Annotated in this window: 110 protein-coding genes, 2 tRNA genes and 1 riboswitch (1 of these 113 running past the window's edge); of the genes, 49 read left to right on the top strand and 63 right to left on the bottom strand. The window is 70.0% G+C overall.

Annotation, left to right across the window (positions count from 1 at the left end; all coding sequences use genetic code 11):
• The 5 genes from thiC to hemC all read right to left on the bottom strand — a co-directional run.
• Positions 1–117, bottom strand: partial view of a phosphomethylpyrimidine synthase ThiC gene (thiC, locus tag AC1DSZ_RS12595; RefSeq protein ID WP_476838710.1) — the 5' end (the start) only. It extends 1,725 nt beyond the left edge of the window; only the first 117 of its 1,842 coding nucleotides appear in the window; it begins with the start codon at positions 115–117; the stop codon falls past the left edge of the window.
• 50 nt (positions 118–167) lie between these two features.
• Positions 168–273, bottom strand: a riboswitch (TPP riboswitch).
• A 179-nt stretch (positions 274–452) separates the two neighbouring features.
• Positions 453–528, bottom strand: a tRNA-Thr gene (locus AC1DSZ_RS12590).
• Positions 529–618: 90 nt separating this feature from the next.
• Positions 619–2,478, bottom strand: a complete 1,860-nt coding sequence (locus AC1DSZ_RS12585; protein WP_476838709.1) for a heme biosynthesis HemY N-terminal domain-containing protein — start codon at positions 2,476–2,478, stop codon at positions 619–621.
• The gene (locus AC1DSZ_RS12580) at positions 2,475–4,577 is read right to left on the bottom strand and encodes a uroporphyrinogen-III synthase (RefSeq protein ID WP_476838708.1); all 2,103 of its coding nucleotides are present in this window, start codon (positions 4,575–4,577) and stop codon (positions 2,475–2,477) included. Before AC1DSZ_RS12580 ends, AC1DSZ_RS12585 begins: the two co-directional genes overlap by 4 nt.
• A gap of 51 nt (positions 4,578–4,628) precedes the next feature.
• Entirely contained in the window at positions 4,629–5,594 is a 966-nt protein-coding gene (hemC, locus tag AC1DSZ_RS12575) for a hydroxymethylbilane synthase (protein ID WP_476838707.1), read from the bottom strand.
• 117 nt (positions 5,595–5,711) lie between these two features.
• On the opposite strand from hemC, the gene tsaD reads away from it, so the two are divergent.
• Both tsaD and AC1DSZ_RS12565 read left to right on the top strand, forming a co-directional pair.
• The gene (tsaD, locus tag AC1DSZ_RS12570) at positions 5,712–6,749 is read left to right on the top strand and encodes a tRNA (adenosine(37)-N6)-threonylcarbamoyltransferase complex transferase subunit TsaD (RefSeq protein ID WP_476838706.1); all 1,038 of its coding nucleotides are present in this window, start codon (positions 5,712–5,714) and stop codon (positions 6,747–6,749) included.
• Entirely contained in the window at positions 6,746–7,738 is a 993-nt protein-coding gene (locus AC1DSZ_RS12565; protein WP_476838705.1) for an NAD(P)H-dependent glycerol-3-phosphate dehydrogenase, read from the top strand. Before tsaD ends, AC1DSZ_RS12565 begins: the two co-directional genes overlap by 4 nt.
• Positions 7,739–7,909: 171 nt before the next feature.
• On the opposite strand, the gene AC1DSZ_RS12560 is transcribed toward AC1DSZ_RS12565, so the two are convergent.
• A complete protein-coding gene (locus AC1DSZ_RS12560; RefSeq protein WP_476838704.1) occupies positions 7,910–8,614 on the bottom strand; it encodes a fumarylacetoacetate hydrolase family protein in 705 nt (234 codons plus the stop codon).
• A gap of 169 nt (positions 8,615–8,783) precedes the next feature.
• Here AC1DSZ_RS12560 and AC1DSZ_RS12555 point away from each other — a divergent pair, with 169 nt between their 5' ends.
• Positions 8,784–9,413, top strand: a complete 630-nt coding sequence (locus AC1DSZ_RS12555; protein ID WP_476838703.1) for a septation protein A — start codon at positions 8,784–8,786, stop codon at positions 9,411–9,413.
• A 3-nt stretch (positions 9,414–9,416) separates the two neighbouring features.
• Here the strand turns inward: AC1DSZ_RS12555 and AC1DSZ_RS12550 are convergent, their stop codons facing one another.
• The 5 genes from AC1DSZ_RS12550 to dapF all read right to left on the bottom strand — a co-directional run bounded on the left by AC1DSZ_RS12550 (position 9,417) and on the right by dapF (position 13,135).
• Positions 9,417–10,013, bottom strand: a complete 597-nt coding sequence (locus tag AC1DSZ_RS12550; RefSeq protein WP_476838702.1) for a DsbE family thiol:disulfide interchange protein — start codon at positions 10,011–10,013, stop codon at positions 9,417–9,419.
• Positions 10,010–10,171, bottom strand: a complete 162-nt coding sequence (gene ccmD, locus AC1DSZ_RS12545) for a heme exporter protein CcmD (RefSeq protein WP_476838701.1) — start codon at positions 10,169–10,171, stop codon at positions 10,010–10,012. Before ccmD ends, AC1DSZ_RS12550 begins: the two co-directional genes overlap by 4 nt.
• Complete coding sequence (locus tag AC1DSZ_RS12540) at positions 10,171–10,929, bottom strand: heme ABC transporter permease (RefSeq protein WP_476838700.1); 759 nt, start codon at positions 10,927–10,929, stop codon at positions 10,171–10,173. Before AC1DSZ_RS12540 ends, ccmD begins: the two co-directional genes overlap by 1 nt.
• A 64-nt stretch (positions 10,930–10,993) precedes the next feature.
• The gene (gene mtaB, locus AC1DSZ_RS12535; protein WP_476838699.1) at positions 10,994–12,265 is read right to left on the bottom strand and encodes a tRNA (N(6)-L-threonylcarbamoyladenosine(37)-C(2))-methylthiotransferase MtaB; all 1,272 of its coding nucleotides are present in this window, start codon (positions 12,263–12,265) and stop codon (positions 10,994–10,996) included.
• Positions 12,266–13,135: a diaminopimelate epimerase gene (dapF, locus tag AC1DSZ_RS12530; RefSeq protein ID WP_476838698.1), complete on the bottom strand. Its 870-nt coding sequence runs from the start codon at positions 13,133–13,135 to the stop codon at positions 12,266–12,268.
• A 207-nt stretch (positions 13,136–13,342) separates the two neighbouring features.
• Between dapF and AC1DSZ_RS12525 the strand changes: the two genes are divergently transcribed.
• The 4 genes from AC1DSZ_RS12525 to AC1DSZ_RS12510 all read left to right on the top strand — a co-directional run bounded on the left by AC1DSZ_RS12525 (position 13,343) and on the right by AC1DSZ_RS12510 (position 17,157).
• Complete coding sequence (locus AC1DSZ_RS12525) at positions 13,343–14,101, top strand: GyrI-like domain-containing protein (RefSeq protein WP_476838697.1); 759 nt, start codon at positions 13,343–13,345, stop codon at positions 14,099–14,101.
• 127 nt (positions 14,102–14,228) lie between these two features.
• Positions 14,229–15,074, top strand: a complete 846-nt coding sequence (locus AC1DSZ_RS12520; protein WP_476838696.1) for a chorismate mutase — start codon at positions 14,229–14,231, stop codon at positions 15,072–15,074.
• Positions 15,075–15,104: 30 nt separating this feature from the next.
• Complete coding sequence (locus AC1DSZ_RS12515) at positions 15,105–16,220, top strand: pyridoxal phosphate-dependent aminotransferase (protein WP_476838695.1); 1,116 nt, start codon at positions 15,105–15,107, stop codon at positions 16,218–16,220.
• Positions 16,213–17,157: a prephenate/arogenate dehydrogenase family protein gene (locus AC1DSZ_RS12510; protein WP_476838694.1), complete on the top strand. Its 945-nt coding sequence runs from the start codon at positions 16,213–16,215 to the stop codon at positions 17,155–17,157. Before AC1DSZ_RS12515 ends, AC1DSZ_RS12510 begins: the two co-directional genes overlap by 8 nt.
• Before the next feature lie 150 nt (positions 17,158–17,307).
• Here the strand turns inward: AC1DSZ_RS12510 and AC1DSZ_RS12505 are convergent, their stop codons facing one another.
• Positions 17,308–18,129, bottom strand: coding sequence for an RluA family pseudouridine synthase (locus tag AC1DSZ_RS12505; protein ID WP_476838693.1), 822 nt, complete (start codon positions 18,127–18,129; stop codon positions 17,308–17,310).
• A 51-nt stretch (positions 18,130–18,180) separates the two neighbouring features.
• On the opposite strand from AC1DSZ_RS12505, the gene ftsY reads away from it, so the two are divergent.
• The 3 genes from ftsY (at position 18,181) to acs (ending at position 21,954) form a co-directional block, all read left to right on the top strand.
• Entirely contained in the window at positions 18,181–19,377 is a 1,197-nt protein-coding gene (ftsY, locus tag AC1DSZ_RS12500; protein WP_476838692.1) for a signal recognition particle-docking protein FtsY, read from the top strand.
• Positions 19,378–19,434: 57 nt separating this feature from the next.
• On the top strand, positions 19,435–19,851 hold the full coding sequence (locus AC1DSZ_RS12495; RefSeq protein ID WP_476838691.1) for an EVE domain-containing protein: 417 nt from the start codon (positions 19,435–19,437) through the stop codon (positions 19,849–19,851).
• A gap of 159 nt (positions 19,852–20,010) precedes the next feature.
• On the top strand, positions 20,011–21,954 hold the full coding sequence (gene acs / locus AC1DSZ_RS12490; RefSeq protein ID WP_476838690.1) for an acetate--CoA ligase: 1,944 nt from the start codon (positions 20,011–20,013) through the stop codon (positions 21,952–21,954).
• A gap of 305 nt (positions 21,955–22,259) precedes the next feature.
• Here acs and AC1DSZ_RS12485 read toward each other — a convergent pair whose 3' ends face one another.
• Positions 22,260–23,654, bottom strand: a complete 1,395-nt coding sequence (locus AC1DSZ_RS12485) for an RsmB/NOP family class I SAM-dependent RNA methyltransferase (RefSeq protein WP_476838689.1) — start codon at positions 23,652–23,654, stop codon at positions 22,260–22,262.
• 110 nt (positions 23,655–23,764) lie between these two features.
• On the opposite strand from AC1DSZ_RS12485, the gene AC1DSZ_RS12480 reads away from it, so the two are divergent.
• The 3 genes from AC1DSZ_RS12480 (at position 23,765) to AC1DSZ_RS12470 (ending at position 26,729) form a co-directional block, all read left to right on the top strand.
• Positions 23,765–23,989: a DUF1674 domain-containing protein gene (locus AC1DSZ_RS12480; RefSeq protein ID WP_476838688.1), complete on the top strand. Its 225-nt coding sequence runs from the start codon at positions 23,765–23,767 to the stop codon at positions 23,987–23,989.
• A gap of 561 nt (positions 23,990–24,550) precedes the next feature.
• On the top strand, positions 24,551–25,264 hold the full coding sequence (locus AC1DSZ_RS12475; protein WP_476838687.1) for an OmpW/AlkL family protein: 714 nt from the start codon (positions 24,551–24,553) through the stop codon (positions 25,262–25,264).
• 124 nt (positions 25,265–25,388) lie between these two features.
• Positions 25,389–26,729 (top strand): class I SAM-dependent methyltransferase, encoded by a 1,341-nt coding sequence (locus tag AC1DSZ_RS12470; RefSeq protein WP_476838686.1) that lies wholly within the window; start codon positions 25,389–25,391, stop codon positions 26,727–26,729.
• Here the strand turns inward: AC1DSZ_RS12470 and AC1DSZ_RS12465 are convergent.
• Positions 26,719–27,225, bottom strand: a complete 507-nt coding sequence (locus AC1DSZ_RS12465; RefSeq protein WP_476838685.1) for a L,D-transpeptidase — start codon at positions 27,223–27,225, stop codon at positions 26,719–26,721. The two genes, AC1DSZ_RS12470 and AC1DSZ_RS12465, sit on opposite strands and share 11 nt — an antisense overlap.
• Positions 27,226–27,491: 266 nt before the next feature.
• Between AC1DSZ_RS12465 and AC1DSZ_RS12460 the strand changes: the two genes are divergently transcribed.
• Both AC1DSZ_RS12460 and purH read left to right on the top strand, forming a co-directional pair.
• Entirely contained in the window at positions 27,492–29,252 is a 1,761-nt protein-coding gene (locus tag AC1DSZ_RS12460) for a heparinase II/III family protein (RefSeq protein WP_476838684.1), read from the top strand.
• Positions 29,253–29,385: 133 nt separating this feature from the next.
• Positions 29,386–30,978: a bifunctional phosphoribosylaminoimidazolecarboxamide formyltransferase/IMP cyclohydrolase gene (gene purH, locus AC1DSZ_RS12455; protein WP_476838683.1), complete on the top strand. Its 1,593-nt coding sequence runs from the start codon at positions 29,386–29,388 to the stop codon at positions 30,976–30,978.
• Here the strand turns inward: purH and AC1DSZ_RS12450 are convergent.
• Positions 30,950–32,338 carry an MFS transporter gene (locus AC1DSZ_RS12450; RefSeq protein ID WP_476838682.1) on the bottom strand — a complete coding sequence of 463 codons (1,389 nt, stop codon included), beginning with the start codon at positions 32,336–32,338 and terminating at the stop codon, positions 30,950–30,952. The genes purH and AC1DSZ_RS12450 overlap by 29 nt on opposite strands.
• A 38-nt stretch (positions 32,339–32,376) precedes the next feature.
• On the bottom strand, positions 32,377–33,480 hold the full coding sequence (locus AC1DSZ_RS12445) for a DUF2125 domain-containing protein (RefSeq protein ID WP_476838681.1): 1,104 nt from the start codon (positions 33,478–33,480) through the stop codon (positions 32,377–32,379).
• A gap of 121 nt (positions 33,481–33,601) precedes the next feature.
• Here AC1DSZ_RS12445 and AC1DSZ_RS12440 point away from each other — a divergent pair, with 121 nt between their 5' ends.
• Positions 33,602–34,147, top strand: a complete 546-nt coding sequence (locus AC1DSZ_RS12440) for a gamma-glutamylcyclotransferase (protein ID WP_476838680.1) — start codon at positions 33,602–33,604, stop codon at positions 34,145–34,147.
• Here AC1DSZ_RS12440 and AC1DSZ_RS12435 read toward each other — a convergent pair.
• Complete coding sequence (locus AC1DSZ_RS12435; RefSeq protein WP_476838679.1) at positions 34,144–34,533, bottom strand: hypothetical protein; 390 nt, start codon at positions 34,531–34,533, stop codon at positions 34,144–34,146. The two genes, AC1DSZ_RS12440 and AC1DSZ_RS12435, sit on opposite strands and share 4 nt — an antisense overlap.
• Before the next feature lie 128 nt (positions 34,534–34,661).
• Between AC1DSZ_RS12435 and AC1DSZ_RS12430 the strand changes: the two genes are divergently transcribed.
• From AC1DSZ_RS12430 to metW, 3 genes are all read left to right on the top strand, one after another.
• Positions 34,662–35,735, top strand: coding sequence for an MBL fold metallo-hydrolase (locus tag AC1DSZ_RS12430; RefSeq protein WP_476838678.1), 1,074 nt, complete (start codon positions 34,662–34,664; stop codon positions 35,733–35,735).
• A 96-nt stretch (positions 35,736–35,831) separates the two neighbouring features.
• Positions 35,832–37,028 (top strand): homoserine O-acetyltransferase MetX, encoded by a 1,197-nt coding sequence (metX, locus tag AC1DSZ_RS12425; protein ID WP_476838677.1) that lies wholly within the window; start codon positions 35,832–35,834, stop codon positions 37,026–37,028.
• 43 nt (positions 37,029–37,071) lie between these two features.
• Positions 37,072–37,659 (top strand): methionine biosynthesis protein MetW, encoded by a 588-nt coding sequence (gene metW / locus AC1DSZ_RS12420; protein WP_476838870.1) that lies wholly within the window; start codon positions 37,072–37,074, stop codon positions 37,657–37,659.
• Positions 37,660–37,682: 23 nt separating this feature from the next.
• Here metW and AC1DSZ_RS12415 read toward each other — a convergent pair whose 3' ends face one another.
• Positions 37,683–38,699, bottom strand: coding sequence for a site-specific tyrosine recombinase XerD (locus tag AC1DSZ_RS12415; protein WP_476838676.1), 1,017 nt, complete (start codon positions 38,697–38,699; stop codon positions 37,683–37,685).
• Positions 38,696–38,839 (bottom strand): histidine kinase, encoded by a 144-nt coding sequence (locus AC1DSZ_RS12410; protein ID WP_188520063.1) that lies wholly within the window; start codon positions 38,837–38,839, stop codon positions 38,696–38,698. Before AC1DSZ_RS12410 ends, AC1DSZ_RS12415 begins: the two co-directional genes overlap by 4 nt.
• A gap of 170 nt (positions 38,840–39,009) precedes the next feature.
• Between AC1DSZ_RS12410 and AC1DSZ_RS12405 the strand changes: the two genes are divergently transcribed.
• The 3 genes from AC1DSZ_RS12405 to AC1DSZ_RS12395 are packed head-to-tail and all read left to right on the top strand — an operon-like array spanning position 39,010 to position 42,055.
• Entirely contained in the window at positions 39,010–39,624 is a 615-nt protein-coding gene (locus AC1DSZ_RS12405) for a shikimate kinase (RefSeq protein ID WP_476838675.1), read from the top strand.
• Positions 39,621–40,745 (top strand): 3-dehydroquinate synthase, encoded by a 1,125-nt coding sequence (aroB, locus tag AC1DSZ_RS12400; protein ID WP_476838674.1) that lies wholly within the window; start codon positions 39,621–39,623, stop codon positions 40,743–40,745. The genes AC1DSZ_RS12405 and aroB overlap by 4 nt, the downstream gene beginning before the upstream one ends.
• A gap of 11 nt (positions 40,746–40,756) precedes the next feature.
• Positions 40,757–42,055: an HlyC/CorC family transporter gene (locus AC1DSZ_RS12395; protein WP_476838673.1), complete on the top strand. Its 1,299-nt coding sequence runs from the start codon at positions 40,757–40,759 to the stop codon at positions 42,053–42,055.
• Between the two features lie 9 nt (positions 42,056–42,064).
• Here AC1DSZ_RS12395 and AC1DSZ_RS12390 read toward each other — a convergent pair whose 3' ends face one another.
• The 3 genes from AC1DSZ_RS12390 to AC1DSZ_RS12380 form a co-directional block, all read right to left on the bottom strand.
• A complete protein-coding gene (locus AC1DSZ_RS12390) occupies positions 42,065–42,706 on the bottom strand; it encodes a transglutaminase-like cysteine peptidase (protein ID WP_476838672.1) in 642 nt (213 codons plus the stop codon).
• A gap of 259 nt (positions 42,707–42,965) precedes the next feature.
• Complete coding sequence (locus AC1DSZ_RS12385; protein WP_476838671.1) at positions 42,966–43,361, bottom strand: PRC-barrel domain-containing protein; 396 nt, start codon at positions 43,359–43,361, stop codon at positions 42,966–42,968.
• Positions 43,362–43,397: 36 nt separating this feature from the next.
• Positions 43,398–43,754: a hypothetical protein gene (locus AC1DSZ_RS12380; protein ID WP_476838670.1), complete on the bottom strand. Its 357-nt coding sequence runs from the start codon at positions 43,752–43,754 to the stop codon at positions 43,398–43,400.
• Positions 43,755–43,972: 218 nt separating this feature from the next.
• Between AC1DSZ_RS12380 and AC1DSZ_RS12375 the strand changes: the two genes are divergently transcribed.
• A complete protein-coding gene (locus AC1DSZ_RS12375; protein ID WP_476838669.1) occupies positions 43,973–44,728 on the top strand; it encodes an SDR family oxidoreductase in 756 nt (251 codons plus the stop codon).
• A gap of 156 nt (positions 44,729–44,884) precedes the next feature.
• On the top strand, positions 44,885–45,853 hold the full coding sequence (locus tag AC1DSZ_RS12370) for an MBL fold metallo-hydrolase (protein ID WP_476838668.1): 969 nt from the start codon (positions 44,885–44,887) through the stop codon (positions 45,851–45,853).
• Here AC1DSZ_RS12370 and AC1DSZ_RS12365 read toward each other — a convergent pair.
• The 3 genes from AC1DSZ_RS12365 to efp all read right to left on the bottom strand — a co-directional run bounded on the left by AC1DSZ_RS12365 (position 45,814) and on the right by efp (position 49,039).
• A complete protein-coding gene (locus AC1DSZ_RS12365) occupies positions 45,814–46,692 on the bottom strand; it encodes a MurR/RpiR family transcriptional regulator (RefSeq protein ID WP_476838667.1) in 879 nt (292 codons plus the stop codon). The genes AC1DSZ_RS12370 and AC1DSZ_RS12365 overlap by 40 nt on opposite strands.
• 92 nt (positions 46,693–46,784) lie before the next feature.
• On the bottom strand, positions 46,785–48,383 hold the full coding sequence (locus tag AC1DSZ_RS12360; protein WP_476838666.1) for an OpgD/OpgG family glucan biosynthesis protein: 1,599 nt from the start codon (positions 48,381–48,383) through the stop codon (positions 46,785–46,787).
• Between the two features lie 89 nt (positions 48,384–48,472).
• Entirely contained in the window at positions 48,473–49,039 is a 567-nt protein-coding gene (gene efp / locus AC1DSZ_RS12355; protein WP_188520053.1) for an elongation factor P, read from the bottom strand.
• 144 nt (positions 49,040–49,183) lie between these two features.
• On the opposite strand from efp, the gene epmA reads away from it, so the two are divergent.
• The 6 genes from epmA to AC1DSZ_RS12325 all read left to right on the top strand — a co-directional run bounded on the left by epmA (position 49,184) and on the right by AC1DSZ_RS12325 (position 53,792).
• The gene (gene epmA, locus AC1DSZ_RS12350) at positions 49,184–50,236 is read left to right on the top strand and encodes an EF-P lysine aminoacylase EpmA (protein WP_476838665.1); all 1,053 of its coding nucleotides are present in this window, start codon (positions 49,184–49,186) and stop codon (positions 50,234–50,236) included.
• 80 nt (positions 50,237–50,316) lie between these two features.
• Positions 50,317–51,363 carry a lysine-2,3-aminomutase-like protein gene (locus AC1DSZ_RS12345; RefSeq protein ID WP_476838869.1) on the top strand — a complete coding sequence of 349 codons (1,047 nt, stop codon included), beginning with the start codon at positions 50,317–50,319 and terminating at the stop codon, positions 51,361–51,363.
• Positions 51,364–51,528: 165 nt separating this feature from the next.
• A complete protein-coding gene (locus AC1DSZ_RS12340) occupies positions 51,529–52,152 on the top strand; it encodes a L,D-transpeptidase (RefSeq protein WP_476838664.1) in 624 nt (207 codons plus the stop codon).
• A gap of 66 nt (positions 52,153–52,218) precedes the next feature.
• Positions 52,219–52,425, top strand: coding sequence for a hypothetical protein (locus AC1DSZ_RS12335; protein WP_476838663.1), 207 nt, complete (start codon positions 52,219–52,221; stop codon positions 52,423–52,425).
• A gap of 137 nt (positions 52,426–52,562) precedes the next feature.
• Positions 52,563–53,378 carry a glutamine amidotransferase gene (locus tag AC1DSZ_RS12330; protein WP_476838662.1) on the top strand — a complete coding sequence of 272 codons (816 nt, stop codon included), beginning with the start codon at positions 52,563–52,565 and terminating at the stop codon, positions 53,376–53,378.
• 90 nt (positions 53,379–53,468) lie between these two features.
• Positions 53,469–53,792 (top strand): hypothetical protein, encoded by a 324-nt coding sequence (locus AC1DSZ_RS12325; protein WP_476838661.1) that lies wholly within the window; start codon positions 53,469–53,471, stop codon positions 53,790–53,792.
• Here AC1DSZ_RS12325 and AC1DSZ_RS12320 read toward each other — a convergent pair whose 3' ends face one another.
• On the bottom strand, positions 53,793–54,212 hold the full coding sequence (locus AC1DSZ_RS12320; protein WP_476838660.1) for a hypothetical protein: 420 nt from the start codon (positions 54,210–54,212) through the stop codon (positions 53,793–53,795).
• A gap of 138 nt (positions 54,213–54,350) precedes the next feature.
• Between AC1DSZ_RS12320 and AC1DSZ_RS12315 the strand changes: the two genes are divergently transcribed.
• Both AC1DSZ_RS12315 and AC1DSZ_RS12310 read left to right on the top strand, forming a co-directional pair.
• Positions 54,351–55,196, top strand: a complete 846-nt coding sequence (locus AC1DSZ_RS12315; RefSeq protein WP_476838659.1) for a universal stress protein — start codon at positions 54,351–54,353, stop codon at positions 55,194–55,196.
• An 84-nt stretch (positions 55,197–55,280) separates the two neighbouring features.
• Positions 55,281–55,670 (top strand): DUF1236 domain-containing protein, encoded by a 390-nt coding sequence (locus tag AC1DSZ_RS12310; protein WP_476838658.1) that lies wholly within the window; start codon positions 55,281–55,283, stop codon positions 55,668–55,670.
• A 31-nt stretch (positions 55,671–55,701) separates the two neighbouring features.
• Here the strand turns inward: AC1DSZ_RS12310 and AC1DSZ_RS12305 are convergent, their stop codons facing one another.
• The 5 genes from AC1DSZ_RS12305 to AC1DSZ_RS12285 form a co-directional block, all read right to left on the bottom strand.
• Positions 55,702–56,604 carry a cation diffusion facilitator family transporter gene (locus AC1DSZ_RS12305; RefSeq protein WP_476838657.1) on the bottom strand — a complete coding sequence of 301 codons (903 nt, stop codon included), beginning with the start codon at positions 56,602–56,604 and terminating at the stop codon, positions 55,702–55,704.
• Between the two features lie 152 nt (positions 56,605–56,756).
• A complete protein-coding gene (locus tag AC1DSZ_RS12300; RefSeq protein ID WP_476838656.1) occupies positions 56,757–57,089 on the bottom strand; it encodes a hypothetical protein in 333 nt (110 codons plus the stop codon).
• A 95-nt stretch (positions 57,090–57,184) separates the two neighbouring features.
• The gene (locus tag AC1DSZ_RS12295; protein WP_476838655.1) at positions 57,185–57,685 is read right to left on the bottom strand and encodes a YidB family protein; all 501 of its coding nucleotides are present in this window, start codon (positions 57,683–57,685) and stop codon (positions 57,185–57,187) included.
• A gap of 128 nt (positions 57,686–57,813) precedes the next feature.
• Complete coding sequence (locus AC1DSZ_RS12290) at positions 57,814–58,131, bottom strand: hypothetical protein (RefSeq protein ID WP_476838654.1); 318 nt, start codon at positions 58,129–58,131, stop codon at positions 57,814–57,816.
• Positions 58,132–58,418: 287 nt separating this feature from the next.
• Positions 58,419–58,494 (bottom strand) — tRNA-Ala (locus AC1DSZ_RS12285).
• Between the two features lie 200 nt (positions 58,495–58,694).
• Between AC1DSZ_RS12285 and AC1DSZ_RS12280 the strand changes: the two genes are divergently transcribed.
• The 4 genes from AC1DSZ_RS12280 to AC1DSZ_RS12265 all read left to right on the top strand — a co-directional run bounded on the left by AC1DSZ_RS12280 (position 58,695) and on the right by AC1DSZ_RS12265 (position 61,426).
• Positions 58,695–58,985, top strand: coding sequence for a YggT family protein (locus AC1DSZ_RS12280; RefSeq protein WP_476838653.1), 291 nt, complete (start codon positions 58,695–58,697; stop codon positions 58,983–58,985).
• On the top strand, positions 58,985–59,365 hold the full coding sequence (locus AC1DSZ_RS12275) for a DUF167 family protein (protein WP_476838652.1): 381 nt from the start codon (positions 58,985–58,987) through the stop codon (positions 59,363–59,365). The genes AC1DSZ_RS12280 and AC1DSZ_RS12275 overlap by 1 nt, the downstream gene beginning before the upstream one ends.
• Positions 59,366–59,378: 13 nt before the next feature.
• The gene (folD, locus tag AC1DSZ_RS12270; RefSeq protein WP_476838651.1) at positions 59,379–60,269 is read left to right on the top strand and encodes a bifunctional methylenetetrahydrofolate dehydrogenase/methenyltetrahydrofolate cyclohydrolase FolD; all 891 of its coding nucleotides are present in this window, start codon (positions 59,379–59,381) and stop codon (positions 60,267–60,269) included.
• Positions 60,270–60,367: 98 nt separating this feature from the next.
• On the top strand, positions 60,368–61,426 hold the full coding sequence (locus tag AC1DSZ_RS12265) for a MaoC family dehydratase (protein WP_476838650.1): 1,059 nt from the start codon (positions 60,368–60,370) through the stop codon (positions 61,424–61,426).
• Between the two features lie 147 nt (positions 61,427–61,573).
• On the opposite strand, the gene AC1DSZ_RS12260 is transcribed toward AC1DSZ_RS12265, so the two are convergent.
• A complete protein-coding gene (locus AC1DSZ_RS12260) occupies positions 61,574–62,155 on the bottom strand; it encodes a hypothetical protein (protein ID WP_476838649.1) in 582 nt (193 codons plus the stop codon).
• A gap of 395 nt (positions 62,156–62,550) precedes the next feature.
• On the bottom strand, positions 62,551–63,372 hold the full coding sequence (locus AC1DSZ_RS12255; protein WP_476838648.1) for a TetR/AcrR family transcriptional regulator: 822 nt from the start codon (positions 63,370–63,372) through the stop codon (positions 62,551–62,553).
• A gap of 111 nt (positions 63,373–63,483) precedes the next feature.
• Here AC1DSZ_RS12255 and sdhC point away from each other — a divergent pair, with 111 nt between their 5' ends.
• The 4 genes from sdhC to AC1DSZ_RS12235 are packed head-to-tail and all read left to right on the top strand — an operon-like array spanning position 63,484 to position 66,923.
• Positions 63,484–63,882 carry a succinate dehydrogenase, cytochrome b556 subunit gene (sdhC, locus tag AC1DSZ_RS12250; RefSeq protein ID WP_476838647.1) on the top strand — a complete coding sequence of 133 codons (399 nt, stop codon included), beginning with the start codon at positions 63,484–63,486 and terminating at the stop codon, positions 63,880–63,882.
• Positions 63,883–63,892: 10 nt separating this feature from the next.
• On the top strand, positions 63,893–64,291 hold the full coding sequence (sdhD, locus tag AC1DSZ_RS12245; protein ID WP_476838646.1) for a succinate dehydrogenase, hydrophobic membrane anchor protein: 399 nt from the start codon (positions 63,893–63,895) through the stop codon (positions 64,289–64,291).
• 3 nt (positions 64,292–64,294) lie between these two features.
• Positions 64,295–66,127, top strand: coding sequence for a succinate dehydrogenase flavoprotein subunit (gene sdhA, locus AC1DSZ_RS12240; protein ID WP_476838645.1), 1,833 nt, complete (start codon positions 64,295–64,297; stop codon positions 66,125–66,127).
• A 16-nt stretch (positions 66,128–66,143) separates the two neighbouring features.
• Positions 66,144–66,923 (top strand): succinate dehydrogenase iron-sulfur subunit, encoded by a 780-nt coding sequence (locus AC1DSZ_RS12235; protein ID WP_476838644.1) that lies wholly within the window; start codon positions 66,144–66,146, stop codon positions 66,921–66,923.
• Positions 66,924–67,084: 161 nt separating this feature from the next.
• Here the strand turns inward: AC1DSZ_RS12235 and AC1DSZ_RS12230 are convergent, their stop codons facing one another.
• Both AC1DSZ_RS12230 and purC read right to left on the bottom strand, forming a co-directional pair.
• Positions 67,085–67,933, bottom strand: a complete 849-nt coding sequence (locus tag AC1DSZ_RS12230; RefSeq protein ID WP_476838643.1) for a hypothetical protein — start codon at positions 67,931–67,933, stop codon at positions 67,085–67,087.
• A gap of 157 nt (positions 67,934–68,090) precedes the next feature.
• Complete coding sequence (gene purC / locus AC1DSZ_RS12225) at positions 68,091–68,885, bottom strand: phosphoribosylaminoimidazolesuccinocarboxamide synthase (RefSeq protein ID WP_188520032.1); 795 nt, start codon at positions 68,883–68,885, stop codon at positions 68,091–68,093.
• Between the two features lie 370 nt (positions 68,886–69,255).
• Between purC and AC1DSZ_RS12220 the strand changes: the two genes are divergently transcribed.
• Together AC1DSZ_RS12220 and AC1DSZ_RS12215 are read left to right on the top strand one after the other, a co-directional pair.
• On the top strand, positions 69,256–69,570 hold the full coding sequence (locus AC1DSZ_RS12220; protein WP_476838642.1) for a DUF1476 domain-containing protein: 315 nt from the start codon (positions 69,256–69,258) through the stop codon (positions 69,568–69,570).
• Between the two features lie 350 nt (positions 69,571–69,920).
• The gene (locus AC1DSZ_RS12215; RefSeq protein WP_476838641.1) at positions 69,921–70,709 is read left to right on the top strand and encodes an HpcH/HpaI aldolase family protein; all 789 of its coding nucleotides are present in this window, start codon (positions 69,921–69,923) and stop codon (positions 70,707–70,709) included.
• A 44-nt stretch (positions 70,710–70,753) separates the two neighbouring features.
• On the opposite strand, the gene AC1DSZ_RS12210 is transcribed toward AC1DSZ_RS12215, so the two are convergent.
• Positions 70,754–71,665, bottom strand: coding sequence for a methyltransferase domain-containing protein (locus AC1DSZ_RS12210; RefSeq protein ID WP_476838640.1), 912 nt, complete (start codon positions 71,663–71,665; stop codon positions 70,754–70,756).
• 81 nt (positions 71,666–71,746) lie between these two features.
• Here AC1DSZ_RS12210 and AC1DSZ_RS12205 point away from each other — a divergent pair, with 81 nt between their 5' ends.
• From AC1DSZ_RS12205 to AC1DSZ_RS12190, 4 genes are all read left to right on the top strand, one after another.
• Positions 71,747–72,556 (top strand): ComF family protein, encoded by an 810-nt coding sequence (locus tag AC1DSZ_RS12205; RefSeq protein ID WP_476838639.1) that lies wholly within the window; start codon positions 71,747–71,749, stop codon positions 72,554–72,556.
• A gap of 77 nt (positions 72,557–72,633) precedes the next feature.
• Positions 72,634–72,888, top strand: coding sequence for a glutaredoxin 3 (gene grxC, locus AC1DSZ_RS12200; protein ID WP_476838638.1), 255 nt, complete (start codon positions 72,634–72,636; stop codon positions 72,886–72,888).
• A gap of 33 nt (positions 72,889–72,921) precedes the next feature.
• Entirely contained in the window at positions 72,922–73,782 is an 861-nt protein-coding gene (locus AC1DSZ_RS12195; RefSeq protein WP_476838637.1) for a carbon-nitrogen hydrolase family protein, read from the top strand.
• Between the two features lie 49 nt (positions 73,783–73,831).
• Positions 73,832–74,329 (top strand): DUF1178 family protein, encoded by a 498-nt coding sequence (locus tag AC1DSZ_RS12190; protein WP_476838636.1) that lies wholly within the window; start codon positions 73,832–73,834, stop codon positions 74,327–74,329.
• A 446-nt stretch (positions 74,330–74,775) separates the two neighbouring features.
• Here the strand turns inward: AC1DSZ_RS12190 and AC1DSZ_RS12185 are convergent, their stop codons facing one another.
• Positions 74,776–75,189 (bottom strand): GFA family protein, encoded by a 414-nt coding sequence (locus AC1DSZ_RS12185; protein WP_476838635.1) that lies wholly within the window; start codon positions 75,187–75,189, stop codon positions 74,776–74,778.
• 392 nt (positions 75,190–75,581) lie between these two features.
• Here AC1DSZ_RS12185 and AC1DSZ_RS12180 point away from each other — a divergent pair, with 392 nt between their 5' ends.
• Positions 75,582–77,303 (top strand): methyl-accepting chemotaxis protein, encoded by a 1,722-nt coding sequence (locus tag AC1DSZ_RS12180; RefSeq protein ID WP_476838634.1) that lies wholly within the window; start codon positions 75,582–75,584, stop codon positions 77,301–77,303.
• A gap of 152 nt (positions 77,304–77,455) precedes the next feature.
• Here the strand turns inward: AC1DSZ_RS12180 and AC1DSZ_RS12175 are convergent, their stop codons facing one another.
• Both AC1DSZ_RS12175 and AC1DSZ_RS12170 read right to left on the bottom strand, forming a co-directional pair.
• The gene (locus AC1DSZ_RS12175; RefSeq protein WP_476838633.1) at positions 77,456–78,508 is read right to left on the bottom strand and encodes a hypothetical protein; all 1,053 of its coding nucleotides are present in this window, start codon (positions 78,506–78,508) and stop codon (positions 77,456–77,458) included.
• A gap of 83 nt (positions 78,509–78,591) precedes the next feature.
• Positions 78,592–79,323, bottom strand: a complete 732-nt coding sequence (locus AC1DSZ_RS12170) for a phosphatase PAP2 family protein (protein ID WP_476838632.1) — start codon at positions 79,321–79,323, stop codon at positions 78,592–78,594.
• A gap of 104 nt (positions 79,324–79,427) precedes the next feature.
• On the opposite strand from AC1DSZ_RS12170, the gene AC1DSZ_RS12165 reads away from it, so the two are divergent.
• Positions 79,428–80,648: a DNA topoisomerase IB gene (locus tag AC1DSZ_RS12165; RefSeq protein WP_476838631.1), complete on the top strand. Its 1,221-nt coding sequence runs from the start codon at positions 79,428–79,430 to the stop codon at positions 80,646–80,648.
• Positions 80,649–80,657: 9 nt separating this feature from the next.
• On the opposite strand, the gene AC1DSZ_RS12160 is transcribed toward AC1DSZ_RS12165, so the two are convergent.
• The 19 genes from AC1DSZ_RS12160 to AC1DSZ_RS12070 all read right to left on the bottom strand — a co-directional run bounded on the left by AC1DSZ_RS12160 (position 80,658) and on the right by AC1DSZ_RS12070 (position 99,765).
• Positions 80,658–81,554: a class I SAM-dependent DNA methyltransferase gene (locus AC1DSZ_RS12160; protein ID WP_476838630.1), complete on the bottom strand. Its 897-nt coding sequence runs from the start codon at positions 81,552–81,554 to the stop codon at positions 80,658–80,660.
• Positions 81,547–82,554, bottom strand: coding sequence for a GNAT family N-acetyltransferase (locus AC1DSZ_RS12155; RefSeq protein WP_476838629.1), 1,008 nt, complete (start codon positions 82,552–82,554; stop codon positions 81,547–81,549). Before AC1DSZ_RS12155 ends, AC1DSZ_RS12160 begins: the two co-directional genes overlap by 8 nt.
• On the bottom strand, positions 82,551–83,609 hold the full coding sequence (locus AC1DSZ_RS12150; RefSeq protein ID WP_476838628.1) for a glycosyltransferase: 1,059 nt from the start codon (positions 83,607–83,609) through the stop codon (positions 82,551–82,553). The genes AC1DSZ_RS12155 and AC1DSZ_RS12150 overlap by 4 nt, the downstream gene beginning before the upstream one ends.
• A gap of 564 nt (positions 83,610–84,173) precedes the next feature.
• On the bottom strand, positions 84,174–85,046 hold the full coding sequence (locus AC1DSZ_RS12145; RefSeq protein WP_476838627.1) for a PIG-L deacetylase family protein: 873 nt from the start codon (positions 85,044–85,046) through the stop codon (positions 84,174–84,176).
• Positions 85,043–85,972, bottom strand: a complete 930-nt coding sequence (locus tag AC1DSZ_RS12140; RefSeq protein WP_476838626.1) for a glycoside hydrolase 5 family protein — start codon at positions 85,970–85,972, stop codon at positions 85,043–85,045. Before AC1DSZ_RS12140 ends, AC1DSZ_RS12145 begins: the two co-directional genes overlap by 4 nt.
• Entirely contained in the window at positions 85,969–86,769 is an 801-nt protein-coding gene (locus AC1DSZ_RS12135) for a TIGR04290 family methyltransferase (RefSeq protein WP_476838625.1), read from the bottom strand. The genes AC1DSZ_RS12140 and AC1DSZ_RS12135 overlap by 4 nt, the downstream gene beginning before the upstream one ends.
• Entirely contained in the window at positions 86,766–87,596 is an 831-nt protein-coding gene (locus tag AC1DSZ_RS12130) for a nucleotidyltransferase family protein (protein WP_476838624.1), read from the bottom strand. Before AC1DSZ_RS12130 ends, AC1DSZ_RS12135 begins: the two co-directional genes overlap by 4 nt.
• Before the next feature lie 11 nt (positions 87,597–87,607).
• Positions 87,608–88,705, bottom strand: coding sequence for a CgeB family protein (locus AC1DSZ_RS12125; RefSeq protein ID WP_476838623.1), 1,098 nt, complete (start codon positions 88,703–88,705; stop codon positions 87,608–87,610).
• Positions 88,702–89,301, bottom strand: a complete 600-nt coding sequence (locus tag AC1DSZ_RS12120; RefSeq protein ID WP_476838622.1) for a histidine phosphatase family protein — start codon at positions 89,299–89,301, stop codon at positions 88,702–88,704. Before AC1DSZ_RS12120 ends, AC1DSZ_RS12125 begins: the two co-directional genes overlap by 4 nt.
• A 13-nt stretch (positions 89,302–89,314) precedes the next feature.
• Positions 89,315–90,394, bottom strand: a complete 1,080-nt coding sequence (locus AC1DSZ_RS12115) for an inositol-3-phosphate synthase (protein ID WP_476838621.1) — start codon at positions 90,392–90,394, stop codon at positions 89,315–89,317.
• Between the two features lie 50 nt (positions 90,395–90,444).
• Positions 90,445–91,479 (bottom strand): UDP-glucuronic acid decarboxylase family protein, encoded by a 1,035-nt coding sequence (locus AC1DSZ_RS12110; RefSeq protein WP_476838868.1) that lies wholly within the window; start codon positions 91,477–91,479, stop codon positions 90,445–90,447.
• Positions 91,480–91,639: 160 nt separating this feature from the next.
• On the bottom strand, positions 91,640–92,764 hold the full coding sequence (locus AC1DSZ_RS12105; RefSeq protein ID WP_476838620.1) for a CgeB family protein: 1,125 nt from the start codon (positions 92,762–92,764) through the stop codon (positions 91,640–91,642).
• On the bottom strand, positions 92,761–93,855 hold the full coding sequence (locus AC1DSZ_RS12100; RefSeq protein WP_476838619.1) for a CgeB family protein: 1,095 nt from the start codon (positions 93,853–93,855) through the stop codon (positions 92,761–92,763). The genes AC1DSZ_RS12105 and AC1DSZ_RS12100 overlap by 4 nt, the downstream gene beginning before the upstream one ends.
• A complete protein-coding gene (locus AC1DSZ_RS12095) occupies positions 93,852–95,003 on the bottom strand; it encodes a CgeB family protein (protein WP_476838618.1) in 1,152 nt (383 codons plus the stop codon). The genes AC1DSZ_RS12100 and AC1DSZ_RS12095 overlap by 4 nt, the downstream gene beginning before the upstream one ends.
• The gene (locus AC1DSZ_RS12090) at positions 95,000–96,130 is read right to left on the bottom strand and encodes a glycosyltransferase family 4 protein (protein WP_476838617.1); all 1,131 of its coding nucleotides are present in this window, start codon (positions 96,128–96,130) and stop codon (positions 95,000–95,002) included. Before AC1DSZ_RS12090 ends, AC1DSZ_RS12095 begins: the two co-directional genes overlap by 4 nt.
• Entirely contained in the window at positions 96,127–97,224 is a 1,098-nt protein-coding gene (locus tag AC1DSZ_RS12085) for an SDR family NAD(P)-dependent oxidoreductase (RefSeq protein WP_476838616.1), read from the bottom strand. Before AC1DSZ_RS12085 ends, AC1DSZ_RS12090 begins: the two co-directional genes overlap by 4 nt.
• Positions 97,221–98,333, bottom strand: coding sequence for an NAD-dependent epimerase/dehydratase family protein (locus tag AC1DSZ_RS12080; RefSeq protein WP_476838615.1), 1,113 nt, complete (start codon positions 98,331–98,333; stop codon positions 97,221–97,223). Before AC1DSZ_RS12080 ends, AC1DSZ_RS12085 begins: the two co-directional genes overlap by 4 nt.
• Before the next feature lie 9 nt (positions 98,334–98,342).
• A complete protein-coding gene (locus AC1DSZ_RS12075; RefSeq protein WP_476838614.1) occupies positions 98,343–98,633 on the bottom strand; it encodes a hypothetical protein in 291 nt (96 codons plus the stop codon).
• A gap of 127 nt (positions 98,634–98,760) precedes the next feature.
• Entirely contained in the window at positions 98,761–99,765 is a 1,005-nt protein-coding gene (locus AC1DSZ_RS12070; protein WP_476838613.1) for a heparan-alpha-glucosaminide N-acetyltransferase, read from the bottom strand.
• 142 nt (positions 99,766–99,907) lie between these two features.
• Between AC1DSZ_RS12070 and AC1DSZ_RS12065 the strand changes: the two genes are divergently transcribed.
• The gene (locus tag AC1DSZ_RS12065) at positions 99,908–100,588 is read left to right on the top strand and encodes an SGNH/GDSL hydrolase family protein (protein WP_476838612.1); all 681 of its coding nucleotides are present in this window, start codon (positions 99,908–99,910) and stop codon (positions 100,586–100,588) included.
• Positions 100,589–100,650: 62 nt separating this feature from the next.
• On the opposite strand, the gene clpB is transcribed toward AC1DSZ_RS12065, so the two are convergent.
• The 5 genes from clpB to prmC all read right to left on the bottom strand — a co-directional run bounded on the left by clpB (position 100,651) and on the right by prmC (position 107,541).
• Complete coding sequence (gene clpB / locus AC1DSZ_RS12060) at positions 100,651–103,266, bottom strand: ATP-dependent chaperone ClpB (RefSeq protein ID WP_476838611.1); 2,616 nt, start codon at positions 103,264–103,266, stop codon at positions 100,651–100,653.
• A 231-nt stretch (positions 103,267–103,497) separates the two neighbouring features.
• Complete coding sequence (locus AC1DSZ_RS12055) at positions 103,498–104,046, bottom strand: disulfide bond formation protein B (protein ID WP_476838610.1); 549 nt, start codon at positions 104,044–104,046, stop codon at positions 103,498–103,500.
• Positions 104,046–104,627: a YqaA family protein gene (locus AC1DSZ_RS12050; protein ID WP_476838609.1), complete on the bottom strand. Its 582-nt coding sequence runs from the start codon at positions 104,625–104,627 to the stop codon at positions 104,046–104,048. The genes AC1DSZ_RS12055 and AC1DSZ_RS12050 overlap by 1 nt, the downstream gene beginning before the upstream one ends.
• A gap of 279 nt (positions 104,628–104,906) precedes the next feature.
• A complete protein-coding gene (locus AC1DSZ_RS12045; protein ID WP_476838608.1) occupies positions 104,907–106,046 on the bottom strand; it encodes a DUF4167 domain-containing protein in 1,140 nt (379 codons plus the stop codon).
• A 610-nt stretch (positions 106,047–106,656) separates the two neighbouring features.
• Positions 106,657–107,541: a peptide chain release factor N(5)-glutamine methyltransferase gene (prmC, locus tag AC1DSZ_RS12040; RefSeq protein ID WP_476838607.1), complete on the bottom strand. Its 885-nt coding sequence runs from the start codon at positions 107,539–107,541 to the stop codon at positions 106,657–106,659.
• Positions 107,542–107,619: the final 78 nt, after the last annotated feature.

The raw sequence follows: 107,619 nt of genomic DNA, 5'->3' as shown, positions 1-107,619 counted from the left end.
CGGGACGGTGACCTGGGGAAACCCGGGCGCGGGGACATGGACCTTGCGCGAGGCCGGCAGCGGGCCGGTCGTCACCGTCGAGGGCGACGCGGGATCGAGCTTAACATGAGTGTTCACGAGGACCTCCAAAGCACAGGCGTGCGTGGAAATCCGGGGCAGATGCGTAGTGGCAAGATGAGATCCTGTCCCTCCGCCGGTATGACCCGGATCAGGTTCAAAGGGTCCAGCTTGCGCCGTCTCAGCCTGCCGAAGCAGGCGCCCCTCGGATAGGACCAGCCTATTCGTACGCCGCTCGCGCGGTCAACAGCGCGCGAACCCCCTCCCCTCCCGCCGCGGCGCACGAAGCGCGTCGACGAACAGCCGCTCGGCGGCTGAGCTGTGGGCACAGATGTGGGATTGGGGCCGAACTCACTTCGTGAGCCCGCGAACAATCAGCGATTGGAGATGGAAAGTGGTGCCGCAAGAGGGATTCGAACCCCCGACCCCCTCATTACGAATGAGGTGCTCTACCAGCTGAGCTATTGCGGCGACGGGCGTGGTCTTAGACGGAACCGGCTGCGTTGGCAAGCGGGGCCGTGCCGATTGGGAGAGAAAGGAGGGCGGCTGGGCCGCCCTCGATCATTGCAGGAACGTGATCGAGCCGCGGCGAGACGGTTCCGGGCCTGGGCCTGGGTCGTCCGGGGCGGCGGCGAGCGGGAAGATCACCTCCGAGGGCGGCGAGACCCGGCGCGAGCGGCCGTCGACAGCCATTGAGGGCGTGGCGGCTGGGCCGGGCGCAGGAGCGTCGAACCGCGCCGCGCTGGCGGGCTTATCGGCTGGCGGTATGGCCGCCGCCGCACCGGGTTGCGGAACGGCTGCCTGGGGCGTGTCGGAGACGACGCGCAGGGCCGGAGCCTCCCGGGACGGCGAAGCCTCCCGGACTGGTGGGCGATCGTCGCCGTGGTTCGCCGGGTGAGGCGTAGCCTCCAGGGCCTTGGGCGGCATCGCGGGCGGGATCACTTCGGCTGGCGTCGCGGACGGCGCTTCGGCGGGCTCCGGAGCCGCGTGAGCAGGCGGCACGAGCGTTGTCGGCGCCGGCTGGGGCTTGTCGGCCAGCACGGGCGCGGGGGCCTCGTCGACATCCGCGAGCACGTCCTCGGACGGGGGCAGCGGCAGGGCGGTGGTGGGCGCCGCCGGCGTGGGCTCGGCCGCCGGAGCCTCGATCTGCTCCACGGGGGCGCCCCACACGAAGGCGTCGAGGCGGCCGGTGACGGGCGACACCGGAGCCCAGCGATCGGCGATCACGCCGTCCGCGATCCAGGCGGGGTCCCGTGGCGCGCGAGACGCGCGGGACAGCCATTCGCGCACGCCGCCGGAGGAGCCTTCGGCTTCCTCCAGATCCGCCATCAGCAGGCACACGCGCGTGCTCGGCCGGCCTTCCAGCAGAGGCGTGAGCGCCTTGCGGGCGCGCACGAGATCGCGCGCATGCAGGGCCGCGGACGCGACCGCGATGCGGCCCTCCGGATCATGCGGGCGCAGGGCCAGCAGCTTCTCGGCCCGGGCGAGCCGGTCGCGGCCCGAATCGCCGGGGCGCACGTCCATGTAGGCGGTGGCGAGGTCGGGATGCGTGGCCTGCGCCCAGGCGGCCTCGACAACCTTGGAGGCGCGGCGCAATTCGCCCCGGCGGGCGTGGAGGCGGGAGGCCAGCACGGCGGCGGGAACGAGGCCCGGCGCCAGCTTCACGGCCTGCTGGGCGCGCAGCAGCGCGGCCTCGGGCTCGCGCTCGGCCCGCGCGAGCGCGTCGGCGGTGAGCAGCACGGCGCGCTGGCGCTTCACGGCGGCCTTGTCGAGGCTGCGGGCGCCACGGTCCAGCGTCGCGAGAGCGCCGGTCCAGTCCTGGTCGGAGCACTGGAATTCGAGCAGCGCCTCGCCGGCCCACGCCACCGAGGGGGCGAGGCGGGCGGCCTCGGCCGCATAGGCGCGGGCGGCCGTGAGGTCGCCCTTGCGGCGCGCTTCAACGAAGAGGCCGCGCAGGCCGAGCACCCGCGTTTCGTTGTCGTCCAGCATCTGCCGGAACGCGCCCTCGGCCTGGCCGCGATCGCCCGCCATCTGGGCGGCCTGGGCCTTGAGCAGCAGCGCGAGCGGCTCCTTGCCGAGCAGCTTGGCGGCTTCGGCGGCGTAGCGTTTGGCCGAGCGGGGATCGCCCGAGCCGACCGCGATCATGCCGCGGGATACGGCCGAGAAGCCGCGGGCGCGCTTGCGGGCGCGGGCCGTGAAACTCAGGATCGAGGGTAGCCGCAGGATGAAGCGCAGCGCCGTCCAGAGCACCAGCACGGCGACCACGAAGGCGACCAGCGCCGCCGCGGCGCCGATCAACGTGGTCTGGATCTGCCCGTAGCGGGGCAGGGTGACGACCACCTGGCCGGGCTGTTCGACGAGCCACGCCCCCGCGAAGGCGAGGCCGATCAGGATCGCGATGAAGACGAGTGTGCGGATCATCGGGCCGCGCCTCCAGATTGCGTGGCCGCGAGAACCTGGTCGGCCGCCGTGGTCACCAGGGCATCCGCCGCACGGCCGGCCGCGAGGCGCGCCTGGGCGAGATCGAGGAAGGGCTTGATCGCGGCCTTGTCGTCGGCCGGGAGCTTGTCGAGTTCCGCGACCGCGGCCGCAAGATCGCCGCGTTTCAGGGCCGCGTCGGCGCGGGCCGCGATCGCGGCGCTGGATTCGCCGGCGGCTTCGCCCAGCGGGCGAACCTTGTAGAGGCCGGTGATGCGGCTTTGCATGCGCTCCCAGGCGGTGCCCTGCGTGGGCGCCGGGGCCGGGCTGGCGAGCTTCTCGGCGAGCGGCGCGAACTGGGCCGAGAGTTGCGCCACCGTCGGCGCGCCTTTGTCGGCGAAGCCTTCCAACGCAGTGAGGGCGCCGGCGTCGACCTTCGCGGCCTTCAGGGCGTTCAGCTCGCGCGCATAGGGCTGGGCGCGGCCAAGATCGTCGCGCACGAGCCATGCGACCGTCAGCACGGCGCTTTCGCGCGCGCCAAGCGCCGGGACGGGCGGCGGCGGGGGCGGCGCGGGAGCGACCGCCGGGGTCGCGGGGCGGCTCTCCAGCATGGTGACGCCGCTCTCGACCTTGTCGAGGCGCTCGGTGAGTTGCGCCAGGGCGGTCGCGGGGTCGGCGGGCAGGCGCTTGGCGAGGCCGTCCAGGTCGGCGCGCGAGCCCTGCAGGGCGGCCTCGTTCGCGCCGACGCGCTTCTCCAGCGCCTCCAGGGTGCGGCGGGTGGCCTTCTCGCCCACGCCGGTCTCCAGCTGGGTCAGGCGCTCGTTGACGTCGGCGGCTCCGCTCCACACGTAGAGCGCGAGCGCCACGATACCTGCGCCCAGCAGGCCACCGATCAGGCCGGCGACCGCGGGCACGAGCGCGCCGGAGGAGCGGTCCGCGCTGCGCGTGGGCGCGTCCAGCCGGCCGGCCGAGGGCACGGACGTGGCGGCGGAGGACTCGGGCGCGGGTTCGGCGGCCGCGGCGGTGGCCTCCGCATCGGCTGCAGACGGCGTAATGGGCGCCGTTTCGTCTCCCGGCGCCTCGGGGGTCATGGGGTCGGGCGCGACTTCGGGGTGATTCGCCGGCTCGGTCGCCGGGGCGGCGATGTCGCTTGCCGAAGTCGCCGCATCAGTGGGGGTCGCAGACGCGCCGCCCGCGATCGTCTCGGCCGTCAGGTCGAGCACGGCCGGCTCACCTCGCGTTCCACCCCGCTTTCGGGATCCTCCGCCGCGTTGATCCGTCTCAGCCATGATGCTCCGCTCGGGTCGGGCGGCTCCACCGGAGCCTGTCTGTTCGTTCGTTATAGCCTCACCGGCCGCATCCTCACCACCAATCCGTTCGGAGATGGAGGGGGCAGGTCCGGCGTCCAGCAGCGCGAGAAGGCTCGCCTCGCCGTTTCCGGGCGCGGTTTCCACCGTTGCGCCGCCGAGGCCGCGCACCGCGCGGGCTACATCCTCGGACAGGCAAAGGTGGCGCAGCGATTTCAGCGCGTCGCCCAGCCGTTCGTGCGACGCGAGCGCGAACAGGATTTCGGCGCTGCGGCGCGAATAGTGCAGCACGGCGTCCAGCGTCCCGGCCCGCAGCGCCTCGGCGGCCGCAACAGGCAGCGCGGGCGCGGCCTCGGCCCGGTAGGTTTCGAGGACCGTGAGCGCGAAGCCAGCGTCGATCAGGGCGCCTTCCAGGGTCGGCTTGCGGTCGGTCCCGGCCAGATACAGCAGCCGCGCGGCCGGAGCGGCGTGGGTGCGGATCAGCGCCGCGAGCGACGTCGCGTCCCCATCGGCCGCATGGATGCGCTCGAAACCGAGCGCCCGGAAGGGCTCGGCCGTGCGATCGCCGACAACAAATAGCGGCAGCGCCGCCCAGCCGTCCGGAACGCCGGACCGGAACGCCAGCTGCGCGTTGGCGGAGGTCGCCACGAGGGCGTCGAAGCCCTCCGCGGGCAGGCGCGCATCCGTGGGCGAAATGCTCAGGACCGGCGCGATCACGGCCAAATGGCCGAAAGCCGACAGCCGCTCGGCCGTGCGGGCGGCGTCGTTCTCGGGGCGCGTGAGAAGAACCTGCATGCGGGACGATGATCCTGAAACGAGCCGCGCGGGGCTGCGCGGCGAGCGACGTCAATGCGCGGAGCCGCCGTTTGGCTCCAATATGTCCTTCGGCGCGAGAATGTCGTCCGGCGCCCGGGCCAGGATCTCCCGCGCCGCGTCCGCGCCCATCAGGGCGGCGTCCGCGGGCGATCCGGCGCGGTGGGCTTCATAGAATTCCGAGCCATCCTCGCGCAGCAGCATGCCGCGGAAGCTGACCTCGCCATTGGCAAGCGTGGCATGACCGGCGATGGGCGTCCGGCACGAACCGTCGAGCACGGTGAGAAAGGCGCGCTCCGCCGCCAGCGCGGTGGCGGTGGTCGCGCACGCGATCGGGGCGAGGGCCCGGGCGGCGGTCTCGTCGTCCGGCCGCGCCGTGATCGCGATGGCGCCCTGGCCGACCGCGGGCGGAAAATCATGGATGTCCAGGATCGCGGCGGCGCGATTCGCGAGGCCAAGCCGCTTCAGCCCCGCAATGGCGAGCAGCGTGGCGTGGATCTCGCCCGATTCGGCCTTGCCCAGGCGCGTCTCCACGTTGCCGCGCAGCAACGTCGTGGACACGTCCGGCCGCAGCCGCTTCACGAGCGCGCGCCGCCGCAAGCTGGCGGTGCCGATCACCGCCCCCTGCGGCAGGTCCGCAAGTGACGTCGCGGTGGCGGAGATCAGCGCGTCGCGCACGTCCTCGCGCGGCAGATAGGCCACGATGTCGATGCCGAGCGGAAAGGCCGTGGGCATGTCCTTGGCGGAATGCACCGCGAGGTCGATCTCGCCGGCCAGCATGGCGGCGTCGATCTCCTTGGTGAACAGGCCCTTGCCGCCCGCCTGCGACAGCGCGCGGTCCTGGATCATGTCGCCGGAGGTCTTGATCACGACGAGCTCGACGGCCTCCTCGGGCAGCCGGTGGGCGGCCAGCAAGCGGGCGCGCACCTCGCGGGCCTGCCACAGCGCCAGCGGGCTGCCGCGCGTGCCGATCCTGAGCCGAATATCGCCGTTCGCCAAAGCCTTGGTCCTCGCCGCCGTGGTTTGTTTCCTTCCCGGGCGGCGCGGACTATAGGGTGTCGGGACGGGCCGGGAAAGTCGGACCCGGTTTGATCCGACGGCGGCGGGGAGCCCACCATGCGCGTTCTGGGCATCGAGACCACCTGCGACGAAACGGCGGCCGCCGTGGTCGATTCGCCCCGCGAGGGCGAGGCCACGATCCTGTCCAACGAGGTGCTGAGCCAGATCGCCGAGCATGCGCCCTATGGGGGGGTGGTGCCCGAGATCGCGGCGCGCGCCCATGTGGAGGTGCTGGACCGCATCGTCGCCCGCGCGCTGAAGACCGCCGGCGTGAAGCTGTCGGACCTCGACGGCGTCGCGGCGGCGGCTGGGCCGGGGCTCATCGGCGGCGTGATCGTCGGTCTCACGACCGCCAAGGCGCTCGCGCTGGTGGCCGGCAAGCCGTTCATCGCCGTAAACCACCTCGAGGCGCACGCGCTTTCGGCGCGGCTCACCGACAAGGTGCAGTTTCCCTACCTGCTGCTGCTCGCCTCCGGCGGCCACACGCAATTGCTTGCGGTGCGCGGCGTCGGCGATTATGTCCGGCTCGGGACCACGATGGACGACGCCATCGGGGAAGCCTTCGACAAAACCGCCAAGCTGCTGGGCCTGCCCTATCCGGGCGGCCCGCAGGTGGAGAAGGAGGCCGAGCGCGGCGATCCGGAGCGCTTCGCGCTGCCGCGGCCGCTGTCGGGACGGCCGAACCCGGATTTCTCGCTCTCGGGCCTGAAAACCGCCGTGCGGCTCGAAGCCGAGCGTATCGCGCCGCTGACCGCCACGGACGTGGCGGACCTGTGCGCCTCGTTTCAGGCCGCCGTCGTGGACGTGGTGGTGGACAGGACGCGGGCCGGGCTGCGGGTGTTCCGCGAGCAATGCGGCAAGCCGAACGCGCTGGTGGTGGCCGGCGGCGTCGCCGCGAACCAGTCGATCCGGCGCGCGTTGCAGCGGCTCGCCGGCGAGGCGGGGCTGCGGCTCGTGGCGCCGCCGCTGGCGCTGTGCACCGACAATGGCGCGATGATCGCGTGGGCGGGCGCCGAGCGCCTGCGGCTCGGGCTCGTCGATGGGCTGGAAACGGCGCCGCGCGCCCGCTGGCCGCTGGCGGAGCTCGCCGGATGACCGCCTTCGAGGCGATCGGGGTGGTCGGCGGCGGCGCCTGGGGCACGGCGCTCGCCAACGCGGCCGCGCGCGCCGGCCGTCGCGTGACGCTGTGGGCGCGCGACGCCGACGAGGTCGCGACCATGCGCGACCGGCGCGAGAACGCCCGCCGCCTGCCCGGCGTGCGGCTGGAGGACGCCGTCGCGCCGACGGCAGACCTCGCTGACCTCCGACACGTGGATGCGGCCCTGCTGGTGGTTCCCGCGCAGGCGCTCCGCGAGGTTGCGCTGGCTCTGGCGCCCATTCTGCCGGGGGGTCGCCCCGCCGTGGTGTGCGCCAAGGGCATCGAGCGGGCGACGGGCGCTTTCATGACCGACGTGACGGCCGCCGCGATGCCCCGGGCCGTTCCGGCCGTGCTGTCCGGGCCGAGCTTCGCGGACGACGTCTCGCGCGGCCTGCCCACCGCCGTGGTGCTGGCCGCCCCGCAGGAGAGCCTCGCGGAGGCGCTCGCGCAGGCGCTCTCGTCCTCGCGATTCCGCGTTTATCACGGCGTCGACATGCGGGGCGTCGAGATCGGCGGCGCGGCCAAGAACGTGCTTGCGATCGCGGCCGGCATCGTGGCCGGGCGCCGGCTCGGCGAAAGCGCCCGGGCGGCGCTGACCGCGCGAGGATTCGCCGAGCTGACGCGGTTCGCGCGAGCCTTTGGGGGGCGGCCCGAGACCCTGATGGGGCTGTCGGGGCTGGGCGACCTGATTCTGACCTGTGGGTCGGCCAAGTCGCGCAACTTCGCGTTCGGGGTCGATCTCGGCGAGGGCCTGCCGGTGGGCGAGGCCGGCCACGGCAAGCTCGCCGAAGGCGCCTTCACGGCGCGCGCGCTGGTCGACATGGCGCACTCGGCCGGTGTCGACATGCCGATCTGCGAGGCCGTGGACGCGGTTCTGTCCGGCCAGGTTGGCATCGACGACGCGGTGGAGCGGCTGATGACGAGGCCGCTGAAGAGCGAGGGGTGAGCGGCTGGGAGGCGCGGTGGCGGGTGCGCCTAGCCGTCATTGCTAGGAGCGAAGCGACGCGGCAATCCAGAAGCCGGGCGAAAGGCTCAGAGCCTCATGGCCTAGCATCATCTGGATTGCTTCGCTGTCGCTCGCAATGACGGGGGAACGCGGCGCTCGCTGGACCTCGCGTCACACCACCTTCAGGCTGATCTCGCCCAGGCCCTCGATGGAGCCCACCATGACGTCGCCGCGCTCGACCTTGCCGACGCCTTCGGGGGTGCCCGAGAAGATCATGTCGCCGGCCTTGAGCTCGTAGAAGCGCGACAGGATGGCGATCTGCTCGGCGACGGACCAGATCATGTCCGACAGGTCGCCGTGCTGCTTGGCCGCGCCGTTGACGCTGACCCCGATCGCGCCCTTGGCGGGATGACCGACTTCGGAAACCGGGTGGATCGGCCCGACCGGGCCGGACAGGTCCGAGCTCTTGCCGGTCTCCCAGGGGCGGCGCAGCTGCTTGGCCTCGTCCTGGAGGTCGCGGCGGGTCATGTCGAGGCCGATCGCATAGCCGAACACGTGGTTCAGCGCGTCGCTCTCCGGGATGTCGCGGCCGCCGGACTTCAGCGCCACCACCATCTCGATCTCGTGGTGGTAGTTGGAGCTCTGCGGCGGATAGGGGTGGTCCACGGTCTGGCCGGCCGGAACCGGCTGCAGGGTGTCGGCCGCCTTGGCGAAGAAGAAGGGCGGCTCGCGGGTGGGGTCGCCGCCCATCTCGCGCGTGTGCGCGGCGTAGTTGCGGCCGATGCAGTAGACGCGGCGGACCGGGAAGAGCTTGTCGGAACCCGCCACCGGCAGGGCCGGACGGGGCTCGATCGCGATGGCGTAGGACTCGGACATTCTTTCAGCCTCGGCGTCGCGCCGGCGCGGCCGGGATGGCGCGGGCGCATGGCGCTCTGATAGAAGTCGTGGCCGGCGGACGCAACCGCCGCGCGCCCGAACGCGTCCGCCATTCTCCCGCCACCCTCGTCGGCCACTCCGCCCCGAGCCGCCCAATCGAAACGAGCCCATGACGCAAGCCCCGATCGCCGCGCCCGAGCCGAAAGACGACTCCGGCCTTCTGGAAGGCCCGCCCCTCCGGGCGCTGAACCCGCTGCTCAAGCTGGCGCTCGAGATGGGGCCGCTGGTGGTGTTCTTCCTGGCGAACCAGCGCGCCGGCATCTTCATCGCCACCGGGCTGTTCATGGGCGCCGTGCTGATCTCGCTGGCCGTGTCCTATGCGCTGACGCGCCGGCTGCCGATCATGCCGATGGTGACGGCCGTGGTGGTGCTCGTGTTCGGCGGGCTGACGCTCTATTTGCAGGACGATCACTTCATCAAGCTGAAGCCCACGATCGTGAACTCGCTGTTCGGCGTGGTGCTCCTGGGCGGGCTCGCGTTCGGTAAGCCGCTGTTGCCGGTGGTGCTCGACACCGTGTTCCGCCTCGACCACGAGGGCTGGCGCAAGCTGACGTTCCGGTGGGGGCTGTTCTTTTTCGTGCTGGCGGCCATCAATGAGGTCGTCTGGCGCACGCAGACCACGGATTTCTGGGTCAACTTCAAGGTGTTCGGCATCATGCCGCTGACGCTGGCCTTCGCGCTGTCGCAGACGCCGTTGATCCTCAAGCACGAGATCAAGGACCACACCGCCGGCGAGTGAGCCTCAGCCCTTCTGCCCGGCCTTGCGGATGGCGTCCATGAGCGGGCCCTTCAAGGCCTCGGGCGAGATCGGGCCGACCTGCTTGTACGCGATGGTCCCATCCGGGGCGATCACGAAGCTCTCGGGCACGCCGTAGACGCCCCAGTCGATGGCCGAGCGCCCCGCGGCGTCGACGCCCACGGCCGCGAACGGGTTGCCGAGCGCGCCCAGGAAGCGGCGGGCGTTTTCGGGCTGGTCCTTGTAGTTGATGCCGACCACCCGGACGCCCGGAACCTTGGCGAGCTCCAGCAGCAGCGGATGCTCCTCGCGGCACGGCGCGCACCAGGACGCCCAGACATTCACCACCGTGACGCGGCCCTTGAGGTCGGCGGTCGTAAGCCCGGGCACGGGCTGGCCGTCGCGCAGGAGGCCGTCCAGCGCCGGCAGCGCAAAGGCGGGGGCGGGCTTGTTCAGCAGCGCTGAGGGCAGGCGCGACTTGTCCGAGCCGTCCAGCTGGCTGAAGAACAGGCCTGCCAACGCCGCGAAGGCGAGGAGCGGCAGCAGCACGACGAGGCGGTTGCGGCGCGGCGGGGCGCTGTCGGGGGCGGCGGCTTGCGTCATGTCAGGCGAGACCGGCGCCGCGGGGCGCGCTCCTCGAGCCGGGCGAGTTGTCGCTTCAGGGCGCGGTGCTCCAGCACGGTGCGGGCCGTGAGGCCGACGAACACGGCGGCGGCCATCAGGTAGGACGCCAGAATGAAGCCCGTATGCGATGCGCCCATCAGGGATGCTCCGGCAGGGGCAGCCCTGCGGGCTCAGGTTCGCGCTGGGCGGCCAGCAGGCCGAGCGTGCGGACGCGGCGGCGCAGGATCTCGTTGCGCATGCCGGCCAGATGCAGGGCCACGAACACGCAGGTGAAACCGCCCGCCATGATCAGCAACGGCCAGAGCATACTGGCGTCGATGGTGGAGCCGCCCATCCGGAACACGCTGGCGGGCTGGTGGAGGGTGTTCCACCAATCCACCGAGAACTTCACGATCGGGATGTTGACCGAGCCCACCAGCGTCAGGATCGCGACCGCGCGCCCGGCGCGGCCCGGATCCTCGATGGCGTTCCAGAGCGCCATCACGCCGCAATACATCAGGAACAGCACCAGCACGGAGGTGAGCCGGGCGTCCCACACCCACCACGTGCCCCACATCGGCTTGCCCCAGAGCGAGCCGGTGACGAGGCACAGCAGCGTGAACGCGGCGCCCAGCGGCGCGGCGGCCTTCTGGGACACGTCCGCGAGCGGATGCCGCCACACCAGCGTGCCGATGGCCGAGAGCGCCATGAGGCTGTAGCACGCCATGCCGAGCCAGGCCGCCGGCACGTGGACATACATGATCTTCACGGTCTCGCCCTGCTGGTAGTCGGCGGGCGCAACGAAGAACACGAGGTAAAGCCCCACCGTGATCGCGAGCGCGCCCAGCCCCGCGAAGGCCGGGATCAGCCGGCGGGCGAGGTCGAGAAACAGCGTCGGATTGGCGTAGCGCAGCATGGCTCGCTTGTACTGGCAGCAGACGGCGCCTGCAATGCGACGAAACCCGCATGGCCTTGCGGCGTCAGGCCGCCTTCAGCTCGCGGCCATCATGCGCCACCACGGCGACTTCGAGGATGCGGCCCGGCTCAATGGGGGCGGCGAGGCGCACGGGCGTGAAAGAGGCCGTGCGGCCCATGCCGCCGCGCTCGGCCAGCACCTCGTGCGTGCGGCCGACCTGCGCGGCCAGGAACGCCGCCAGCGCGGTCTCGCCCTTCGCCCGCAGCCGGGCGGCGCGCGCCTTCACGATGGCGGGATCGACGGCGGGCATCCGGGCCGCGGGCGTGCCGGGGCGCGGAGAAAACGGGAAGACATGCAGCTGGGTGAGGCCGCACTCCTCCACCAGCGCAAGCGAGCGCTCGAACATGGCGTCCGTCTCGGTCGGGAAGCCGGCGATGAGATCGGCCCCGAACACGATGTCGGGGCGCAATCCGCGCACGGTCTGGCAGAACCGGATCGCGTCATCGCGGGTGTGGCGGCGCTTCATGCGCTTCAGGATCATGTCGTCGCCGGCCTGCAGCGAGAGGTGCAGATGCGGCATCAGCCGCGGCTCGGTCGCGAGCGCGTCCAGCAGGTCGTCGTCGGCCTCGACCGAGTCGATGGAGGAAAGCCGCAGGCGGCGCAGCGTGGGCGCATCCGCCAGCACGGCCTTCACCAGCGCGCCAAGGCGCGGCGCGTCGGGCAGGTCTGCGCCGTAGCTCGTGATGTCGACGCCGGTGAGCACTACCTCGGCATAGCCGGCGTCCACCAGCCGGGCGACCTGGTCGATCACGTCGCCGACCGGCACGGAGCGCGAGTTGCCGCGCCCGAACGGGATCACGCAAAAGGTGCAGCGGTGGTCGCAGCCATTCTGCACCTGCACGAAGGCGCGGGTGCGGCCCTCGAAGCCGTCCGGCGAAACCGAGGCTGCGGCCGTCTCGGCCATGATGTCGGCCACCTGCAGGCGCGGCGCGCCGGCGAGGTCGCGCCAGGTCTCGGGCTTGAGCTTCTCGGCGTTGCCGACCAGCAGGTCGATCTCCGGCATGGCGGCCAGCCGCTCGCCCTCGACATTGGCCCCGCAGCCGGTCGCGACGATCCGGGCGTCCGGCCGCTCGCGGCGCAGGCGGCGGATCGTCTGGCGGGCTTGCCGGGAGGCTTCAGACGTCACCGCGCACGTGTTGACGATCACCAGCCGGTCATGCCCGGCCGCCGTGGCGGCGCGTCGCATGGTCTCGGATTCGGCGATGTTGAGCCGGCAGCCGAAGGTGACGACCTCGACCGGCGAAGCTTGCAGCTTCGCGGGCGCGCCCTCGTTCACCTAGGCGGCTCCGGCGAAGAGGTCGGCCGTGAACACGCCCTCGTGCTCCAGCTCGGTCGGGCCGGTCATCAGCACGTGGTCGTCCGTCTCGCGCCAGTGGATCAGCAGGTCGCCGCCCGGCAGCGTCACGCGGACGCGCCGGCCCGTGAGCCCCTTGCGGGAGGCCGCCACGGCCGCCGCGCAGGCAGCCGACCCGCAGGCGCGCGTCAGGCCGACGCCGCGTTCCCACACCTTCAGCGTGAGCGCGTCCGGCGCGGTCACGTGCGCGAGCGAGATGTTGGCGCGCTCGGGGAAAATCGGGTGGTGCTCGAGCAGCGAGCCGACGCGCTCCAGATTGTGCGCCTCGACGTCGTCGACCCAGAAGATCGCGTGCGGGTTGCCCATGTTGACCACGGAGGGCGTGTGCAGCACCGGCGCGTCGATGGGGCCGATCTGCAGCTCGATGCCGGTGGTGTCGCGGAACTCCTCGGCCAGCGGGATCTCGTCCCAGCGCAGCCGGGGCGCGCCCATGTCGACCGTGAAGGTGATTTCGTCCTCGCGCCGGCACTGGAGGAGGCCGGCCGAGGTCTCGAGCAGCAGGTCGCGCCGGTCCGTGCCGCGGCTCATCGCCCAGGCGACGCAGCGCGTGCCGTTGCCGCAGGCGCCGGATTCCGAGCCGTCCGTGTTGAGGATGCGCATGAACGCGTCCGTGCCGGGCGTGCGCGGATCGTGCAACACCATCAGCTGGTCGAAATGCGAGCCGGGCGCCTGCGCGATGGCGCGGGCTTCCTCGGGCTGCACCCGGATGCGCGAGCCGCGCAGGTCCAGCACCACGATCTCGTTGCCGAGGCCGTTCATCTTCAGGAAAGGGCGGCCGACTAGGGCGCTCATGGCGGTTTCCGGGCAGGAGGCGCGCCGCCGAGCCTGCGCTCGCCGACAAGGGTGTTGCGCGACATATAGCCATCGCGGGCTCAAACGCGAGTCCGGCTCCGCCCCGAGCGCGCCGAAACCTCGACCGCGCCGGGCGGCCCGGCCTATTCTGGGTTCCGGGATCTGGGGCGTGATTCGCGCCTCGCGCAAGCGCTTGGATGGTTCGCGATGGCGGCGAAGATGTTGATCGGTTCAAAGAGCGCACAGCTGCGCTTCGGCGCCTCGCTCCTGGGCGCGCTCGGCGGCGTCGCGATCGCGACCTCCACGCTGGCGCAGACGGCTCCGGCGCCCGCGCCGGTCCAGAGCCAGCCGCTTGCGCCTCCGGCCGGAACGCCCGCGACCCCGGCCGCGCCCGCAGCCCCAACGCCCGCCGCTCCGGCTACCCCGGTGGCCCCCGCCGCGCCAGCCCCCGCAGCCACAGGCGCCGCCGCCACGCTTGCGCCCGCGCCGGCCGATCCCTCCACGCCCGACGAAGTCACGATCGCGAGCAAGCCGGCCGCGACGCTGCGCGGCGCAGCCAACTGGGACGAAGGCTACGACAAGCTCACGGAAGCCTTCGGGCGGCTGCAGTCCGAGCTCGGCAAGGCCGGCCTGAAGCCCGCCGGCAAGCCGCTCGCGACCTTCCTGAAAACCGACGACAACGGCTTTGAATACGAGGCGCAGCTGCCCGTGGACGCGGCCCCGATCGGCCGGCCCGCCGGGCTGTCGAGCGACATACAGTTCGGCCAGACCCCGGCCGGGCGCGCCATCCGGTTCGTCCACAAGGCGCCCTACGACGACATCGACAGCACTTACGAGGCGATCTCGGCCTATCTGGACGCCAAGGGCATCGAGGCGAAGGACAACTTCACCGAGGAATACGTCAACCAGGGCCAGAACGCCGGCGACGCCGAGATCGAGATCTTCATCTACGTGCTGCCGAAGTAACGGACTGGCCCGACGTGTCGCGCGGGCGCCGTCCGCTATAAGCGCCTTTCCCGTTCACACCCGGGCCGGTTTTGCTCTATGACTGCGCCGGCGCGGCGAAAACCCGCCGCTTGCTGGACCGCACGCCATGGCCGACGCTCCTTCCCCCGGCTCCCTGCCGACGCTGGACGATCTCCGGCGCGAGATCGACCGCATCGATGCGGGCATGCACGAGTTCCTGATGGAGCGCGGGCGCATCATCGACACGCTGATCCAGGTGAAGAAGACGCAGGCATCCGGCTCGGCTTTCCGGCCCGGCCGCGAGGCGTCGCAGATGCGGGTGCTGGCCGGCCGCCACAAGGGCACGCTGCCGTTCGACACGGTGGAGAGCATCTGGCGCATCATCGTGTCGACCTTCACGTATGTGCAGGCGCCCTATGCGGTGCACGCCGACATCTCGGGCGGCGACGCGCCGATGCGCGACACCTGCCGGTTCCATTTCGGCTTCACGGTTCCGTACATGCCGCATGACAGCGCCAAGGCGGTGATCGACGCGGTGGCGCATTCGGCCGGCGACCTTGGCGTGTTCCGGGCCGAGCCCGGCCGCGCCGCCGGCGCGTGGTGGACCGCGCTGGCCGGGCCCGACCGGCCCAAGATCATCGCGCGCCTGCCCTTCGTGGAGCGGCCGCAGCACCCGGCCGGCATGCCGGTCTACTGCATCTCCAAGCCGATCGAGGACGCGGCCGTGCGCGACATCGTGCTCTACGCGCTCGGGGTCGAGCGCTGGCGCGAGGGGCTGCAGCCGGCGCTGGCCCGCATGGGCGCCAGTGTCGAGAGCAGCGCCGGCGACGATTCCGGCCTTAACCTGCTGGTGGCCGCGCCCGGAAGCGTGACGCTGGACGCCCTGATGGCCGCCATGGCGGGCCTCGGCGTCGGCGTGTTCGACATCTGCGAGATCGGCTCCCACGCCGCCCGGTTCCGCCTACCCGCCTGATTAGCGCAATTTCCGCACTGGACCCGCCCGATGAGCACAGCCCTTTCGACCCGCCCCGTTCCGCGCCCCGGCGTCCTGGACATCGAGGCCTATGTTCCCGGCAAGAGCGGCGCGCCGGCCGGCGTGAAGGTGCACAAGCTCTCGTCCAACGAGACGCCGCTCGGGGCCTCGCCGCGCGCCGCCGAGGCCTACCGCAAGGCGGCCGACAAGCTGGAATTCTACCCGGACGGCTCGGCTACGGGCCTGCGCGAGGCCATCGCGGCCAAATACGGCCTCGACCCGGCCCGCATCGTCTGCGGCGCAGGTTCGGACGAGCTCCTGAACCTGCTGACCCATGCCTATGTGGGCCCGGGCGACGAGGGCATCTACTCGCAATACGGATTCCTGGTCTACAAGATCGCCCTGCTGGCGGCCGGCGGCACGCCCGTCGTGGTTCCCGAAAAGGACTTCCACGCCGACGTGGACGGCATCCTGGCGGCCGTGACGCCGCGCACCAAGATCGTGTTCCTGGCGAACCCCAACAACCCGACCGGCACCTACCTGCCCTTCGAGGAGGTGAAGCGCCTCCATGCCGGCCTGCCGCCGCATGTGCTTTTGGTGCTGGATGCCGCCTATGCGGAATATGTCCGCCGCAACGACTACGCGTCCGGGATCGAGCTCGTGTCGACCAGCGACAATGTCGTGATGTGCCGCACTTTCTCGAAGATCTACGGGCTCGCGCTGCTGCGGCTCGGCTGGTGCTATGCGCCCGCCCATGTGGCGGACGCGCTGAACCGCATTCGCGGGCCGTTCAATGTCGGCGGGCCGGCGCTGGAGGCCGGCGTCGCCGCGGTGGCGGACGACGCCCACGTGGCGGCCGCGATCGCCCATAACGAGCAGTGGCTGCCCTGGCTCACCGCCGAGATCGAGGCGCTCGGCCTCAAGGTCACGCCCAGCGTCGGCAACTTCCTGCTGATCCATTTCCCCGAGACCGGCAAGACCGCCAAGGCGGCCGACGCTTTCCTGACCCAGCGCGGGCTCGTGCTGCGCGCCGTTGGCGCCTACGGGCTGCCCAACGCGCTGCGGCTCACGATCGGGGGCGAGGAGGCGAACCGCCTCGTCGTGCAGGCGCTCGGCGATTTCATGAAAGGCGGGGCCGGTGCCTGAACGTCTGGGACCGCCGCTCGAACAACCGCTGTTCGACCGGCTCGTGATTGTCGGCCTGGGGCTGATCGGCTCCTCGCTGGCGCGGGCCGCGCGGCATCTCCATCTGGCTCGCACCGTCGTGGCGGCGGACGCCTCGCCGGCCGTGCGCGCCCGGGTAGCCGAGCTCGGCATCGTGGACGAAGTCTGCGACAGCGTGGCGCAGGCCGTGCGCGGCGCCGACTACGTGATCCTGTGCGTGCCGGTGGGCGCGTGCGGGGCCGTGGCGGCCGAGATGAGCGGCGCGCTGGTTCCCGGCGCGATCGTGTCGGACGTGGGCTCCGTGAAGGGCTCGGTGGTCGCGCAGGTGCAGCCGCATCTGACGTCCGGCGTGCATTTCGTGCCCGCCCACCCGGTGGCCGGGACGGAGCATTCGGGCCCAGACGCGGGCTTCGCGACACTGTTCCACGGTCGCTGGTGCATCCTGACGCCGCCCGAGGGCACGGATCCCGATCCGGTCGCGCAGGTGCGGGCGTTCTGGGAGGCGCTCGGCTCCAACGTCGAGATCATGACCCCTCAGCATCACGACCTGGTCCTGGCCATCACCAGCCATGTGCCGCACCTCATCGCTTACAACATCGTCGGCACGGCGGCGGACCTCGAGGAGGTCACGCAGAGCGAGGTGATCAAGTTCTCGGCCGGCGGTTTCCGCGACTTCACCCGCATCGCGGCGTCGGATCCCACCATGTGGCGCGACGTGTTCCTGAACAACAAGGACGCCGTGCTGGAGATGCTGGGGCGCTTCAACGAGGACCTCTCGGCCCTGCAGCGCGCCATCCGGTGGAACGACGGCGAGGCGCTGTTCAACCTGTTCTCGCGCACCCGCACGATCCGCCGCGGCATCATCGACGTCGGCCAGGAAACGCCCGAGCCGGACTTCGGCCGCCGCAAGGCGGATTGATCCCAACCCTCCCCGTCATCCCCGGCCGGAGCGGCGTAGCCGCGGAGGGGAAGGGGATCCAGAGCCGCCGCGCTCACCCCTGGATCCCCTTCCCGCCCCGCTTCGCGGGTCGCCGGGGATGACGGCTGAGAGCGTGCGGCTTCAAAGAAATTAGTCCTGCGGCGTTTCCCGATCACTCGAGATGTCCCCTGCCGAAGCAGGCTCCACGCCGTCCCACCCACACGCCAGCAGCCTTTCGCGCATGTGCCCGGGGACGGGCGCGGTCGCCACCACGGGCTCCTTGTTCTTGGAGATCGGCACCACGATCTCGCGCGAATGCAGGTGCAGCGGCGGGCCGCCGTCGCGCGGACCGGTTCCGTAGATGGGATCGCCCAGGATGGGCCAGCCCATGGCCTGGCAGTGGACGCGCAACTGATGGGTGCGGCCGGTGATCGGCTCCAGCGCCAGCCAGGCGATCGGCAGCCTCGTGGCGGGGTCCTCGCCCCGGCCCACCACGCGCCAGAGGGTGCGGGAGGGCTGGCCGGCGGGATCGACCTTCATCCACCAGCCGCGGTTCTCGTCGAGACGGCCGAGCGGCAGGTCGATCTCGCCGGCGTCCTCGGCGGGAGAACCCTCCACCACGGCCCAGTAGGTCTTGCCAACCTTGCCCTGCTTGAACAGCAGCCCCAGCTTTTCCAGCGCCTTGCGGTGCCGGCCCAGCACGAGGCAGCCGGAGGTGTCCTTGTCGAGCCGGTGCGCCAGCGCGGGAACGCGCGGCAGGCCATACATCAGCTGGTCGAAGAACTGCTCGAGGTTGATCTCGCCCGGGCGCGAGCCTTTGGGACCGCGATGCACCGGGACGCCGGCCGGCTTGTCGAGGATCAGCATCAGCCCGTCGCGATGGAGCAGCCGCGCTTCGAGGTCGAGCGCGGGCGCGTTCGCGGCCTTGGTCGGGGGGGCGGCGGAGCCCCACAGGGATGCGGATGCGGTCATCAGGCGGGCTTATCCCTTTCCGGCTTCCGCCGAAACCGCTATCGAGGCCCCATGAGCGACGAGACCGAGAAGAAGCCCGGATTTTTCTCCCGCCTGTTCGGGCGCGAGCAGCCCGCGCCTGCGCCGACCCCCGCGCCCGAGCCTGCGACGCCGGACGACCCCGTGGCCGAAGATCCGGAGGGCGAAGCGCTTCAGGAGGCCTCGGTCGCCGAGGAGCTCATGGCGGCCTTCCCGGGCGTCGTCGTGCCACCGCCGGAGCTCGCCGACGCGCCCGCGCTCGCCGACGCGCCTACGCTCGCCGAGGAGTCCGCGCCGGAGCCTCCCGCCGCGAAACGCTCCTGGTGGACGCGCCTCAAGGAGGGGCTGACGCGCTCGTCGTCCGCCATCGGCGGCGGCATCACGGACATTTTCACCAAGCGCAAGCTCGACGCCGACACGCTGGAGGATCTCGAGGACGTGCTCGTGCAGGCCGACCTCGGCGTCACGGTGGCGTCCCGCATCGTCGAGGCGGTCGGCAAGGGCCGATACGGCAAAGACATCGCGCCCGAGGAGGTGAAGCAGATCCTCGCCGCCGAGGTCGAGCGCGTGCTCGCGCCCGTCGCGCGGCCGCTGGTGATCGATGCGACGAAGAAGCCCTTCGTGATCCTGATGGTGGGCGTGAACGGCTCGGGCAAGACCACCACGATTGGCAAGCTCTCGGCCAAGCTGAAGGCCGATGGCAAGACCCTGATGCTGGCCGCCGGCGACACGTTCCGGGCCGCCGCGATCGAGCAGCTGAAGGTCTGGGGCGAGCGCGTCGGCGCCCCCGTGGTGGCGCGCCAGCAGGGCGCGGACGCGGCCGGGCTCGCGTTCGACGCGCTCACGCAAGCGCGCGAGGCCGGGACGGACGTGCTCCTGATCGACACCGCCGGGCGGCTGCAGAACCGCACCGAGCTGATGGCCGAGTTGGAGAAGGTCGTGCGCGTTCTGCGCAAGCTCGACGCCGAGGCGCCGCACGCCGTGCTGCTGGTGCTGGACGCCACCGTGGGCCAGAACGCCCTGTCGCAGGCCGAGATCTTCGGCAGAATAGCGGGCGTCACCGGGCTGGTGATGACCAAGCTCGACGGCACCGCGCGCGGCGGCATCCTGGTGGCGCTGGCGGCGAAGTTCGGCCTGCCGGTGCATTTCATCGGCGTCGGCGAGGGGATCGAGGATCTCGAACCGTTCGAGGCGCGCGATTTCGCCCGCGCGATCGCCGGGCTGGAGTAGCGCTCCCGGCCGCGCTTGCGCTAGATCACGTCCACGCCCTCATCGGAACGCCCTACCATGGCCCACTGGCTCTTCAAGTCCGAACCCGACGTGTTCTCGTGGGACGCCCTGGTGGCGGAGGGCGACAAGGGCACGCACTGGAACGGCGTGCGCAACCATTCGGCCAAGCTCAACCTCATGGCGATGCGGCTCGGCGATCGCGGGTTCTTCTACCATTCCAACGTTGGCAAGGAGATCGTCGGCATCGTGGAGGTGATCCGCGAGGCCTATCCGGACCACACGGCCCCGGAGGGCTCGCCCTGGGTGATGGTGGACATCAAGGCCGTCGAGATGCTGCCCCGCCCCGTGTCGCTCGGCGCCGTCAAGCTCGAGCCGCGCCTCGCCAAGATGGCGCTGGTCACCTCCATGCGGCTCTCCGTGCAGCCGGTGACGGACGCCGAATGGAACGTGGTGCGCGAAATGAGCGGGCTCTGAGGCCTCCTTCCAAAGTCGCCCCGACCAAAGCACGAGCGCGGCATGCCTTGCGCGGGCGCCGACGCTTCGCATAATTGCGCCCAACAGAGGTCGACCCCGCGACCCGACTGAGTTGCATCGGCCGCCGCAGGGCGGTCGCGCGTTTTGGGAGAAAGCGCCATGTCCGAGAAGGTCTATCCCGTCAGCGCCGACTGGGCGAAGCGCGCCTGGGTCGACGGCGCGAAATACCAGTCCATGTACGCCGAGTCCGTGCGGGACCCCTCCGCCTTCTGGGGCGAGCAGGGCAAGCGGATCGAGTGGATCAAGCCCTACACCAAGGTCAAGGACGTCAGCTACGCGCCCGGCGCGGTCTCGATCAAGTGGTTCGAGGACGGCCAGACCAACGTGGCGCTGAACTGCGTCGACAGGCACCTGGCGACGCGCGGCGACCAGACGGCGATCATCTGGGAAGGCGACGACCCGAACGAGTCGAAGCTGATCACCTATCGCCAGCTGCATGAGGAAGTCTGCCGCTTCGCCAACGTGCTGAAGGCGCATGGCGTCCGCAAGGGCGACCGCGTCACCATCTACCTGCCGATGATCCCGGAAGCCGCCTACGCGATGCTGGCCTGCGCCCGCGTCGGCGCCATCCACTCCATCGTGTTCGGCGGCTTCTCGCCGGATTCGCTGGCGAGCCGCATCGAGGACGCGGCTTCGGCCGTAGTGATCACCGCCGACGAGGGCCTGCGCGGCGGCCGCAAGGTGCCGCTGAAGGCCAATGTGGACGCCGCCGCCGACAAGGTGGACTGCCTCAAGACCGTGCTGGTGGTGCGCCGCACCGGCGGCTCGATCGCGATGAAGGAGGGCCGCGACGTCTGGTACGACGAGGCCGCCGCCAAGGCGTCGACCGACTGCCCGGTCGAGCCGATGAACGCCGAGGACCCGCTCTTCCTGCTCTACACGTCCGGCTCCACCGGCAAGCCCAAGGGCGTGGTGCACACCACGGGCGGATATCTCGTCTACGCGTCGATGACGCACCAGTACGTGTTCGATTACCACGACGGCGACGTCTACTGGTGCACGGCCGATGTGGGCTGGGTCACGGGCCACAGCTACATCGTGTACGGCCCGCTCGCCAACGGCGCGACCACGCTGATGTTCGAGGGCATCCCGACCTATCCGTCGATCTCGCGCTTCTGGGACGTGGTCGACAAGCACAAGGTCAACATCTTCTACACGGCCCCGACCGCGATCCGCTCGCTGATGGGCGCCGGCGAGGAGCCGGTGAAGCGCACGTCGCGCTCGTCGCTGCGCCTGCTCGGCTCGGTGGGCGAGCCGATCAACCCGGAAGCTTGGGAATGGTACTACCGGGTGGTGGGCGACAACCGCTGCCCCATCGTCGACACCTGGTGGCAGACCGAGACCGGCGGCATCCTGATCTCGCCGCTGCCGGGCGCCACCGCGCAGAAGCCGGGCTCGGCGACGCTGCCGTTCTTTGGCGTGCAGCCGCAGGTGGTGGACGCCGAAGGCAAGGTGCTGGAAGGCCCCTGCGAGGGCAACCTCGTGATCGCGGACTCCTGGCCGGGCCAGATGCGCACCGTCTATGGCGATCACCAGCGCTTCATGGAAACCTACTTCGCCACCTACCCGAATAAGTACTTCACGGGCGACGGCTGCCGCCGCGACGCCGACGGGTACTACTGGATCACCGGGCGCGTCGACGACGTGATCAACGTGTCCGGCCACCGCATGGGCACGGCCGAGGTCGAGAGCGCGCTGGTGGCGCACCCGAAGGTCTCGGAGGCGGCCGTGGTCGGCTATCCGCACGACATCAAGGGCCAGGGCATCTACGCCTACGTGACCCTGATGACCGGCGAGGAGCCCACCGAGGCGCTGCGCAAGGAGCTCGTGACCTGGGTCCGCAAGGAGATCGGCCCGATCGCGTCGCCGGACCTGATCCAGTTCGCGCCCGGCCTGCCCAAGACCCGCTCGGGCAAGATCATGCGCCGCATCCTGCGCAAGATCGCCGAGGACGAGTTCGGCTCGCTGGGCGACACCTCGACGCTGGCGGATCCCGGCGTGGTCAACGACCTCATCGACAACCGCCAGAACAAGCGCGCCTGATCGGGCATAGAGCCCTTCTCCCCGGCACGGGGAGAAGGTGGCCCGAAGGGCCGGATGAGGGGAGCGGCGAGGGCGTTGATCGCGTTGCCGACGCAAGCCTCGCCGTCATTGCGAGCGAAGCGAAGCAATCCAGCTGACGCTGGGCCTTCGCCCGGCACCTGGATTGCTTCGCTTCGCTCGCAATGACGGGAGTGTGGTCCTGCGGCCGTGAGGAACGCCCAGACTCCCGCCTCGTGCCCTGGATCCCCTTCCCGGCGCTACGCGCCGCCGGGGATGACGGCGAGAGTTGAGCCTCTGGAGAAATATCAGGCTGAAGCCTTCACCAGCCGTGCGGCGTAGAACCCGTCAAGCCCGCTCAGGCGCGGCTCCTCGTTGGGCAGCATGAACGGCAGGGTGCGCAGGTCGCCGTCGGTCGACACCGCTTCGGGAATGCCGGCCTCGTCGGCCGTGATCGGGGCGCGCTTGAAGTCGAGGTGGCGGGCCAGGAACATCTGGACCTGCCGCTCGCCTTCCTCGAATTCCAGCGAACACACGCAATAAACCAGCCGCCCGCCGGGCCGCAGCAGCTTGGCGGCCTTGTCGAGCAGGCGCGTCTGCAGGCTGGCGAGCTTCACGAGGTCCGGGTCGTCCTTGGTCCAGGCGACGTCCGGATGGCGGCGCAGCGTGCCGGTGGCCGTGCAGGGCGCGTCGAGCAGGATGGCGTCGAAGCCGTCTGCATCGTCCAGCAACAGCGCGTCGAGGGCGCGGGTTTCCACCTTGAGGCCGAGACGCTCCATGTTGGCCGAAAGCCGGCCGAGCCGCGCCTCGGAGCGGTCCACCGCCAGCACGGTCGCGCCGGCAGCCGCCAGCTGGGCGGTCTTGCCGCCCGGGGCCGCGCAGAGGTCGGCGACGCGCTCGCCGGGCTTCACGTCCAGCAGGCGCGCCGGGATGGCGGCGGCGGCGTCCTGCACCCACCAGTCGCCCTCGGCGTAACCCGGCAGGGAGGGGAGAGCCGCGCGGCTGCGCAGGCGCAGCGAGCCGGTCGGCAGCACGAGCGCATCCAGGGTCTCGGCCAGCGCGGCGGGATCGCGCTTGGGGGTGAGGTCCACCGAGGCTTCGTTGAGCTGCGCGGCCGCGATCCGGGCCGCGGTTTCGGCGCCGTAGTGGGCCGTCCAGCGCTTGGCCAGCCATTCGGGCGCTTCGTCGGCCAGCGGATCGAGGGCGGCCAGGATCTCGGCCTTCTCGCGGCCGATGCGGCGCAGCACCGCGTTGGCGAGGCCGGAATAGCGCTCGGCCTTGCGGTCGGACTGGATCAGCCGGATCGTCAGGTCCACGGCCGCGTGGTCGGGCACGTCGAGCCAGAGGAGCTGCGCCGCGCCGGTCGCGAGCGCGGCCGCCAGCACGCCGGAGGAGGCCGGCATGCCGCTCTTGAGCCGAGCCAGCAGCGTCTCGCGGATGCTGCCGAAATGGCGGATCGCCACCATCGCGATGGCTCGGGCGAGAGCCCGGTCGCGGTCTTCCAGGGCGGCGGCTTCGGGGCCGTCCAGCAGGCGATCCAGCGTTTCGTCGAGCGCGCGGCGTTCGTCGAGAACCGCCATCACGGCCGCGGCCGCAAGCCGTCGGGCGGGCAGGCCCGGGACATCGGCGGGCGGCGCCTTCTGGGCCTGCGGCGCCCTGTCGGCCTGCGCGGGGCGGCCGGGCCGCTTGCTGTCTCGTTGCATAGGATCTCACCTTATCGCACGCGCGACGGCGTGCGGCATTGCGTTTCGCCCTTCGGCACACTTTATGGGCTGGAACAGCCACTTTTGCCATGGCAGCCGGACCAGCACCCATGACCGATCGCCAGCCCGACAACGACAACGACAATGGCGCCCAGCCCCCGGCGCCGAAGCGCCTTTCGCCCGCGGCAGAGCGCGCGCTTGCCGAAGCGCAGGCGCGCCGCGCCGCCATCGACGCCGAGGCTGCCGCGCGGCCGCCCGAGCGGGACGGCCGCGGCGGGCTCGAACCCGTGCGCTATGGCGACTGGGAGATCAAGGGCCTGACGGCGGATTTCTGAGCGGCTCTCCAGAACTAGGCCGCCGCCGGGCCTGTGCGCCCGCTCGTGATACCGCCTCGCCGTCATTGCGAGCCGGAGGCGAAGCAATCCAGCCTAAGGGCCCCCGCGTTAGGCTGGATTGCTTCGCTGTCGCTCGCAATGACGGGAGGGTGGCGCGGCCGTTCCAGCGCCTGTCAGGCGTTGTGTTACCTGACCGCCGTCATCCCCGGCGACCTGCGAAGCAGGTCGGGAAGGGGATCCAGAGCAAAGGCGCCCACTCCTGATCCCCTTCCCGGCGCTGCGCGCCGCCGGGGATGACGGAGAGAGTAAGCCAATAGCCGGGGCGTCAGGCTGGATTGCTTCGCTGTCGCCGCAATGACGGGAGGGTGGCCAGGGCATTCCGGCCCCTTGCCATTCATAACCCTCGACCAGTGTGTTGCAGCTTTGCCACTGACTGGCTGAAGCTGTGCGGTTTTGATCCAGATCAACTCCCGCGTGTGGGCACGGGATCATCAAGGCCCCATAGATCCCGCGGCCGCTTCTCCCCCGAAGGCGCACCGGGTTCGCTTCCGGGGTACCATCATGAAAACCGTCTCCACCGTCGCGCTTGCGGCCGCCCTTCTGGCCGGCACCATCCTCTCCGCCAACGCGGCGGACCTCCCCTCCGCTAAGCAGCCGCCCGTGTTCGTCGAAATGGCGCAGAGCCCCTGGATGGTGCGCGTGCGCGCCGTCGGGGTGATCCCGCAGGAGTCCACAAACAACTTCCGCGTGTTCGGCGTGCCCGTGGCGGGCGAGAAGGTCGAAGTATCCGACTCGATCATCCCCGAGCTCGACATCACCTACTTCTTCACGCCGAACTTCGCGGCGGAGCTGGTTCTGGGCACGACGCCCCATAATCTGAGCCTGAAGGACAATGCCGGCCTGCTGGGCCCGACGGGCGCGAAATACGCCGTCGGCCGCACCTGGCTGCTGCCCCCGACGCTTACCGCGCAGTACCACTTCACGAATTTCGGCGCGTTCAAGCCCTATGTGGGCGCGGGCCTGAACTACACGATCTTCTACGGCGAGGACGCGAAGGGCCTGATCACCAGGCTCAGCGTCAAGGACAGCGTCGGCTTCGCGCTGCAGGCCGGCTTCGACTACATGCTCGACAAGCACTGGGGCATCAATTTCGACGTCAAGAAGCTCTGGCTGCAGACCGAGGCGAAGGCTTCCGTGGTGGGCGTGGTGCCGGTCAAGACCAAGGTCAATCTCGATCCCTGGCTGGTCGGCGTCGGCGTCACCTACCGGTTCTGATTCTCGGCCGCATTCGACCTCCGACGGCCCGCCTCGCGCGGGCCGTTTGTTTTTCGCGCGGCCGAATTGATCCGGCGGCTCTTCTCGCTAGAGTGGCGGCCCCTTTCGATGTTGGGCTGCTTTCATGGACGACAAGGCGCGCAAGAGGCTCGCGGCGTTGCGGGCCGCGCTCGCGGACGCGCACGACACGCTTAAGCTCGGCTTCGCGTTTCGGCTCTGGGACGGGACCACCGTTCCGGCCAACTGGCCAGCGGATGGGCTGCGCATCGCGGTCGCGGACGAGGGCGTGTTCGCGTCGCTCCTGCGCCGGCCCAAGCTCGACACCCTGATCGAGGCGCATGTGGCGGGCCGGATCGAGCTCGAGAACGGCACGATCTTCGATCTCGCAAAGGCGCGCCCGGAGGGCAAGACCGGCCGGCTGGCGCGCAAGCTCTCGAAGCTGAAGCTGCTGAAGGCCGCAGGCCTGTTCCTGCTGGCGCCGCGCGAGGCGCGCAAAGGCCTCGGCGGCATCGAGGACGACGCGTCGCGGCGTTCCGGGAAGGCGCAGACCAACCAGGAGAACATTTCCTACCACTACGACGTCTCGAACGCCTTCTACCGGCTCTTTCTCGACGACGAGATGGTCTACACCTGCGCTTATTACCAGCCGGACTGGCACGACGACCTCGACCGCGCCCAGCGCGACAAGCTCGACATGATCTGCCGCAAGCTGCGGCTGAAACCTGGCGACCGCTTCCTCGACATCGGCTCGGGCTGGGGGGCGCTGATCTGCCATGCGGCGCAACACTATGGCGTCCAGGCGACCGGGGTTACGCTCTCCAGGGAGCAGCTCGCGCACGCGACCGAGAAGGCGGCCCGGCTTGGCCTGTCGGACCGCGTCACCGTGGAATTGAAGGACTACCGGGCGCTGGACCGGGAGTTCGACAAGATCGCGTCCATCGGCATGTTCGAGCATGTCGGCATCGACAACCACGCGGCCTATTTCGCGACCATCAACAAGCTGCTGCGCCCGCGCGGGCTCTACCTGCACCACGCGATCTCACGCCCGGCCAAGGGCGACGACAAGGCCTTTCGCCGGATGCGGCCCGAATACAAGGCGCTGGTGCGCTACATCTTCCCGGGCGGCGAGCTCGACCATCTCGGCATGTCGATCGCCAACATGGAGCGCGCCAAGCTGGAGGTGCACGACGTCGAGGGCTGGCGCGAGCACTACGCCCGCACGACGCGGATCTGGTTCGAGCGGCTCAACGCCAACCGGGCCGCCGCAGAGGCCGAGGTCGGGCCGGAAAAGACCCGGATGTGGCTGTTGTACCTGGCCGGCTGTTCGCTCGCGTTCGAGCGCTCGGCGGTTGGCATCTTCCAGACGCTGGTGTCGAAGCGCAACAAGGGACCGGCCGGCCTGCCGCCGAGCCGGGCCGACCTCTACGCGACGCGGGACGCGCCCACGCCCGTCGTTACGGCGTGACGTAGACGGTGGCGCCGACCGAGACCCGGTCGAAGAGGTCGATCACGTCCTCGTTGAACATGCGGATGCAGCCATAGGAGGCCGCCGTCCCGATGGAGGCGCGCATCTTGCGGGTGGTGCCGTGGATGGCGTACTCGCCGCCCGCCAGCGTCAAGGCGCGTGCGCCCATGGGGTTGTTCGGGCCGGGCGGGATGAGGTCCGGCATGCGCGGGTTGTCGCGCTTCACCTCGGCCGGCGGCGACCAGGCCGGCTCCACGTATTTGCCGTCGATCTTCGCCGCGCCCTGCCAGGACTTGCCGAGCTTGCCAACCGCCACCGGGTAGCGCAGGGCCGTTCCGTCGCCGAGCGAGAGGTAGAGCTTGCGCTCGGAGGTGCGGACCATGATGGCGCCGCGCTCCACGCCGCCCGAAAAGGGCACGCGCTCCACGGCGGCCTGCGCGGCCGCGGCTCCGGCGATCGTCAGGCTGGCTGCGAGAAACAGGGTCTTGCACGTCATGCGGGGATCCCGTCCGACAGGAGAAAGACCGATAACGCGGGCCGGCGAGGCAGCGCGAGTCATTCCGGTCGGAGCGGTAAACGCCGGTCCCGGCGTGGGCGTTGCATTCGAGCCATGCGGGTCGGAAAGGCGAAAGCCCTAGGGGCGGGCCTGCTGCATTGCTAAGACCTCGTTAACCATGGCCGCTTCAAGGTGGCCCGATCACGCGCTTATGGTTAGCGGTTGGTAAACGGACGGGCGTTGGCCCGTCGGGGGAGTGGGCCTGCTTGACGACACGCGTTGTCGCGGATCGCTGGCGACTGGCATGGCTCGCGACGCGTCTCGGGCTGCGGCGGAGCATGCGCGTCATCACGGCGCCGCTGCGGGCGCTGAAGCCGTCCGGCGCGCCCGCGGCCGAGCGGCTGGTGGTGGCCCCGCAGGACCTGCGCACCACCGATCCCACGGTGGCGAGCGACATCTATGCCGGCTATTTCGCGTTTTCGGGCAAGGTCGTGGCGGCGGGCGGCAAATCGCCCTTCCTGATCGACCCGCCCTCCGCCGCCTGGGCCGAGGGGCTGATGGGGTTCGGCTGGCTGCGGCATCTCAGGGCGGCCGAGTCGGCGCTCGCCCGCGCCAACGCCCGCGCGCTGGTGGACGACTGGATCGGCGCCTGGGGCCGGCCGCGCGGGGTCGCGTGGGAAACCGGCGTGATGGCGCGCCGGCTCATCTCGTGGCTCAGCCAGTCCCCGGTGATCCTCGACGGGGCGGACCGGGATTTCTATCGCAGGTTCCTGCGCTCCATCGTGCGCCAGAGCGTGCGGCTGCAGCGCCAGCTCGGGCGCACGGAGGATGGCGAGCGCCGGCTCCTGGGCGCGATCGCGCTCGCCTATGTGGCCTTGTGCACGGGCGCGAGCGCGGGCGCGCAACGCCGCGCCTCGCGCCAGCTCGCGGACGCGCTGGAGCGCCAGATCCTGCCCGATGGCGGGCATGTGGGGCGCAACCCGCGCACGCTCGTGGACCTGCTCACGGACCTGCTGCCGCTCAGGCAGGTCTACGCCAACCAGGGCGTGGAGCCGCCGCGCGCGCTGCTGAACGGCATCGACCGCATGATGCCGATGCTGCGGCTGTTCCGGCATGCGGATGGGTCGCTGGCCCTCTTCAACGGCATGAGCGTGACGCCGGCCGATACGCTGGCGACACTGCTCGCCTATACGGACGCCCGCTCGCAGGCCATGGAGAACGCGCCGCATAGCGGGTTCCAGCGCATCCAGGCGCGGGGCGCGCTGGTGATCATGGACGCCGGCAAGCCGCCGCCGGAGGATTTCTCCGGCCGCGCGCATGCGGGCTGCCTCTCGTTCGAGTTCTCGGATGGTCCGGCCCGCATCGTGGTGAATTGCGGTTCGCCGCCGCCGGGCGGCGACCACTGGCGCCAGCTGGCGCGCTCCACGGCGGCGCATTCCACCGTGACGGTGAACGACACCTCGTCCTGCCGCTTCGTGCAGGAAGGCTCGCCCTTTCTGGGATCGCCGATCCTGGCCGGCCCGCGCGACGTCCCGATGGAGCGGATCGCCCGGCGCGAGCCCGATCCGCCCGCCATCGGCATCGAGGCGAGCCATGACGGCTACCGGGCCGCGTTCGGCGTCATCCACCATCGCCGCGTGCTGGCCGAGCTCACGGGCGAGCGGCTGACCGGAGAGGACAGGATCCAGGTCCTCAACGCCCGGGGATCGCAGAACGGGCCCGACGCCTTCGCGGTGCGCTTCCATCTCCATCCAACGGTCACGGCCGAGCGCAGCGAGGATGGCCGCTCGGTGCGGCTGGCCTCCACCAACGGCCCGGCCTGGGTGTTCGACGCCGGCGGCATGATGGTGGGCATCGAGGAGAGCATCTTCTTCGCCGCCCCGGACGGCGCCCGCCGCAGCGAGCAGCTCGTGGTGCATGGCGCCTACCGGACGACGCCCGTGGTGGAATGGCGCTTCACGCGCGAGACCGCCGCCGGCCGCCGCGGCGCGGCGCAGGCCGAAAGCGCCCCCGCCGACCCGGCCTGACCTACGTCCCAAGCCCGTTTGACGGGCAGCCTTGCCGATAGGCGCATTCCCCGCCGGAACCGATCGTGCTATCGCGCCCGCCAACGTCGTCCGCCCGAGCCGTGGACGGCGGCCCTCTGCGACAAGGTGCATCATGGCGAGCGATCTCAGGCGCGTGACCCGCGCGCTTCTTTCGGTGTCGGACAAGACCGGCCTCGTCGACCTGGCGCGGGCGCTGCACGACGCCGGAGTCGAGCTGGTGTCCACCGGCGGCACCAGCAAGGCTATCGCGGATGCGGGGCTGCCCGTTCTGGACGTGTCGGACCTCACCGGCTTCCCGGAGATGATGGACGGCCGGGTGAAGACGCTGCACCCCAAGGTGCATGGCGGGCTGCTGGCCATCCGCGAGAACCCCGAGCATGAGGCCGCGATGCTGGCCCACGCAATCGCGCCGATCGACCTGCTCGTGGTGAACCTCTACCCGTTCGAGGCCACGGTCGCGGCCGGCAAGGGCTATGAGGACTGCGTCGAGAACATCGATATCGGCGGCCCGGCGATGATCCGCGCGGCGGCCAAGAACCATGGCGACGTCGCCGTGGTGGTGGACGCGGAGGATTACGCGCTGGTGCTGGGCGAGATGGGGGCCAATGGCGGCGCGACCACGCTCGCGACCCGCAAGCGCCTCGCCGCCAAGGCCTACGCGCGCACGGCGGCGTATGACGCCGCGATCTCGAACTGGTTCACGCGCGAGCTCGGCGAAACCTCGCCGACCTACCGGGCCGTGGGCGGGCGCCTCGCCGAGACCATGCGGTATGGCGAGAACCCGCACCAGTGGGCGGCCTTCTACCGGACGCCCGAGAACCGGCCAGGCGTCGCCACGGCGCGCCAGCTGCAGGGCAAGACGCTGTCCTTCAACAACATCAACGACACGGACGCGGCCTTCGAGTGCGTGGCCGAGTTCGACCCGGCGCGATCCGCCGCGGTGGCGATCATCAAGCACGCCAACCCGTGCGGCGTGGCGGAGGGCGCTACGCTCGTGGAGGCCTACCGCAAGGCGCTGGCCTGCGATCCCGTATCGGCCTTCGGGGGCATCGTGGCGCTGAACCGCCGGTTGGACGCCGAGGCCGCCAGGGCGATCGTGGAAATCTTCACCGAGGTGATCATTGCCCCGGAGGCGGACGAGGACGCGATCGCGCTGGTGGCGGCCAAAAAGAACCTGCGGCTGCTGGTGACGGGCGGCCTGCCCAACCCGCGCGCCGAGGGCCTCTCGATGCGCACGGTCGCGGGCGGCTTCCTGCTGCAGGCGCGCGACAACGCCGTGGTGGACGACATGACCCTGAAAGTCGTGACCAAGCGCCAGCCCACCGACGCCGAGATGCGCGACATGCTGTTCGCCTTCCGGGTCGCCAAGCACGTGAAGTCCAACGCCATCGTGTACGTGAAGGACGGCGCCACGGTGGGCGTCGGGGCCGGGCAGATGAGCCGGGTCGACTCGTCCCGCATCGCGGCCTGGAAGGCCGCCGAGGCCGCCAAGGCGGCGGGCCTGCCGGAGACGCTGGCCAAGGGCTCCGTGGTGGCGTCGGACGCCTTCTTCCCGTTTGCGGACGGCTTGCTGGCCGCGGCCGAAGCCGGCGCGACCGCCGTGATCCAGCCGGGCGGCTCGATGCGGGACGACGACGTCATCAAGGCCGCCGACGAAGCCGGCCTCGCGATGGTGTTCACCGGCTATCGGCACTTCCGCCACTGACCGGCGCGGGCGCACTGAGCAGCACCGCGAGGCCCGCCCCGAAAAACAGCACCAGCGTGGCCAGCCCGGCGCGCTGGCTGTCGAAGATGTCGGTCACGATCGCGGCCAGCGTCGGGCCGAGAAACGACGTCACCTTGCCGGAAAGCGCGAAGAGGCCGAACGACTGCCCGGCCTGCCCGGGCGGGGACAGGCGCGCCAGCATGGTGCGGGAGGCCGCCTGCACGGGGCCGGCCACAAGGCCGATCAGGGAGCCGAGCGCCAGGTAGCACTGCTCCGCCCCGGAGGCGAACAGGGCGGCGCCGGGCGGCGCGGATGGCCAGAGAAACAGCACCGTGTCGCGCGTCGTGCCCAGGATGCCGATCACGGCCAAGAGCAGCAGCGACACCCCGATCGCGATCACGCGGCGAGGGCCGATGATCTCGTCGAGGCGGCCGCCCACGAAGGCCCCGATCGCGCCGGTGACGATCAGCACAATGCCGAACAGGCCGATCTGCGTCGTGCCCCAGCCGAACGCCCCGGCGGCGTAGATGCCGCCCAGCGCGAACAGGGTCGCGAGGCCGTCCGCATAAAGCATGTTGGCGAGGAGGAAGCGCGCCAGCGGCTGGCGGGGCGACAGCGCCCGGATGCTGGCGCCCAGCGTCGCGAGGCCGAGCCGGGCGGCCTTCTGCAGCGAGAGCCGGGACGACCGGCCGTCCGGGCACAGCCAGAACATCGGCGCCACGAACACCACGAACCAGAGCGCCGACAGCGGCCCCACGGCGCGGTCGCCGCCGCCGGTTGCGGGATCGAGCCCGAACAGCGGCCGCAGGCCTGCCAGCGTCTGGCCCGTCTCGGGCGCGGCCGACAGAAACGCGAGCGTGAAGGCGAGCGCCAGCAGGCCGCCCAGGTAGCCGACCGCCCAGCCGGTGCCGGAGAGGCGGCCGAGCCGCTCCGGCGGGGCGAGCGTCGGCATCATGGCGTTGTTGAACACGGTGGCGAATTCGGCCCCCACGGTCGCGATCGCGAAGCCGACGAGCGCCACCGGGACGGCCCAGCGTTCGCCCGGCGCGGCGAACCACAGGATGGCGCAGCCGAGCGCCAGCAGCGCGCCGAAGCCCGCGATCCAGGGCTTGCGACGGCCTGTGGCGTCCGCCACCGCGCCCAGCGTCGGAGAGCCGAGCGCGATCAGGAGGCCGGCCGCGCCCGTCGCGTAGCCCCACAGCGCCTGCCCGTCCGCCGGTGTCGCGGCGATGCGGGCGGCGAAGAACGGCGCGAAGATGAACGTGGTGACAAGGGTGAAGAAGGGCTGCGTCGCCCAGTCGAAGAATATCCACGCCACCCTTGCGGAGGTCGGCGGATAGGCGGCGGGGCTCTCACGCATGCGGCAGGGTCGCCCCGTGTTTGGTGGCCGGAGAGGCCTCAGTAGACCGGCGTGAGCCGCGCCACCGGGATGGGACCGAGGAAAGCCTTGCCGGCGTCCAGCCGCAGCGGCAGCGTGACGCCCTTCAGCGCCCCGGTTGCGCCGGGCGGAGGCTCCACGTCGGCCTTCTTGCCGCCGAGCACGCTGGCGATCAGCCCGCCGATCGCGGCGGTGCGGCTGCCCACCCCCATGGATTGCAGCAGTTCGTCCAGGCCGGTGAGCGTCACCTCGATGCGGCCTTGCGCCCGGTGCAGCTCGTCCAGCCCGAGGCTGCCGGCCGCGTCCACGCGCTTGGTTCCCTTCAGGACGGTGAGGCTCGTGAGCTGGACGCGTCCGCCCGCCTCGCGCCAGCGATCGAGCTCGGACTTGAGGCCGTGGCCGCCGAGGGGCTCGGCCTTGGTGATCGTCGCCACCACGGTGGCGTCGGTGGCGTCGGAGCCGCCCAACATGGCGTCCAGCGGCGCGATGCGCGCGCCGTTCAGGGTGGCGGCGACGTCGAAGGCGCCGTCCGCGGCCGGGCGCTCGGGCGTGCGGCGCAGGTGCAGCTCCAGGCTTCGCGCGCCGGTCTCGAGGGTTCCGGCCGCGTTGGCGGCCACCACCGTGAGGCCCTTGCCCTCGACGGAAACCCGCTCCAGCGCCGCGCCGGGCTTGCCGGCGAGGCTGGCGCGCAGCAGCTCCCAGGCGGCCGAGAGGTTGGCGCCGGTTTCGTCTCGCACCTCCAAGGGGCCCTCGGCCTCCACGATCACGTGGCTCGGCGCGTAAACCTGCGCGACCGCGACCGCGCCCGCGAGCTGGCCGCGCACGGCGCGGCCCTCCGCGACGCCGCTGAAGGTCGGCTTGGCGCAGGACACCTCAATGCGAAACGGGAACCCGCCGATCTTGCGGTCCGGGCAGCTCCATTCGCGCCCGAGCGACGCTTCGCGGCCGAGCCAGGCGTCGATTTCCTGGGCGGTGCGCCAGGACGCGAAGGTCCAGAACGCCCCGACCGCACCGCCGCAGAGCAGAAGCAGCAGCGAGGGCGCGAAGATGCGCAGCCGCGACGGGCGTGGGCGGCGGACCGGCTCTCGTTTGGTCCGCGACCAGCGCCTGACCTGCTGCTCCATGACGACTCCGTTTCGTGGCGACTTACGCGATTCGTTCGCGCCCGGATTTCGCAGGGCCGCAAAATGCTCTACCTGCTGGCGCGACAAGCGCCAACACACGCCCCCGAGAGCAAGCGACGCAATGCACGCGAATACAGGCGATTTGTGGGTCTTTGGCTATGGCTCGCTGATGTGGCGGCCCGGCTTCGAGCACGACGAGCGGATCGTCGCGACCCTGCATGGCTATCACCGCGCCCTGTGCGTGTATTCGGTTCACCACCGCGGCACCGCCGAGCGGCCCGGCCTCGTTCTCGGGCTCGACCGCGGCGGCTCCTGCCGGGGCGTCGCCTTTCGGGTCGGGCCCGCGCGGGCCGCGGAGGTGCTGGCCTATCTGCGCGAACGCGAGCAGGTCACGATGGTGTATCGCGAAACCGCGCACCAGCTGCGGCTGGTGGACGGCCGCACCGTTCCGGGCATCGCCTACACGGTGAACCGCTCGCACGTGCAATATGCGCCGCGCCTGCCGGAGCCTGACCTCCTGCGCATCGTGGAGGGCGGCGTCGGGATCTCGGGGGCCAACCCGGACTACGTCCGCAACACCCACAGCCACCTGCTGGAAATGGGCATCCGCGACAGGACGCTGGCGTGGCTGTCCGAGCGGCTGGTCCCGGGCACGAGCGCGGTTTAGTCGCAGAGATCCCGCACCACTGCGGCTCGGCCTTCCTGATCCTCGGCAAGCAAATGCAGGTGGATTTCGTCCGCCCGCGCGAAGGCCGGCACGGAGGCGAGCGGCGCATCCCAGGCCTCGCACGCGACGGCGCCCAGCATGGTGAGCCGCCCGTCCGGCAGGCGCCGCACGGCCAGCGCCACCATGCCGGCATAGTCCGGCGCCGCGCCGGGCTCATAGGCCGAGACAACGTAGCGGCGGCCGGAACGGCCGCGCCAGGCGTGGAAACGGCGCACCAGCGCGGTTCCGGCGCCGGCGCGCAGAGGCTCATGCAAGGCGCCGCGCTCGCCCGTGAGGGGCGCCAGGGCGGAAACGGGAAGGCTCGGCGTCGCGCACGCGGGGACCATGGGCGGTGTTCCTGATGTGAACGAAAGAGGAACAAATTGACCGGGGGTTGTCAAGCGCGTGTCGCCGGGCACAGTGGCGTTCTCACCCGCGCCCTTGCCGCCGCGGCGGCGTCGACCATCTTTGGCGCATGAACAGGCGACGCATGCTCAAGCTTTTTTCCCTGCCGGCGATCGGCGCCGCGCTCGGCGGTTTCGTCGGGCTCCGGTCCGGGCAGAACCCCTATTACTCAGGCCCCGTCTCGGATCATTTCGACGGCGTGAAGTTCTTCAACCCCAGCGGGCTGAACGGAAAAGGCTTCAAGGACCTCGTCCGCTGGCGCCTGGCGGACGGCAAGGAGGAGTGGCCCGAGGAATTCCCGAGCCCGTTCCGCGACAGGCCGCCGCAGCGGGTGGAGGGCGCGGGCCTGCGGGTGACGCTGGTGGGCCACGCCAGCTTCCTGATCCAGACCGCCGGGCTCAACATGCTGACCGACCCGGTGTGGTCGGAGCGCTGCTCTCCGGTGTCGTTCGCCGGCCCCAAGCGCGTGAACCCGCCCGGCGTCGCCTTCGAGGACCTGCCGCCGATCGACGCCGTGCTGCTGACGCACAATCATTACGACCACCTCGATGTCGACACCCTGCGGCGGCTCGTCGCCGCGCATCCGCTGCGGATCGTGACGCCGCTCGGCAACGACACGATCCTGCGGGAAGCCGGCATCGCGGCGCCGATGTTCGCGCATGACTGGGGCGACCGGGTGCGCCTGTCGGACGCCGTGCAGGTGCATGTGGAGCCGGCGCAGCACTGGTCGGCGCGCGGCGTGCTGGACCGACAGCGGGCGCTCTGGGCCGCCTTCGTGCTGGAGACGCCGGCGGGCGTCATCTACCACGTCGGCGACACCGGCTTTGGCGACGGGGCGCAGTTCGGCGCCATCCGGGCCAGGCACGGGGAGCCGCGGCTCGCGATCCTGCCGATCGGGGCCTTCGAGCCGCGCTGGTTCATGCGCGACCAGCACATGAACCCGGACGACGCCGTGCGGGCCTTGCTGGCCACCGGCGCCCGGCAGGCGCTCGGCCACCACTGGGGCACGTTCAAGCTCACCGACGAGGGCGTCGAGCGGCCGCCCGAGGCGCTCGCGCGGGCGCTGGCCGAGCATGGCGTCGCGCCCGAGCGGTTTCGGCCGCTGCGGCCGGGTGAGGTCTGGGAAGCCGCCGCCGGGGCGTAAGCGGCTGCCCCGCATGATTTTTGTTGCAGTAGGCGGGCCGCGCCGATACCCAAGGACGTTCTGTACTCCGAACGTTACGGCCTGACTGGCGGAATCATGGCGCGGACCCTCGGCACCCAAGCGATCCCTCCCACACCCCGCAACGAGGCTAACGACCCCACCAGCCTCGTGGCGCGCTTCGGCGCGGACCAGCCGCTGCACCTCGACTGCGGGGTGGCGCTGGCGCCGCTCACCATTGCGTACCAGACCTACGGGACGTTGAACGCCGACAAAAGCAATGCGGTGCTGATCTGCCACGCCCTGACGGGCGACCAGCACGTCGCCAACGTCAATCCGGTGACGGGCAAGAATGGCTGGTGGGAGACCATGATCGGCCCCGGCAAACCGATCGATACGGACCGCTTCTTCGTGATCTGCTCCAACGTGCTGGCGAGCTGCCTCGGCACCACGGGGCCGGCCTCGCTGCTGGCGGACGGCGGCGCGCCCTATGCGCTGGACTTCCCGGTCGTGACGGTGCGCGACATGGTTCGCGCGCAGGCGATGCTGGTGGATCACCTGGGCATCGACACGCTGTTTTGCGTGGCGGGCGGGTCCATGGGCGGCATGCAGGTGCTGCAATGGGCGGCGAGCTACCCGCAGCGGGTGTTCTGCGCCATGCCGATCGCCACGGCGGCCAAGCACTCGGCCCAGAACATCGCGTTCCACGAGGTCGGCCGGCAGGCCATCATGGCGGATCCGGACTGGCGCGGCGGGCGCTATCTCGCCGAGGGCGTGCGGCCCGAGAAGGGCCTCGCGGTGGCCCGCATGGCGGCGCACATCACCTACCTGTCGGAGCCCGCGCTGCATCGCAAGTTCGGCCGCAAGCTGCAGGACCGCGCGGCGCCGACCTTCTCGTTCGACGCCGATTTCGAGATCGAGAGCTACCTGCGCTACCAGGGCCGCTCCTTCGTGGAGCGCTTCGACGCCAACAGCTATCTCTACCTCACCCGCGCGATGGATTATTTCGACCTCGCGGCCGACTACGACGGTAAGCTCGCGCAGGCTTTCCGGGGCGCGCGGACGCGGTTCTGCGTGGTGTCGTTCACGTCGGACTGGCTGTTCCCGACCAGCGACAGCCGAGCGGTGGTGCATGCGCTGAACGCGTCCGGGGCGTCCGTCTCCTTCGTGGAGATCGAGACCGACAAGGGCCACGACGCCTTTTTGCTCGAGGTTCCGGAGCTCTTCGCCACCACCAAGGGCTTCATCGATTCGGCCGCCCGGGCGCGCGGCCTCGCGGAGGCGGCGCGTGGCTGACGCACAGTTCTCGACCAGCGCGGCCGCGACCCGCATCGACCTCATGCTGGTGGCCGGCATGGTGGAGCCGGGCTCGCGCGTGCTCGACGTCGGCTGCGGCGACGGCGCGCTGATGCGCATGCTGCAGGACGGCCGCAACGTCGACGCGCGCGGCATCGAGCTCAGCCAGGCGGGCGTCAACCAATGCGTCGCGCATGGGCTGTCGGTGATCCAGGGCGACGCCGACGCCGACCTCGCCGACTACCCGGATGACAGCTTCGACTACGTGATCCTGTCGCAGACCATCCAGGCGACGCGACGGCCCAAGGTGGTGCTGGACCACATGCTGCGCATCGGCCGGCGCGCGATCGTGTCGTTTCCGAATTTCGGCCACTGGAAAATCCGCACGCGGCTCGCCTTCGGGGGGCGGATGCCCGTCACCGAGAACCTGCCGGTGTCGTGGCACGAGACGCCCAACATCCATTTCTGCACGATCCGCGACTTCATCGACCTGTGCGACGAGGTCGGCGCGCATATCGAGAAGGGCGTCGCGCTGGACGCCGGCGGCCGCCAGGTGCGGCTCACCATGCCGTGGTGGGTGTGGAACCTGTTCGGCGAACAGGCCGTGCTGGTGCTGTCGCGCGGGCGGTAAAGCCCGAGCGCCGCGCGGGACGGCTACTCATCCCCCAGAGGATGAAGATCCCGCACCAGGCTCTTCAGCCGCTCGTCCACGACGTGCGTGTAGATCTGCGTGGTGGAGATGTCGGCGTGGCCGAGCAGTTGCTGCACGACGCGCAGGTCGGCGCCGTTGTGCAGAAGGTGGCTCGCGAAGGCGTGCCGCAGGACGTGGGGGCTGACCTTGTCGGCCGAGAGGCCGGCCGCGGCCGCGCAAGCCTTGAGGTCGCGCGCGAAGGCCTGCCGGGTGAGGTGGCCGGAGGCGCTGTCGGCCGGGAACAGCCAGGGGCTCGGGGCGCCCAGCGCCCGGTCCTGCGCGGCGGCCTCCTCGCGCAGCGCCATGTAGCGGGCGATCGCCGCCTTGGCGCGGTTGTTCATCGGCACGAGGCGTTCCTTGCCGCCCTTGCCGCGCACCACGATCATCTGGTCGCGCACCCGGGCGGCGCTGGCCGGCAGGGCGACGAGTTCGCTCACGCGCAGGCCGGTGCCGTAGAGCGCCTCCAGCAGCGCCGAGAGCCGGGCGGCCCGCAGGCGCTCGCCCAGCGGGCGGCCGGAATCGTCCAGCCCCTCGGCGGCGGTGTCGAGCAGCCGGTCGACCTCGCCGATCTGCATGACCTTGGGCAGGGGCCGCCCGCGCTTGGGGCCGCTCAGCGCCACGGTGGGGTCGTCCGTGCGATAGCTCTCGCCATACAGGAACTTGTGCAGCTGCTTCACGGCCGAGAGCCGGCGGGCGGCCGACGAGGTCTTCAACCCACGGGCCGAGAGGTCGGCCAGAAAGGCGCGAATCGTTTCCGTGCCGACGTCGAGCACGTCGCGTCCCTCGGTCGCGAGGAAGCCCGCATAGTCGTCGAGATCGCGCCGGTAGGCGTCCAGCGTGTTGGCGGCTGCGCCGCGCTCGGCCGACAACATGGCCAGAAACGCCGCCACGCTGGCGGCGGAGCCGGACTGCGGCGGACGGTCCGGGCTGGCCGTAGCAGTCGGCCTGGCCGGAACCGGCGTGGCGCGGGGCCGTCTCATCGCGGCAGTTTCGACGCCGGGATCGTCACCGTGATTTCGCGCTGCTCGGGCTCGTAGAAGGTCGCGAGCGCCCAGAGGCCGGCATAGCCCAAGCCAGCCAGAATGGCGCAGATCAACAGGAAACGGAGGATGACCGGCACGGTGCGCTCATCAAGGAGGGGTCCACCTTTCGAACACGCCCGTAGGTTGAACGCAAGAGGGCGTGAAAACCCGGTGCGGTCCGTGCTAGAGGAGGCGTCGGCGTTCCTGTCCGGCCGGTCGGGAGCGCCACGAGGGCCGCCGCGGGCTGGCGGGCTTGCGGAGGGTGAAAGTGAGCGCCGTCGCGGAGACGAGAAGCGATACCGGGGGGATCGAGCGGCTTCGTGCGGCGCTCGGCGAACGTTCGCTCGTGCTCGTCGGCATGATGGGGGCCGGCAAGAGCTCCGTCGGCCGGCGCCTGGCCATGAAGCTCCAGATGCCGTTCGCGGACGCCGACATCGAGATCGAGAAGGCGGCCGGCATGACGATCCCGGAGATCTTCGCCAGCCGCGGCGAAACGGATTTCCGGGACGGCGAACGCCGCGTGATCGCGCGGCTGCTGGCCGAAGGCCCCAAGGTGCTGGCGACCGGCGGCGGCGCCTATATGAGCGCCGAAACCCGGGAACGCGTCGCCCGCATGGGCCTGTCGGTGTGGCTGAAGGCCGACGCCGACGTGCTGATGCGGCGGGTCCGCAAGCGGTCGAACCGCCCGCTCCTGAAAAACCCCGATCCGGAGGGGACGCTGCGCCGCCTCATCGAAGAGCGCTATCCGGTCTACGCCCATTCGGACATCACGGTGTTGTCGCGCGACGTGCCGCATGACGTGGTGGTGGGGGAGATCATTGAGGCGCTGGCGCAGCGCTTTTCCCTGGCGCAGGACTTCGCCCTGAACGGAGCGGCCGAATGAGCGAGGTCGAGGACGTCGTCGTCCATGTGCCGCTGGGCGAGCGCGCCTATGACATCCATATCGGGCGCGGCCTGATCGGGCGCGCCGGCGCGTTGATCGGCGGCGTAGCGCCCGGGTCCGCCTGCGCGGTGGTGACGGACGCGAATGTCGCAAAGGCGCATCTCGGCGCCCTGGAGCAGAGCCTTGCGGCGGCCGGCATCCGCTACGCCAGCGTGGTTTGCGCCCCCGGCGAGGCGTCCAAGAGCTATGCGGGCCTGCAGGAGGTCTGCGACGCCGTGATCGGCGCCCGCATGGAGCGCGGCGACATCGTGGTGGCGCTGGGCGGCGGCGTGATTGGCGACCTCGCGGGCTTCGCGGCCGCGGTGGTGCGACGCGGCATGCGCTTCGTGCAGATCCCCACCAGCCTGCTCGCGCAGGTGGATTCCTCCGTGGGCGGCAAGACCGGCATCAACTCGGCCCATGGCAAGAACCTCCTGGGGGCGTTCCACCAGCCGATCCTGGTGCTGGCCGACGTCGGGGCGCTCGATACGTTGCCGGAGCGCGAGTTCCGGGCCGGCTACGCCGAGGTGGCGAAATATGGCCTCATCGACGACGCCGCGTTCTTCGGCTGGCTCGAGGAGCATCATCGCGGCGTGTTCGCGGGCGGCGCCGACCGGGTGCACGCCATCCGGACGAGCTGCGCCGCCAAGGCCGCCATGGTGGTGCGCGACGAGAAGGAGGAGGGCGACCGCGCGCTCCTGAATCTCGGCCACACCTTCGCGCACGCGTTCGAGCGGCTGACGCGCTACGACGGCGCGCGGCTGGTTCATGGCGAGGCGGTCGCGGTGGGGCTCGCCTGCGCGTTCCGGTTCTCGGCCACGCTGGGGCTGTGCTCCGGGCAGGACGCCGGCCGGGTGGAAGGCCACCTGCGCACCGTCGGGCTGCCGACGCGCATCCGCGACATTCCGGGATGGGACGGCGACGCCGCCGCGATCCTGGACGCCATGTTCCAGGACAAGAAGGTCCAGCGCGGCGCGCTGACGTTTATTCTGGCGCGCGGCATCGGCCAAAGCTTTATCGCCCGCGGGGTGGATGCGGACCCCGTGCGGGCTTTCCTTGACGCCGAGTTGGCTCGCACCTGAATCTAAGGACCATGGAAAAAATCGAATTCCAAGCGAACCCCTGGCTGGCGCTTGCGATCGTGATCTTCTGCCTGGCGCTCTCGGCCTTCTTCTCGGGCGCCGAAACGGCGCTGACGGCCGCCTCGCGGGCCCGCATGCACGCGCTTCAAGACCAGGGCGACAAGCGCGCCAGCATCGTCAACCGGCTGCTGATCGCCCGCGAGCGGCTGATCGGGGCCATGCTGATCGGCAACAACGTCGTCAATATCGGGGCGTCGGCGTTCACCACCAGCGTGCTGGTGCAATTCTTCGGCTCGGAGGGCGTGATCTACGCCACCGTGGCGATGTCGATCCTCGTGGTGGTGTTCGCCGAGGTGATGCCGAAGACCGTGGCGATCAACAAGCCCGACCAGACCGCGCTGCTGCTGGCGCGCCCGGTGTCGTGGGTGGTGGCGCTGTTCGGGCCCCTCACGATGGCGATCGAGGCCTTCGTGCGCTTCGTGCTGCGGATGTTCAAGGTCGACATCAGCGAGCACAAGAGCGTGCTGTCGGCCAGCGAGGAGATCCGCGGCACCGTGGACCTGCTGCACCGCGAGGGCGGGGTCGAGAAGGAGGCGCGGCGCATGTTCGGCGGCCTCCTCGACCTTGAGGAGCTCGGCGTCTCGGACGTGATGATCCACCGCACCAAGATGCGGACGATCTCGGCCGATCTCGGCTCGGAGGAGATCGTCCGCGAAGTGCTGGCCTCGCCCTATACACGCCTGCCGCTGTGGTCGGGCACCCCCGAGAACATCGTCGGCGTGCTGCACGCCAAGGACCTCCTGCGGGCGCTGGACGCCGTGCAGGGCGACGCCAAGCGGCTCGACGTGAAGGCGATCGCGCTCGACCCGTGGTTCGTGCCCGACACGACCTCGCTGGCCGACCAGCTCAAGGCCTTTCTCACCCGCAAGACGCATTTCGCGCTGGTGGTGGACGAGTATGGCGAGGTGATGGGGCTGGTGACGCTGGAGGACATCCTCGAGGAGATCGTCGGCGACATCAAGGACGAGCACGATCTCAGCGTTCAGGGCGTGCGGCCCCATGCGGACGGCTCGGTCAGCGTCGACGGCTCGGTGCCGGTGCGCGACCTGAACCGCGCCATGGACTGGGGATTGCCGGACGAGGAGGCCACCACGATCGCCGGGCTCGTGATCCACGAGGCGCAGATCATCCCGGACGCCGGGCAGGTTTTCACCTTCTACGGCTACCGTTTCCAGGTGCTGCGCAAGTCGCGCAATCGCATCACGGCGCTGCGGATCACCCCGGTGAGCCGGCTCAACGCGGCCGAATGAGCCGGCGGCTCAGCGCTTGGACGCGGTGGCGGTCACCCCGGAGGCGTGGTTGAGGCTGACCCAGGCGGTTTCGGTCTGGCTCTCGCGCTTGACGTAGACGTAGCCGGTCTGCTGCCAGGTGAGGACCTCGTCGCGCTTGTTGTCGAGCACGATGTCGCCGCGGTCCGTGCGGACCATCAGGACGGCATGGCCCTCGTTGTTTTCGTCCAGCACCACGGTCATCAGCATGGCGCGGCGCGGCAGGCCGGCCTCGGCGAGGCGACGGCGCTTCAGGAGCTGGTAGTCCTCGCAGTCGCCGAAGCCGTCTTCGCCGAAGTCCCAGTGGTCGACCACGCCCCAATGCTCGAGATCGGTGAGCGGCCGGAGCGAGCGGTTGACCTTGGCGTTCACGTCGACGAGCAGCTTCCAGGTCTGCGGTGTCAGCGCGATGCGCTCGGGCTGGCTCAGGTCGACCCGGCATTCCGCGATGTTGCGGTTGCAGAATTCCTGCCAGGCGATGATCGGGCGCGCCGCGCCGGAGGCGGTCGCCGGTTCGGCCAAAGGCAGGCTCGCCAGACGGTCGGACGGGGCCGCCGAGGCGGGCGCCATGCCGAGGCCGATCAGCAGCGCTGCGGTGGGCAAACGGAGGAGCGACTTGAGGAACATGACCATCCCTGTCTCGATGGGATGACCCTGCCGCCGCTCCTCCCAGCAGCGGCTGAGAAAAATGCCTCAAATTTGATGGAATGCCGCGACTAGCCCGTGTCGAAACCAAGGCTTGGTTGGCCTGGTGTTTCGGCTATCCGGCAAATTGTCCGGATTTGTAAGAAACCGTTCATCCTGTCGGGCGCGACAGACGCCCGATACAGCCGCGGTCCGGCGCAAGGACGATCTCCGGCCCGCGATCATCTGCGCAGGCCGGAGCTTCATCTTACATGTAGAAGGGGATGCGATAGTATTCGTAGACGCTGCGGCCATAGTCGGGGTTGTTCCACGGCGCCTCGGCGGCCGTGTAGCTTGGCGCCCGCTCCAGCTCCTCCTTGGTCATGTCCACCACGTAGCCGCCCATGCGGGTGTCGTAGTCGAGCTTGCTCCACGGGAAGGGGTGGTAGCGTTCGCCGATCCCCAGGAAGCCGCCGAACGACATCACCGCGTAGGCGACCTTGCCGGACACCTTGTCGACCATGAAGTTGTACACCGTGCCGAGGCTGTTGCCGGCGCGGTCGTAGACGCCCGTGCCCTCGACCTTGTCGGAGGCGATCAGCCGTTCGGTTTCGTTGATCGGAAGCCCGCGCTCATGCGTCGGGCCGGGATGCGCGTCGCTCATGCGATCCTCCGTGTTTACGAGCCTTGCCGGCTAACCTTACTTGGGATCGATCGTGCTGTTGGATCCATTCGGCGGCGGGATCACCGGCATGGTCCCGGGGTTCGGAACCGGCGCGGGAGCGTGGATGCCCTGGTCCATGTTGGTGGGCGGCGTGATCACGCCATCGCTCTTGTTGAGCTGGTCGCTCAGCGTGCCGCCGCGCACCGTGCCGGTGGTATCGGAATCGGTGGACTTGTCGCTGTTCAACGGCGGGTCGATCTTTTCCGGAACGGTCGTTTTCGGATTGGGCATGTTCGGTGCCTGGGGCTGCGTCTGCGCCGTCGCAACGGCGACCGAGCAGGCGAGCGCCAGGACGGTGAGGCGGACGCCTCGGAGCTTGTGTGCGGAAGCCATCATATCCTCCCTTTGCGTGCGATCATCGGAACAACAGGCGAGGCGGAGACCGGTTCCCGCGGCGCTAAAGGTGGAACTCTGGATTGCGGTGGACCTGTTGGCCAGGCGCTCGCGCAGTTCAGTCACGCCATAAAGCGGTTGCCCGGCGGGCAAGGCGTCGCCAAAGTGGCGGCCGAGCAGGCCCGAACGGCTTCTAAAACGATTACAGGGAGGAATCCATGAGTGCGGAAGGCAAGGTCGCGATCGTCACGGGCGCGGGCACGGGCGTGGGGCGCGCCGCCGCGCTGGCGCTGTCGCGGGCCGGCTTCGCGGTGACTTTCGCGGGACGCCGGCGCGAGCCGCTGGAGCAGTCCGCCGCCCTGGCGGGCCCCGGCGCGCGCACGCTGGCGCGGCCGACCGACGTGTCGGACGAGGCCTCGATGCGGGGGCTGTTCGACGAAACCGTCGCGGCCTTCGGGCGCGTGGACGTAATCTTCAACAATGCCGGCACCGGCGCGCCCGCGATCCCGCTCGAAGAGCTCACCATGGAGCAGTGGCGCAACGTGGTCGACGCCAACCTGACGGGCGTGTTCCTGGGCATCCAGAACGCCTTCCGGGTGATGAAGGACCAGAATCCGCGCGGCGGGCGCATCATCAACAACGGCTCGGTGTCGGCCTATGCGCCGCGGCCGAACTCGGCGCCCTACACGGCGACCAAGCACGGCGTGCTCGGGCTCACCCGGTCGGCGGCGTTGGACGGGCGCAAATACGACATCGCGGTGGGGCAGATCGACATCGGCAACGCCGCCACGGACATGACCGAGCGGATGACGGGCGGCGTCATGCAGGCGAACGGCTCGATGATGCCGGAGCCGCGCATCGACGCGGACCACGTGGCCCGCGCGGTGGTCTACATGGCGACCCTGCCGCTGGACGCCAACGTGCTGACCATGAACGTGATGGCGACCAAGATGCCCTTCGTCGGCCGCGGCTGATCTTTTTCGCCCATCCGAGGAGGCTGTTCACGGAGAGGTGAGCAGCCTTTTCGCGTTGCGGACGCCATCTTGCGCGTGCGCGCCCTAGTTCCGGGTCGCGCCATCACGCGCACGATCAACGAGCGCCAAAAACAGTCGCGAGGAGATGCTATCCCGATGTCGATCGATCGCCGCACATTCCTGACCGCCGCCACCGGCCTCGCGGCCGCCTCGGTTGCGCCCGCCGCCGCGCTGGCCGCCGCCCCGCCCGTCGGCAAGCCGACCGCCGGCGCCTACCGCTACAAGGTGGGCGACTACGAGATCACCGCCATCCATGACGGCATCAACAACCTGAAGCTCACCGAAGGCTTCGTGAAGAACGCCAAGCTGGCGGACGTGCAGGGCGCGCTGAAGGACGCCTACATGTCGCCCGAGACGCTGCCGATCACGTTCACGGCTCTGATCGTCAACACCGGCTCCAAGCTGATCCTGGTGGACACCGGCCTCGGCGGCCTCGGCGGCCCCACCAACGGCCAGCTGGTTCCCAACATGAAGGCGGCCGGCATCGATCCAGCCTCCATCGACACGGTGCTGATCAGCCATTTCCACGGCGACCACATCAACGGCGTGCGCCCGAAGGAGGGCATCGAGGGCTTCACCAAGGCCGAGATCCTGGTTCCGGCCATGGAATGGGACTTCTGGATGGACGACGCCAAGATGGCGCAGGCCCCCGAAGGCATGAAGGGCGCCTTCGCGAATGTGCGCCGCGTGTTCGGCCCCATGGCCAAGGACGTGAAGCGTTACGACTGGAACAAGGAAGTCGCGCCCGGCATCACGGCCATCGGCGCGCCTGGCCACACGCCCGGCCACACCATCTTCGCGGTGGCGTCCGGCTCCGAGAAGCTGATGATCCTGTCCGACGTCACCAACCACCCGGCGCTGTTCGTACGCAATCCGGACTGGTCGGCCGTGTTCGACCAGGATGCCGACATGGCGCGCGCGACGCGCCACAAGGTGCTCGACATGGTGGCGGCCGAACGCATGCATGTCGCCGGCTTCCACTTCCCGTTCCCGGCGCACGGCTTCATCGCCAAGGACGGCAAGGGCTACGACTTCGTGCCCACGCCGTGGTCCACGGTGCTCTGACGCGCGGCTAGCGCCTCGCCGTCGGCCGAGCGACGCTCGCCGACGGCGACCGCCAGCGTCATGGCGAGGCAGAACGTCGCCGCCATGGAGCGGAAGGCGCCGAAATCGGCCTCGATCACTTCCAGCCAAACGGTCGCGAGTTCGGCCAGCGGGCTGAACGGGCTGTCGGTGAGCGCCACCACGGGAGCGTGCCGGGCGGCGGCCGCGGCCGCGAGCTCCACGGTTGTAGGCGTGTAGGGCGAAAAGCTGATCGCCACCAGGGCGTCGCGCGGGCCCACATGGGCGAGCTGGTCGGCCCCCAGATGGGCGACGTTGTCGATCAGCAGGCTGCGGATGCCGAGCTTGGGCAGCGCATAGGCCAGATAGGCCGCCACCGGAAAGGCGCGCCGCATTCCCACAAGATAGATCGTCTCGGCGCCGGCCAGGATCGCGACCGCGGCGTCGAGGTCCTCGGACGCAACCGTCTGGCGCATGCGCTGGAGCGAGGCCGACGCCGCCTCGGCGAAGCCGAACATCAGGCGCGCCGGGTCCTCGCCGGCCGGCTGGACGTCGTGGAGGGTGCGCAGGCGCTCGCCATAGTCGGGCCAGCGGTCCCGCAGGCGGTGGCGAAACACGCTCTGCATGTCCGAAAAGCCCGAATAGCCCACCGCCTTGGCGAAACGCACCAGCGTCGAGGGCTGCACGCTGGCGAGTTCGGCGATGCTGGCGGCCGTCCCGAAGGCGAGCTCGTCCGGATGCGCCACCGCGAACTCGGCCACCTGCTGGAGGCGTCGCGGCAGGTCGGCCCGCCGGGACACCAGCAGCAGTTTCAGGGCGTCGAAATCCCGGGGCGCTTCCATCGAAATCGGTTCTCGCATGCGCGCAGCCGCGCCCTGCGATCAAGCCTCAACGGAACGGGCGTTTCAAGCATGGAACGGCTGTGTTGCGCCCATCAGGCTGGAACAGCCCACGCGAAAGCCCAGGTTTCCGTCACCGCGTGCCCGTCGACGGTGAGGTAGCTGCGGATCTCGACGGTCGCGCCCTTCGGGGCGTCGATGTCCAGATAGCTGCGGAAGCCGCGCGTCACCGGGTTCGGCTCGAGGCTACGGCGCGCCACCGTGCCGCCCTGCACGTCGGCGAAGAGCTCGACGCGCTTGGGCGAGCCGAGAAAGAACGGCAGGTCGCCGGAGGTGAAATCCACCATGAACCGGCGCCGAACCCTGTCGGGCGAGGAAGCCGGGCCAGCCAGCGCCGTCTGGAACGTGCCGGTCGCCTTGCCGCCGCGATGCAGGTCCGGGCTGTCCAGCGAGCGGATGACGTAGGACAGCCGCAAGGGCTCGCCCGGCTCGGCCGGCTTGGCGGGCGTCCAGAACGCCACAATGTTGTCGTTGGTCTCGTCGGGCGTGTTGAGCTCGATGAGATCCACCGTGCCCTCGCCCCAGTCGCCGCGGGGCTCCACCCAATAGCTCGGGCGCAGGTCGTAGCGCGCCTCCAGATCCTCGTAGCGGGCGAAATTGCGGTCCCGCTGCAGCAGGCCGAAGCCGGCCGGATTGCGGTCGCCGAAATGCGAGGAGCGCGGCGCGGGTGGGTTGGCCAGCGGCCGCCAGATCCACTCGCCGCCGCCGGTGTGCATCAGCAGGCCGTCGGAATCGTGGATCTCGCTGCGGAAATCGTCGCGGAGGCGGCGATCGTTCTCGCTGGTGAAGAACATGGAGGTGAGCGGCGCCACGCCCATGGTGGCGAGGCTGCGGCGGGGATAAATCTCGCTGCGCACCTCGGCGGCGGTCTCGGGGCCGGGCCGCAGGATGATCTGGTAGGCGCCCGTCACCGAGGCGCCGTCCATCAGCGCATAGATGACGATGTGCTCGGCCCCCTTGGCGGGCTGCTCGATCCAGAACTCGCGGAAAAACGGAAATTCCTCGCCGGGCTGCCCGCTGCCGATCGCGAGCCCGCGCGCCGAGAGGCCGTAGCGCTGCCCGCGCGAGAGAAAGCGGAAATAGCTCGCGCCCAGGAACACCGCCAGCTCGTCGAGCTTGTCGGGGTCATTCAGGGGGTAGTGCAGCCGGAACCCCGCAAAGCCGAGGCCGACGGGAAGCGGCGCGCCGAAGCGGTTCTTTCCGTAGTCGAACAGCGAGGCCGAGTACGGCACCGGCGCGGCGAGCCCGTGCTGGACGATGTTGACCACCACGGGCCGGGTGAACAGGAAGCCGAGATGAAACAGCTGGAGCCGGAAGGCCGAGCCGTTGTCGCCCAGCAGCGCCCGTTCGGGCCGGAAGCGGATGTCGCGGTAGGCGTCATAGTCGAGCGCCGCGAGTTCGGGCGGCAGAACCGGCGGCGCGGCCTGGAACGGCTCGGAGGCGAGCCGGCGCGCCCGGTCGGACACGTCCTCGAAGCGGAAGGACGGAGGCGGCGGCTGCGCGACCGTCGGCGAGACGGGAGGCGATGCGGGCGCGGCCGACGGCGCCGGCGAAGTCTGCGCCCGGAGCGGGGAGGCTCCGGCCAGCAAGGCTGCGCCGCTCAGGGCGGCGAAACGGCGACGATCAAGGGACATTGTGGTTCGGACCCGGAGCTTGAGCGTGTGCAACGCGCAGGCTCGCGGGGCCGTTCCGCCGAAGAACCGAGAACCTCGGTTCGAATCCGTCAGTCCTTGGCGCGCTCGACGTAGGAGCTGTCCTCGGTCATCACCACCACGCGGGTGCCGGGGCCGATATGCGGCGGCACCATCGTCTTGGCGCCGTTGCTCAGCATGGCGGGCTTGTAGGACGACGAGGCCGTCTGGCCCTTCACGGTGGGCTCGGTGTCGGTGATCTCGAGCGTCACGCGGGCCGGAACCTCGATGGCGACCGGCACGCCGTCATGGACGCTGATCACGCAGGACATGTTCTCCTGCAGCCAGATGCCCTGGTCGCCCATCACGTCCGCCGGAACCGCGATCTGGTCGTAGTTCTCGGGGTTCATGAAATGATGGCCCTCGCCATCGCTGTAGAGATAGTTGTAGTTGCGATCTTCCACATAGGCGCGCTCGACCTGCTCGGTGGTCCGGTAGCGCTCGGAGATCTTCACGCCGTCCGAGATGCGGCGCATGTCGAGCTGGGTCACCGGCGTGCCCTTGCCGGGATGGATGTTTTCCGCCGTCAGAATGACGTAGAGCTTGCCGTCCTTGTCGACGATGTTGCCCTTGCGGAGCGAGCTGGCGATGACCTTCACGGGTGTGTCTCTCTTTAATGGCGGTCGCGACCCGGGGCGGGGCGCTGGCAAGCCGCGCACGCGGCCGCGCGTGCGGGTCGCCGAGGCTGCAGCCTTTCAGCACGAATCTGTCGAAATGGCCAGTGTCTCGCGGGGAAGCCGCGCATGAGCGCCGGCCCGCCGAGCGCCTCGCCGTGGTGGACGCCGCACGTTCATCTCGATCGCAGGCCCTTTCTGCTCGCCCGCAACCGCATCGTGGCGGCGCTGCGGCGCTGGTTCGAGGAGCGCGACTTCGTCGAGGTCGAGGGCGCGATCCTGCAGGTTTCGCCCGGCAACGAGGCGCATCTGCACGGTTTTGCGACCGAGATCGTCGGACCCGCGGGCGAACGCACGCCGCTTTACCTCCACACCTCGCCCGAATTCGCCTGCAAGAAGCTGCTGGCGGCCGGCGAACGCCGCATCTTCGACTTCGCCAAGGTGTTCCGGAACCGGGAGCGCAGCGCGCTGCACCATCCCGAATTCACGATGCTGGAATGGTACCGCGCCGAGGAGCCCTACGAGGCCCTGATGGAGGACTGCGCCGCCCTGCTGCGGCTCGCGGCTGAAACCGCTGGCGCGACCACATTCCGCTTTCGCGGACGGGAGGCGGATCCCTTTGCTTCTCCCGAGCGCGTCACGGTGGCGGACGCCTTCGCGGAGCGCGCCGGGATCGACCTCCTGGCCACCATGGACGAGCGCGAGACGGACCGCGACGCGCTGGCGGCCGCCGCCACCCAGGCCGGCGTCCGGGTGGCGGCCGACGACACCTGGGCGGACATCTTCAGCCGCGTGCTGGTGGAGCGTATCGAGCCGCATCTGGGCTTCGGGCGCCCGACCATTCTGTGCGAGTACCCAGTGAGCGAGGCCGCGCTGGCCCGGCCCAAGGACGCCGACCCGCGCGTGGCCGAGCGCTTCGAGCTCTATGCCTGCGGGGTGGAGCTCGCCAACGCGTTCGGCGAACTCACCGACCCGGACGAGCAGCGCCTTAGGTTCGAGGGCGAGATGGCCGAGAAGGAGCGCGTCTATGGCGAACGCTACCCGGTGGACGAGGAGTTCCTCGACGCGCTGTCGCTGATGCCGCCCGCCAGCGGCATCGCGCTCGGGCTCGACAGGCTCGTGATGCTCGCCACGGGGGCGAGCCGGATCGACCAGGTGGTGTGGACGCCGGTCGCCGGCTGATCGCCGGCTTCGCGGGTTGTTGTCACCCCGGCGCAGCCGTGAGATGACCACCGCCCATGAGCAGCCCCGCTTCCACGCCCATGCGGCTTCCCCGCAGCCTGCGCAGCGCCGACGACCTCGTCGAGGCCGGCCTGCTGCCCGCAGGCGGTCGCGACGACGCGGCCGCGGTGGCGGAGCGCTACGCCGTGGCGGTGACGCCCGCCATGCAGGCGCTGATCGACGTTTCCGACGCTCAGGACCCCATCGCGCGGCAGTTCGTGCCGGACCCGCGCGAACTGGTCACCCTGCCGGAAGAGCGCGCCGACCCGATCGGCGACGACGTCCACAGCCCGACCGAGGGCTTGGTGCATCGCTACCCGGACCGCGTGCTGCTGAAGCTCGTGCATGTGTGCGCGGTGTATTGCCGGTTCTGCTTCCGGCGCGAGACCGTGGGGCCGGCAGGCTCCGGCATGCTGTCGCCCGAGGCGTTCGCGGCGGCGCTGGACTATGTTCGAGCCCGGCCGGAGATCTGGGAGGTCGTGATCACGGGCGGCGACCCGCTTGTGCTCTCGCCACGCCGTTTGCGCGAGGTGGTCGAAGCGCTGGGCGCCATCCCGCATGTGCGGATCCTGCGCTGGCACACCCGGCTGCCCGTGGTGGATCCCGAGCGCGTCGGGCCCGAGCTTGTCGCGGCCCTGACGGCTTCCGGCAAGACCACCTATGTGGCCGTGCACGCCAATCATCCGCGCGAGCTGACGCCGGCGGCCCGGCACGCCTGCGCGCGGCTGCTGGACGCCGGCGTCGCGCTGGTGAGCCAGACGGTGCTGCTCAAGGGCGTCAACGACGACGTGGAAACGATGGCGGCGCTGATGCGCGCCTTCGTGGAGGCGCGGGTGAAGCCCTATTACCTCCATCATGGCGACCTCGCGCCCGGAACCGCGCATTTCCGCACCACCGTCGACGAAGGCCGCGCGCTGATGCGGGCGCTGCGCGGGCGCCTCTCGGGCCTGTGCCAGCCGACCTATGTGCTCGACATCCCGGGCGGCTTCGGCAAGGCGCCGATCAGTCCCGACGCGATCGCGGACGGGACCGTGGAGGACTTCCAGGGCGGCAGGCACGCCTATCCGCCGAACGGCCCAGAAGCTTAAAATTTGCACGATCGCCGTTCACCAAAGCGGCAGGTTTTGGGCTGGATCGACGCCGGGACTGTGGCAGCGCAAGTCTGCCGCAACAATTCCGCCCTACTGATGAATGCGACCGCGAGGCCGCCGAGACGGCCCGCACACAGGGTTCGTCATTCGGAAGGGTTCGTCATGCGTGTTCTGGCTCGCTTCTTCGCCGTGTTCTTCGTGTTCGTGGCGGCGATCTTCGCCAATGCGCACACCGCCAGCGCGCTCGTGCGCGTCAATGTCGACCTCTCGACCCAGACCATGCGGGTGACGTCGGACGCGGGCGACAGCCACACCTGGAAGATCTCGTCGGCCCGGCAGGGCTACGCGACGCCGCGCGGCGTGTACCGGCCGCAGCGGCTCGAAAAGATGCACTATTCCCGCAAATACGACATGTCGCCGATGCCGCACTCGATCTTCTTCAAGGGCGGCTATGCGATCCATGGCACGGGCGCGGTGAACGCCCTCGGCCGGCCGGCCTCGCATGGCTGCGTGCGCCTCGCCAAGGCGAATGCGGCGCAGCTCTACGCCATGGTGCAGAAGGAAGGCGCCGTGATCGCCATCACGGGCGTGTCGCCGGCGAGCACGATGCTGGCCAGCAAGGCGAAGACCACGAAGACGCAGCTTGCCGCGCACAAGCGCCAGCAGCCGGCGCAGTGGGCCGCCCGCACGTTGCCGACGGCCCCGATGGGCTTCGCCCCGGCCCCGGCCGCGCCGTCCGCCAAGAGCTGGGCCCGCAGCCCGGGCGCGTGGTGGCTGTCGCGCTGAAGGATGACGCTCTGAGCCGGCTTTCGGCTCACGGGTCGCCGGGGTAGGCTAGATGCCGGAGGCCCGATGTCCGGCGGCAAAGGCGAGCGCGGCGACGCGCGTAACGACGCGGAGGATCCGCAGCGCACCACCGTGAACCTGGTGGCCGCGATCCTGTGCCTGCTGCTGCTCGGGGCCGGGTTGTTTCTGGTGGAATCGATGGACCGGGCCAAAAAAGCGCAGAACTGCCTGGAGGCCGGACGGCGCAATTGCGCGGCGCTTCCAGCCCGCTAAGCATGCGCCAGACGGCGGGCGGCTGCGCCTTTCGGTCGCTCGACCGGGCTGCGTGGTTGTGGCACGGTTGATGCTACTTCGGACACGTCCTCCCGGGCGGGGACGCTGGACTGGATCATCATGGGGCGGCTTCCTTCGTGAGCAAGCGCATTCTGATCGTTCTTCACCAGGAGCATTCCACTCCCGGTCGCGTCGGCCGGCTCCTGCAGGAGCGTGGTTATGCGCTCGACATCCGCCGCACGCCGCTCGGCCAGACGCTGCCCGACACCATGGACGAGCACGACGGGGCGGTGGTGTTCGGCGGGCCGATGAGCGCCAATGACGAGCATCCCTGGGTCAAGGACCAGATCGACTGGATCGGCTCGGTGCTGCGCGCCCGCAAGCCCTATCTCGGCCTGTGCCTGGGGGCGCAGATGCTGGTGCGCCAGCTCGGCGGGCGGGTGGAGACCCATCCGGAGGGCCACGCCGAGATCGGCTATTACGCGCTGCGTCCCACCGACAAGGGACAGGGCTTCGCGCAGGAGATCGGCGCGCCCTGGCCGGGCCGCGTCTACCAGTGGCACCGCGAAGGCTTCGACATGCCGGGCTGCTGCGAGCCGCTGGCGGAGGGCGACATCTTTCCCCACCAGGCGTTTCGCTGCGGCGAGCGGGCCTTCGGCCTGCAGTTCCACCCCGAGGTCACCTACGCGATGATGTGCCGGTGGACCGTGCGGGCGCATGAGCGCATGGCGATGCCGGGCGCGCGCCCCCGCCACGAGCACCTGCAGGGCTGGCACCTCAACGATCCGCAGGTCCGCACCTGGCTGGACGCGTTCCTGGACCATTGGCTCTCGCCGCCGGCCGCCAGCACCGCGCCGTCCTGCGTGGAGCGGGTCGCGGCGACCGAGAGGGTCGCCGAGCCTGAGCCGGCGCGCATGGCCGAGCCGGCCGGGCGGGTCGCCGAGTTCGTCTGAGCGGGCGATCACCTCTGCGCGATTGTGGGCCGCGGCGCCTTCCCGGCCGCGATCTCCCCTGTAAGCTTGGGGTTTCGGGAGGGCAGCGCCATGGCGGGTTATCGGATTGCGGCGATCGCGGCGGCGGCCGCCTTGTGGGCCACGCCCTCGTGGGCGGATTCCATCGACGGCTCGTGGTGCAACGAGAAAACCGGCAAGACCTTCCAAATCAGCGGCCCGTCCATCGTGACGCCGGGCGGCGCGCGGCTGGAGGGCGCCTACTCGCGCCACGGCTTCCAGTACACCGTGCCGCCGCAGGAGACGCCGGCCGGCGCGCCCGTGACGATGCGGCTGATGGGCGAGAACGTCGTGCAGCTCCAGGCCGGCGACGCCGCCCAGCCGGAACTGTGGCGCCGATGCGAGCAAACGAGCTGATCACGCGCCCGATCGCGGCATGAGCCGCAGAAACACGAGCGTTCCGATCGCCCAGATGGCGTTGTAGACCAGCGGGTAGATGGCCCGGCTGGCCACGAAGCCGATGCCGCGGCCCTTGATGGGCGCGATCACGAACCAGCCCACGAGGCTCATCAACACCGCCATGATGAGCACGGCCGAGACCGCCCCGATCACGCCGCGGCCGGTGTGCGGCGTGATGGATGTGAGCAGCACGCCCCAGAGCCCGCCAAAAAACGCCGCCGACGCGATGGCGGGCACGCCGAAGGGCGGAACCGGCGCCATAGACCAGGCGCCGCCGCCGCCGAAGCCGAGCTTGCCGCCGAAATGGGTCGCGGTCTGATGGACCAGCAGCACCGACAACGCACCGGCCAAGAAGCCGAACACAACGCGCCACCCCATCGACCATCTCCCCCGAATCGCCGCGATTACGGAGCAAATTAACGCCTCGGCCGCAAGGCCATGGCGTTTCGCTACCCCCTCGCGGCGACAATTGGACGTGTTAAGCTCCGGCTTCGAGCCAAGTGGGGAGTCGCGTCGATGGCCATGAAATCGGTTCTGGTTCCGGTGGAAGACAACGAGGGCATGCAGGCCACCCTGCAGACCGCCCTGGCGTTCGGCCGACGGTTCGGCAGCTGCATGGAGGCGGTCGCGACGCTGCCGCTGATCGACAACTACATCGTGGGCGAGATGGTGCCGCTCTGGCCGCCGGCGCAGACCGGCACGGCCGACAGTTCCCGCGACGCCTTGATGCTGTTCGAGCGGTTCATGGAGGAGAACGGCGTGCAGCGCCGCGAGCGCGCGCCCGAAGGCCCGAGCTGGACCGTGCGGGACGGCGCGCTCCTGGGCGACAGCGCAGTCGCCGCGCATGCGCGCGTGTTCGACATCACCGTGGTGGGCCGGCCCGGCGCGGGCGCGGCGGGGCCGCGGCTGTCACTGCTGGAGGCGGTGCTGTTCGAGAGCGGCAGGCCCATCCTGATGGCCCCGCCCGGCGGGCCGCCCGAGCGCGGCGCCATCGGCGAAACCGTGCTGATCGCGTGGAACTGCAGCACCGAAACGGCGCGCGCGGTGTCGATGGCGATGCCGATCCTCGTGCAGGCGCGCCGCATCCGCATCCTCACCGTGGAGGGCGCGACCGTGCCGGGGCCGTCCGGGGACGAGCTCGTCCGGCGCCTGCGGCTCGACGGCGTCGAGGCGGACGCCGTCACGGTGGCGCCCGGCGGGCGCAGCCAGGGCGAGGCCACCCTGGACCACGCCGCCTCGTTCGGGGCGGACCTCATCATCAAGGGCGCGTACACGCAGAGCCGGCTGCGGCAGATGATCTTCGGCGGCGTGACGAGCCACATCCTGAGCGCGTCCACGGTGCCGGTGCTGTTCGCCCACTAGGCGGGCGGCCCTCGCGGTCGAAGCTCGGGCGGAACCCACCGTCCGAGGCGGCGTTCCCCGGTCCACAACGGACAGGAGCGACGCATGACCCTTTCGCGCACCCTCAAGGCGGCCGTGCTGGCGGCCGGCTTCGGCGCCATCGCGACCACCGGCCTTTCGACCGGCGCGCAGGCGCAGACCACCATCATCCAGGAAGAGACCGGCTCGATCGACGACGGCTACGCCATCGCGCCCGAGCAGGAGACCATCATCCGTCGCCGCATCATCGAGGAGCGCCTCGCGCCGGTCGAGATGCAGGGCGGCTCCGTGCGGGTCGGCAGCATCGTGCCCGACTACGTGGACCTGCAGCCGATGGAGGGCATCGGTTCGCGCCGCCTGGCGCAGCTCGCCTATTTCGTGTCGCCCGACGAGAAGATCGTCGTGGTGGAGCCCCGCAGCCGCCAGGTCGTGAAGATCATCGACCAGCAGCGCTGAGGCACGACAGGGCGCTGGAGCGGAACCGGCTCTAGCGTCCGCCCGGGGCCAGCACCGGAATGCCGTGGTGCTTGGCCTTGCCCTCCGGCTCCACGTGGATGGTCACGATCGCGCCGTGGATGGCGTCCTTCAGGGCCGCCTCGATGCGGTCGCAGATGGCGTGCGAGGCGTCCACCGTCATGGCGCCCGGCACCACGAGGTGCAGGTCGATGAAGGTGGCCTTGCCGGCGTGGCGGGTGCGCAGATCATGCGCTTCCAGCGCGCCTACGGCATTGGCCGAGATCACGCCCTGGATGGCGGCGTGCTCCTTGGGGGTCACGGCCGCGTCCATGAGGCCGGCGGTGGATTCCCGGATCAGGCCCCAGCCCGACCACAGGATGTTGACCGCCACCAGGGCGGCCAGCGCGGGATCCAGGATGCTCCAACCCGTGAGCGCCGCCAGCCCGACGCCGAACACGACGCCGCCGGACGAGATAACGTCGCTCAGCAGGTGCTTGCCGTCCGCCACCAGGGCGGGCGAGCGCAACTTGCGGCCGCGCGAGATCAGCACCCAGCACCAGCCGGCGTTGATCGCGCTGGCCAACCCGTTGACCAGCAGGCCCTCCAGCGGGGCCTGGATGCCGCGCGGGGCCAGATAGGCGCCATAGGCTTCCCGGAAGATCGCCACCGCGGCGAGAACGATCAGCGCGCCTTCCAGCACGGCCGAGAAATACTCGGCCTTGTGATGCCCATAGGGATGGTCCGCGTCGGCGGGGCGGGCGCTGTACCAGACCGCGATCAGGGCCGCGACGGCCGCCACCACGTTGATCACGCTCTCCACCGCGTCGGAATAGAGCGCGACGCTGCCGGTCCACAGATAGGCGATGATCTTCAGGCCGAGGACGACGACGCCGACCACGATGCTGCCGGCTGCGATCTTCAGTCCCTGTTCCATCTCGCCCTGGCTCAACCCTGCCGCGTGAGACGCCGCTAAAGCACCGAAGCCGCCCGAAGTCTAGGACTGAATTCGCAATTGACAATCAGTTGCAGGATGAGCGGGCGTCCGCCCAGGCCCGGGGAACGCGGTCTGGCGCGCGTTCGCCGGCTTCACACGCCCGAGCCGGCGCGTTCGTTCAGCGGCGTCGGATGAGCGCGGCGCAGATCGAAATCGATCCTGGCGCGCCGATCCGTGCTGGCTTCGCCGAGCAGGATGTGGATTTCGTTGGCCCCCATCGCGAGGGCGGCGAGCCGCTTGGGATCGCAAAGGAAGCGTTGGGGAAAATCGGCCGCCTCGCCGACATAGAGCGGCGTGCAGGCGCCGTTTCGCTCCCGGCGCACCATGATGAAGTTCGCGGCCGCACAATGCACCTGACCGAAGGGGTGGACCCCGTGGTCGTACCACTGGCCGCTCGCGCCCTGCCATCGGTGGATTTCGCGCATCGCGATAGCGCCGACCTCCGCGTGTTCCGGGAAAGCATAACCCGAAACACGCAGAGGTTGAAACGGGCGCGGAGGCGGCTCCGCGCCCGGCAGGGTCAGGCGTGGTCGGCGCTCGGCAGCCTGCCGTCGGGCGTATACTGGTCCACCGCCTTGGGCAGCTCGCGCGAGAGCCTGGCCAGCAATTCCTGCTGCGATAGGCCGGTTTGTTGCGACAGGGTCGCCAGAACGTCGGGACCGATGGCGGTCTGCAATTGCTGCGGCTCCACGGGCTTGTTGGGGCCCGGGCTCACCCAGGAATCAACCGTCTCGCCCTGGCCGGCCTGCTTGAACTGGTCGATCAACTGGCCGAGGCCGCCGCTCAGCAGCCCGCCGGCGCTTCCGCCCGCCAGCCCGCCGAAGAGCCCGCCCAGATTACCGAAGCCGCCCGCCTGCCCGGCCTGCGCGCCCTGGCTCCCGAGCCCGCCCGGCCCGGTCGGCCTGCCGGCGGCGCCGCCGCCCAGCCCGCCGAGCATCTCGGCGATCTTGTCCTTGTTCTGGAATCCCGCGACGGCGAGAAGCCCCAAAAGGGCCGTCATGGAAGGAAGGCCTCGGCTCATGGTCGTTCTCCGCTGCTGGTTGGGTTGCAGCGCATAGAACCGGCGGCGAGCGCGGGTGTTCCCGTGCGAAGCTCGCAAAGACGCCAACTTACGGTTGCAGCCTGTTCTATCGCCGGGTCGTCTTGAAGCTACACTTCCGTCCAACCTTCAGGGGCGTTCCCGACACGCACCTTGAGGTCTTCTTCGCTGATGGCAGGTCCAATCGTCCTGGAGATGCGACCGCCATCCCCGGTGCAAACGGCGATGAAGCTGTCTTGGTGACCGGTATCCACAATCCGGAACAGATTGATCATCTCCGTATCGCGGTAGGTCTGAGCGATCCATTCCATCGCCTCGCCTTCGCGGATCTCCACGATATCGCCAGGCGCTTCTGGATCGAACGCCGCGCCCGCGGCTTCATCGAGCGCAGCGATGATCCGGCCAGCTAAACTAGTCTGCTGCAACATGCTGATTGCCCCTTCGGAGCTGCCGAGCGTTTTAGCCCGGCTCGATGGCGACGCGGTCGCCGACAGCCGGTCTCACGCCGCAGCTTCCCGTCATCTTATGCAGGCCCGTTCCGAACCTATGGCGGTCCGCACAGATTTTTGTGGAGCGGCAGAAATCAACGCAAATGATGCAAGGCAAATCGGGCGAGATAAGCAACGCTCACGGCCACGCACGCGGTGTACGCGGCAGCCGTCGACGGGCGTCTAGAGTCGCTCAGCAATCAATCTAAACTACGATATTGGGCCCCTGGTGGAGCTGAGGGGATTCGAACCCCTGACCTCTGCAGTGCGATTGCAGCGCTCTCCCAACTGAGCTACAGCCCCTCTCCGGGTGCGCGCCTTTTAGGTGGGGGGCGCCGGTGTTGTCAATCACCAAAGTTCTGGCGGGTCCAGACGGGTTTTCGGCAATGGCCGAGAGGATCGCGCAAGGCTGTGGCGTGCTTGCTCTTGTGGGCCGCGCACGGCCCCGTTAAGGCTCTCAAACCGCCTGTCCGCACGGCCTCTCCGACGGAGCCTTCCCAGCAATGCGCGCCATCCTCGACGTGATCCTGCTCGTGCTCGATCTCTACACCTGGATCATCATTGCGTCCGCGATCCTGAGCTGGCTCGTCGCCTTCAACGTCATCAACGTCCGTAACGACGTGGTGCGGATGATCTGGAACGGCGTGTACCAGCTCACCGAGCCGGTGCTGGCCCCCATCCGGCGGCGCCTGCCGGATCTCGGCGGCATCGACGTGTCTCCGATCGTGCTGCTGCTGATCATCTTCCTGATCCAGCGCGTCATTGGCCTCTACATCTACCCGAACGTGTTCTGATGGCCTCGGACCCCCATATCACTCCCTGGACGGTCGATTCGGCCGGCCTCGTCGTGCATGTCCGGCTCACCCCCAAGGGCGGCAAGGACTGCATCGAGGGCATCGAGGCGCTGGCCAACGGCAAGCCGGTGCTGAAGGCCCGCGTGCGCGCCGTGCCGGAGGCCGGAAAGGCCAACGCTGCCCTGGCGCGCCTGCTGGCGGACGCCTGCGGGGTGGCGCATGGCAGCGTGGCGTTGACGGCGGGCGGAACCGCGCGCGTGAAGACGCTGCGGATCGATGGCGAGCCCGAGGCGTTGGCGAGCCGACTGGCGCAGGCCTGCGTGGTGCGCCGGGCTCGCGCCAAGGCGGCGTCCGCGATCCGCAAAGTCGCCGATTGCTGAGCGAGACGGTTTCATGACGGCCGCGATCATCGACGGAAAGGCCGCCGCCGCCGCATTGCGCGAGCGCATCGCCGAGCGGGTCGGCGAACTGGCCCGGCAGGGCGTCACGCCCGGGCTCGCGGTGGTGCTGGTCGGCGACAATCCGGCCAGCCAGGTCTATGTGCGCTCCAAGGCCAAGCAGACCGTCGAGGCGGGCATGCGCTCCTTCGAGCACAAGCTCCCGGCCGACACCAGCGAACAGGACCTTCTGGCGCTTGTAGGCCGGCTCAACGCCGACGATGCCGTGGACGGCATCCTGGTGCAATTGCCGCTGCCGGCCCAGATCAACGCCGAGCTGGTGCTGGAGGCGATCGACCCGCGCAAGGACGTGGACGGCTTCCACCCGATGAACGCCGGGCGCCTGGCGTCTGGGGTTCCGAGCCTCGTGCCATGCACGCCGCTGGGCTGCCTCATGCTGCTGCGCGAGCTCAAGGGCGACCTCGCCGGGCTCGAGGCTGTGGTGATCGGCCGCTCCAACATCGTCGGCAAGCCCATGGCGGCGTTGCTGACCGCCGAAAGCTGCACGGTCACGATCGCGCATTCGCGCACCCGCGACCTCCCGGCCGTATGCCGGCGGGCCGACATCCTGGTGGCGGCCGTGGGCCGGCCCGGCATGGTGACGGGCGACTGGGTGAAGCCCGGCGCAATCGTGCTCGACGTCGGCATCAACCGGGTGTCCGCGCCGGAACTCGGCGAGGGCAAGACCCGCATCGTCGGCGACGTGGATTTCGCGTCCTGCTCCGAGGTCGCGGGCGCGATCACGCCGGTCCCGGGCGGGGTGGGGCCGATGACCATCGCGTGCCTGCTCGCCAACACGCTGACAGCCGCCTGCCTGCGGCGCGGGCTGCCCAAGCCGATCCTCTGAGCCCGCCTCGGCCGAACGTCTAGCGGGCGCGGCTCTTGCGGGAGCGCGGCCGCGCCTGCCACAAAGGGCGCGACCAGCACCCACCCGGCGAGGCGCGCATGACCACCAAGACCAATTCGGGCCGCTTCTTCGAGGATTTCGCCATCGGCGAGGTTATCCGGCACGCGACGCCGCGCACCGTCACGGCGGGGGACGCATCGCTCTACGCGGCGCTGTACGGCACGCGCTTCGCCGTGCAGTCCTCGGAAATGTTCGCCAAGCAGCTGGGCTACCGCCACGCGCCGGTCGACGACCTGCTGGTGTTCCACATCGTGTTCGGCAAGACGGTGCCGGACGTGTCGCTGAACGCAGTCGCCAATCTGGGCTATGCGGCGGCGCGCTTTCTCGCGCCGGTCTACCCCGGCGACACGCTGCGGACCGTCTCGGAGGTGATAGGCCTCAAGGAGAACTCCAACCGCCGGACCGGCGTCGTCTATGTGCGCTCCACCGGCTTCAACCAGGACGGCGTCGAGGTGCTCGACTATGTGCGCTGGGTGATGGTGCACAAGCGCGACCCCGAGGCCGTGATCGCCGAGGAGCACGTGCCGACGCTGCCGCGCGTGGTCTCGCCGGACGCGCTCGGCGACGCCTGCCCGGCGCTGGACCCGGCCGCCTACGACGACGTGCTGGCGGGATCGCTCGACCGCTGGGACGACTACGAGGTCGGCGAGCAAATCGACCACGTCGACGGCATGACGGTGGAAGAGGCCGAGCACATGCTGGCCACCCGCCTCTACCAGAACACCGCCAAGGTGCATTTCGACCAGCTCGCGCAGGCTTCCAGCCGCTTCGGCCGGCGGCTGATCTATGGCGGCCACGTGATCTCGCTGGCGCGGGCGCTGAGCTTCAACGGCCTTGCGAACGCGTTCCATGTCGCGGCCATCAATGGCGGCCGCCACGTCGCGCCGCTGTTCGCGGGCGACACCGTGTATGCGTGGAGCGAGATCCTCGACAAGCAGCCGCTCCCCGGCCGCGACGACGTCGGCGGGCTGCGCGTGCGCATGGTGGCGACCAAGAACAAGCCCTGCCGCGATTTTCCGCTCAAGGACGGCGAGGACTATGACCCGGCCGTGATCCTGGATCTCGACCTGTGGGTGCTGGCGCCGCGTTGGAAGTGATTCGCCGACCACCGCAGGTGGTTGCGGCGGGATTCGGATCGGGTTGTGATTCGATGATCACTAATCCGGACCCACATGGATGTTTCAGCCAAGGCCGCTTTGACTGGATCGAGCCTTATCGTCCGGCGCGCATTGGCGCGGACCGTTTCATCGGAGGCTCGTCGCGAGCCCCAGCGACACGGCAGTCGGGCCCGATATCCGGTACAGCTTGTCCGGCGGAGCCTTGGTGACGAGATCGACGGCCGCCCGTGCCCCGAGTTCGTAGTACATCCCGATCATCGCGGCCGTCGCGCCCCCGCTGTAACGGCCGGCTTGCAACGACAGCGGATCATTGCCCTCGTGGTATCCGAGGCCGCGGAAGCCTGATTTGCCCTGGACGCCTTCGGGTAGCCGCTCACCATTCAGGTAGATGCGCTTGGATCCGGCAGCAAAGATCACCGTGCAGGCGCTGGCGCATTTCGAGTTGGCGGCATCCAGCCTCACGCTCCAGCCCTTCGCGCGGATCAATCTCGCGATGTCCTTGGCGGCCGCGATCTTGCCGCCTCCGCTGTTCACGTCGACCGTGAGGTCTCCGGCGTGGCTGGCGACCAACTCACGAAACCTGATCTCGTCTCCCATGACGATCGTGCCCGCGAGACGCACGGTGTCGCCGCGTTGCGTGATTGACATCGAGTAGGCCGGCGCGGTTGCGACCGCGACGACGAGGGCGGCGAGTGCAAGGCGGTTCATGAGAGGGTGTCCCGGTGGACCGGTAGAAAACCCTCGTCGCCCGCGGGTTGGCCACTAGTCGCAGGTTGCATTGCGGGCGCCAGCACACGCGGCCGCGTTCGAAGCCGCGGCCACGCCGAGCGTTCGGCCGAGCGGATCCGTTCGACGGCCAACGATGATTCACCGACCATCGCAGGGCGCTGTAAACATCCTGCCTTTCGGAATTGATTCACCGATCGTTTCGGAGCCGCCCACATTACGCGGGGGCCGACCACCTTTCGCCAAGCGATTCAATAGATTCAGGAATTTTTGTTGAGCCGCGCAGTGGCGAAAGCACCGTTATTGATTCGGGGCTCACTACAACAACCCGACACCACGCCGGAATCAGATTTGATTCCTCGACCAGCGCGCGCCGGTCAGGAGGCCTGGGAGGTGCGGCGGACAGCGAGGCGCTCGAGCGCGGTGGCGGGAACCCGGTCGGAACGCTTCAGGGCCGAATCGGCGCGCCCGGGATGCAGCGTCCGGATCACCTGCCGGGCGCCGGCCAGAAACGTCTCCACATAAAGGCCGATCACGGCGTCGCGGCTCTCCACCGGGGCGCGGTAGATGTGCTCGCGCACCCCTTGGAACACGATCGCGCCATGGAGCAGCATCAGCATGTCGCGCTCGGCGGCCAGCATGGGCCGCGTCGCGGTGGCGGGCAGGCCGGCTTCGCGGCGCAGTTCGTCCAGCAGGGGCGCGAAGATCTGGTCGGTGAGCGCGCCGCCGCGGCGGCTCGGCAGCGGCAGGCCGTCCAGGGCGGCGCGCATCAGGAGGCGGATGGCGGGGCCGTCGTCCTGGTCCGCATAGGCGCGGTAGACTGTCGCAAGGCGCTCGGCCAGCGGCAGCGAGCGGTCGCCCAGAACGGCCGGCAGGTCCTCGCGCCAGCGGCTCCCGGCCACGCGGGCGAACACGGCTTCCACCAGCGCGTCCTTGGACTCGTAGTAGCGGTACAAAAGCGCCTGCCGGATCCCCATATTGGCGGCGAGAACATGCGTGGAGGCCGCAAAGCCATGTTCGGCGAAAAACGCGATGGCGGCGACCAGGATCTCCTCGCGCCGCTCCAGCGCGCTTTTGCGGACCGCCCGGACGCGGGGCGCGGCGGCCTCGCCGGCATGTTGCGCCGCAGCAAGGCGGCGAGGGGCGCGCTTGCGGGCGGGCAGGTGCGTCATCGCCGCTGGGGTGGAAACCCTCGCCATGCTGTCGAATCGCTCTACTTCCGCCAAACGTCGCGTATCCTACCGCATTGCGAAAGGGGGGGACACGCGTTACTGAAACACCGCCCCGTTTTCGCCACGAAAGAGAAGGCAATGGCCGACTCACCGGTCCGGACGCAACGTCCGCTCTCCCCCCACCTGCAGATCTTCACCCCATACCTCACCATGGTGATGTCGATCCTGCACCGCATCACCGGGGGCGCGCTCTATGTCGGCACGCTGCTGCTGGTGGTGTGGCTGATCGGCGCCGCGAGCGGCCCGGCCGGTTACGCGCAGGTGCAATGGTTCATGGGGTCGATCATCGGCCAGCTGATCCTGTTCGGCTACACCTGGGCGCTGATCCACCATCTTATCGGCGGCGTACGGCATCTCGTGTGGGACGTCGGGCTGGGCTTCGGCCCCGAAGCGCGCGAGAACATGGCCCGCCTCAACATCATCGGCTCGGTGGTGCTGACGATCCTGATCTGGGTCGTCGCCCTGATCGTGCGCTGAGGAGAACCGGATGTCGGTCTTCGGAAAATTCTCCATCCAGACGCCCTACAAGCGCGTGCACGGCCTCGGCAGCGCCGGCGCGGGCACCGAGCACTTCTGGAAGCAGCGCGTCACCGCGGTGGCGCTGATCCCGCTCACGCTCGTGTTCGTGGTGGTCGTCATCCTGGCGGCCGGCAAGGACTACGATGCTGCGCGCCGGCTGCTCGGCAACCCGTTCGTCGCCCTGATGATGCTGCTGTTCGTGGGCGCGGGCGTCAGCCACATGCGCATCGGCATGCAGGTGATCATCGAGGACTACGTCCACGAGGACGTGCCGAAGATCGCCCTCCTGGTGCTGAACACCTTCTTCTCGATCGCGACCGGCCTCGCCTGCGCGTTCGCGATCCTCAAGCTGAGCTTTGGAGCCTGAACCATGGCCGGACCCACCAACGGAACCGCCGCTCCCTCGCTGAACGGCAAGGCCTACCCGATCACGGACCACACCTTCGACGTCGTGGTGGTGGGCGCCGGCGGCGCGGGGTTGCGCGCCACGGTCGGCTGCTCGCAGGCGGGCCTGCGCACGGCCTGCATCTCCAAGGTGTTCCCCACCCGCTCGCACACCGTGGCGGCGCAGGGCGGCATCTCGGCCTCGCTCGGCAACATGGGGCCGGACGACTGGCGCTGGCACATGTACGACACCGTGAAGGGGTCCGACTGGCTCGGCGACCAGGACGCCATCGAGTATCTGTGCCGCAACGCGCCCGCCGCCGTGTATGAGCTCGAGCACTGGGGCGTGCCGTTCTCGCGCACCGAGGAAGGCAAGATCTACCAGCGGCCCTTCGGCGGCATGACCACCGAATACGGCAAAGGCACCGCCCAGCGCACCTGCGCGGCGGCCGACCGCACCGGCCACGCCATCCTCCATACGCTCTACGGCCAGGCGCTGCGCGCCTCCACGGAATTCTTCATCGAGTATTTCGCGATCGACCTCATCATGGACGAGGAAGGCCGCTGCGTCGGCGTCGTCGCGATGAAGATGGACGACGGCACCATCCACCGCTTCCGCTCGCACCTTACCGTGCTGGCGACCGGCGGCTACGGCCGCGCCTATTTCTCGGCCACCTCGGCCCACACCTGCACGGGCGACGGCAACGCCATGGTGCTGCGCGCCGGGCTGCCGCTGCAGGACATGGAGTTCGTGCAGTTCCACCCCACCGGCATCTACGGTGCGGGCTGCCTGATCACCGAGGGCGCGCGCGGCGAGGGCGGCTACCTCACCAACTCCGAGGGCGAGCGCTTCATGGAGCGCTATGCTCCCTCCGCCAAGGACCTGGCGTCGCGCGACGTGGTTTCACGCGCGATGACGATGGAGATCCGGGCCGACCGCGGCGTCGGCAAGAACAAGGATCACATCTACCTGCATCTCGACCATCTCGACCCCGCGATCCTGCACGAGCGCCTGCCCGGCATCTCGGAAAGCGCCAAGATCTTCGCGGGCGTGGACGTCACCAAGGAGCCGATCCCGGTTCTGCCGACCGTGCACTACAACATGGGCGGCGTGCCGACGAACTACCACGGCGAGGTGCTGACGCTGAAGAACGGCAACCCCGACATGGTGGTGCCCGGCCTGATGGCGCTCGGCGAAGCCGCCTGCGTGTCCGTGCACGGCGCCAACCGGCTGGGCTCCAACTCGCTGATCGACCTGGTGGTGTTCGGCCGTGCGGCCGGCCTGCGCGCCGCCGAGCTGGTGACGCCGGGCGAGAAGCACTCCGAGCTGCCGAAGAACTCGGCCGAGCTGTCGCTGTCGCGCCTCGACAAGGCGCGCTACGCCAACGGCTCCACCTCCACGGCGGAACTGCGCGAGCGCATGCAGCGCACCATGCAGAACAACTGCGCGGTGTACCGCACCGGCGAGGTGCTGGCCGAGGGCAAGCAGCTGATCACGGATGTCTGGCGCGGCGCCGCCGACATCAAGGTCACGGATCGCTCCATGATCTGGAACTCCGATCTCATCGAGACGCTGGAGTTCGAGAACCTCATCACCCAGGCGGTGGTGACGATGGAAGGCGCGCTGAACCGGCAGGAGTCGCGCGGCGCACAGGCGCGCGAGGACTTCCCGGATCGTGACGACAAGAACTGGATGAAGCACACGCTGGCCTGGGTGGACGAGCGGAACTACGCGGTCTCGCTCGATTACCGGCCCGTGCACACCTACACGATGACCAACGACGTCCAGTACATCGAGCCCAAGGCTCGCGTGTACTAAGGGAGCACTGCGTCACATGGTTCAGCTCACCCTTCCCAAGAACTCCCGGCCGGTCGACGGCAAGGTCTGGCCGAAGCCGGCCGGCGCCAACCGGCTGACGGAGTTCCGCATCTACCGCTACGACCCGGATGGCGAGAGCAATCCGCGCATCGACACCTATTGGGTGAACCGCGACGACTGCGGCCCGATGGTGCTGGACGCGATCATCTGGATCAAGAACACGATCGACCCGACGCTGACCTTCCGGCGCTCCTGCCGCGAGGGCATCTGCGGCTCCTGCGCGATGAACATCGACGGGACCAACACGCTCGCGTGCACCAAGGCGACGGACGACATCAAGGGCGCGGTGCGGATCTACCCGCTGCCGCACATGCCGGTGATCAAGGATCTGGTGCCGGACCTGTCGAGCTTCTACGCCCAGCACGCCTCCATCGAGCCCTGGCTGCAGACCACGAGCCCGAGCCCCGAGAAGGAGTGGCGCCAGTCGCCCGACGACCGGCACAAGCTGGACGGCCTCTACGAGTGCATCCTGTGCGCGTGCTGCTCGACCTCGTGCCCGAGCTACTGGTGGAACGGCGACCGCTATCTCGGCCCCGCCGCCCTGCTGCAGGCCTATCGCTGGCTGATCGACTCGCGCGACGAGTCCACGGGCGCGCGCCTGGACAATCTGGAAGACCCGTTCCGGCTCTACCGCTGCCACACCATCATGAACTGCGCGAAGGTCTGCCCCAAGGGCCTGAACCCGGCCAAGGCCATCGCGGAGATCAAGAAGATGATGGTGACGCGCCAGTTCTGACGACCTCGCCGGGCATACCGGCCGCGCAACCCCAAAGCGCATCGCCCCCATTGCGAGCCGGAGGCGAAGCAATCCAGTCTAATAGCCCGGCTTCCAGGCTGGATTGCTTCGCTTCGCTCGCAATGACGGGAGGGTGTGCCCGGCATCAAAGCCCTAGTTGGTCACGACGCCTTGGAGGTCGCGAGGCGGACTTCGCGGCGGGTGAAGACGTCCGCGTCCTTGAGCGTGCGGAGCACGAAGTCGAACCAGGACTTCACCTCGGCGAGGCCCGAGGAGGCGGTCCACAGGTCGACGTCCAGCATCTCCATGAGCTGGTCCTCGTCCGATTCCAGCACGGCTTCCAGCGAAGCGCCGTTCCGCTCGATGGCGGGCCAGATCTCGGCCTGGCAGGCCGGCAAGGTCACGAAGATAAGGTCCTGGTCCGGGAACTTGATCTTCAGGCCGGCCTCGAAGCCCGCGCCCTCGAAGGAGCCGCCGATCTCGTTCTTGACCACGAAGATGCGGTTGAGCCGGAAGGGCTTCCTGGCCACCACGGTCTCGATCAGGTTGGCGATGTCGTCAAAGGCGTGCTTCTGGGCCTTGCAGACGCAGAACAGGTCGACCTTGGGAGCGTGCTTCTTCTCCATCAGGCCGGCGAGGTTCCGGTCCGCGCCCCAAGCCACCACGCTCTGGATCACGTTGGCGCCGAGATCGACGATCGCGTTGCCCTCGAGAAACAGCGGGCCGATCTTGTCCCAGTAGCGCAAAGCCGCATTGGCGTTGTTTTCCGTCCTGGCGGCCGTGAGCGAGGCGCCGACGCCGAATTCGGTGACCCGATCAGGGTAGAGCTTGCCCAGCTTGGAGCGTCCGGACTCGTCCGTGAAGTCGGCCGCATAAAGGCCGTAGCTTTGGCCGAGCTTCTTGGAAGCGAGATACAGGATCTGCGCGACCGTGGTTTTCCCCTGGCCGCCCGCATGGGCGACGCTGATCAGGGTGGGGCCGGCGGGCAGGGGGCGAGGGGTCGAAGCCATCGGAAGGACCTTCCAGTTACGAAACGCGAACTGGATGGACATTTAACAGATAGCAATCATTACCAAAAGGTGTGCTGACGGGAATCAGTTATCATGTGAACGTTTGGTTAAGAAAAAAGCCGCCCGGAGGCGGCTTTCTACTTCGAGTTGCAAAAATCTACTGCACAAGCTTCGGGCCGCCGGCGCCGACGCGCTCGTTCTCGGTGATGATGCCGAGGCGGCGCGCCACTTCGGTATAGGCCTCCACGAGGCCCCCGAGGTCGCGACGGAAACGATCCTTGTCGAGCTTGTCGTTGGACTTGATGTCCCACAACCGGCAGCTGTCGGGCGAGATCTCGTCCGCCACCACGATGCGCATGAGGTCGCCTTCCCACAGGCGGCCGCATTCCATCTTGAAATCGACGAGGCGGATGCCGACGCCCAGGAAGAGGCCGGACAGGAAGTCGTTGACCCGGATGGCCAGCGCCATGATGTCGTCGATCTCCTGGGGGGTGGCCCAGCCGAACGCCGTGATGTGCTCTTCCGAAACCATCGGGTCGTTGAGCGCGTCGTTCTTGTAGTAGAACTCGATGATCGAGCGCGGCAGCTGCGTGCCTTCCTCGATGCCGAGGCGGGTCGCCAGCGAGCCGGCCGCGACGTTGCGCACGACGACCTCGAGCGGAATGATCTCCACCTCGCGGATGAGCTGCTCGCGCATGTTCAACCGGCGGATGAAATGCGTCGGCACGCCGATGTCGTTCAGGTGCTGGAAGATGTACTCGGAGATGCGGTTGTTGAGCACACCCTTGCCGTCGATGACCTCATGCTTTTTGGCATTGAAGGCGGTCGCGTCGTCCTTGAAGTGCTGGATCAACGTACCCGGCTCAGGACCCTCATAGAGGACCTTGGCCTTGCCTTCGTAGATGCGACGGCGGCGGTTCATCGGCGTATACCGTGTCTTGAGAAAATCCATGGGTACGGCCGGGCTCCTGGGGAGATCGTCCGCGACGTAGTACGCGGGCGGATATGGATCGGACCCGCCTCGCGCTCGCGCCCGCAAACTAGCTTATCGGGGGCGCCAGCACAATGTTGCGGCCTTTCGGCCTGCTGCGACGATCGCCTAAGCGTCCGGGCGATCAGCGAGGCTGTCCGCGTTCAGGGCGTATATGGCCCCGTGTGCGCCGCAACGCAAGCCGGAGCGGCGCCAGGAACGCCGCGACGGAAGCTGCGACGCGAGCCGCGGGCGGCCTCGTCGGAGACTGGCGCCTGAGCCGGCGCGTAGCTATATCGAGGCGAGATTCGGCGACGGCGGCACGCGCCGGGCCCAACCGAGAGGGGACATGATGACGACGTTCGACAAGCGCGAGCAGGGCTTCGAAAGCAAGTTCGCCCATGACGAGGAGCTGCGCTTCAAGGCCACCGCCCGCCGCAACAAGCTGCTCGGCCTCTGGGTCGCCGAAAAGCTCGGCAAGACCGGACCGGACGCCGAAGCCTATGCGCGCGAAGTCATGAAGGCCGATTTCGAGGAAGTCGGCGACGAGGACGTCTATCGCAAGGTCAGCGGCGACCTCGGCGGCAAGGCCACCGAAACCGAGATCCGCACCGCCATGAACCAGATGATGGCCAAGGCCGTCCAGCAGGTCCAGGACGGCGCCTGACATCAACTCAGCCAAAGGCGCGCCCCTTCTCCCCCCGGGAGAAGGTGTCAGCCGAGCTGACGGATGAGGGACTGACGTCGGGCATTCAGGCTCAAGGAGCCTCCGGCCCGGCCTCTAGACCCTCAACCGACCCTTCGGGCCACCTTCTCCCGGGGGGAGAAGGAACGCACTTCGGAGACCGAGCCTCCTTGAAGTGAGCACCCCACTGCTGCGCTGACGCCGAGGCTGCCATGTCGCGCGGCCGGGTTGCGGCTTTGGCCGGGCCCACCCTAGTGTCGGTCCCCGAAGCGGCGCCCATGTTGGCGCGCCGCCGCAAAAGCGCCGGCGCCAGGTCGGCCAGGGGAAACGCCATGCCGCTCAATCCAGCCTTCGCCTCCCTGACGCAACGCCTCGGCAAAGGCACGGGCTCGGGCCTGCTCACCGGCTGGGTCGGCCTGCCGGATCCGCTGGTCGCCGGCATGGTGGCGACCGAGCCCTTCGACAGCGTCGTGCTCGACATGCAGCACGGCTTCGTCGACCTCCACTCGGTGGTGCAGGGCATCGCCCAGGTGGCGCTGGCCGGCAAACCCGCGCTGGTGCGCATCCCGGTCGGCCAGTTCGCCACCGCGTCGCGCGTGCTGGACGCCGGCGCGGCCGGCGTGATCGCCCCCATGGTGAACTCCGCCGCCGACGCGCGGGCGCTGGTGAGCTTCACCAAGTACCCGCCGCTGGGGGAACGCAGCTGGGGCCCGGCCGTGGCGCTCAACGTCTGCGGGCTGTCGGCTCCCGAATATCTCGCCCAGGCCAACGGCCTGACCGCCACGATCGCGATGGTGGAGACCCGCGCGGCGCTGGCCGCCATCGACGAGATCCTGGCCGTGGACGGGATCGACGGCGTGCTGGTGGGCCCGGGCGACCTTTCGATCGCGCTCTCGGACGGCAAATCAGTGAACCCGATGGCGGCCGAGGTGGATTCCGCGCTCGCCCATGTGGCGCAGCGCTGCAAGGCGCACGGCAAGGCCGCCTGCACGTTCGTGACCACGGGCGCCAAGGGCGCGGACGTGATCCGCATGGGTTACGACTTCGTGTCGCTAGGCACCGACGTCATGCAGCTGCGCGCCGGCGCGAACGCGTTCATCGGCGCCTGCAAGGCGGGCTAGGGCCCGCAGGCGGGCTGATGTTCGCGGGCGGGCTAAGCCCGCGCTCAGCTTTCGCCGGGCTTCTCGCCCGCCGGCCTCTCGGGCACGCCCAGCGCGTCGGCGAGGCGGGCCTGGGCGGAGCCCGGCCGCAGCGGCTTCTGCTGGCTCTCGTGCGGGGCCCAGCCGCTCAGCCAGATCAACTCGAACGTCGCCCGCACCCGCCCGTCCGGGTCGGAGAAGCGGTCGGCGTAGATCTCGAGCGCGCGGACCAGCGTGGCGCGGCGCAAGGGCGTGCGCCGGCGGGCCGTGAGTGCGTTGGTCGCCCCCATCGCGCGCAGGTCACGCATCAGCGCCAGCGGGTCGGCGTAGCGCACCACGAAGGCGTCCGTGTCCGTGACCGGGATCGCGAGCCCGGCGCGTTGCAGCAGCGCGCCCAGGTCGCGCACGTCCGCGAAGGGCGACACCCGCGGGCTCGCGCCGCCCTCGACCTCGCTCTCCGCCTGCGTGAACGCCTGGCGCAGCTCCGTGAGCGTCGCGCCCCCGACCATGCACCCGAGAAAGAGCCCGTCCGGGCGCAGCGCGCGGCGGACCTGCGCCAGCGCGCCGGGCACGTCGTTCACGCCCTGGAGCGTGAGCAGGCTCACGATCAGGTCCACGCTTTCGGGCGCGAGCGGGAGCGCCTCCTCGTCGCCCGCCAGCGTGGTCCAGCGCGGGTCGGCGGGTTCGGGCAGGGGCGTGACGCGCGTCACCGCGCCCACCTTCGGGCTCGCGGCCAGCGCCTCCGCCGCGTAGGGGAGCGGGCCCGCGAGGTCGACCGCGCGCTCGAACCGGCGCAGCACCGCGTCCAGGCGCTCGTGCAGGTCCTCGGCGGCGCGGCGGAGCAGGAACGCGGCCCCGTGCGGGTCCGGGCCGGCGAGCGCCCGCGTGAGGCGCATGCGGGCGAGGTCGCGGTCGAACAGGCGGGGCGGCGCGCTCATGCGGGCGGGTTATGGGGCGCGGGCGCCCCCGCGTCAAACGCGTGGTGCGTTGCAGGCCCGCCCGGGCCTAGGCTCGGGCGCATGGATGAGCAAGCGCCCCCGCCAGCGCCTTCGCCCGCGCCTCCGACCGTGCGCCTGCGCGCCTGGGTGCGCTCCACCGCGCTGGCGCGAGCCGGGCTGCGCGCGGCCGTGGACGTGCTCTACCCGCCCGGCTGCGTCGCGTGCGGGCGCGCCCTCGCGCAGGCGCACGCGCTATGCCCGCCATGCTGGCGCGCCGCGCCCTGGATCGAGCGCCCGTATTGCGAGCGCCTGGGCGCGCCCTTCCCGGTGGACATGGGCCCGGGCGCGATCTCGCTCGCGGCCGCCGGCGACCCGCCCGTGTTCGCGCGCGCCCGCGCGGCCATGCGCCACGACGCGGTCGGGCGCGAGCTCGCGCACCGGCTCAAATACGGCGACCGCATGGACCTCGCGCCCATGATGGGGCGCTGGATGGCGCGGGCGGGGCGCGAGCTGCTGGCGGACGGGCCCGTGATCGCGCCCGTGCCGCTGCACTGGACGCGCCTGTGGCGCCGGCGCATGAACCAGGCGGGAGCGCTGGCCGCCGCGGTCGCGCAGGAGAGCGGGGCCGAGCTCGTCCCGGACGCGCTCGAGCGGCGGCGGCGCACGCGCTCGCAGGTGGGCCTTACCCGCAACGAGCGCGCCGAGAACCTGCAGGGCGCGTTCGCGGTCACGGAGGCGGGCAAGCTCGCCATCGAGGGCCGGCGCGTGCTGCTGGTGGACGACGTGTACACCACGGGCTCCACCGCCAACGCGGCTTCGCGGGCCCTGCTGCGCGGCGGCGCCGAGGCCGTGGACGTGCTCACCTTCGCGCGCGTCTGCCTGCCTGCCTGACCGCATGGCGCGGCGCTTGGAATTCGCGCGGGCTCGCCACTATATAGGCGGGACGAACGCGCTACCGGAGCTTCCGCATGTCCGCCGTCACCATCTACACGAAGTCGTACTGCCCCTACTGCCACTCCGCCAAGGATCTGCTGCGCCAGAAGGGCGTGCAGTTCGAGGAGATCGACGTCACCACCGACCGCGACGGCCAGGCCGCGATGGCGCAGCGCGCCGGTCGCTCCACGGTGCCGCAGGTGTTCATCGGCGACCAGCATGTGGGCGGCTGCGACGATCTTTATGCGCTGGAGCGCGCCGGCAAGCTCGACACGCTGCTGGCCGCCTGAAATCCTGAAGCGTCCCCAACGCGAGAACCCGCCATGAGCCGCACCCCCTTTATCGCCGCCTGCGCGCAGATGCGGTCCGGCGTCGATCCGGCCGCCAACATCGACCAGGCGGCCGGCCTGATCCGCGAGGCCGCGGCGGCTGGGGCGAGCTATGTGCAGACCCCCGAGATGTCAAACGCCGTGAACCGGGACCGCAACGGCCTGTTCGCGTCCATCGCGCCGGAGGGCCGCGACCCCATGCTGGCGGCCTTCCAGGGCCTGGCGCGCGAGCTCGGGATCCACATCCATGCGGGTTCGCTCGCGATCCTGCGCGACGACGGCAAGATCGCCAACCGCGCCTTCCTGATTGCGCCGACCGGCGAGATCGAGGCGCGCTACGACAAGATCCACCTGTTCGACGTCGACCTGCCCAATGGCGAGAGCTGGCGCGAGAGCCGCACCTACACGGGCGGAGACAGCGCCGTGCTGGCCGACCTGCCGGGCGGGCGGCTCGGCCTGTCGATCTGCTACGACGTGCGCTTCCCCTACCTGTACCGGGCGCTGGCCGAGGCCGGCGCCGACTTCCTGTCCGCCCCGGCCTGCTTCACGCGCCAGACCGGCGAGGCGCATTGGGTGGTGCTGCACCGGGCCCGCGCGATCGAGACCGGCTCGTTCATGATCTCTGCCGCGCAGGCGGGCCTGCACGAGGACGGGCGCGAGACTTTCGGGCATTCCATCATCGTCGACCCGTGGGGCCGCGTGCTGGCGGAAGCCGGCGACCAGCCGGGCGTCATCATGGCGGAAATCGACCCCGCCCTGGTGGCGGACGCGCGGGGCCGCATCCCGACCCTGCAGCACACGCGCACGTTCCGGGTCGAGCTCGCCGGGGCCGCGCCCCGCGCCCGGATCGCGTGAGCGCCCGACGGCGCGGCGCGGCGGCCTCCCGCAACCCTTCAGACCCCCGATGATCCGCTACGCCCTCGCGTGTGAAACCGGCCACGCCTTCGAGAGCTGGTTTCGCGACGGCGCGTCCTTTGACGACCAGGCGGCGCGCGGGCTGGTGCAGTGCCCGCATTGCGGCTCGGCCAAGGTCGCCAAGCAGATCATGGCGCCGAGCGTCGCCCGCACCGATCGCCCCGCCGCCGCGCCGGCCCCGGAGGCGAGCGATGCCGAGGCTCCCGCCACCCCGGGCGGGCCGCCGCCGGGCGGGGCGGGGCCTGTCGCGCTCTTGAGCGAACGCGATATGGCGTTCCGGGCGTTGCTGGCCGGCATGCGCGAGCACATCAAGGCCAACGCCGAAAATGTCGGTCGCGGCTTCGCGACCGAAGCCCGCCGCATGCACGAAGGCCTGACGGATTTCCGCGCCATCTACGGCGAAGCCTCCGCCGAGGAGGCCCAGGCGCTCGCCGAAGAAGGCATCGACGCCACCGCGATCCCGTGGCTGAACGACGACCGCAACTGACCGAGCTATTGCGAATGACGGTGTGCCCCTCGGCGATGCTCCGCCGTGATTCCGCTGCCGTCATTGCGAGCGGAGCGAAGCAATCCAGCTAAACGCCGGGCAGTTAGACTGGATTGCTTCGCCTCCGGCTCGCAATGACGGCGAGGCGCGGCGATGGTGGGGCAACCTACTGTCATCCACGGCGGCGCGCAGCGCCGGGAAGGGGATCCAGGGGTGAGCGCGGCGGCCCTGGATCCCCTTCCCGACCTGCTCCGCAGGTCGCCGGGGATGACGGAGGAGAGGTTTTCGCGATTTCGGCGGGCCTTTAAGGCCGTGGTTCCGCTGCCGTCATTGCGAGCGGAGCGAAGCAATCCAGCTAAACGCCGGGCAGTTAGACTGGATTGCTTCGCATCCGGCTCGCAATGACGGCGAGGCGTGTTGATGATGGGGCGTATGCGCAGCGTGCGTCAGGTCTTGAGGCGAATGACGTCGCCTTCATGGCGGCTGTCGTTTTCGCGGTCGCGTTCATGGCGGCTGGCGAGGCCGAAGGAGGGGAGCCAGCTCTCGCGGCGGATGGTCCAGAGCTCGTAGGTCGGCGCGAACCGGCTTGGCGCGTCGAGCGCGCCGAGGCTTACCTCGATTTCGTCGGCCGAGCGGGCGAAGACCGAGGAGCCGCAGCGCGGGCAGAAGTGGCGGCCCTTGAAGTCGTGGGTTTCGCCCGTCACCGTGACGGCGGTTTCGGGGTAGATCGCGGACGCGTGAAACGGCGCCCCGTGGTGCTTGCGGCAGTCGAGGCAGTGACACAGGCCTACCCGGTAGGGGTTTCCGGTCGCTTCGACGCGAACGTCGCCGCACAGGCATCCCCCGGTGACACGGTCCATGCTCCCCTCCTGCTCGCCTCGATCCATTCCAGGATATAACGGCGCAAACGAGCGTCGGGTCCACCGCGCTCGCGGGCGTCCGCGTTTGACGGTCGGGGCAGGCGCAGGCGGATCCCGCACGGGCGGACATGAATCGGCGTCGGGATCAGAAAGTCGACGAAGCGCGATGTTCTTGCCGCGGCCGCTGATCCGTTGGACGCAAGCTTGCCATGCTGACGCTTCGCCTGACGGAGGTCGATGTCATCAGCAGATAAGTTGTGCGCAATCGAATTCTATACTCTTGCGCGCGTCGCGGATAATCGCTCGTATAAGTTGAGCGACTTTCTTCACCAGTTGTGCCGAAGGCTTAACTTTTCCGACCCATGATCCGGGTGTCCGTACAGGGTCCGTTGATGCGTTTCTGGTTCAAATCCGTCGGGGCGGCCGCCAAGGCCGAGGTTGCGGGCATCGCCCCGGTGGCGGAGCCGCAGCCGACGACCCGTTCGGCGGAGCCGCCCGTTCGCGACGCCAGCGAGACGATCCGGCTGATGCAGGCCGACGTGTTCCGCAACGTCCGCGAGGTCGGAGAGGCCAATTTCGAGCTGCGCCGCAAGTTGCGCGACGCCTTTGGGCTCTTGGAGCGGCTTCGCGGCCGGGCGCAATCCTTCGCCGGCATGGCGGAGGCGGCCCGCAACAGTTCGGGCGCGATCTCGGTCGCGCTGCGCGACCTCGCCTCCGCGAGCCACACCATCAGCAGCCGCATCGGCGAATCCAGCGTGACGGTGGACGCCGCCGAGTCGCGCGCCCGGCGGGCGAGCGAGGGCGTCGGGCAGCTGCGCGACTCGGTCGCCGAGATCGGCCAGGTGGTGAACCTGATCGCCTCGATCGCCCGCCAAACGAACCTTCTGGCGCTGAACGCCACCATCGAGGCCGTGCGGGCCGGCGACGCCGGCCGCGGCTTCGCGGTGGTGGCCTCCGAGGTGAAGGCGCTTTCCATCGCCACCCAGGAGGCGACCAACCGCATCGCGTCCACGATCGACAAGGTGCGGGCGAGCGCGCTGACCTCCATCGACGACGTCTCGACGCTGGGTCTCGCGATCAGCGACCTGCGCGACAGCTTCGCGACCGTGGTGGAGGCCGTGTCCGTCCAGGTCGCCACCACCACCGAGATCGGCCGCAGCGCCGCCGAGGCGGCCCAGTTCGCCGAGGAGGTGAACATGGAGGCGCTGCGGATCGACGCCCTGGGCGACGAGGCCGTGGTGCTTGCCGGCGCGGCCGACCAGGCTTCGGAAAAGACCGACATCACGATCGCGCAGCTCAGCGACAACGCTTCGATCCTGGTCCGGCAGACCGACAACCAGGAAACCATCGCGGACCGCCTGCCGGTGGTGATCGACGCGAAGCTCCATGTCGGCGGACGCGTGATCCCGGTGCAGACCGGAAACGTCTCGCCCGAGGGCGCCTTCGTGCATACGGACGAGACGCTGCTGGACGCGGTCGGCGAGGCCGTGATCCTGGAAGCGCCGAGGCTCGGGCGTTTCGAAGCCCGGATCGCGTCCGTGAAGCGCAACGGCCTGGGGCTGCGCATCCAGAACGCCGACGCAGGCTCACGCACCGCGTTGCGCGAGCTGCTGGCGCGCCTCACCGAAAGCTATGCGCCGCTGCGGGTGCGCTCCGGCGCGCTCGCCGAGACGGTGGCGCGCCGCTACGAGGCCTTGCTGCTGGAGGGCTGGATTTCGCCCGCCGACCTGTTCGACACCAGCTATATCGCCCAGCCCGGGGCGCATCCGCCCCGTTTCGGGCTGATGCATCTGAGTGTGCTGCAGGAAGGGCTGGACCCGATCATCGACGCCCAGTGCGGCGAAGATCCCCTGCCTCTCGCGGCGTTTCTGGTTGACCGCAACGGCTTTTGCGTGGTCGCCCGCGGCCGCGCGCCGGAGGCCCGCAGCCTGCCGGGCCGCATGCTGAACGACGGCGCCGGGCTGGCGGCCGCCCGCAATCTCAGGCCCTGCCTGATCCACTCCTACGCGTCCGATTTCGCGGGCGTCGTCCAGGAAGTGAGCTCCCCGGTGTTCGTGGAAGGCCGCCACTGGGGCGCCGTGCGCACCGCCTATGGGCTGTCCGCGACGGCCTGAGATGGGCCGCGCGCCTCGCCGTCATTGCGAGGAGCGAAGCGACGAAGCAATCCAGAGGCCGGTAGAGGCGCGAGCTTTATGGCCCGGCGTCAGCTGGATTGCTTCGCTGGCGCTCGCAATGACGGGAGGGGACCCGCCACCGTGCGGGCCGATCAGCCTCCGACCACGCCCTTGCTGGTCTGCACGGTCCAGGCTTTGCCGCTGCGCTCGATGGCGTCGATGCGGCCGATGCCCGGGAGGACGTCGCCGCGGGCGACCTCGTAGAGGCCGCCGGGGCCTTCCAGCAGCGCGATGCCGTTGAAGACGCCGCGGACGGACCAGCCCTTCAGGGCGTCGGGCTTGGCGGGAGCCTTGGCGGCCACGACGGGCGCTTCGGGCGGAGGCGGCGCGACGGCGGCCGGGGCCGGCGCAGGCGCGATCGACGCGGTCGTGACGGGATCGCGCTGGCGATCGAGGCGATCGGCGCGGTCGAGCTTCTCGGCGATGGCGGCGATGCGGGCGGCCGGTTCGCGCTCGAACTGCTCGAGCCGGGCGATCTGGGCCGCGACCTGCGCGAGGGCGCCGGCCGAGTCAGCCTTGGCGCGTTCGGCCTGGGCGCCGATCTGCGCCACGGCGGCGGCGGTTTCGGCGCGGGACTTCTCGAGGCTGTCGCGCAGCGCGGCGACGCGCTTTTCCAGCGCGCGGATCTCGTCGGAGCCGGCCGTGCGGTCCACCGACGCCTTCACGACGTCCACGGCGGCGCGCAGGCCGCGCAGGTCCGAGGCGAGCTTCTGGGCGTCGCGGGGGTTTGCGGCGGCGCCGGTTCCCTTCCACTGCGTCATCGCGAGAACGGAGCGGACCTGCTCGGTCTCGTGATGGGCGGCCGCAAGCGCGCGATTCTGGAGCTTGTGCGACACCAACCCGCCCGCGAGGGCGCCGACGCCGAGCGCCACCGCGACGCCCGCCGCAAGCGGGGCGTAGCGCCGGGCCGAGGAGGCGTTGACGTGGGCGGCGGTCGCCCTGGCGCGAGCGCGCATCAGGGCGGTCTGCGCGGCGATCACGCTTTTCGGCACTTCCTGGACGGTCGCCTTGGCGAGTTCGGGCTTGATCTCGGGCTTGGGCTCGACTTTGGGCTCGGGCCGGACCTCAGGGGCGGCGGAGGCCGCGATCACGGGGGCGTCGGAGCCGGCCGGGGCGGTTTGGGAAGACTCGGAGACGGTCGTCATGGCGGAGCCTCGGAATGGATCTCCACCCTTTGGTAACCACGATTGTTTACCTGTTTCTTACCAAGCCGGACGGAAACGCAATCTCAGGTTGTGGCCGATCCGGCGGGCTGCTCTTCGGGGGGCTGCTCGACCGCCCCGCGCCGCTGCAGGACGCGCGCGAGCTGCCAGCACAGCATCGCCCAGGCGCAGCCGACTGCCCAGCCGCCCAGCACGTCCGTGGGCCAGTGCACGCCCAGATAGACACGGCTGCAGCCAATGGCGACGGCCAGCAACAGGCCGAGCGCGACCACGAAGGCCTTGACGCGACGCTTGGAGCTGACCCGCGCGAGCAGCGCGCCCAGCGTGATGTAGGCCACCGCCGACATCATCGCGTGGCCGCTCGGAAAGCTCAGCGTGTGCACGTCCACCAGATGGGCCACCAGGGCCGGGCGCGGGCGGTCGAAGCCGATCTTCAACACGAAGGAGAGGAGCGTGCCGCCGCCGATGGAGACGGCCGCGAACAGGGCCGCGCCGCGCTTTCCGTCCATCACGAGGTAGAGGATGGCCGCGATCGTGATGAAGCTCAGCACCGTGACGCTGCCGAGCGCCGTGATGTCGCGCATCACGCCCTCCAGCCAGGGCGGGCCGATGGGGTTGGCGGCGTCGCCGGGCGTGCGCAGGGCCAGGAGGATGCGCTGGTCGAAACCGTGGGTGTCGCCCTCCACGACCTCGTCGGCGATCTTCACGAAGGCGAAGAGCCCGGCCGCCACGATGGACAGCGCCAGAACGGAGCCGAGTTCGAGGCGGAAGCGGTCGCGCAGTTGTTCGAGGATCAAGGGAAGCTCCATCTGCGCCGCAAGCTAGGGGCTGCGACGATCCCGCCGGGAACCCGCGATCCCGCCGCGGGGTTGCACCACACCCGAATGTGGACGCCCCCGCCATGGATTCCCAGCCCGCCGAACTGCAAGACGACGCCAGCCCGCTCGAGCAGGCGACAAACGAGGCCCAGCGCGAGGCCGCCGAGCAGGCGGGGCTCGTCTACGTGTCCGACGAGGAGCCGGGGTTCCGGCGGCGCAAATCCGGCAAGGGCGTGAGCTATCTCGACCTCGACGGCAAGGCGATCCGCGATCCCAAGGTCTTGGAGCGCATCCGCAAGCTCGCGGTGCCGCCAGCCTACACGGATGTGTGGATCTGCCCGGACCCGAACGGGCACATCCAGGCCACCGGGCGCGACGACAAGGGGCGCAAGCAGTACCGCTACCACCCGCGCTGGCGCGAGGTGCGCGACAGCGACAAGTTCGAGCACATGCTGGAATTCGCCAAGGGCCTGCCGGCGCTGCGCGAACGCATCGACGCCGACATGGGCAAGCGCGGGCTGCCGCGCGAGAAGGTGCTGGCCACCGTGGTGCACCTGCTGGAGAACACGCTGATCCGCGTCGGCAACGCCGACTATGTGAAGCAGAACAAGAGCTACGGCCTCACCACGCTGCAGGACCGGCACGTCAAGATCGAGGGCCAGGAGCTGCGCTTCGCGTTCAAGGGCAAGAGCGGCAAGACCTGGAAGCTGAAGGTGAAGGACCGGCGCATCGCCCGGCTGGTGAAGGCTTGCCAGGACATTCCCGGCCAGCACCTGTTCCAGTATTTCGACGAGAACGGCGAGCGCCAGCCGGTGACCTCGGCGGACGTGAACGCCTACCTGAAGGAGGCGACCGGCCGCGACATCACGGCGAAGGACTTCCGGACGTGGGCCGGCACCGTGCTGGCCGCCATGACGCTGCGCGAGTTCGAGACCGTGGACAACCAGGCGCGCTCCAAGAAGACCATCAAGGCCGCGGTGGAGCGTGTCGCCATCCGGCTCGGCAACACGCCGACGATCTGCCGCAAGTGCTACGTGCATCCCGAGGTGTTCAACGCCTATCTGGATGGCGGGCTGGTGGAGAGCATCGAGGAGGAGGTCGACGCCGAGCTGCGCGACAATCTCGAGAAGATGAAGCCCGAGGAGGCCGCCATCCTGGTGGTGCTGCAGCGCCGGCTGAAGCAGGACCTGCGCGCGCGGCTGGAGAAATCCGTGGAGGCGGTCGCCGAAGAGGCTCCGCCGGCGAAAAAGCCGGCCCGCAAGGGCGCCGGGCGGAAGGCGAAGGACGAGCGGGCCGCCGCGTGAGCGGCGCGCTCAGGGCTTGCGCAGGCGAAACACGAGGCCGTCCCACAGCGTGAACGGCCGGTCCGGCTCGCCCTCCGGGACGAGGCCGGCGGCGGCCGCCCACGCGGCGAGGTCGTCGGCATCCCGGGCGTCGTCTCCCCGGTAGGACAGGTTGGCGAGCACGAGGCGGCCGCCGGGCGCGAGCGTGCGGGCCAGTTCGGCGACCATGCCGGGCGCGAGGTCGCCGCCGGCCTGGACCAGATAGGGAAACACGTCCACGGCGAGCGCGAGGTCGTAGGACGCGGGTTGCACCTCGGCGAGGTCGCGGCCGTTGGCTTGCGCGAAGCTGGCGTTCGGGAGTGCGGCGCAGCGGCGGCGCGCCTCCGCGATCATGCCGGCCGAAACGTCGAGGCCCAGCAGCCGCCGGCAGCGCGGCGCGATCAGGGCGGAGAGGCGGCCGACGCCGCAGCCGAAATCCAGCACGGCCGCATCGGCGCGCAGCGCGCCCCAGCGTTCCAGCGCGTCCACGAGTTCGCGGCTGACTTGGGCTGTGAGCGCCGGGTCGCCCAAGCCGTAGAGCGCCACGCCGGCGTCCGGCGCGCTGGCCGCGAGGTTGTCGAAGACGCCGGCCCATTCGGCGACGGCGGCTTGCGGCGAGGTCGCGGGGGCGTCGTGCCGGGCCTGCGCGAGCACGTCGTGGATGGTCGACCAGGCCTGTGGGCGATCGGCCCAGCAACGCTCAACGGCTTCGAGCCGCGCCCGCGCGACCTCGTCCGACGGGGCCGCGACGGCGTCGCGGAGGGCTTCCCGGGCCGCCGTCTCGCTCGGAGCCGCCATCAAGAGGTGCATGAGGCCGAGATGGGGCGGGCAACCCGCCGCAGCCGCGCGGGCGAGAGCCGCCGCGATCGCCGCCGAGGCGTCATCCATGGGGCGGGCTCATGAGGCGCCAGCGGTTGGGCTGGTCCACCGCCCCCCAGTCATATTTGTAGGCCTCCTGGCCGCGCAGAAACGAGAACGCAGCCGCGCCGCGTCCGGAGGCCCGCCCCACGGCGCGGCCGAGCAGGATCGCGCCGGGGCTTTCATGCGCGAAGGCGGGGTCGAAGCCGCCCACATACGCGTAGGAGCGGCGCTCGTCGTGAAATCCGTAATAGGCGCCCGCGATCTCGCCGCCGATGCGCAGCAGGGCGGTTTCGGCCAGCCCTTCGGCGAGCATGAGCGGCAGCGCGCGGGCGTGGAACTCCCGCACGGACGCGTCGTCCAGCACGCCGGCCTCGCCCCGGCTGAGCCAGCGCGCGCCGTGCAGCCGCGCCAGCGTGTCCAGAAAGGCTGACGGGCCGATCGCGTTGGCGTCCTCGAACAGCATGGGGCCGCGCCGTTCGGCGCGATGGCGGGCCATGCGGGTCTTGCGACGGCGCGTGGCCGGAATGCTGCGCGGCAGGCCGCAGTCGTCGGTGGAGCGGTCCCGGTCGAGCGCCAGCACCGGGCAGGTCTCGCCGCCGCCGCTTTCGTCGCACCAACCCGGCGGCGGCGGGATCAGCCAGGCGGCGGCGTCCGGGGCGAGGTCGACCCATTGCACCGGCAGGCCGATCCGCGCGATGGCGGCGCTCACGGCGCTGGCGGCGTCCGGGCAGGCGGGGTCCAGCAGCACGTCGCAATGGTCGCTGAGCGAGATGCCGACAGGGAGAAGGCGGGCGCCGCCGGTGCCATCCTCCCGATAGAGCGGCGCAAGCGCGACAAGGGCCTGCCCGTCCCACACGGCCACGGTCGCAAGGGCGCCAGGGTGGAACACCGCCCACCAGGGGCGCAGCCAGGCGGCGGAGCCAAACGGCGTAGCCGCCGGGCAGCGCCGCCACAGGGCGCCCCAGGCTGGTTTGAGCGCCGCCAGCGCGGCCTCGTCCCGGATGATCTCGGCCTGAAGCGCGCTCATGCGGCGCCCCGGCTCCGATGTGCGGCGACCAATTCCCGGTAGAGCCGGAGGTAGCGCCCGGTCATACCGCTCAGCGAAAAGCGTTCGCGCGCAACGATTCGGGCCCGCTCGGGATCGATGTCGCGGGCGCGCGGTATGGCGGCCGTCATACCGGCGACATCCTCGACCAGAAAGCCCGTCTCGCCATCCCGCACCGCCTCCGGCAAGGCGCCACGCCGGAACGCCACCACGGCGGCGCCGCACGCGATGGCCTCGCGCGCCACGAGCGAGCTGGTCTCGTCTACGAGGGCAGGAACAAGGAGGCACTGCGCCGCATGCAGGAGGCGGCGCTTGCGCGCGAAGCCGACCGGCCCAATGAAGCGGCGTCTCCGGTCGAGGCGTGGCGCAACCTCGTCGGCGAAATAGCGCTGGTGCTCCGGATAGGCGAAGACCTCGCCGGCGATCACAAGATCGATGTCGGCCGCCTTGGCGGCCTCGATCGCGAGATGGACGCCTTTTTCCGGGCAGATACGGGCGAGAACGAGCGCGAAGCCGCGCTTCGAGAGGCGGATCTCCTGAAGCCGCTCCACCGGCACGCCGTTCTCGATCGGCGCAAGCAGGTTGCTGGCGGGTGGGCACGTGGCCGCCTGCGTGGCCGAAACCGGGTTCAGCCAGAGCGGTCGCGGGCCGGGTCGGAAGATCGCGGGATCGTACCAGGACGCCGGGAGGTGCAGCGTCGCGAGCATCGGGATCGGGAGGTCGGGCAGGTAGGACGGAAAGTCGATGCCATGGAAATGGATCAGGTCGACGGGCTCGCGGGCCGCAACGGCCTCGATCGCCTTGCGGCATTGCCGCCGGACGGCGTCGCGGGCGGCCTCGGTGAGGTCCGCGTCGACGCGAGGAAGCGCGACAAGTTCGCCGGCGACGCGCGATCCAGCCTGCGCGATCACGATCGAGCGGCGTCCCGACGCCACGATCGCGGCCTCGACGGCGGCCAGCACCTGCTCGGCCCCGCCCGCCGCGTCGGGGCTCACGGGCGCGAACGGATAGGCGACGCTGAGGATGGCGCCGGTCATATCGATTGCCCCGCCAACGCACCGCAACGAGCGCCGAACGAGGCCGCAGTCCCACCCTCCCCTTGAGGGGGAGGGTCGCCGCGAAGCGGCGGGGTGGGGTGACGCCGGGCATTGGGCTCCGACGGTTCAGCCAGCCTGAAAGAGAAATCCTGCCGGAACGCGCCCGGCCCCGGCTGCACCCCACCCCGCCGGGCTTCGCCCGTCGACCCTCCCCCTCGAGGGGAGGGTGGGCTGCGGAGCGTGCTTGTCATGCGGCGGGCGCCGGCCGGGTTGACGGCCGTTGATGGGTCAGCGATGCCGCGGATGACGCCTATCATGCCGGTTGCCCCGCCAACGCACCGCAACGAGCGCCGAACGAGGCCGCAGCCCCACCCTCCCCTTGAGGGGGAGGGTCGCCGCGAAGCGGCGGGGTGGGGTGCAGCCGGGCATTGGGCTCCGACGGTTCAGACGGCCTGAAAGAGAAATCCTGCCGGAACGCGCTCTGCCCCGGCTGCACCCCACCCCGCCGGGCTTCGCCCGTCGACCCTCCCCCTCGAGGGGAGGGTGGGCTGCGGCGAGGCGTTTTCATGGGGCGGGCGCCGGCTTGTCCGGCGGTGGATCCGGCAGGCCGAGCTCCTGACGGGCGGCGGCGACTTTGGTGAGCCACTGCGCGCCGTCGAGGCCCCAGTCGTGGCGCTCGTAGAGGATGCGGCCGCCATTGGGGGCGGACGCGAAGTCGTAGTCGGGCGCGTTGCGGAAGCGCTCGGCTTGGAGCGGGAACTGCGCCAGCGTTTCGCGCTGGGTCGCGTGGGCGGCGATCATGCGCTCCTTGCGGGAGACATCCTCGGGATCGAGCACGAGTTGCACGGCGACCGAGCCCTGGATCGGCTCAAAATGCTGGGCCTGGAATTCGCCTTCGTCGCCGAGGCGATAGAACGGCGCTTCGATGATCTCCACGGCCCGCCCCTGCGCGTTCACGGCGCGCACGGCCGCGTGCACCGCGAAGGCGACGCCGTCATGGTCGGGGTGGCCGCCCTCATAGGCGTGCGTGAGCACGATGTCGGCGTCGCCCAGCGCGGCGACGAGGCGGCGGGCGACATCCGCGAGCGCATGCGCGACACCCTGGTCGGGGATGTTGAGGAACGACACCTGGATGTCGGCGGCGTCGCCCTCGCGCAGCGCCGTGGCGAGTTCCTCGTGACGGGCCTGCGCGTAGGCGGCGGCGTCCGCAAAGCCGTGCCGGCCCGCATCCGCCAGGTCGCGCGGGGCGCCATCGGTGACGACCACGATCCGCAGCCCCGGCAGGCGGCGCAACTGCGCGCCGAGCGCCAGCGTCTCGTCGTCCGGATGGGCGAACACCGCCACCATCCGGGACGCGTCCACGGGCGGGCGCGACGGCTCGGCGAGTTGGGCCAGCGCATGGAGCGCCGGGGTGGAATGCCGCGGGATCTCGCTCATCCGGTCATCGCCTGGACGGGCGGTCGCGCCGCGGCCGAGCCCGGCGCATAGCGCTGGATCATGCTGGCGCAGAAATCCGCGAACTCCTGCTTATCCAGCGGCGGGCTGGTGTGGTGGGGCTCGATGCCGCGATGCTCGGGGGTGAAGCAGAAAGTGACGGTGACGTCGAAGTCCTGCAGCGCCTCCATCTGGCGGTCGAACCAGTCGAGCGCGTTGGGGCGGAAGCTGTCGGCCCAGGACAGGCCGGTGCGCAGATAGGTGACGCCGAGGCGCTTCATCCACGCCACCGCGTCGTCGAGCCGGTGGTCCTCGTAGTGAAACCACTGGCACAGGCCCATCTGGGGCGCGTATTCGCCGAAAACCTCCAGGGCGGGCTTGGGCGTGCCGTCCTCGCGCAGCAGGCCCATGTAGAAATGCCGGTAGTAGGACGAGCCCTCCGCCTCACGGTGGCGGGTGGTGGCCGGCCAGTCGCGCGGCAGGTCGTAGAGGCTGTACCAGTGGATGCGCGGCGCCTGCCCGATCAGCAGCTCTGCGGTGCGCTTCAGGCCCCAGGCCTGGACCTCCTCGGCTCCGAAGGTCGAGATGCCGACTTCCGACACCCAGACAGGCAGGTCGGTGACGGCCTTGATCTCGCGGATCTTCTCCGGCCACTCGTCGAGCTTCCAGAGGTTCCAGTCGAGCGGGAAGCCATGCACCGCGACGGCGTCGACATTGTCGAGCACGCCCTTGGAAGCCATGTTGTTGACCCAGCCGGGATCGATCGGCGACATGCCGCCGAGCACGCGCGGGATGTTGGGGTTCTCGGCCTTGATCGCCCGGCCGGCCGCCACCGCCATCTCGGCGAACTTGCTCCAGTCGGGGTCGATGTTCGGGTCCCAGTGGGACTTGTTGTTGGGTTCGTTCCAGATCATCGCGGCTTCGATCACGCGGGCCTCCCATTCGCGCCAGGGACGCCGTTCGCCCGGGAGGGGCGGGCCGGGTAGACCGGCGCGGCGTCGGGGTTCTTGTCGGCGACCCGGCAGAGATAAACCTCCTGCTCGGGGTGCTGGACGATGCTGAAGCCGGAGCTGCGGAGCATGGCTTCCACGCAGGCGGCGTTCGGGGCCCACCAATTGGTGGGGTCCTGCGAATAGCGATGCTCGATGAAATGCATCTTTGGCCAGGTGGGCCGGTCGAACATCGCGGTCTCGGTGAAGGGGTAATCCTCCTCCACGGGCTCGACCTGCTCGGCCCCGCGCTGCATGGACTGGAACACCATGAGGTCGCCGCAGACATGCTCGCGGATCAGGTCCAGCGCCAGCAGCGGGTGGCGCAGGTGATAGAGCACGCCCATGAAGATCACGACGTCGAACTTCTCGCCCAGCGCGCCCACGTCGTAGACGGAAAGCTGGCGGAACTCGATCTCGCTGAAGCCCAGCACCTCGGCGGCGAAGCGGGCCTGGCGCAGATAGTCCTCGTCGAAGTCCACGCCCAGCACCCGGGCGGCGCCGCGGCGCTTCATCTCCATGGAGTAGAAGCCGGCGTTGCAGCCGATATCGAGCACCGTCTTGCCGGTGAGGTCGGCCGGAATCGCGTTCTCGAAGCTCCTCCACTTGATGTTGGGGTAGTCGCCCAGGAAGTGCTCGGGCGCGGTCTGGACGCCGTTGAGGTTGATGTTGTGGAACCACGGGCCAAGCGCGGCGGCGCGGCTGCGGATCTCGTCCGGGCTCATGGTGACGGTCATGGGCGCGGGCTCCTGTTGGCGATGATTTCGGCGGTGTCGAAGGGGCGGCCGTCCGGCCGGCCGAGCTCGACCCGCAGGCCGGGCGTCGGGCGCTCGTCCGGCTGGGCGGTTTCGCCCAGCATGCCGATGGCCGCGCGGTAGCCGTTGAGCGTGCCGACATCGACATAACGCTCGCCGGCCTTGACGCCGACGGCCTTGCCGCCCTGCGCCAGCCAGGCGTTCACGAGCGTGCCAATGAACTCGTCGCGGCCGTTGCGGGCCTCCCAGAGTGCGCGCAGCTCGGCCAGGATGGCGCCCGACATCTTGAACGCGCCCCAGATCCAGCGCGAGGTGGCGTCCTTGCTCTTGACCTGAATCTCCAGGACGTTGCCGTCCCGGTCCATCGCGACCGCGTCGAAGAATTCCGGGTGGTCGACCGGAAACAGCAGAAACGAGAGCTTGTCGTCCGGCAGCTCGGCCAGCGCGTCGGCCGGGAACCAGACCGTGTCGGGCAGGCCGACGATCACCTGCTCGTCGGCGGGCACCAGCGGGGTGGCGCGGAAAATGGCGTCGCACAGGCCGCTCGGGCGCGGCTGCACCACATACGCGATGGTGGCCGCGCCGTAGCCGCCGCCGTAATACTCCATGATGTCGGACTTGCCGGGCGAGATCACGAAGCAGATCTTGGTGGCGCCGCCGCGCAGCATGCGCTCGACGAGATATTCGCTGACCGCGCACGGCCGCTCGGTCTCGCCGTCGAGGCGGCTGCCCACGGGCAGCAGCTCCTTGGAAAAGGCCAGCGGCTGAATGCGGCTGCCGCGGCCCGCGGCCGGAACGATACCCCACATGGTCAGCTCCTTCAGGCTTCTGCGGCCATGGACTGGCGGCTCGCGGCTTTCGCCGCATCGAGCGCGTCCAGCAGATCCCGGGCGCGGTGCGCCGAGGTGTGTTCGGCCAAGACGCGCTCGCGCGCCCGCCGGCCGATGGCGGCGACCTCCTCGGGCGAACGGTCCAGCGCCGCGAGGGCGTCGTCGGTGGTGCGCGCCAGCAGGATCTCGCGGCCGGGCTCGAAGAAATCGTCCAGCCCCTCCCAGCTGTCCGACAGCATCGCGGCTCCGCAGGCGGCGGCCTCGAACAGGCGGCCGGACGGGCACCAGCCCATCTCGGCCATGGCCTGGCGGGTGACGTTCAGGGTCAGGCGCGACGAGGCGTAGAAGGCCGGGTGCTCGGCCGGGGGCAGGTGGCGGACAAAGAATATGTTGTCCGTCCAGGGGAAATCCTGCGGATACTGCGCGCCGGCGAGCAGGAAGCGCTGCGCCGAGCGGCGGCGCGCGGGCTCGATGAACAGCGCCTCGAGGGCGGCCTGCCGGTCCTGCGCGTAGGTGCCGAGGTAGGAGAGATCGGCCCGGAAGCGCTCGGCCGGCGGCTCGGGGTGGTGCACGTCCGGGTCGACATGGCCGTAGAGGGGCGCGACCCGGCGGGCGCCGAGGCGGGTCTTCAGCGCGTCCAGCGCCTCGCCGCCCGTGTAGCTGAGCACGAGGTCGAAATCGCGAAGGCCGCGCGCGCCGATGGCCTTCACGTCCGCGCCGCCGCCGATCAGGCTCAGGGTGACGGGCGTGTCGAGGTCGTAGAACACGGCCAGCGGGCGCGGGGCGTCCATGATCAGCGCCGTGGCCTCGACGCCGTGCGGGCAAAAGCTCGTCACCATGGCGACGTCGGCGTCCGCCAGCTCGCGCCGGCCGCGCGCATAGGCGTCGCGCCAGTTGGCGTAGAGCACGAGTTCGCCGTTGGGCAGCGCCGTGAGGTCGCGGTTCTCGGCGTAGTAGGGCGTGTCATGCTCGAAGAACACGACGCGGTGGCCCTGGTCCGCGAGCGCGCGGATGAGGCCGCGCCAGAGGGTGGCGTGGCCGTTGCCCCAGGAGGACGAGACCGTGAGGCCGAAGATCACGATCTTCATGCGGCGGCCTCCTCGTTGAGGCGATGGAGACGGCAGCCCCACTCGCCCATCACGAGCGTGGTGACGGAGCCGGGCGCGATCTCGATGCGACTCCAGCCGTCGATCCCGAGGCCGAGCGCGTAGAGCACCAGCGCGCGCAGGGGCTCGGCGTGGGCGACCAGGGCGACGCCCGCGCCGGGGTGCTGGGCGACGAGCTTCAGGGCGCAGCGGACGACGCGAGCCTGCACGTCGAGCGCGCTCTCGCCGTTCGGCGCGCGGGCGAGGCTGCGGTTCTGGTTCCAGTTGATCCAGGCGGGGTCGGGGGCAAGCTCCTCGAAGGTGCGGCCGGTCCAGTCGCCGGCGTCGAACTCCTCGAGATCCTCGTCCGTGGTCACCGGCAGGCCGAGGCGCCGGCCGATGGGCTCGGCGGTTTCCTGGGCGCGCTCGCGCGGGCTGGCGTGGATGGCGGCGATGCTTTCCCGGCCGAGACGCTCGGCGACCCACTCGGCCTGGCGGCGGCCCTCGTCCGACAGATGCACGCCCGGCGTGCGGGCGCTGAGCGTCCGGTTCACCTGGTCGTGCGCGCCGTGGCGGACGAGAAACAGCGTGGTGGTCACGGCCGGGCCCTGCTCACGCGTCGCCGTTCACGAAGGAAAGCGTGCGCTCGCGCGCCTCGCCGTCCGTGAACTGCTGCGGCGGGGACTTCATGAAATAGCTGGACGGCCCTGTCAGCGCGCCACCGATCTTGCGGTCCAGCGCCAGCTTGGCGCAGCGCACGGCGTCGATCACGATGCCGGCCGAATTGGGCGAGTCCCACACTTCGAGCTTTAGCTCGCAGTTGAGCGGCACGCCCCCGAAGGTGGTGCCTTCCATGCGGATGTAGCACCACTTGCGATCGGTGAGCCACGGCACGTGGTCGCTCGGGCCGACATGGACGTTCTCGGGCGCGAGCGGCACGTCGAGCTGGCTGGTGACCGCCTGGGTCTTGGAAATCTTCTTGGACTCGAGACGCTCGCGCTCCAGCATGTTCTGGAAGTCGGCGTTGCCGCCGAAATTGAGCTGGTAGGTGCGGTCCAGCCGCACGCCCCGCTCCTTGAACAGGTTGGTGAGCACCCGGTGCACGATGGTGGCGCCGACCTGGCTCTTGATGTCGTCGCCGATGATCGGCAGCCCGCGCTCCTCGAAGCGCCTGGCCCAATCCGGGTTGGAGGCGATGAACACCGGGATGCAATTCACGAAGGCGCAGCCGGCCTTCAGCGCCTGCTCGGCGTAGAACTCGGTGGCGGCCTGCGAGCCGACCGGCAGGTAGGAGACCAGCACGTCGGTGCCGGAGCGGCGCAGGATGTCGACCACGTCGTCGACAGGCTCGTCCGACTCGGGGATCTCGTCGCGCATGTATTTGCCGACGCCGTCCAGCGTCGGGCCGCGGCTGACGCGCACGCCGGTGGGCTCCGGCCTGGCGAAGCGCTCGGTGTTGTTGGGCGCGGCGAAGATCGCCTCGCTGACGTCCTTGCCGACTTTTTCGGCGTTGATGTCGAAGGCGGACGCCACCGCGATGTCGCCGACATGGTAGCCGCCGAGCTCGACGTTCATGAGCCCGGGCACGGGCTCGTTGGAGTTGGCGTCGCGGTAATAGGTCAGGCCCTGCACGAGGGACGACGCGCAGTTGCCGACGCCCACGATGCCGATGCGCAGTGTGTTGCGGCTCATCACGTGTCTCCTCATGTTGCGCCCTGCGGGCGGGCGCGCGCCGTCCGGGATCAAACCCGGGCGGCTTCTGTCAGCGCAAAGGCGGCGCGCGCGGCCGGGCGGGCGTTGGCGCGCTCGAACTCGTCCGTGAACCACGCGATGGTGGCTTCGAGCCCGGTCTTGAGGTCGGTGGACGGGGCCCAGCCCAGCATCTCGCGGGCGCGGCTGATGTCCGGCCGGCGGCGGCGGGGATCGTCGATGGGCAGCGGCCGGCTGACGATCTTGGAGGCCGAACCCGTCATGGCGAGCACGAGCTCGACCAGCTCGCTGACCATCAGCTCGTTGGGATTGCCGAGATTCACCGGGCCGGGCAGGCCGCCATCGTGGCGCATCAGCGCCATCAGACCCTCGACGAGGTCGTCGACGTAGCAGAAGGACCGGGTCTGCGAGCCGTCGCCATAGACCGTGATGTCGCGGCCGGACACCGCCTGGGTGACGACGTTGGACACCACGCGCCCGTCGTCGGCCGCCATGCGCGGGCCATAGGTGTTGAAGATGCGGGCGACCCGCACCTCGGCGCGGCCGGATCGGGCGAAGTCGAAGGTCAGCGCCTCGGCGGCGCGCTTGCCTTCGTCGTAGCAGGCGCGCGGGCCGGTGGAGTTGACGTTTCCCCAGTAGGTCTCGACCTGCGGATGAGCCTCCGGGTCGCCATAGACCTCGCTGGTGGACGCGAGCAGGAACCGCGCCCCGGTGCTTTCGCACAGGCGCAGCAGGTTTCGGCTGCCAAGCACGCTGGTCATCATCGTGTGCTCGGGATCCGCCTGATACTGCGGCGGCGAGGCCGCGCAGGCGAGATTGTAGACGAAGTCGACCTTGCCCTTGCCGAGGCGCGCGACCGCGGCCGGGACCGGCTCGATGATGTCGCTCTCGATCATCTCGAAGCGCGCTTCACGTTCGAGGTGGCGGATGTTCTGCGTGCGGCCGGTCTGCAGGTTGTCGATGCAAATCACGTGAGAGCCGTCGGCCAACAGGGCGTCGCAAAGATGCGAACCAACAAAACCTGCTCCGCCGGCGACGACGACCAGATGACGCTTCCCGTTCTTCATGGTCACGACCTTTCGCTCATTCGTACGCCAACGCCGCAGGATTGTAGATGGTTCAAAAATCCTCCGCGGTGTCTTTGCTGTCGGTTCATCATTTCGGAGTAGACTTTCGCGGCGAACTACATCGAATTGCTGGAGAATTCGATGGACGCGTCGGTGCGTGTCAGGCGGGGGCGGCTGCGAGCTTTCGTCGCGGCGGAGCGGCGGCCGCGATGGCCTCCAGCAGGTCCGTTTCCAGCTCCTCGGCTCGGCGACGGGCGCTGTGGTTGCGGCGGACGCGCTCCAACGCACGCCGGGCGACGTCGCGCCGGGTCGCCTCGGTCCAGCCGGTCAGCACCGCCAACACGTCGTCCGGGCCGTCCGCCAGGGCGATCTCGGCGTCGGCGACGAAGAGTTCGTCCAGGCCTTCCCAGCGATCCGACACGATGGGAGTTCCGCAGGCGGCGGCCTCGAATAGCCGCACGCTCGGGCTATGGCCTGCCCGCACCATGTCGGCGCGGGTCACGTTCAGGGTGAAGCGGCTCGCCGCATAGAAGCCCGGGTGGTCTGCCGGAGGCACGTGCTCGATGCGCTCGACATTGGCCGGCCAGGCGATGTCGGCCGGATATTGCGGCCCGGCGACCACGAAACGCAGCTCCGGCGCGCGGCGCGCGGGCTCAATCAGCAGGCGCTCCAGCACGGGCTGCCGGTCGGGGCTGTAGGTGCCGAGATAGGAGAGGTCCCAGCGCCGGGCCGCGTCCTGCGGCCGGTAGGCGTCCGTGTCCACCGAGCAGTAGAGGGCGCGGGCGGCCGGCGAGCCCCAGCGGCGCTCCAGCGTGCGCAGGGTCGGGCCGCCCGTGAAGGACAGGTAGAGGCCGTAATGGGGGATCAGCTCGGGGGCGAGATATTCGCGGTCGCCGCGCTCCAGCCGCGCCAGCGTGACGGGCGTGTCGATGTCGTAGAAGGCCGTGACGCCGCGCGCGGTCTCCTGCACGAAGCGCCCCACCGCGACCCCGTCCGGCACATAGGAGCCGACGATCACGGCGTCCGCGTCGGCGATCTCGCGGGTCCAGTTCCGCAGTTCGTCGAGGTCCCGGTAGAGCGCGAAGCGGCAGAAGCCGGGCTCGGGCAGGTCGCGATGCGCCGCGTACCAGGGCACGTCGCGCTCCAGGAACAGCACGTCATGGCCGCGCTCCGCAAAGGCCCGCAGCAGCGCCCGATAGGTGGTGGCGTGGCCGTTGCCCCAGCTCGACGAGAGGCTGAGGCCGAGCACGACCAGCTTCAGCGGGCGTGGCGGCTGAGCGCTCATGCGGCGCTCCGCTCGCGGATGCGGCCGGCCTCTTCGGCCAGGATGGCGTCGACCTGCTCGCCGCGCTTCTCGTAGGTGTGCTCGGCCAGCACGCGCCGCAGGGCCGCCTGGCCAATCTCGTTGGCGCGCTCGCGGGAGAGGTTCGCCATGTGGTCCAGCACGTCCTGGCCGTCGCGGGCGACCAGCACTTCTTCGTCGGGCTTCAGGAACTGCTCGATGCCTTCCCAGGCGTCCGTGATCAGGCACGCGCCGGCGCCGGCGGCCTCGAACACGCGGGTGGCGGGCGAGAAGCCGATCTCCGCCATGCTGTCGCGGGCCACGTTCAGCACCGCCATGGGGGTGCAGTTGAAGGCGTTGTGATCGCGCGTGTAGACGTGCCCGACCCGGTTGACGTTGGCCGACATCGCCTTGTCCTCCCAACCCGAGCCGCCGAGCAGGAAAGACTTCTCGGGGATGCGGGCGGCAGGCTCCAGAAAGAAGCTCTCGACGCGCTTCTCGCGATCCGGCAGCCGGTTGGCCAGAAAGCCGAGATCAGCCGTGAAGCGCGGGTCGGCCGCGACCGGATGGTGGGTGGCGGGATCGAGCGCGTTGTAGATCGGAACGCAGCGGCGCGCGCCGAAGCCCTCATAGGCGGCCACCACGGGCGGGCCGCCGCCATAGGTGAACACGAGGTCGATGCCTTCCAGCGCCTTGCGGAGCGGGTGCTTGTCGAAGCCGCGCATCTCGGCCAGCGTGGCGGGCGCGTCCACGTCCCAGAAGATCCGGATCGCGTCCGGCCGCGATGCCTTCATGACGCCGTCGAGCAGCTCGTCGTCGAACACGCCGACGCCGCTCGCTTTCACGACCACGTCGGCGGCAGCGGCTTCCGCCACCACGGCGCGCACGGCGTCCTCGGTGGCGTCGTAGACCTTCACGGCGGCCCATTCGGGCGGCTCGATGTCGCGGTGCTTCTGCCGGTCATAGGCGTCCGGCTCGTAGAACGTGATGGAGTGGCCTCGCCGGGCGAGATCGAACAGCATGCCGCGGTAATAGGTGGCGGCGCCGTTCCAGTAGGAGGACAGCAGGCTGGAGCCGTAAAAGGCGATCTTCATGGGGTGGTCTCCAGCAGCGCGGAGGCATGGGGGGATGCGGCAGGCGCGGCGCTTTCGTCGGCGAGGCCGAGCCTGGCCGCGAAGCCCAGGAGCTCGCGCATGCGGTGCGCGCAGGTGTGGCGGGCCAGGATGGTGGCGAGACCGCGCCGGGCGAGCGCGGCGCGCAGGTCGGCGTCCTGCGCCAGCGCGCGCAGATGCGCCGTCATGGCGGCGCCGTCCGGCGCGACCAGGAAATCCTCGCCGGGCGTGAACAGCCCCTCGCTGTCGCGCCAGGGCGCGGACACGAGCGGGATGCCGCAGGCCAGCGCCTCGAACACCCGGATGGTCGGGATGCCGGGCAGCAGGTCCACATAGAACCGCCGCGGCACATGCACGGTGGCGAGATGGCGGGCGAACACGGCCGGCGCGGCCGCGTTGGGCAGCCAGCCGCGATAGCGCACGCCATAGCGCGCCAGCGTGGCCAGCGCCTCGTCGGGGTAACGCACGCCGTGGATGTCGAGCGGCAGGCCGGCGTCCCGCGCCGGGCGGAAGAGGAACGTCTCCAGCTCCTCGGTACGCTCGCCGTCGCCCCAGTTGCCGATCCAGACGAGGCCGTGGCGCTCGCTCTCGGTCGCGGGCGGGTGAAACAGGCGAATGTCAGCGGCCTCGTGCCAGACAAAGACGCGGTCGCCCCAGCCCCACTGGCGGTAGACCTCGGCCAGCGTCTCGCCAAACGCCAGCACGCCGTCATAGCCCTCGAGATCGAAGGTCCGGATCGCGTCCGGGTCGCTCACGGCGCGGTGGTGCGTGTCGTGGAACATGAGCCGGAAACGCCCGCCGGTGCGGCGGATGCGGCCGATCTCGGCGACCAGCCAGGGCTCGTTCCACTCATGCACGATCACGAGGTCGGAGCCGTCCAGCAACGGCGCGAGGTCGTCGCCGGGAGCGTAGGTCCGCGAGGACAGCTCCGGGTAGCTCTCCCGAAAGGCGTCGAGGCCCGCCTGGCCGTGATCCTGCAACAGGTTCTGCAGGCTCCAGGCGCCTTCGGGCTCCAGCACGGCCACGTCGTGGCCCGCATGCATCAACTCACGCAAAACGCCGCGCAGGAAATGCGCGTTGCCGTGGTTCCAGCAGGATTGGAGCGAGTGCGTCCAGTACGCGACCTTCATGCGGCGCGCTCCCGCCGGCTGCGCGCGACGGCGACCTCGGCATGCGCCGCCAGGGTGGCGGCGGCCATGCGGTCCACCGTGAACCGGGTCGCGCGGGCGCGGGCGGCTTCACCCAGCGCGATGCGGCCCGCCTCGTCCGGAACAAGATCGCGCAACGCGACCGCGAGCGCGTCTGCGTCGCCCGGAGGCATGAACACCGCGACGCCGTCCCAGAGTTCGCGAAAACTCGGAAGGTCGGACAGCACCAGCGCGCATCCGTGCTGCGCGGCCTCCAGCACGCTGAGGCCGAAGGGCTCGTAGAACGCGGTCGAGCAGAACACCGGGCGGCGCGCCAGGGCGTCGGCCATCCCGGCAGCGGCCAGCGAGCCGAGCGCGACCGCGTCGTTCAGCGCCGCCCGGGCGCCGTTGGGGCCTATCAGCGGCCCGGCGGCGCGCATCGGAAAGCTGACCCGTCCGGCGGCGGCGTCGAACACGGTCGCGCCCTTGGCTTCGTCCCAGAGACGCCCGGCCGTGAACACGCTTGGGTCCAGCCGCGCGCCGGGCTCAGCCGCGGCGGGCGCGGCGCGGCCGTTGTGGACAGCGCCCGGAACGGTCGCGAGCCCGTAGGCGCGGGCGGTTGCGTCCGCAAAGGCGGCCGTGGGGGCGAGCACGCGGTCGGCCTGCGCGAGACCACGCGCCGTCCGGGCGACCCGCCAGGCGAAATCCTCCGGCAAGGGAGCGTCGGCCCCGCGCATGGCGGCGTGCCATGTGGCGAGGCAGGAATGGTTGACGACCAAGACCGGGATGCGGAACGGCGCGTCCGCGACCAGGGCCGGGGCGTGGCAATGCACGGTGTCGACGGCATGCTCGTCCGCAAGCGCGGCGAGGCGCCGGGCGGTTTCGGCGAGCTGGGCGTCGTTGTCGGCGGTCCAATCGAGCGGCAGCCCGCTTTCGACCAGAAGCAGCCCGGGAACGGAGGCGGCCGCTTCCCGCTGCGCCTGGTCGGGAGCGGGGCCGAGCACGGCCAGCACGGTTTCGATCCCCTGCCGGGCGAAGCCGCCCGCCAGGTCCACCGCATAGGTCCAGACGCCCCCGACCGCGTCGGCCGTCACGAGGATGCGACGCAACGAGGGAGGGGCGGCGTTCACGACGCCGCTTCCAGGCGGGCGTCCGCGTATTGGGTCGCGACCGCGCGGGCGGCGCGCTCGCCTTCCAGCCAGCGGGCGAGGCGGCCGACGCCGGTGCGCCACGGGATCGGCGCGCCGAGGCCCAGCGCCGCCTGGGCGCGGCTCGGGTCGGACACGTAGTAGCGCTGGTCGCCGGCCCGCCAATCGGCGTAGCGGGTCTCGACCGGGCGGCCCACCGCCTGCTCGATGTGGCCGATGAGCTGGCGCAGGCTGACGGCGTTCTGCGGCCCTCCGCCGAGGTTGAATGCCTGGCCGGAGACAGCCTCGATGCGCTTCAGGCACGCCACATAGGCGTCCACGGCGTCGGACACGTCGAGAATGTCGCGCACCTGCCGGCCGTCGCCATAGATGCTGATCGGCTCGCCTTCCAGCGCGCGGATCAGGAAGTGAGCGACCCAGCCCTGGTCCTCGGTGCCCATCTGGCGCTGGCCATAGATGCAGCTCATGCGCAGCACGGCCGTGGGCAGCCCGAAGCTGCGGGAATAGTCCAGCACATACTGGTCGGCCGCCCCCTTGGAGCAGCCATAGGGGGTGTGGAAGTCGAGCGGGCGGTCCTCGGACACGCCGCGGTTTCGCACGGCCGGGTCGGTCGGCGCGTAGGCCTCGTTCTCGATCGCGAGCGGGATGTCGGCGAGGTCGCCGTAGACCTTGTTGGTGGACGCGAACACGACCGGCACGCGGCGGCCGCTTTCGCGAAGCGCCTCCAGCAGGTTGAGCGTGCCTTCGAGGTTCACGGTGAAATCGTCGCGCGGGTCGACCATGCTGGTCGTTACCGCGACCTGGGCGGCGAAGTGGAAGGCCGCTTCGCACTCGCGGGCGGCGGACGCCAGGGCGTCACGATCGCGGATGTCGGCCCGGACCGCGTGAATGCGCGCGCCGTGCCGCTCCTGCAGCCAGCCGAGGTTGCGCTCGACGCCCGGGCGGGTGAGCGCATCATAGACGATCACGTCGCGACCGGCCTGGGCCAGCCGGTCGGCGAGGTTGGAGCCGATGAACCCGGCCCCTCCGGTGATCAGGATGGGGCCGCCCGCGCCGATGCCGGGATCGCCCGTCATGCCACGAGCCCCCGGCGCTCGAGTTCCTGCCGGGCTTCGGCGACCCGGTCCTCGGCGGTCTGCTGCGCGACCCACTCGGCGAGCTCGGCGAGGCCTTGCGAGAAGTCCATCGTGGCCGTGAAGCCGAGTTCGTCGCGGGCTTTCGAGATGTCGCAGAAGCAGTGGCGGATGTCGCCGATGCGTGCCTTGGCGACGATCTCGGGCGTCTGGTTCGGCCGGCCCATCGCGGCGGCCAGCATCTCGCCGATCTGGGCCACCGAACGGTCATGGCCGCTGCCGACATTGTAGACCTGGCCAACGGCCTCGGGCTTCTCGAGCGCCAGCATGAACGCCTTGGCGACGTCCGTGACATGCACGAAGTCGCGCCGCTGCAGGCCGTCCTCGAAGATCATCGGCCGCTGGCCGTTGAGGATGCGGGACGCGAAGATCGCCAACACGCCCGTGTAGGGATTGGAGAGCGCCTGGCCGGGGCCGTAGACGTTGAACAGCCGCAGCGCGGCGGCCTCCATGCCGTAGGCGGGCGCCACCGTGAGGGTGAGGCGCTCCTGCACGTATTTGGTGAGCGCGTAGACGGAGGCCAGCGACGGGCGCTTCCACTCGGGCGTGGGCAGCGGCGTCAGCGCACGTCCCTGGCGGTCCACCGGGTCCCAGCCCTGCACGTCGGACGTGCGCGGCTTGCGCTCGGCGTCCTCCACCATGGCGCCGTCGGCGTCCTGGTAGAGGCCTTCGCCGTAGATGCTCATCGAGGAGGCCACGACGACGCGGCGCACGGGCTTCTCGATCAGCTTCTGGAAGAGCACTGCGGTGCCGAGGTCGTTCACCCCGACATAGCGGTCCACCGCATACATGCTCTGGCCGACGCCGACCTCGGCCGCGAGGTGGATCACGGCGTCGACGCCCTGCAGGGCGCGGCCAACCGCGGCCTCGTCGCGGACGTCGCCGACCGCCACCTCGATCGAGCGGTCGAGGTGGTCGGGCTGCTTGCCGCCATGCACCTGGTCGATAAGGCTGTCCAGTACGCGGACGTCATAGCCGCGCTCCAGGCAGGCCTTGGCGACGTAACGGCCGATGAACCCGGCGCCGCCGGTGATCAGGATGCGATCCGACACGCGCGGGCCTCAGTTCTTGTCGCTGTTGCGGTGAATGAACTTGTTGAACCGGCTGGGCTTGTGGCCTTTGCCGCCGGCCTCGTCCTGGTGCAGGAAGGCGAGCTCGTTGTCGTCGAAGGCCTTGAAGAAGTCGTCCCAGGAGATTTCCTCGAGACCTTCGTCCTTGTCGCCGAAGTCGAGCCGCAAGATGCCGGGGCCGCCCTTGCCGCCCGTGTCCTTGACCCGGGAGGGGCGTCCGCCGCGTTCCTCGGCCCATTGGCGGATCTCGTCGTGATCCGTGGTGACCTTGGCCTCGCTCATGCTGACGCTCCCGCAACTTATGCTTGTACCCGCGCCAAACTCCTCCTTCGCGAGATTGGTTCCTTTGTTCATGCGCGCTAGCGGACGAACGCGGAACTCCGTGCGGAATCAGACCGCCGCGCGAAGCTCAAGGCTTCGGGGCTGCCCCGGCCGGGGCGTCCGGAATGCGCTCGCGCTGGCAAGCGGCCACGAAACCGGGCATTCGCCGATCGATTTCGGCTTGCGAGAGGCTGATCTCGGCCCGTTCGGCCGCCCGGATCTTGCCTTCCACGCAGCCGCAGGCCGACACGCAGAGCGCTTCCGCGGCGCCTGTCGCGCGGCAGGAGGTGCGACATTCGGTCTGGAAATCAGCCGGCTGAACGGCCGGCCGCGGCGGGGTCGCGGACGCCAGCAAGGATAGCGCGCCGAAGAACAGAGGCTGGTGGAGGAGGTACAAAGGCAGGCTGTGGCGGCCCGCGAAGGCGAGCGTCCGGCCGACCGGGCCGCTTGCCCGGATAGAAGCGAGCCGCTGGTCCCACCCGGCCGCGAGGCCGAACCGCGCCAGTGCGACACCAGCCAGCACGAGGCCGAACCACGGGAAGATCGGCTCATAGTCGTTGGTGCGCGGGACCGTGTCGCCGAGACCGAGCCAGAGCAGGGCCGGGGACGCGAGCGCCGGGAAGTGGGCGAGGTTAGGCAACGCGACCACGACCGCCGCCACGATGGCGGTGAGCCACGCGGAGGCGCGCCGAAACGGCAGGGCCAGCACGCTCGACAGCGCTATGCAGTGCAGGATGCCGAAGAAGATGAATTCGTCCGGCGTCGCGTACCACGTCGCGAGCGAGATCGTGGCCGCCGCCGCCGTCACCAAAGCGAGCCTGCGCGCATAGGCCCGCCAGTTCATCCCGCCACGATCAGCCAGCACGAGGCCGACGCCGACCAGCACGAGGAACGACGACGCGATGCCCTTGGCGAACCAGCGCCAGCCCGGGTCGACGCTCGCCTGCAACTCGATGAAGCCGAAAAAGCCGAGGTCCCAGGTGAAGTGGTAGACGAACATCGCCACGATCGCGACGCCGCGGGCCACGTCGACGATGGGCAGGCGCGGCTGGGCCATAGTGGAACCGGGCGGCGAAGCAATCTGCGGGTTCATCCACCCTTCTTAGTGGGTCCCGGACGGCGCCTGCAAACGGGGTTGCGGGGCGAAGCGAACGCCGCCTATAAGTGCTTATCATTCGTCAATTCTGCTGAGCGCCGTGCCCCGACCTTTGTTGGCCTCTCGCCTGTTCTGGGCCTTGGCGCTCGTCGCCGTCGTGGCGGCCGCCGCGCTGCTGGTGTTTGGCGCGGGTCGGACCACCGCCCGGGTGGCCCGTGTCGCAGACTATGCGGAGAGCCGGCTGGCGGTGGTGAAGCACCAGATGGCTGCTGCCGGCCCGGGACACGTGCTGCTCGCCGGAGACTCCAACATCGAACTTTTCGGAGCGCCGCGTGAGGGCTGCGGGCGAGAGCTGGTCAATGCCGGCGTGAGCGGGGCGACGGTCAAGAACTATGAGCCGATCGCCCGCAGACTGGTTCCCTGGGCCCGGGCGCACGCGACGGTGCTCACCATTGGGACAAATGATCTCCTGCGGAAAAGCGAGCCGCTTTCCGCTCATAACATCGATCGCTTCGCCGGCGCGGCGGCGACCATCATTGCGACGCTGGGGGAGCGGTCGGACAGCCTGATCGTGACGGCCATTCCGCCGGTCGGGGATCACCAGCTATCAGCCGTGGATGCCGATGCGGTGGAGCGTTACTCGACAATTCTGCAGGAAGCCTGCCGCAAGCCGCACTGCGTCTTCGTGGACCCGTTCCAAGCGGAGCGGACCACCATGTTCGGCGTCGCCCGCGAGGGCGCGACCGAAGGACTGCACCTCCTGCGCTATCAGGCCGCTTATGCGGACTTGCTGCGGGGCGCGTGCCACACGCCGGACTGATCGGCGATCGATTAGCGCGGCGAAAGCAAAAAGGCCCGGCGGGAGGGCCGGGCCTTTTCGGGTCAGTTAAGCAGCGCGCCCTTGGGCGGGGCGTCCGGGGCGACCAGCACGTCGCCGATCACCAGGCCATCCGGGCCGGCCGACACGGGCACGTGCTCGCCGTCCTTGATGGAGCCGGACAGGATCAGCTCGGCGAGCGGGTCCTGCACGTTCTTCTGGATTACGCGCTTCAGCGGGCGGGCGCCGTAGGCGGCGTCGTAGCCCTTGGCGGCCAGCCAGTCGCGGGCCGAGGAGTCGAGCTCCAGCACCAGCTTGCGCTCGTCGAGGAGCTTCTGCAGGCGCTTGAGCTGGATGTCCACGATCGCGCCCATCTGGTCGCGCTGGAGGCGGTGGAACAGGATGATCTCGTCCACCCGGTTCAGGAATTCCGGCCGGAAATGCGAGCGCACCACGCTCATCACCTCGTTGCGCACCGCATCCGTGTCCTCGCCCTCGCGCTGGTTCACCAGGAACTCCGCCCCGAGGTTGGAGGTCATGATGATCAGCGTGTTGCGGAAGTCCACCGTGCGGCCCTGCCCGTCCGTCAGGCGCCCGTCGTCGAGCACCTGCAGCAGGACGTTGAACACGTCCGGGTGCGCCTTCTCGATCTCGTCGAACAGCACGACCTGGTAGGGCCGGCGGCGGACGGCTTCCGTGAGGGCGCCGCCCTCCTCGTAGCCGACATAGCCCGGAGGCGCGCCGATGAGCCGGGCGACCGAGTGCTTCTCCATGTATTCGGACATGTCCATGCGCACGAGCGCGGTCTCGTCGTCGAACAGGAAGCTCGCGAGCGCCTTGGTGAGCTCGGTCTTGCCGACGCCCGTCGGGCCGAGGAACATGAACGAGCCGATGGGCCGGTTCGGATCCTGCAGCCCGGCGCGGGCGCGCCGCACGGCGGTGGAGACGGCCGCGACCGCCTCGGCCTGGCCGACGACGCGCTTGCCGATCTGCTCCTCCATCTTGAGCAGCTTCTCGCGCTCGCCCTCCAGCATGCGGTCGACCGGCACGCCGGTCCAGCGCGACACCACCTGGGCGACGTCGTTGGCGGTGACGGCCTCGGCCACCAGGGCGGTGTTCTCGCGGCCCTCGACCTCCTTCAGGGTGCGCTCCAGCTCCGGAATCACCCCATAGGTCAGCTCGCCGGCGCGCTGGTACTCGCCGCGGCGCTGCGCGTTGGCGAGTTCGGTGCGGGCCTGCTCCAGCTGCTCCTTGAGCTTCTGGGCGCTGCCGAGCTTTTCCTTCTCGGCCTTCCAGCGGGCCGTCAGCGCCGCGGATTTCTCCTCGATGCCGGCAAGCTCCGTCTCCAGGCGGCCAAGCCGGTCGCGGGAGGCCGGGTCGGTTTCCTTCTTCAAGGCCTCCTGCTCGATGCGCAGCTGCACGATGCGCCGGTCGAGCTCGTCCAGCTCCTCGGGCTTGCTATCGACCTGCATGCGCAGCCGCGACGCCGCCTCGTCGACGAGGTCGATGGCCTTGTCGGGCAGGAAGCGGTCGGTGATGTAGCGGTTCGACAGCGTCGCAGCCGCCACGATGGCCCCGTCCGTGATGCGCACGCCGTGGTGAAGCTCGTACTTCTCCTTCAGGCCGCGCAGGATCGACACCGTGTCCTCGACGGTGGGCTCGCTCACGAACACGGGCTGGAAGCGCCGCGCCAGGGCGGCGTCTTTCTCGACGTGCTTGCGATACTCGTCGAGCGTGGTCGCCCCGATGCAGTGCAGCTCGCCGCGGGCCAGCGCGGGCTTCAGCAGGTTGGAGGCGTCCATGGCGCCGTCCGCCTTGCCGGCGCCGACCAGCGTGTGCATCTCGTCGATGAACAGGATGATGCCGCCCTCGGCGGACGTCACCTCGTTCAACACGGCCTTCAGCCGCTCCTCGAACTCGCCGCGGTATTTCGCGCCGGCGATCAGCGAGCCCATGTCGAGCGCGAGCAGCTGCTTGTCCTTGAGGCTTTCCGGCACGTCGCCGTTGACGATGCGCAGCGCCAGGCCTTCCGCGATGGCGGTCTTGCCGACGCCGGGCTCGCCGATCAGCACGGGGTTGTTCTTGGTGCGGCGCGACAGCACCTGGATGGCGCGGCGGATCTCCTCGTCGCGGCCGATCACCGGGTCGAGCTTGCCGTCGCGGGCCGCCTGGGTGAGGTCGCGGGCGTATTTCTTCAGCGCGTCATAGGCGTTCTCGGCCGAGGCGTTGTCGGCCGTACGGCCCTTGCGCAGCTCGTTGATGGCGCCGTTGAGGCTCTGCGGCGTGACGCCCGCGCGGGCCAGGATCTTGCCGGCCTCCATGTCCTTCTCGGTCGCGAGCGCGAGCAGCAGGCGCTCCACCGTCACGAAGCTGTCGCCCGACTTCTGGGCGATCTTCTCGGCCGTGTCGAACAGGCGCACGAGGTCGCGCGTCGGCTGCGGCTGCGAGGCTGCGCCGGACACTTTCGGCATCTTGGCGAGCGCCTGGTCGACGCCCAGCAGCGCCGCCTTGGCGTCGCCGCCCGCGCGGGACACGAGGCCGGCGGCCAGCCCCTCATTGTCGTCCAGCAAAGCCTTGAGCATGTGCTCGGGCGCGAGCTGCGGATGGCCATCCCGCATCGCGATGGTCTGGGCCGCCTGCACGAAGCCCTTGGCGCGGTCGGTGTATTTTTCGAAATCCATATCGTCCTCCTGCGGCCGCGCGTTTTCGTCCGCCCCAATGGGCGCGGATCATGCGCTCCGACGGAGCGCTCCCTCCCGGAGGCGAACGTCCCGAGGCTTAGATAGGTGTGGCATTTCCACCACGCTAGGGGCGCCGGGATGCGTTCGCCTGCGGAGAACGCAACTCTGGATCACGCCTGATGGGAGCGCCCGCGACGGGCGGGCGTCAAGCTGGCCGGTTGGCTGCGTGCTTCAAAGAACGCGCGCGCGGGTGCGCCAGGCCGCATGGCCGGCCAGCAGCGCGAGGCCGACCGAGATCACGGCGTTCCACCCGGCCAGGGACAGGCCGAGGATGCGCATCGCGACCTCGTCGCAGCGGATCACCTTGGTGGTTTCGAGCTGCTTCAGGAAGTCGCCCATCGCGGCCGGCTTCACGACCGCGCCCGTGCAGTCCTGGGGGCCGGCCCAGAACTTCCATTCCACGCCCGCATGGTAGGCGCCGAGCCCGGCGCTGATCAGGAACAGCAACGCCAGCGAGGCCAGCATCGCGGTGGTGAACAGGTTGCGGGGACGCCGGGAGGCCACCAAGGCCGTCAGCAGCGCGAAGGGCGCGCCGACATAATAGGGAATGCGTTGCACGAGGCAGAGCTCGCAGGGCTTCACCCCGAACGCGTGCTCCAGCACCAGCGCGCCGCCCACCGTGGCGGCCGCCGCAAGGCCCACCGCCAGCGCGGCGCGGGCCGGCGTGAGCGTTGCGAGCGGCCCGGCGGAGCGGGAGGCGGCGACATCCACGGCGTTCATCACACGAGCCTCGCGGCGATCCAGAACCCGAACACGATGAAGAACAGGATTGCGCCGATGAACACGGCGAAATGACGATCCAGAAAATGGCGGATTGGATCGCCGAAGCGGTTCAGCAGCCCGGCCAGGATGAAGAACCGCGCGCCGCGCGTGATGATCGACAGCAGAACGAACAGCGGGAAATTATACGCGAGCAGGCCCGACACGATGGTGACGAGCTTGTAGGGGATCGGCGTGACGCCTTTCACGAGAATCAGCAGCGCGCCCCACTTGGCGTAAGCCTCGCGCACCTGCTCCATCTTGGCGCCGTAGCCATAGAGGTTGATCAGCCACTGCCCGACCGTGTCATAGAGCAGCGCCCCGATGGCGTAGCCCAGGATGCCGCCGACCACTGACGACACCGTGCAGATCGCCGCATAGCGCCACGCCTTTGCGGGCTTGGCGAGCGACATCGGCGCGAGCACCACGTCGGGCGGGATGGGGAAGAACGAACTTTCCGCGAAGGCGATGAAGGCAAGCGCCCATTCGGCGCGCTTGCTCTCGGCCAGCGACAGCGTCCAGCGATAGAGGCCTTTGAACATGCCGGGGTGCTTAGCCGAACCTGGGCGGGAAGTCACGCCGGGGGATTGTTGCGCTCCCCTTCTCCCCCTGGGAGAAGGTGGCCCGAAGGGCCGGATGAGGGTCTAGCGGACGGTTTGAGGGCTGAGGGAAACGCCTGGCGCCAGTCCCTCATCCGTCGGCTTCGCCGACACCTTTCCCCGGGGGGAGAAGGGCGCGCGAGCCTGCACCGTCGCACTCATCGCAACAAAAAACCCGCCGGAATGTCCGGCGGGTTTCAGATCAGCAGAGGTCCGGTCGGCTCACTCCCCGGCGGGGGCGTCGGCCGGGGCCTCGTCGGCCTTCTTGGTCACGCGACGGCGGCGGGGACGGACCGCGAAGGCGTCCTCGGTGGGCGCAGTCGGGGCTGCCTCGGCGGCCGGCTGCGGCTCGGGCTCGGGCGCGATCGCGACGCGCACCGGGGCCGTGATGAAGGCCGGCAGGGCGGTCTGCTCGGCGGCTTCCGGGGCCGGACGCTCGGCGCGCTCGCGACGCTCGGGGCGATCCTGCCGCTCGGGGCGCTCTTGCCGTTCAGGGCGTTCCTGCCGCTCGGGGCGATCCTGTCCCTCGGCGCGGGCCTCCGGACGATCCTGGCGCTCGGGCCGGCCGCGGCGCGGGAAGCGCTCGCGCGGCTGGAACTCGCGCTGCTCGCGCGGCTGCTCGGCCTGGGGAGCGTCAACAGCCGGCTCGCGGGTCTGCGGCTGAGGCTGCTCGCGCGGCGGCTGGTAGTCCCGCTGCTCGCGATCGCGGCGCGGCTGGAACTGCCGCTCGCCCTGCTCGCCGCCCTCGCGCTGCTGCCGGGGCTGGAAATCGCCACGCGGCTCGCGCGGCTGGCGCGGCTGGAACTCGCGGTCGCCGCGGTTCTGGTCGCCGCGGTTCTCGCCACGCTCGCGCGGCTGGAACCCGCGGGGCTGATAATCCTGCCGCGGCTGGTAATCCTGGCGAGGCTGATAGTCCTGCCGGGGCTGGTCCTGACGGGGCTGGTAGTCCTGCCCGCCATCCTGGTCGTTCCCCTGCGGGAAGCGCACGTCCGGCTGCGGGCCGCCCGCATACGGGGTGGTGTCCTCGTCGTCCAGATCGGAATCGGGATCGTTGACCTCGAAGGGACGATAGTTCGGGTTCTGGATCCGGAACTGCTCCTGCGCGGCCGCGATCAGGCGCAGATAGTGCTCGGCGTGCTGGTAGTAGCTTTCCGCCTGCACGGGATCGCCGGAGGCGTTGGCGTCGCGGCCAAGCTGCAAGTATTTCTCGGCGATGTGCTGGGCCGTGCCGCGGATCTTCACGTCCGGGCCGTTCGACTCATAGCTCCGCGACAAAGGATTCGGCCCCTTGCCGCCGCCACGGTTGCGTCCGCGCATACGCTGCTTGTTGTTGTTGTTATTGTTCTGATGATTAGGTCTCATCGAACGTCCTTCAGTGGTGTGCATTGTCCATGCCGGACCGCCGCTGCGAGACCGAGCCCCTGCGGGTCGCTGCTCTTTGTTCAGTGGTCAGGGTTCACTCGAGGCTTACGAAGCCCTTCCGTCGCTGCTGCGCGTATCGTCCGCGCGGTGCGGTCGCCCTCTCTCCGACGCATGCTGGCGAGCGAAGAGGCGCTTCCGTTTCCGGAGATTGTCATCGGACCGACGCAAGACCCTTCTGGAGTCGTGCTTGAAGTCCCGGAGATCGATCCCGTGGCTAAACCTGCCGGCTGATCCTCAAAGGGAGCGATCTCGACGGTGCTGGCCTGCGCAGTGCGCGGCGTCGCCCGACGACGTCATTGGCCGTCACCCTAGTCGCTTCGTGCCCGCAGGCCAAGCGCTTTCCACTCGTCAGATCGGTCTTTTCTCCGGAATTTCAAGGCCTGTGTCTTCGGCGCACTTCTGTATTCTGACCAATGTCACGGTTCACCGCCGTCATTGCGAGCGCAGCGAAGCAATCCAGGAGCCGGGCGGTGGAGAACGACGTTCCGGCCGCGGCCAACCCCCTGCGACTGGATTGCTTCGCCTGCGGCTCGCAATGACGGAGGGCGTGTTACGGCCGGCGGAGCACGATCGCGCGCGGGCGCGCGCCGAAATCCGCAAAGGGACCTTCCACCGCGTAGCCGGCCTCCCGGTAGATGGCCGGCACGGATTCGGCCTGGTCGGAGCCGATCTCGAGCGCGACCACGCCGCCGGGGGCGAGAATGGCCGGAAGCGCCTGCGCGATCGCCCGGTAGGCGTCGAGCCCGTCGGGGCCGCCGGCGAGCGCCAGACGGGGATCGTGCTGCTTCACCTCTGGCTCCAGCCCCTCGATCACGGCGTTGGCGATGTAGGGCGGGTTGGAGACCACGAGGTCAAACTGGCCCGTTATCGCCTGCGCCCAGTCGGATTCGAGGAATTCGGCCCGGTCGGCCACGCCGTTGCGGGCGGCGTTGAAGCGCGCCGTCTCGACCGCCTGCGGGGCGAGGTCGACGCCGACGCCGGTTGCGCCCTTCAGCTCGGTGAGCAGCGCCACGAGGAGGCAGCCCGAGCCCGTGCCGAGATCCAGAACGCGCAGGCCATCGCTGGCGTGGCGGCGCTCCTTGAGGGCGAGCAGGGCCGCCGCCACCACGGTCTCGCTGTCGGGGCGCGGCACCAGCACGTCGGGGGCAAGCGTGAACGGCAGGCTCCAGAACTCCCATTCGCCCAGGATGCGCGCGACCGGCTCGCGCGTGAGCCGGCGCCGCACATGCTCGCGAAGCTTGGCGGCGGCCTGGTCGCCGAGCCGCTCGCGAGGCGCCTGGATCAGCTGCGCATGCGTGAGCCCGGCGGCGTCCAGCGTCAGCAGCCGCGCGTCGCGTTGGGCGGTCTCGATCCCGACTTCGCGGAAGGCCTCGCCCAGCTGCTTCAGGGCGGCGAGCCGCGTTGTCTCGGGTTGGATCAGGTCGGCATCGCGCATGCGGCGCTCTCCTTTGATTGCTTTACGAAGTAGCGAACCCCTCCTGACCCTCGTCCTTCGAGACGCATCGCCAAAAGG

This window comes from Alsobacter sp. P4_H11 (assembly GCF_056400925.1).
The sequence above is the reverse complement of the archived record's forward strand: the minus strand, read 5'-3'. Positions and strand labels throughout refer to the sequence as shown.

What these genes read in the sequence shown, in the direction of transcription:
- AC1DSZ_RS12585 (WP_476838709.1), bottom strand. Translation starts at nt 2,478, where the DNA reads ATGATCCGCACACTCGTCTTCATCGCGATCCTGATCGGCCTCGCCTTC.
- AC1DSZ_RS12580 (WP_476838708.1), bottom strand. Translation starts at nt 4,577, where the DNA reads ATGCAGGTTCTTCTCACGCGCCCCGAGAACGACGCCGCCCGCACGGCC.
- tsaD (WP_476838706.1), top strand. Translation starts at nt 5,712, where the DNA reads ATGCGCGTTCTGGGCATCGAGACCACCTGCGACGAAACGGCGGCCGCC.
- AC1DSZ_RS12565 (WP_476838705.1), top strand. Translation starts at nt 6,746, where the DNA reads ATGACCGCCTTCGAGGCGATCGGGGTGGTCGGCGGCGGCGCCTGGGGC.
- AC1DSZ_RS12560 (WP_476838704.1), bottom strand. Translation starts at nt 8,614, where the DNA reads ATGTCCGAGTCCTACGCCATCGCGATCGAGCCCCGTCCGGCCCTGCCG.
- AC1DSZ_RS12555 (WP_476838703.1), top strand. Translation starts at nt 8,784, where the DNA reads ATGACGCAAGCCCCGATCGCCGCGCCCGAGCCGAAAGACGACTCCGGC.
- AC1DSZ_RS12550 (WP_476838702.1), bottom strand. Translation starts at nt 10,013, where the DNA reads ATGACGCAAGCCGCCGCCCCCGACAGCGCCCCGCCGCGCCGCAACCGC.
- ccmD (WP_476838701.1), bottom strand. Translation starts at nt 10,171, where the DNA reads ATGGGCGCATCGCATACGGGCTTCATTCTGGCGTCCTACCTGATGGCC.
- AC1DSZ_RS12540 (WP_476838700.1), bottom strand. Translation starts at nt 10,929, where the DNA reads ATGCTGCGCTACGCCAATCCGACGCTGTTTCTCGACCTCGCCCGCCGG.
- dapF (WP_476838698.1), bottom strand. Translation starts at nt 13,135, where the DNA reads ATGAGCGCCCTAGTCGGCCGCCCTTTCCTGAAGATGAACGGCCTCGGC.
- AC1DSZ_RS12525 (WP_476838697.1), top strand. Translation starts at nt 13,343, where the DNA reads ATGGCGGCGAAGATGTTGATCGGTTCAAAGAGCGCACAGCTGCGCTTC.
- AC1DSZ_RS12520 (WP_476838696.1), top strand. Translation starts at nt 14,229, where the DNA reads ATGGCCGACGCTCCTTCCCCCGGCTCCCTGCCGACGCTGGACGATCTC.
- AC1DSZ_RS12515 (WP_476838695.1), top strand. Translation starts at nt 15,105, where the DNA reads ATGAGCACAGCCCTTTCGACCCGCCCCGTTCCGCGCCCCGGCGTCCTG.
- AC1DSZ_RS12505 (WP_476838693.1), bottom strand. Translation starts at nt 18,129, where the DNA reads ATGACCGCATCCGCATCCCTGTGGGGCTCCGCCGCCCCCCCGACCAAG.
- ftsY (WP_476838692.1), top strand. Translation starts at nt 18,181, where the DNA reads ATGAGCGACGAGACCGAGAAGAAGCCCGGATTTTTCTCCCGCCTGTTC.
- AC1DSZ_RS12495 (WP_476838691.1), top strand. Translation starts at nt 19,435, where the DNA reads ATGGCCCACTGGCTCTTCAAGTCCGAACCCGACGTGTTCTCGTGGGAC.
- acs (WP_476838690.1), top strand. Translation starts at nt 20,011, where the DNA reads ATGTCCGAGAAGGTCTATCCCGTCAGCGCCGACTGGGCGAAGCGCGCC.
- AC1DSZ_RS12485 (WP_476838689.1), bottom strand. Translation starts at nt 23,654, where the DNA reads ATGCAACGAGACAGCAAGCGGCCCGGCCGCCCCGCGCAGGCCGACAGG.
- AC1DSZ_RS12480 (WP_476838688.1), top strand. Translation starts at nt 23,765, where the DNA reads ATGACCGATCGCCAGCCCGACAACGACAACGACAATGGCGCCCAGCCC.
- AC1DSZ_RS12475 (WP_476838687.1), top strand. Translation starts at nt 24,551, where the DNA reads ATGAAAACCGTCTCCACCGTCGCGCTTGCGGCCGCCCTTCTGGCCGGC.
- AC1DSZ_RS12470 (WP_476838686.1), top strand. Translation starts at nt 25,389, where the DNA reads ATGGACGACAAGGCGCGCAAGAGGCTCGCGGCGTTGCGGGCCGCGCTC.
- AC1DSZ_RS12465 (WP_476838685.1), bottom strand. Translation starts at nt 27,225, where the DNA reads ATGACGTGCAAGACCCTGTTTCTCGCAGCCAGCCTGACGATCGCCGGA.
- purH (WP_476838683.1), top strand. Translation starts at nt 29,386, where the DNA reads ATGGCGAGCGATCTCAGGCGCGTGACCCGCGCGCTTCTTTCGGTGTCG.
- AC1DSZ_RS12450 (WP_476838682.1), bottom strand. Translation starts at nt 32,338, where the DNA reads ATGCGTGAGAGCCCCGCCGCCTATCCGCCGACCTCCGCAAGGGTGGCG.
- AC1DSZ_RS12445 (WP_476838681.1), bottom strand. Translation starts at nt 33,480, where the DNA reads ATGGAGCAGCAGGTCAGGCGCTGGTCGCGGACCAAACGAGAGCCGGTC.
- AC1DSZ_RS12440 (WP_476838680.1), top strand. Translation starts at nt 33,602, where the DNA reads ATGCACGCGAATACAGGCGATTTGTGGGTCTTTGGCTATGGCTCGCTG.
- AC1DSZ_RS12435 (WP_476838679.1), bottom strand. Translation starts at nt 34,533, where the DNA reads ATGGTCCCCGCGTGCGCGACGCCGAGCCTTCCCGTTTCCGCCCTGGCG.
- AC1DSZ_RS12430 (WP_476838678.1), top strand. Translation starts at nt 34,662, where the DNA reads ATGAACAGGCGACGCATGCTCAAGCTTTTTTCCCTGCCGGCGATCGGC.
- metX (WP_476838677.1), top strand. Translation starts at nt 35,832, where the DNA reads ATGGCGCGGACCCTCGGCACCCAAGCGATCCCTCCCACACCCCGCAAC.
- metW (WP_476838870.1), top strand. Translation starts at nt 37,072, where the DNA reads ATGCTGGTGGCCGGCATGGTGGAGCCGGGCTCGCGCGTGCTCGACGTC.
- AC1DSZ_RS12415 (WP_476838676.1), bottom strand. Translation starts at nt 38,699, where the DNA reads ATGAGACGGCCCCGCGCCACGCCGGTTCCGGCCAGGCCGACTGCTACG.
- aroB (WP_476838674.1), top strand. Translation starts at nt 39,621, where the DNA reads ATGAGCGAGGTCGAGGACGTCGTCGTCCATGTGCCGCTGGGCGAGCGC.
- AC1DSZ_RS12395 (WP_476838673.1), top strand. Translation starts at nt 40,757, where the DNA reads ATGGAAAAAATCGAATTCCAAGCGAACCCCTGGCTGGCGCTTGCGATC.
- AC1DSZ_RS12390 (WP_476838672.1), bottom strand. Translation starts at nt 42,706, where the DNA reads ATGGTCATGTTCCTCAAGTCGCTCCTCCGTTTGCCCACCGCAGCGCTG.
- AC1DSZ_RS12385 (WP_476838671.1), bottom strand. Translation starts at nt 43,361, where the DNA reads ATGAGCGACGCGCATCCCGGCCCGACGCATGAGCGCGGGCTTCCGATC.
- AC1DSZ_RS12380 (WP_476838670.1), bottom strand. Translation starts at nt 43,754, where the DNA reads ATGGCTTCCGCACACAAGCTCCGAGGCGTCCGCCTCACCGTCCTGGCG.
- AC1DSZ_RS12375 (WP_476838669.1), top strand. Translation starts at nt 43,973, where the DNA reads ATGAGTGCGGAAGGCAAGGTCGCGATCGTCACGGGCGCGGGCACGGGC.
- AC1DSZ_RS12370 (WP_476838668.1), top strand. Translation starts at nt 44,885, where the DNA reads ATGTCGATCGATCGCCGCACATTCCTGACCGCCGCCACCGGCCTCGCG.
- AC1DSZ_RS12365 (WP_476838667.1), bottom strand. Translation starts at nt 46,692, where the DNA reads ATGGAAGCGCCCCGGGATTTCGACGCCCTGAAACTGCTGCTGGTGTCC.
- AC1DSZ_RS12360 (WP_476838666.1), bottom strand. Translation starts at nt 48,383, where the DNA reads ATGTCCCTTGATCGTCGCCGTTTCGCCGCCCTGAGCGGCGCAGCCTTG.
- epmA (WP_476838665.1), top strand. Translation starts at nt 49,184, where the DNA reads ATGAGCGCCGGCCCGCCGAGCGCCTCGCCGTGGTGGACGCCGCACGTT.
- AC1DSZ_RS12345 (WP_476838869.1), top strand. Translation starts at nt 50,317, where the DNA reads ATGCGGCTTCCCCGCAGCCTGCGCAGCGCCGACGACCTCGTCGAGGCC.
- AC1DSZ_RS12340 (WP_476838664.1), top strand. Translation starts at nt 51,529, where the DNA reads ATGCGTGTTCTGGCTCGCTTCTTCGCCGTGTTCTTCGTGTTCGTGGCG.
- AC1DSZ_RS12335 (WP_476838663.1), top strand. Translation starts at nt 52,219, where the DNA reads ATGTCCGGCGGCAAAGGCGAGCGCGGCGACGCGCGTAACGACGCGGAG.
- AC1DSZ_RS12325 (WP_476838661.1), top strand. Translation starts at nt 53,469, where the DNA reads ATGGCGGGTTATCGGATTGCGGCGATCGCGGCGGCGGCCGCCTTGTGG.
- AC1DSZ_RS12320 (WP_476838660.1), bottom strand. Translation starts at nt 54,212, where the DNA reads ATGGGGTGGCGCGTTGTGTTCGGCTTCTTGGCCGGTGCGTTGTCGGTG.
- AC1DSZ_RS12315 (WP_476838659.1), top strand. Translation starts at nt 54,351, where the DNA reads ATGGCCATGAAATCGGTTCTGGTTCCGGTGGAAGACAACGAGGGCATG.
- AC1DSZ_RS12310 (WP_476838658.1), top strand. Translation starts at nt 55,281, where the DNA reads ATGACCCTTTCGCGCACCCTCAAGGCGGCCGTGCTGGCGGCCGGCTTC.
- AC1DSZ_RS12305 (WP_476838657.1), bottom strand. Translation starts at nt 56,604, where the DNA reads ATGGAACAGGGACTGAAGATCGCAGCCGGCAGCATCGTGGTCGGCGTC.
- AC1DSZ_RS12300 (WP_476838656.1), bottom strand. Translation starts at nt 57,089, where the DNA reads ATGCGCGAAATCCACCGATGGCAGGGCGCGAGCGGCCAGTGGTACGAC.
- AC1DSZ_RS12295 (WP_476838655.1), bottom strand. Translation starts at nt 57,685, where the DNA reads ATGAGCCGAGGCCTTCCTTCCATGACGGCCCTTTTGGGGCTTCTCGCC.
- AC1DSZ_RS12290 (WP_476838654.1), bottom strand. Translation starts at nt 58,131, where the DNA reads ATGTTGCAGCAGACTAGTTTAGCTGGCCGGATCATCGCTGCGCTCGAT.
- AC1DSZ_RS12280 (WP_476838653.1), top strand. Translation starts at nt 58,695, where the DNA reads ATGCGCGCCATCCTCGACGTGATCCTGCTCGTGCTCGATCTCTACACC.
- AC1DSZ_RS12275 (WP_476838652.1), top strand. Translation starts at nt 58,985, where the DNA reads ATGGCCTCGGACCCCCATATCACTCCCTGGACGGTCGATTCGGCCGGC.
- folD (WP_476838651.1), top strand. Translation starts at nt 59,379, where the DNA reads ATGACGGCCGCGATCATCGACGGAAAGGCCGCCGCCGCCGCATTGCGC.
- AC1DSZ_RS12265 (WP_476838650.1), top strand. Translation starts at nt 60,368, where the DNA reads ATGACCACCAAGACCAATTCGGGCCGCTTCTTCGAGGATTTCGCCATC.
- AC1DSZ_RS12260 (WP_476838649.1), bottom strand. Translation starts at nt 62,155, where the DNA reads ATGAACCGCCTTGCACTCGCCGCCCTCGTCGTCGCGGTCGCAACCGCG.
- AC1DSZ_RS12255 (WP_476838648.1), bottom strand. Translation starts at nt 63,372, where the DNA reads ATGGCGAGGGTTTCCACCCCAGCGGCGATGACGCACCTGCCCGCCCGC.
- sdhC (WP_476838647.1), top strand. Translation starts at nt 63,484, where the DNA reads ATGGCCGACTCACCGGTCCGGACGCAACGTCCGCTCTCCCCCCACCTG.
- sdhD (WP_476838646.1), top strand. Translation starts at nt 63,893, where the DNA reads ATGTCGGTCTTCGGAAAATTCTCCATCCAGACGCCCTACAAGCGCGTG.
- sdhA (WP_476838645.1), top strand. Translation starts at nt 64,295, where the DNA reads ATGGCCGGACCCACCAACGGAACCGCCGCTCCCTCGCTGAACGGCAAG.
- AC1DSZ_RS12235 (WP_476838644.1), top strand. Translation starts at nt 66,144, where the DNA reads ATGGTTCAGCTCACCCTTCCCAAGAACTCCCGGCCGGTCGACGGCAAG.
- AC1DSZ_RS12230 (WP_476838643.1), bottom strand. Translation starts at nt 67,933, where the DNA reads ATGGCTTCGACCCCTCGCCCCCTGCCCGCCGGCCCCACCCTGATCAGC.
- purC (WP_188520032.1), bottom strand. Translation starts at nt 68,885, where the DNA reads ATGGATTTTCTCAAGACACGGTATACGCCGATGAACCGCCGCCGTCGC.
- AC1DSZ_RS12220 (WP_476838642.1), top strand. Translation starts at nt 69,256, where the DNA reads ATGACGACGTTCGACAAGCGCGAGCAGGGCTTCGAAAGCAAGTTCGCC.
- AC1DSZ_RS12215 (WP_476838641.1), top strand. Translation starts at nt 69,921, where the DNA reads ATGCCGCTCAATCCAGCCTTCGCCTCCCTGACGCAACGCCTCGGCAAA.
- AC1DSZ_RS12210 (WP_476838640.1), bottom strand. Translation starts at nt 71,665, where the DNA reads ATGAGCGCGCCGCCCCGCCTGTTCGACCGCGACCTCGCCCGCATGCGC.
- AC1DSZ_RS12205 (WP_476838639.1), top strand. Translation starts at nt 71,747, where the DNA reads ATGGATGAGCAAGCGCCCCCGCCAGCGCCTTCGCCCGCGCCTCCGACC.
- grxC (WP_476838638.1), top strand. Translation starts at nt 72,634, where the DNA reads ATGTCCGCCGTCACCATCTACACGAAGTCGTACTGCCCCTACTGCCAC.
- AC1DSZ_RS12195 (WP_476838637.1), top strand. Translation starts at nt 72,922, where the DNA reads ATGAGCCGCACCCCCTTTATCGCCGCCTGCGCGCAGATGCGGTCCGGC.
- AC1DSZ_RS12190 (WP_476838636.1), top strand. Translation starts at nt 73,832, where the DNA reads ATGATCCGCTACGCCCTCGCGTGTGAAACCGGCCACGCCTTCGAGAGC.
- AC1DSZ_RS12185 (WP_476838635.1), bottom strand. Translation starts at nt 75,189, where the DNA reads ATGGACCGTGTCACCGGGGGATGCCTGTGCGGCGACGTTCGCGTCGAA.
- AC1DSZ_RS12180 (WP_476838634.1), top strand. Translation starts at nt 75,582, where the DNA reads ATGCGTTTCTGGTTCAAATCCGTCGGGGCGGCCGCCAAGGCCGAGGTT.
- AC1DSZ_RS12175 (WP_476838633.1), bottom strand. Translation starts at nt 78,508, where the DNA reads ATGACGACCGTCTCCGAGTCTTCCCAAACCGCCCCGGCCGGCTCCGAC.
- AC1DSZ_RS12165 (WP_476838631.1), top strand. Translation starts at nt 79,428, where the DNA reads ATGGATTCCCAGCCCGCCGAACTGCAAGACGACGCCAGCCCGCTCGAG.
- AC1DSZ_RS12160 (WP_476838630.1), bottom strand. Translation starts at nt 81,554, where the DNA reads ATGGATGACGCCTCGGCGGCGATCGCGGCGGCTCTCGCCCGCGCGGCT.
- AC1DSZ_RS12155 (WP_476838629.1), bottom strand. Translation starts at nt 82,554, where the DNA reads ATGAGCGCGCTTCAGGCCGAGATCATCCGGGACGAGGCCGCGCTGGCG.
- AC1DSZ_RS12150 (WP_476838628.1), bottom strand. Translation starts at nt 83,609, where the DNA reads ATGACCGGCGCCATCCTCAGCGTCGCCTATCCGTTCGCGCCCGTGAGC.
- AC1DSZ_RS12145 (WP_476838627.1), bottom strand. Translation starts at nt 85,046, where the DNA reads ATGAGCGAGATCCCGCGGCATTCCACCCCGGCGCTCCATGCGCTGGCC.
- AC1DSZ_RS12135 (WP_476838625.1), bottom strand. Translation starts at nt 86,769, where the DNA reads ATGACCGTCACCATGAGCCCGGACGAGATCCGCAGCCGCGCCGCCGCG.
- AC1DSZ_RS12130 (WP_476838624.1), bottom strand. Translation starts at nt 87,596, where the DNA reads ATGTGGGGTATCGTTCCGGCCGCGGGCCGCGGCAGCCGCATTCAGCCG.
- AC1DSZ_RS12125 (WP_476838623.1), bottom strand. Translation starts at nt 88,705, where the DNA reads ATGAAGATCGTGATCTTCGGCCTCACGGTCTCGTCCTCCTGGGGCAAC.
- AC1DSZ_RS12115 (WP_476838621.1), bottom strand. Translation starts at nt 90,394, where the DNA reads ATGAGCCGCAACACACTGCGCATCGGCATCGTGGGCGTCGGCAACTGC.
- AC1DSZ_RS12110 (WP_476838868.1), bottom strand. Translation starts at nt 91,479, where the DNA reads ATGAAGAACGGGAAGCGTCATCTGGTCGTCGTCGCCGGCGGAGCAGGT.
- AC1DSZ_RS12105 (WP_476838620.1), bottom strand. Translation starts at nt 92,764, where the DNA reads ATGAGCGCTCAGCCGCCACGCCCGCTGAAGCTGGTCGTGCTCGGCCTC.
- AC1DSZ_RS12100 (WP_476838619.1), bottom strand. Translation starts at nt 93,855, where the DNA reads ATGAAGATCGCCTTTTACGGCTCCAGCCTGCTGTCCTCCTACTGGAAC.
- AC1DSZ_RS12095 (WP_476838618.1), bottom strand. Translation starts at nt 95,003, where the DNA reads ATGAAGGTCGCGTACTGGACGCACTCGCTCCAATCCTGCTGGAACCAC.
- AC1DSZ_RS12085 (WP_476838616.1), bottom strand. Translation starts at nt 97,224, where the DNA reads ATGACGGGCGATCCCGGCATCGGCGCGGGCGGCCCCATCCTGATCACC.
- AC1DSZ_RS12075 (WP_476838614.1), bottom strand. Translation starts at nt 98,633, where the DNA reads ATGAGCGAGGCCAAGGTCACCACGGATCACGACGAGATCCGCCAATGG.
- AC1DSZ_RS12070 (WP_476838613.1), bottom strand. Translation starts at nt 99,765, where the DNA reads ATGAACCCGCAGATTGCTTCGCCGCCCGGTTCCACTATGGCCCAGCCG.
- clpB (WP_476838611.1), bottom strand. Translation starts at nt 103,266, where the DNA reads ATGGATTTCGAAAAATACACCGACCGCGCCAAGGGCTTCGTGCAGGCG.
- AC1DSZ_RS12055 (WP_476838610.1), bottom strand. Translation starts at nt 104,046, where the DNA reads ATGAACGCCGTGGATGTCGCCGCCTCCCGCTCCGCCGGGCCGCTCGCA.
- AC1DSZ_RS12050 (WP_476838609.1), bottom strand. Translation starts at nt 104,627, where the DNA reads ATGTTCAAAGGCCTCTATCGCTGGACGCTGTCGCTGGCCGAGAGCAAG.
- AC1DSZ_RS12045 (WP_476838608.1), bottom strand. Translation starts at nt 106,046, where the DNA reads ATGAGACCTAATCATCAGAACAATAACAACAACAACAAGCAGCGTATG.
- prmC (WP_476838607.1), bottom strand. Translation starts at nt 107,541, where the DNA reads ATGCGCGATGCCGACCTGATCCAACCCGAGACAACGCGGCTCGCCGCC.